This window comes from Marinobacterium nitratireducens, assembly GCF_014645375.1.
Taxonomy (GTDB): Bacteria; Pseudomonadota; Gammaproteobacteria; order Pseudomonadales; family Balneatricaceae; genus Marinobacterium_A; species Marinobacterium_A nitratireducens.
Window position 1 is genome coordinate 461,150 of sequence record NZ_BMLT01000003.1, and the last position, 107,555, is coordinate 568,704.

At 58.8% G+C, this 107,555-nt stretch carries 81 protein-coding genes, 3 tRNA genes, 1 CRISPR repeat array and 3 riboswitches (1 of these 88 cut by a window edge); of the genes, 34 read left to right on the forward strand and 50 right to left on the reverse strand.

The window, feature by feature from the left end:
• Positions 1–34 (reverse strand) — tRNA-Gly (locus tag IEX85_RS07790) (it extends 48 nt beyond the left edge of the window).
• A gap of 10 nt (positions 35–44) precedes the next feature.
• Positions 45–120: transfer RNA gene (locus tag IEX85_RS07795), tRNA-Glu, on the reverse strand.
• A 138-nt stretch (positions 121–258) separates the two neighbouring features.
• Here IEX85_RS07795 and IEX85_RS07800 point away from each other — a divergent pair.
• Positions 259–984: a hypothetical protein gene (locus IEX85_RS07800; protein WP_188860015.1), complete on the forward strand. Its 726-nt coding sequence runs from the start codon at positions 259–261 to the stop codon at positions 982–984.
• 1 nt (position 985) lies between these two features.
• Here IEX85_RS07800 and IEX85_RS07805 read toward each other — a convergent pair whose 3' ends face one another.
• From IEX85_RS07805 to IEX85_RS07830, 6 genes are all read right to left on the reverse strand, one after another.
• On the reverse strand, positions 986–1,543 hold the full coding sequence (locus IEX85_RS07805) for an acyl-CoA thioesterase (RefSeq protein WP_188860016.1): 558 nt from the start codon (positions 1,541–1,543) through the stop codon (positions 986–988).
• A gap of 104 nt (positions 1,544–1,647) precedes the next feature.
• Entirely contained in the window at positions 1,648–2,571 is a 924-nt protein-coding gene (locus IEX85_RS07810; protein ID WP_188860017.1) for a branched-chain amino acid ABC transporter permease, read from the reverse strand.
• 14 nt (positions 2,572–2,585) lie between these two features.
• Positions 2,586–3,473 (reverse strand): branched-chain amino acid ABC transporter permease, encoded by an 888-nt coding sequence (locus tag IEX85_RS07815; protein ID WP_188860018.1) that lies wholly within the window; start codon positions 3,471–3,473, stop codon positions 2,586–2,588.
• A 62-nt stretch (positions 3,474–3,535) separates the two neighbouring features.
• A complete protein-coding gene (locus IEX85_RS07820) occupies positions 3,536–4,750 on the reverse strand; it encodes an ABC transporter substrate-binding protein (RefSeq protein ID WP_188860019.1) in 1,215 nt (404 codons plus the stop codon).
• Positions 4,751–4,929: 179 nt separating this feature from the next.
• Positions 4,930–5,691 (reverse strand): ABC transporter ATP-binding protein, encoded by a 762-nt coding sequence (locus tag IEX85_RS07825; protein WP_229721831.1) that lies wholly within the window; start codon positions 5,689–5,691, stop codon positions 4,930–4,932.
• A complete protein-coding gene (locus tag IEX85_RS07830; protein WP_188860020.1) occupies positions 5,688–6,506 on the reverse strand; it encodes an ABC transporter ATP-binding protein in 819 nt (272 codons plus the stop codon). The genes IEX85_RS07825 and IEX85_RS07830 overlap by 4 nt, the downstream gene beginning before the upstream one ends.
• Positions 6,507–6,677: 171 nt before the next feature.
• Here IEX85_RS07830 and IEX85_RS07835 point away from each other — a divergent pair, with 171 nt between their 5' ends.
• The 3 genes from IEX85_RS07835 to IEX85_RS07845 all read left to right on the forward strand — a co-directional run bounded on the left by IEX85_RS07835 (position 6,678) and on the right by IEX85_RS07845 (position 10,957).
• Positions 6,678–9,503, forward strand: coding sequence for a cache domain-containing protein (locus IEX85_RS07835; protein WP_188860021.1), 2,826 nt, complete (start codon positions 6,678–6,680; stop codon positions 9,501–9,503).
• A gap of 120 nt (positions 9,504–9,623) precedes the next feature.
• A complete protein-coding gene (locus tag IEX85_RS07840) occupies positions 9,624–10,328 on the forward strand; it encodes a response regulator transcription factor (RefSeq protein WP_188860022.1) in 705 nt (234 codons plus the stop codon).
• A 299-nt stretch (positions 10,329–10,627) separates the two neighbouring features.
• Entirely contained in the window at positions 10,628–10,957 is a 330-nt protein-coding gene (locus tag IEX85_RS07845; protein WP_188860023.1) for a hypothetical protein, read from the forward strand.
• A gap of 11 nt (positions 10,958–10,968) precedes the next feature.
• Here IEX85_RS07845 and IEX85_RS07850 read toward each other — a convergent pair whose 3' ends face one another.
• From IEX85_RS07850 to IEX85_RS07860, 3 genes are all read right to left on the reverse strand, one after another.
• Positions 10,969–11,403: a DUF3775 domain-containing protein gene (locus IEX85_RS07850; RefSeq protein WP_188860024.1), complete on the reverse strand. Its 435-nt coding sequence runs from the start codon at positions 11,401–11,403 to the stop codon at positions 10,969–10,971.
• A gap of 469 nt (positions 11,404–11,872) precedes the next feature.
• Positions 11,873–12,529 (reverse strand): CoA transferase subunit B, encoded by a 657-nt coding sequence (locus IEX85_RS07855; RefSeq protein WP_188860025.1) that lies wholly within the window; start codon positions 12,527–12,529, stop codon positions 11,873–11,875.
• A gap of 65 nt (positions 12,530–12,594) precedes the next feature.
• Positions 12,595–13,296: a CoA transferase subunit A gene (locus IEX85_RS07860; protein WP_188860026.1), complete on the reverse strand. Its 702-nt coding sequence runs from the start codon at positions 13,294–13,296 to the stop codon at positions 12,595–12,597.
• A gap of 107 nt (positions 13,297–13,403) precedes the next feature.
• Between IEX85_RS07860 and IEX85_RS07865 the strand changes: the two genes are divergently transcribed.
• Positions 13,404–14,288, forward strand: a complete 885-nt coding sequence (locus IEX85_RS07865) for a LysR family transcriptional regulator (RefSeq protein ID WP_188860027.1) — start codon at positions 13,404–13,406, stop codon at positions 14,286–14,288.
• 227 nt (positions 14,289–14,515) lie between these two features.
• On the opposite strand, the gene IEX85_RS07870 is transcribed toward IEX85_RS07865, so the two are convergent.
• Positions 14,516–15,244, reverse strand: a complete 729-nt coding sequence (locus tag IEX85_RS07870) for an endonuclease (RefSeq protein ID WP_188860028.1) — start codon at positions 15,242–15,244, stop codon at positions 14,516–14,518.
• 533 nt (positions 15,245–15,777) lie between these two features.
• On the opposite strand from IEX85_RS07870, the gene IEX85_RS07875 reads away from it, so the two are divergent.
• Together IEX85_RS07875 and IEX85_RS07880 are read left to right on the forward strand one after the other, a co-directional pair.
• The gene (locus IEX85_RS07875; RefSeq protein ID WP_188860029.1) at positions 15,778–16,482 is read left to right on the forward strand and encodes a hypothetical protein; all 705 of its coding nucleotides are present in this window, start codon (positions 15,778–15,780) and stop codon (positions 16,480–16,482) included.
• Positions 16,479–17,303: a hypothetical protein gene (locus IEX85_RS07880; protein WP_188860030.1), complete on the forward strand. Its 825-nt coding sequence runs from the start codon at positions 16,479–16,481 to the stop codon at positions 17,301–17,303. Before IEX85_RS07875 ends, IEX85_RS07880 begins: the two co-directional genes overlap by 4 nt.
• A 205-nt stretch (positions 17,304–17,508) precedes the next feature.
• Here the strand turns inward: IEX85_RS07880 and IEX85_RS07885 are convergent, their stop codons facing one another.
• The 5 genes from IEX85_RS07885 to IEX85_RS07905 all read right to left on the reverse strand — a co-directional run bounded on the left by IEX85_RS07885 (position 17,509) and on the right by IEX85_RS07905 (position 27,278).
• Positions 17,509–19,095: a hypothetical protein gene (locus IEX85_RS07885; RefSeq protein ID WP_188860031.1), complete on the reverse strand. Its 1,587-nt coding sequence runs from the start codon at positions 19,093–19,095 to the stop codon at positions 17,509–17,511.
• 752 nt (positions 19,096–19,847) lie between these two features.
• Entirely contained in the window at positions 19,848–22,826 is a 2,979-nt protein-coding gene (locus IEX85_RS07890; RefSeq protein ID WP_188860032.1) for a hypothetical protein, read from the reverse strand.
• Between the two features lie 2,538 nt (positions 22,827–25,364).
• Entirely contained in the window at positions 25,365–26,102 is a 738-nt protein-coding gene (locus tag IEX85_RS07895; RefSeq protein ID WP_188860033.1) for a DNA/RNA non-specific endonuclease, read from the reverse strand.
• 514 nt (positions 26,103–26,616) lie between these two features.
• The gene (locus tag IEX85_RS07900) at positions 26,617–26,859 is read right to left on the reverse strand and encodes a hypothetical protein (protein WP_188860034.1); all 243 of its coding nucleotides are present in this window, start codon (positions 26,857–26,859) and stop codon (positions 26,617–26,619) included.
• A 5-nt stretch (positions 26,860–26,864) separates the two neighbouring features.
• Positions 26,865–27,278, reverse strand: a complete 414-nt coding sequence (locus tag IEX85_RS07905) for a hypothetical protein (protein ID WP_188860035.1) — start codon at positions 27,276–27,278, stop codon at positions 26,865–26,867.
• A gap of 459 nt (positions 27,279–27,737) precedes the next feature.
• On the opposite strand from IEX85_RS07905, the gene IEX85_RS07910 reads away from it, so the two are divergent.
• Positions 27,738–28,250, forward strand: a complete 513-nt coding sequence (locus IEX85_RS07910) for a peptidase associated/transthyretin-like domain-containing protein (RefSeq protein WP_229721832.1) — start codon at positions 27,738–27,740, stop codon at positions 28,248–28,250.
• Positions 28,251–28,424: 174 nt separating this feature from the next.
• Here IEX85_RS07910 and IEX85_RS07915 read toward each other — a convergent pair whose 3' ends face one another.
• From IEX85_RS07915 to IEX85_RS24220, 4 genes are all read right to left on the reverse strand, one after another.
• Complete coding sequence (locus IEX85_RS07915) at positions 28,425–28,964, reverse strand: DUF8453 domain-containing protein (protein WP_505717852.1); 540 nt, start codon at positions 28,962–28,964, stop codon at positions 28,425–28,427.
• Positions 28,965–29,109: 145 nt separating this feature from the next.
• Positions 29,110–29,616, reverse strand: a complete 507-nt coding sequence (locus IEX85_RS07920) for a hypothetical protein (RefSeq protein WP_188860037.1) — start codon at positions 29,614–29,616, stop codon at positions 29,110–29,112.
• Positions 29,617–29,730: 114 nt separating this feature from the next.
• Positions 29,731–30,138, reverse strand: coding sequence for a lysozyme inhibitor LprI family protein (locus tag IEX85_RS07925; RefSeq protein WP_188860038.1), 408 nt, complete (start codon positions 30,136–30,138; stop codon positions 29,731–29,733).
• A gap of 114 nt (positions 30,139–30,252) precedes the next feature.
• Complete coding sequence (locus IEX85_RS24220) at positions 30,253–30,435, reverse strand: hypothetical protein (RefSeq protein ID WP_373290899.1); 183 nt, start codon at positions 30,433–30,435, stop codon at positions 30,253–30,255.
• On the opposite strand from IEX85_RS24220, the gene IEX85_RS23995 reads away from it, so the two are divergent.
• Entirely contained in the window at positions 30,355–30,516 is a 162-nt protein-coding gene (locus IEX85_RS23995; protein WP_229721833.1) for a hypothetical protein, read from the forward strand. The genes IEX85_RS24220 and IEX85_RS23995 overlap by 81 nt on opposite strands.
• Before the next feature lie 343 nt (positions 30,517–30,859).
• Positions 30,860–31,548: direct repeats of the CRISPR family, unit length 28 nt; unit sequence TTTCTAAGCTGCCTGTGCGGCAGTGAAC.
• A gap of 129 nt (positions 31,549–31,677) precedes the next feature.
• Here the strand turns inward: IEX85_RS23995 and cas6f are convergent.
• From cas6f to IEX85_RS07970, 8 genes are all read right to left on the reverse strand, one after another.
• Complete coding sequence (cas6f, locus tag IEX85_RS07935; protein WP_188860040.1) at positions 31,678–32,229, reverse strand: type I-F CRISPR-associated endoribonuclease Cas6/Csy4; 552 nt, start codon at positions 32,227–32,229, stop codon at positions 31,678–31,680.
• Between the two features lie 8 nt (positions 32,230–32,237).
• On the reverse strand, positions 32,238–33,266 hold the full coding sequence (gene csy3 / locus IEX85_RS07940) for a type I-F CRISPR-associated protein Csy3 (protein ID WP_188860041.1): 1,029 nt from the start codon (positions 33,264–33,266) through the stop codon (positions 32,238–32,240).
• Between the two features lie 14 nt (positions 33,267–33,280).
• A complete protein-coding gene (gene csy2, locus IEX85_RS07945) occupies positions 33,281–34,255 on the reverse strand; it encodes a type I-F CRISPR-associated protein Csy2 (RefSeq protein ID WP_188860042.1) in 975 nt (324 codons plus the stop codon).
• Entirely contained in the window at positions 34,252–35,571 is a 1,320-nt protein-coding gene (gene csy1, locus IEX85_RS07950; RefSeq protein WP_188860043.1) for a type I-F CRISPR-associated protein Csy1, read from the reverse strand. Before csy1 ends, csy2 begins: the two co-directional genes overlap by 4 nt.
• 208 nt (positions 35,572–35,779) lie before the next feature.
• On the reverse strand, positions 35,780–39,130 hold the full coding sequence (gene cas3f / locus IEX85_RS07955; protein WP_188860044.1) for a type I-F CRISPR-associated helicase Cas3f: 3,351 nt from the start codon (positions 39,128–39,130) through the stop codon (positions 35,780–35,782).
• On the reverse strand, positions 39,127–40,104 hold the full coding sequence (gene cas1f / locus IEX85_RS07960) for a type I-F CRISPR-associated endonuclease Cas1f (RefSeq protein WP_188860045.1): 978 nt from the start codon (positions 40,102–40,104) through the stop codon (positions 39,127–39,129). The genes cas3f and cas1f overlap by 4 nt, the downstream gene beginning before the upstream one ends.
• A gap of 61 nt (positions 40,105–40,165) precedes the next feature.
• Positions 40,166–40,810 (reverse strand): hypothetical protein, encoded by a 645-nt coding sequence (locus IEX85_RS07965; protein ID WP_188860046.1) that lies wholly within the window; start codon positions 40,808–40,810, stop codon positions 40,166–40,168.
• 1,071 nt (positions 40,811–41,881) lie between these two features.
• Positions 41,882–42,085, reverse strand: coding sequence for a hypothetical protein (locus IEX85_RS07970; protein WP_188860047.1), 204 nt, complete (start codon positions 42,083–42,085; stop codon positions 41,882–41,884).
• An 821-nt stretch (positions 42,086–42,906) separates the two neighbouring features.
• Between IEX85_RS07970 and IEX85_RS07975 the strand changes: the two genes are divergently transcribed.
• The 6 genes from IEX85_RS07975 to IEX85_RS08000 all read left to right on the forward strand — a co-directional run bounded on the left by IEX85_RS07975 (position 42,907) and on the right by IEX85_RS08000 (position 46,936).
• Positions 42,907–43,419 (forward strand): hypothetical protein, encoded by a 513-nt coding sequence (locus IEX85_RS07975; protein ID WP_188860048.1) that lies wholly within the window; start codon positions 42,907–42,909, stop codon positions 43,417–43,419.
• A gap of 194 nt (positions 43,420–43,613) precedes the next feature.
• Entirely contained in the window at positions 43,614–43,814 is a 201-nt protein-coding gene (locus IEX85_RS07980) for a hypothetical protein (protein WP_188860049.1), read from the forward strand.
• Positions 43,815–44,777: 963 nt separating this feature from the next.
• Complete coding sequence (locus IEX85_RS07985; RefSeq protein ID WP_188860050.1) at positions 44,778–44,969, forward strand: hypothetical protein; 192 nt, start codon at positions 44,778–44,780, stop codon at positions 44,967–44,969.
• A gap of 46 nt (positions 44,970–45,015) precedes the next feature.
• On the forward strand, positions 45,016–45,267 hold the full coding sequence (locus IEX85_RS24225; protein WP_188860051.1) for a helix-turn-helix transcriptional regulator: 252 nt from the start codon (positions 45,016–45,018) through the stop codon (positions 45,265–45,267).
• Between the two features lie 146 nt (positions 45,268–45,413).
• The gene (gene xisR, locus IEX85_RS07995) at positions 45,414–45,623 is read left to right on the forward strand and encodes an excisionase family protein (RefSeq protein WP_229721834.1); all 210 of its coding nucleotides are present in this window, start codon (positions 45,414–45,416) and stop codon (positions 45,621–45,623) included.
• A complete protein-coding gene (locus IEX85_RS08000) occupies positions 45,620–46,936 on the forward strand; it encodes an Arm DNA-binding domain-containing protein (protein ID WP_188860052.1) in 1,317 nt (438 codons plus the stop codon). The genes xisR and IEX85_RS08000 overlap by 4 nt, the downstream gene beginning before the upstream one ends.
• A 35-nt stretch (positions 46,937–46,971) precedes the next feature.
• Here IEX85_RS08000 and IEX85_RS08005 read toward each other — a convergent pair.
• The 3 genes from IEX85_RS08005 to IEX85_RS08015 all read right to left on the reverse strand — a co-directional run bounded on the left by IEX85_RS08005 (position 46,972) and on the right by IEX85_RS08015 (position 49,690).
• Positions 46,972–47,047: transfer RNA gene (locus IEX85_RS08005), tRNA-Thr, on the reverse strand.
• Between the two features lie 90 nt (positions 47,048–47,137).
• The gene (locus IEX85_RS08010; RefSeq protein WP_188860053.1) at positions 47,138–47,875 is read right to left on the reverse strand and encodes a general secretion pathway protein GspB; all 738 of its coding nucleotides are present in this window, start codon (positions 47,873–47,875) and stop codon (positions 47,138–47,140) included.
• A 3-nt stretch (positions 47,876–47,878) separates the two neighbouring features.
• On the reverse strand, positions 47,879–49,690 hold the full coding sequence (locus IEX85_RS08015) for an ExeA family protein (RefSeq protein ID WP_188860054.1): 1,812 nt from the start codon (positions 49,688–49,690) through the stop codon (positions 47,879–47,881).
• Positions 49,691–50,129: 439 nt separating this feature from the next.
• Between IEX85_RS08015 and IEX85_RS08020 the strand changes: the two genes are divergently transcribed.
• From IEX85_RS08020 to IEX85_RS08030, 3 genes are all read left to right on the forward strand, one after another.
• Entirely contained in the window at positions 50,130–51,518 is a 1,389-nt protein-coding gene (locus IEX85_RS08020) for a sigma-54 dependent transcriptional regulator (RefSeq protein WP_229721835.1), read from the forward strand.
• 603 nt (positions 51,519–52,121) lie between these two features.
• Positions 52,122–52,358: a hypothetical protein gene (locus tag IEX85_RS08025; RefSeq protein WP_188860055.1), complete on the forward strand. Its 237-nt coding sequence runs from the start codon at positions 52,122–52,124 to the stop codon at positions 52,356–52,358.
• Between the two features lie 261 nt (positions 52,359–52,619).
• Positions 52,620–52,712: riboswitch (cyclic di-GMP riboswitch) on the forward strand.
• A gap of 65 nt (positions 52,713–52,777) precedes the next feature.
• The gene (locus IEX85_RS08030) at positions 52,778–54,109 is read left to right on the forward strand and encodes an Ig-like domain-containing protein (RefSeq protein ID WP_188860056.1); all 1,332 of its coding nucleotides are present in this window, start codon (positions 52,778–52,780) and stop codon (positions 54,107–54,109) included.
• Between the two features lie 84 nt (positions 54,110–54,193).
• Here the strand turns inward: IEX85_RS08030 and IEX85_RS08035 are convergent, their stop codons facing one another.
• Positions 54,194–57,178, reverse strand: a complete 2,985-nt coding sequence (locus IEX85_RS08035; RefSeq protein ID WP_188860057.1) for an MSCRAMM family protein — start codon at positions 57,176–57,178, stop codon at positions 54,194–54,196.
• A gap of 87 nt (positions 57,179–57,265) precedes the next feature.
• Entirely contained in the window at positions 57,266–58,363 is a 1,098-nt protein-coding gene (locus IEX85_RS08040) for a hypothetical protein (RefSeq protein WP_188860058.1), read from the reverse strand.
• Between the two features lie 977 nt (positions 58,364–59,340).
• Positions 59,341–59,439, forward strand: a riboswitch (cyclic di-GMP riboswitch).
• A 65-nt stretch (positions 59,440–59,504) separates the two neighbouring features.
• Between IEX85_RS08040 and IEX85_RS08045 the strand changes: the two genes are divergently transcribed.
• Positions 59,505–62,120, forward strand: a complete 2,616-nt coding sequence (locus tag IEX85_RS08045; RefSeq protein WP_188860059.1) for an Ig-like domain-containing protein — start codon at positions 59,505–59,507, stop codon at positions 62,118–62,120.
• A gap of 40 nt (positions 62,121–62,160) precedes the next feature.
• Here IEX85_RS08045 and IEX85_RS08050 read toward each other — a convergent pair whose 3' ends face one another.
• Positions 62,161–63,021 carry a DsbA family protein gene (locus IEX85_RS08050; protein ID WP_188860060.1) on the reverse strand — a complete coding sequence of 287 codons (861 nt, stop codon included), beginning with the start codon at positions 63,019–63,021 and terminating at the stop codon, positions 62,161–62,163.
• A gap of 151 nt (positions 63,022–63,172) precedes the next feature.
• Complete coding sequence (locus tag IEX85_RS08055) at positions 63,173–65,236, reverse strand: prealbumin-like fold domain-containing protein (RefSeq protein WP_188860061.1); 2,064 nt, start codon at positions 65,234–65,236, stop codon at positions 63,173–63,175.
• Between the two features lie 963 nt (positions 65,237–66,199).
• Positions 66,200–66,297: riboswitch (cyclic di-GMP riboswitch) on the forward strand.
• Between the two features lie 100 nt (positions 66,298–66,397).
• Between IEX85_RS08055 and IEX85_RS08060 the strand changes: the two genes are divergently transcribed.
• Entirely contained in the window at positions 66,398–69,052 is a 2,655-nt protein-coding gene (locus IEX85_RS08060; RefSeq protein WP_188860062.1) for an Ig-like domain-containing protein, read from the forward strand.
• 200 nt (positions 69,053–69,252) lie between these two features.
• Here the strand turns inward: IEX85_RS08060 and IEX85_RS08065 are convergent, their stop codons facing one another.
• The 13 genes from IEX85_RS08065 to gspE all read right to left on the reverse strand — a co-directional run bounded on the left by IEX85_RS08065 (position 69,253) and on the right by gspE (position 86,079).
• Positions 69,253–72,909 carry a hypothetical protein gene (locus IEX85_RS08065; protein ID WP_188860063.1) on the reverse strand — a complete coding sequence of 1,219 codons (3,657 nt, stop codon included), beginning with the start codon at positions 72,907–72,909 and terminating at the stop codon, positions 69,253–69,255.
• A gap of 780 nt (positions 72,910–73,689) precedes the next feature.
• The gene (gene gspD, locus IEX85_RS08070) at positions 73,690–75,888 is read right to left on the reverse strand and encodes a type II secretion system secretin GspD (RefSeq protein WP_188860064.1); all 2,199 of its coding nucleotides are present in this window, start codon (positions 75,886–75,888) and stop codon (positions 73,690–73,692) included.
• A complete protein-coding gene (locus IEX85_RS08075; protein WP_188860065.1) occupies positions 75,881–76,501 on the reverse strand; it encodes a hypothetical protein in 621 nt (206 codons plus the stop codon). Before IEX85_RS08075 ends, gspD begins: the two co-directional genes overlap by 8 nt.
• A complete protein-coding gene (gspM, locus tag IEX85_RS08080; RefSeq protein ID WP_188860066.1) occupies positions 76,498–77,106 on the reverse strand; it encodes a type II secretion system protein GspM in 609 nt (202 codons plus the stop codon). The genes IEX85_RS08075 and gspM overlap by 4 nt, the downstream gene beginning before the upstream one ends.
• Complete coding sequence (locus IEX85_RS08085; protein ID WP_188860067.1) at positions 77,103–78,227, reverse strand: PilN domain-containing protein; 1,125 nt, start codon at positions 78,225–78,227, stop codon at positions 77,103–77,105. The genes gspM and IEX85_RS08085 overlap by 4 nt, the downstream gene beginning before the upstream one ends.
• A gap of 1,015 nt (positions 78,228–79,242) precedes the next feature.
• A complete protein-coding gene (locus tag IEX85_RS08090; RefSeq protein ID WP_188860068.1) occupies positions 79,243–79,689 on the reverse strand; it encodes an REP-associated tyrosine transposase in 447 nt (148 codons plus the stop codon).
• A gap of 355 nt (positions 79,690–80,044) precedes the next feature.
• Positions 80,045–81,052 carry a type II secretion system minor pseudopilin gene (locus IEX85_RS08095; RefSeq protein ID WP_188860069.1) on the reverse strand — a complete coding sequence of 336 codons (1,008 nt, stop codon included), beginning with the start codon at positions 81,050–81,052 and terminating at the stop codon, positions 80,045–80,047.
• Entirely contained in the window at positions 81,030–81,752 is a 723-nt protein-coding gene (locus IEX85_RS08100) for a prepilin-type N-terminal cleavage/methylation domain-containing protein (RefSeq protein ID WP_188860070.1), read from the reverse strand. Before IEX85_RS08100 ends, IEX85_RS08095 begins: the two co-directional genes overlap by 23 nt.
• On the reverse strand, positions 81,749–82,138 hold the full coding sequence (locus IEX85_RS08105; protein ID WP_188860071.1) for a type IV pilus modification PilV family protein: 390 nt from the start codon (positions 82,136–82,138) through the stop codon (positions 81,749–81,751). Before IEX85_RS08105 ends, IEX85_RS08100 begins: the two co-directional genes overlap by 4 nt.
• The gene (locus IEX85_RS08110) at positions 82,131–82,646 is read right to left on the reverse strand and encodes a GspH/FimT family pseudopilin (protein WP_188860072.1); all 516 of its coding nucleotides are present in this window, start codon (positions 82,644–82,646) and stop codon (positions 82,131–82,133) included. Before IEX85_RS08110 ends, IEX85_RS08105 begins: the two co-directional genes overlap by 8 nt.
• Before the next feature lie 18 nt (positions 82,647–82,664).
• Positions 82,665–83,117, reverse strand: a complete 453-nt coding sequence (gene gspG, locus IEX85_RS08115; RefSeq protein ID WP_229721836.1) for a type II secretion system major pseudopilin GspG — start codon at positions 83,115–83,117, stop codon at positions 82,665–82,667.
• A 19-nt stretch (positions 83,118–83,136) separates the two neighbouring features.
• Positions 83,137–84,354: a type II secretion system F family protein gene (locus IEX85_RS08120; RefSeq protein WP_188860073.1), complete on the reverse strand. Its 1,218-nt coding sequence runs from the start codon at positions 84,352–84,354 to the stop codon at positions 83,137–83,139.
• Positions 84,355–84,357: 3 nt separating this feature from the next.
• Positions 84,358–86,079: a type II secretion system ATPase GspE gene (gspE, locus tag IEX85_RS08125; RefSeq protein ID WP_188860074.1), complete on the reverse strand. Its 1,722-nt coding sequence runs from the start codon at positions 86,077–86,079 to the stop codon at positions 84,358–84,360.
• Between the two features lie 206 nt (positions 86,080–86,285).
• On the opposite strand from gspE, the gene IEX85_RS08130 reads away from it, so the two are divergent.
• From IEX85_RS08130 to IEX85_RS08170, 9 genes are all read left to right on the forward strand, one after another.
• Positions 86,286–87,620 (forward strand): choice-of-anchor Q domain-containing protein, encoded by a 1,335-nt coding sequence (locus IEX85_RS08130; protein WP_188860075.1) that lies wholly within the window; start codon positions 86,286–86,288, stop codon positions 87,618–87,620.
• Positions 87,621–87,761: 141 nt separating this feature from the next.
• Positions 87,762–88,409 carry a TetR/AcrR family transcriptional regulator gene (locus tag IEX85_RS08135; protein WP_188860076.1) on the forward strand — a complete coding sequence of 216 codons (648 nt, stop codon included), beginning with the start codon at positions 87,762–87,764 and terminating at the stop codon, positions 88,407–88,409.
• Positions 88,410–88,539: 130 nt separating this feature from the next.
• Positions 88,540–89,037: a hypothetical protein gene (locus IEX85_RS08140; RefSeq protein ID WP_188860077.1), complete on the forward strand. Its 498-nt coding sequence runs from the start codon at positions 88,540–88,542 to the stop codon at positions 89,035–89,037.
• A gap of 111 nt (positions 89,038–89,148) precedes the next feature.
• Positions 89,149–90,570, forward strand: coding sequence for a wax ester/triacylglycerol synthase domain-containing protein (locus IEX85_RS08145; RefSeq protein WP_188860078.1), 1,422 nt, complete (start codon positions 89,149–89,151; stop codon positions 90,568–90,570).
• Positions 90,563–91,381 carry an alpha/beta fold hydrolase gene (locus IEX85_RS08150; protein WP_188860079.1) on the forward strand — a complete coding sequence of 273 codons (819 nt, stop codon included), beginning with the start codon at positions 90,563–90,565 and terminating at the stop codon, positions 91,379–91,381. Before IEX85_RS08145 ends, IEX85_RS08150 begins: the two co-directional genes overlap by 8 nt.
• A 6-nt stretch (positions 91,382–91,387) precedes the next feature.
• Positions 91,388–92,293, forward strand: coding sequence for an alpha/beta hydrolase (locus tag IEX85_RS08155; protein WP_188860080.1), 906 nt, complete (start codon positions 91,388–91,390; stop codon positions 92,291–92,293).
• Positions 92,294–92,360: 67 nt separating this feature from the next.
• Entirely contained in the window at positions 92,361–93,983 is a 1,623-nt protein-coding gene (locus IEX85_RS08160) for a wax ester/triacylglycerol synthase family O-acyltransferase (RefSeq protein ID WP_188860081.1), read from the forward strand.
• 89 nt (positions 93,984–94,072) lie between these two features.
• Positions 94,073–95,047 carry an alpha/beta hydrolase gene (locus IEX85_RS08165; protein WP_188860082.1) on the forward strand — a complete coding sequence of 325 codons (975 nt, stop codon included), beginning with the start codon at positions 94,073–94,075 and terminating at the stop codon, positions 95,045–95,047.
• Positions 95,048–95,456: 409 nt separating this feature from the next.
• Positions 95,457–96,890, forward strand: coding sequence for a wax ester/triacylglycerol synthase family O-acyltransferase (locus tag IEX85_RS08170; protein ID WP_188860083.1), 1,434 nt, complete (start codon positions 95,457–95,459; stop codon positions 96,888–96,890).
• A gap of 87 nt (positions 96,891–96,977) precedes the next feature.
• On the opposite strand, the gene IEX85_RS08175 is transcribed toward IEX85_RS08170, so the two are convergent.
• Positions 96,978–98,147 carry a GAK system CofD-like protein gene (locus IEX85_RS08175; protein WP_188860084.1) on the reverse strand — a complete coding sequence of 390 codons (1,170 nt, stop codon included), beginning with the start codon at positions 98,145–98,147 and terminating at the stop codon, positions 96,978–96,980.
• Between the two features lie 180 nt (positions 98,148–98,327).
• Between IEX85_RS08175 and IEX85_RS08180 the strand changes: the two genes are divergently transcribed.
• From IEX85_RS08180 to IEX85_RS08200, 5 genes are all read left to right on the forward strand, one after another.
• Positions 98,328–99,530 carry an EAL domain-containing protein gene (locus IEX85_RS08180; protein ID WP_188860085.1) on the forward strand — a complete coding sequence of 401 codons (1,203 nt, stop codon included), beginning with the start codon at positions 98,328–98,330 and terminating at the stop codon, positions 99,528–99,530.
• Positions 99,531–100,300: 770 nt separating this feature from the next.
• A complete protein-coding gene (locus IEX85_RS08185; RefSeq protein ID WP_188860086.1) occupies positions 100,301–102,175 on the forward strand; it encodes an efflux RND transporter periplasmic adaptor subunit in 1,875 nt (624 codons plus the stop codon).
• 9 nt (positions 102,176–102,184) lie between these two features.
• The gene (locus tag IEX85_RS08190) at positions 102,185–104,332 is read left to right on the forward strand and encodes a PqqD family peptide modification chaperone (RefSeq protein ID WP_188860087.1); all 2,148 of its coding nucleotides are present in this window, start codon (positions 102,185–102,187) and stop codon (positions 104,330–104,332) included.
• On the forward strand, positions 104,325–106,310 hold the full coding sequence (locus IEX85_RS08195) for a preprotein translocase subunit SecA (protein WP_229721837.1): 1,986 nt from the start codon (positions 104,325–104,327) through the stop codon (positions 106,308–106,310). The genes IEX85_RS08190 and IEX85_RS08195 overlap by 8 nt, the downstream gene beginning before the upstream one ends.
• A 13-nt stretch (positions 106,311–106,323) precedes the next feature.
• Positions 106,324–107,160, forward strand: coding sequence for an efflux RND transporter periplasmic adaptor subunit (locus IEX85_RS08200; RefSeq protein WP_188860089.1), 837 nt, complete (start codon positions 106,324–106,326; stop codon positions 107,158–107,160).
• Positions 107,161–107,555 lie beyond the last annotated feature (395 nt).

The following is a 107,555-nucleotide window of genomic DNA, read 5'->3' on the forward strand; positions in this document are numbered from 1 at the left end:
GACCTTGGCAAGGTCGTGCTCTACCAACTGAGCTATTCCCGCAATGGCATCCCGTAGGGGGTTCGAACCCCTGTTACCGCCGTGAAAGGGCGGTGTCCTAGACCACTAGACGAACGGGACACACTGTCCGCAATTGGCTCAGCGCCAAATGCGGGGCGTATATTAGGGCTGACCGCCCTTGTACGTCAAGGGTTTTTTTAGGTTTTTTTCCTATAAAATCAACAGCTTCATTTTTCACCAGCGGATTCAGGAGCAGCCGTGAGCCCCACTGAAACCGGATTGCTGATACTCGCCGGGGTGCTGGCGCTGGCCGTCGCGGCCTATGTCGCACAGCAGATCGAGAACCAGCGGCAGGCGCGTCGACTGCAGCTGATGGCACTCAGGGAGAATATCAGACGCGCCAGCTACCTGCTGGAGAGCCTGCCGCCGCAGTTCCAGACCAGTGAGATCCGCCAGGTCATCGGCGCCACCATCAACAGTTTCTGGGATCGCCTGCTGAAGCTGGAAAACAAGGCCGAGAACCGTGCTCAGCAGGAAGCGTTCAAGCAGCAACTGGCACAGCCTTTGCCGGCGACGCCCTTCCCCGCCGGTTCGCTGACCCTGATGCCGGACCGCGACAGCGCCCGACGCGCCCGCGCGCAACTACGCGAACTCGGTCAGTTCATCAAACAGCAGCATGACAGGGGGGAACTGTCCGCTCAGGCGGCAAGCCTGACAATACGACAGGTGAAGAGCGGCTATCACCGCGTGACGGTGGATCTGTCGATCCTGGATGCTATCGAGATCGAAACGGGGCGCGGCCCCCAGGTCGCGGTGCATCAGTACCGCAACTGCCTCGGCAAACTGCGCTCGATCAAGGGCGGGCATACCGAACAGCAGATCGCCAACCTGCAAGCCCGCCTGGCAACTGTCGAAGCCCAGATCGAGCGCGCCGAGCGCGACGATCCGGCAGCCGGCGATCAGGACGATTCACCGGCGCCTTGACTCAGCGCTGAAGCCGGCAGTTCTCGCCGTCGAGACGCCACAGCTCCTTGTCGATATCCAGTTCCCTGCGCGCCTGGCGCAACTCTTCCTTGTAATGCTGCTTGAATTTGCGCCGCATCTTGCCTTCGAGGAAGCGTTTGATTTCGGCGTCGTCTTCCAGGATCAGACCCGGTACCGGCGCCGGCTTGCGGGTCTTCTCGTCGACCGCCACCATGGTGAAGTAGGAGGTATTGGTTTCCTTGACGATACCCTGGTGGAAATCCTCGGACACCACCTTGATGCCGATTTCCATCGACGACTTGCCGACGTAATTCACGGACGCGTACAGCGTCAGCAGTTCCCCGACCTCCACCGGGTTGAGAAAATCCACCGAGTCGATCGACGCCGTGACGCAGTAGCAGCGGGCATGGGTCGCCGCGCAGGTGTAGGCGATCTTGTCCATCAGCGAAAGAATCTGCCCACCGTGCACCTTGCCGCCAAAGTTCGCGTATGACGGCACCATCAGCTCCTTGAGCACTTGCTGTGAGGCCTTGACCGTTCTGAATTCATGCTCCGACATCTGCTGATCCTTGAAAGCACTGTTTGGGAAGTGCTTTACGATAACACAGCGCACGCACGAAAAAAGACGGCCCCGATGCCGGAGCCGAAAGGGCCGAGGTCGACTCAGAAGTTCTGTTTCAGCATCTTCTGGAACTGCCCCACGATGCCGCTGCGAAACGCCAGTACGCAGACCACGAAGATGGCGCCGAGGATGATGTGAATGTAGTTGCCGAGCTCGCCGCCCGAAAGATAGTTCTGGATGGTCACGATGGCGCCAGCGCCAACCAGCGGCCCCAGCAGCGTGCCCATACCGCCGACCAGCGTCATCAGCACCACTTCGCCGGACAGGTGCCAGTGCACGTCGTTGAGCGACGCCAGCTGAAACACCAGCGTCTTGGTGGAACCGGCGAGCCCCGCCAGCGCCGACGAGATCACGAAGGCCAGCCACTTGTAGTCGTTGACGTTGTAGCCCAGCGAGATAGCGCGCGGCTCGTTCTCGCGAATGGCCTTGAGCACCTGGCCGAACGGCGAGTGCACCGTGCGCCGGATCAGCCAGAAGCCGAAAACGAAGATCGCCAGCACGAAGTAGTACATCGCCAGATTGTTCGACAGGTCGATAAAGCCGAACAGCTCGCCGCGCGGCACGCCCTGCAGGCCATCCTCGCCGCCGGTAAACGGCGCCTGCAGATAGAAGAAGAATGCCAGCTGAGCCAGCGCCAGTGTCACCATGGCGAAGTAGATACCCTCGCGACGCACCGCGAGCTTGCCGTAAACGGCGCCGAGCAACCCGGCGGCCAGGGTTCCGGCAAGAATACCGAGCTCCGGGGTAAGCCCCGCGTTGATCATCAGGTATCCGGTGACATAGCCGCCGGTCCCGAGGAAGGCGGCGTGCCCGAAGGACAGGAGGCCCGCGAACCCCAGCAGCAGGTTGAAAGCACAGGCAAAGAGCGCGAAGCACAGCACCTTCATCAGGAACACCGGGTACAGTACCGCCGGGGCGGCCAGCGCCAGGATAAAGAGTGCCAGGTAAAGTTTTTTGTCGTTCATGGTCCCGTCTCCCGTCAGGCTTCCTTGCCGAAAAGACCGGCCGGCTTTAGCAGCAGCACGATCACCATCACCAGGAAGATCACCGTGGTGGACGCTTCCGGATAGAAATATTTGGTCAGCCCCTCGACGATGCCCATACCGAGCCCGGTCAGGATGGCGCCGCCGATCGAGCCCATGCCGCCGATGACGACAATGGCGAACACGACGATCAGCAGATTGGAGCCCATTTCCGGCGACACCGAGTAGACCGGCGCGGCCATAACGCCGGCAAAGCCCGCCAGCGCGACGCCGAAGCCGAAGGTCAGGGTCACCATCAGGGGTACGTTGATGCCGAAGGCCTGCATCAGCTGCGGATTCTCGGTGCCGGCGCGCAGGTAGGCGCCGAGGCGCGTTTTCTCGATCATCCACCAGGTCCCCCCGCAGACCACAGCCGAAGCCACTATGATCCAGGCGCGGTAGTCCGGCAGGTACATGAAGGGCAACCGGGTGCCGCCCTTGAGCTCGTCCGGAATCGCGTAGGGCATACCCGAGGAGCCAAACAGGTGGGTAAAGAGCCCCTGCAGCATCAGCGCGATGCCGAATGTCAGCAGCAGACTGTAAAGGTGATCCTCATGAGCGATGGGCCGCACCAGCACCCGCTCGAGCAGAATCCCGATGGCCCCCACCGCCAGCGGCACCAGGACCAGCGCCGCCCAGTAGTTGATCCCCAGATGATTCAGCGCCAGCCAGGCGCCGAAGGCGCCGAGCATGTACATCGCGCCCTGGGCGAAGTTGATGATCTTCAGGAGGCCGAAGATGATCGCCAGCCCCAGGCTCAGCAGCGCGTAGAAAGAACCGTTGATCAGCCCGACCAGCAGCTGACCGAACAGGCCGAACAGATTGATACCGAGAAAAGTCGCCATAGCACTCCCCAACAGACAGACACGCCGTACCGGCCCCGGCACCCACCGGGGCCCGGCTCACTTCATGACTTGGCGAAATTGCATTCCGGCAGCATCGGCTCGTAAACCTGATCGCCGGCGAGGACGTCCACCACCTTGAAGATATCGTCGCCGTCGCGGCGCTCATCCGGATTCTTGATCTTGACGGTATACATGTCGTGCACCATACGACCGTCGGCGCGCAGCGTGGCGTTGCGGGCGAAGAAATCGTCCGGCTTCATTTCCTTCATCTTTGCCATCACGGCGTCGGAGTCGTCGGTCCCGGCCGCCTCGACCGCTTTGAGGTAGTGCATCGTCATCGAGTAGGCGCCGGCATGGCCCATCGCCGGAATGGCGCCGTGGCGTTCCTTGAAGCGTGCGCTCCAGGCCCGGGTGGCGTCATCGTAATCCCAGTAGAAGCCGGTGGTCAGGGTCATGCCGCCGGCGGTCGACGGATCCATCGCCTGGGCGTTGGGCGTGAACACCAGCAGGCCCGCCACATCGGCGGTCTGGGTCAGGCCGAACTCGGCCGCGGTCTTAAGCGAGTTCACGGTATCCGCACCGGCGTTGGCCAGCGCCACCACGTCGGCGCCGGAAGCCTGCGCCTGCAGTACGTAGGACGAAAAGTCAGTGGTGCCGAGCGGTGCCCGCACCGCGCCGACCACTTCACCCTGATTCTGCTCGACCACGTCGGTGGCGACCTTCTCAAGCGCGTGGCCGAAGGCATAGTCGGCGGTGATGAAGAACCACTTCTTCTTGCCCGCCTGCACCATCGGCTTGACGGTGCCGTTGGCGACGGCGGTCACGTTGTAGGTCCAGTGGACGTTGTACGGCGAGCAGGAGGAGGTGGTAAAGGCATTGGACGCGGCGGTGGAGATCAGCGCGATCTTCTTGTTGTCGGTCAGCACCTTGGTGGCGGCGCCAACCACGGCGGAGGAAACCAGCCCGGCCACGGTGTCGACCTGCTCGCTTTCGATCCACTGACGGACCTTGGCCGAGCCCACGTCGGGCTTGAGCTGGTCATCGGCGCTGATCACCTCGATCGGTTTGCCGAGCACGCTGCCGCCGAAATCCTCCACCGCCATCTCGACCGCGGTGACGCAGCCCGGGCCGCAGATATCCGCATAGACGCCGCCCATATCGGCGAGCACGCCGATCTTGACCTTGTCGTCGCTTATCCCTTCGGCCTGCGCCGCGCCGGACAGTGCGGTGGCGGCAACGACGGCGGCGGTCATCAGGGACTTTTGCATTGCTTTCATGGTGTAACTCCGATTTGTTTTTGTTGTGTTGTTGGAGCGGCGTACCCAAACTTACGGGCACTTCCTCGCCGCGAAGTCTTTTGTGTGGGGGAGCGGCGTACCCTAAGGGCACTTCCCTCGCCGCGAATTACCCCAGTACCGGATTTTTTCGCCGCGAGGCGCGGCTCCCACATGAGACGCTAAACCCCCAGGTAGGTATTGAGCAGCTCGGTCTTGGCCTCGAGCTCGTTGGCCGCGACCTCCTCGACGATATGGCCGTGCTCCATCACGTAATGGCGGTCGGCGATCGGCGCGGCGAAGCGGAAGTTCTGCTCCACCAGCAGGATGGTGAGCCCGCGCTGCTTGAGCCTGACCAACACCTCGCCGAGCTTCTGCACGATGACCGGCGCCAGCCCTTCGGTGATTTCGTCGAGCAGCAGGATATTGGCGCCGGTACGCAGGATCCTGGCCAGCGCCAGCATCTGCTGCTCGCCGCCCGACAGCCGCGTGCCCTGGCTGTAACGGCGCTCATGGAGGTTCGGGAACATCTCGTAGAGCTCCTCGACGCTCATGCCGTCGGAACGGACCTGCGGCGGCAGCAGCAGGTTTTCCTCGACGTTGAGACTCGAGAAAATGCCCCGCTCTTCCGGGCAGTAGCCCAGGCCAAGGTGGGCGATGCGATGCGGCGGCAGACCGATCGTCTCGGTGCCGTTGACGACGATGCTGCCGCTGCGCCGTCCGACCATGTTCATGATGGCGCGCAGGGTGGTGGAGCGTCCCGAGCCGTTGCGCCCGAGCAGCGTGACGAGTTCGCCCTGCTGCACCCTAAGATCGATGCCGTGGAGTATGTGGGACTCGCCGTAAAAGGCGTGCAGGTCGCTGATGCGTATCTTTTCGCGATGGGACTTCCGGCCACCGGTGGCCACGCCCTGCTGGTCAAAATGGGGTTTGAGACTGGTCATGCGCGGGCCTCCGGGGCAAGGGCTTCAACACTGGCGGGACGACTCTGTGGCGCGGCCGGCTCGTCAGCGGCGACACCGAGATAGGCTTCACGCACCCGTGGATCGGCGGACACCGTGGCGTAATCGCCCTCGGTCAGCACCGCGCCGCGCTGCAGCACGGTAATCCGGTCCGCCAGCCGGGACACGACCTGGAGATTGTGCTCGACCATCAGGATGGTGCGCCCGGCCGACACCCGCTTGATCAGATCGGCCACCACCTCGACATCCTCGTGCCCCATGCCCTGAGTCGGCTCGTCGAGCAGCATCAGTTCCGGTTCCAGTGCCAGAGTGGTGGCGATTTCCAGTGCCCGTTTGCGCCCGTAGGGCAGATCCAGGGTGCGGGCCGAGGCGAAATCGGCGAGCCCGACGTCCGCCAGCAATTCCATCGCCCGGTCGTTGAGCCGGTCGAGCACCTTCACCGGCTTCCAGAAGTGGAAACTGTTGCCCTCGCGGCTCTGCAACGCCACGCGCACGTTTTCCAGCACGCTCAGATGCGGAAATACGGCGGAGATCTGAAAGGAACGGACAATGCCGGCCCGGGCGATGGCGGCGGGCTTCATCGCGGTGATATCACGGCCGTTATATAGCAGCGAGCCGTCGGTTGGGGTGAGATACTTGGTCAGCAGGTTGAAGACCGTCGTCTTGCCGGCACCGTTGGGACCGATCAGCGCGTGGATGGCGCCGCGCTCGATCTTCAGGTTGACGTCGTCCACGGCGGTGAAGCCCTTGAACGCCTTGACGAGGTTTCTCGTCTCGAGAATGAAGTCCTGGCTCATGCTGGTTCCCGGTGGGTTTATTGTTGTTCTCGGAACCAAGGTAAGGGACGACTGTTGCCCGACTTTGTCGCAAATCTAACGAATTGTAACGGGGCGAGGTTTTTTTACGCCGGTTGCGGTATAAAGAGGGCTACGGGATATCCCCTATAACAACAAAATCCGCTGCCGACCATGCTACCCGCCTCGAAACTCACGCGCCGCTTCTTCGCCGTGATCGCCATGATCATCGCGGCGATTTTCGTCGCCTTCTACAGCTACTCGGTGCCGCTGATCCAGCAGAAAGTGTTCGAGATCGAACGCAACAACAGCCGCATCACGCTGAACAACGTTTTCGAGCTTGCCAACCAGATGCACTTCAATGTCGAGGACTCGCGGGCAAGGGCGCTGGAATCCCACCGCCAGCGGCTGCAGGCGGTGGTCGAACTCACGGCGATGCACGTCGCCGAAAAGTTCCGCGAGGTCGAACTGGGCCGAATCGACGAAGCGCAGGCCAGGGCCGAACTGTTCGAGCGCCTGCGCAACTTCACCTACGGCGCCGACGACTATGTCTGGATCGCCGACTACGATGCCGTGCTGCTGTCCCACCCGGATCCTGCACTGCACGGCAGCGATTCGTCCGGCGTACGGGATCGCGACGGCAACGCCATCATTCCGCCTATCCTGGAACTCGCCATCCGCGAAGGCGAGGGCTTTTACCGCTACAAGTGGCATCGCCTGGGCGGCGGCGAGGCGATCGACAAGTTTTCCTACGTGCGCAACTACCCCGAGTGGGGCTTCGTGATCGGCTCCGGCGTTTACCTCGACGACGTCGACGCCGAGGTCCGGGCGCAGACGCAGAAAGCGCTGCAGCAGCTGCGCGAAGGTCTTTTGGAGCTGCGCATCGCCGAGACCGGCTACCTCTACATCTTCGACGGCGACGGCAACATGCTGGTGCACCCGAACCCGAACCTCGACGGCAGCAACTTCCTCGAGCTGCGCAATCCGGTGACGCAAGGCTCGATCGCACGCGAACTGATGGCGGTTGCAGATACCGGCGAGGAGCTGTTCTACAAGTGGGACAAGCCCGCAGACCCCGGCAACTACAGCTACGACAAGCTGTCGCTGGTGCGCTACCTGCCCGGCTTCGACTGGTATATCGGCTCCTCGGTGTACGTCGACGAGCTCAAGAGCAGCTCCACCATGCTCACCGACCGTATCCTGACCATGGCCACCCTGGCGCTGCTGGCGGCGATCGTGCTGACCTTTATTTTCGTGCACTGGATCACGCGCCCGGTCCGGCGCCTGTCGGAAACCGCCGAGCGGGTCAGCCACGGTGAACTCGATGCCAAGAGCGGCATCCGCCGCGACGACGAGCTAGGTGTACTGGCGCGCGCCTTCGACCGCATGGTGGAGCAGCTGCGCGGCAACATCCACACCCTGGATGCCAAGGTCCAGGCCCGCACCCGCGCGCTTGAGACCTCCAATGCCCGGCTGCTCGAGGCGGTCGATTCACTGCAGCTGACACAGCAGGAACTGCGTCTGCACGAGGAACGTCAGCGGCTGATTCTCGACGCCCTGCCCGCTCAGGTCGCCTACCTCGACGGCAACCTGCGCTACCTCTTCGTCAACCAGGGCTACGCCGACGCCTTCGGGCGCAGCAAGGAGGCCATCGTAGGGCGCCACCCCTCCGAGATTCTGGGCGAGCGGATGTACGCCGATATCAGTGACCAGATCCGGCGCACCCTCGGCGGCGAAAAGACCGTTTACGAGTACCGTTTTCAGCGCGACGGCCGGGAGATCATCACCAAGCGCATCCTGATTCCCTTCCACTCCTGCGGCGAGGCGGTCAATGGTCTGCTGAACCTGTCGCTGGACATCACCGCCGAGAAGGAAGCCGAACGCCGTCTCAGCGAGGCGCAACGCATGGGCGCCGTCGGGCAGCTCGCCGGCGGCCTGGCTCACGATTTCAACAACCTGCTGTCGATACTGCTCGGCAATCTGGTGGCGCTGCGCGACAACCCGGCCCTCGACGAGGCGCTGCTGCGCTACCTCAACCCGGCGATACGCGCCACCCGGCGCGGCGCCGATATCACCAGCCGGCTGCTGGCCTTCTCCCGACGCCAGCCGCTCAAGCCCTCCAGCGTCGACCCGCAGCAGCTGCTGACCGAGGTCGTCGAGTTGCTGGCAGGCCCGATGCCCAATGGCATCGACATCGAGTACCGCTGCGAGGACGGCGCGCCCCGCCCCTTCGTCGACGCCGGGCAGCTCGAGGATGCGCTGGTCAACCTGGCGCTCAACGCCCGCGACGCCATGCCGGATGGCGGTACCCTGAGCCTTGAAGCGACGGGGCGCCGTGTCACGAAAGCGCTCGACTACGACGAGCCGGTAGCGCCCGGGGACTATGTCGAGATCCGGGTCACCGACAGCGGCTGCGGCTTTTCGCCGGAAGCGGCGCAGCAGGCGTTCGAGCCGTTCTTTACCACCAAGACCGGCGGCGCGGGCTCGGGCCTCGGCCTCAGCATGGTCTATGGCTTCGTCAAGCAGTCCTGCGGCTATATCCGCATCGACAGCACGCCGGGACAGGGCTCGTCGGTGTCGCTGCTGCTGCCTGCCTCGACCGCAACGCAACTGCCAGACCGGACGCCCTCTCCCGCCGAATCACAAAGCGGCGACAAAGAACTGATGCTGCTGGTCGACGACGACCCGGACGTACGTGCGGTGGTTCGCGAACAGCTGGTCGAGCTGGGTTACAGCGTGATCGAGGCCGCGAGTCCTGACGAGGCCCTGCAGCTGATCGATGGCCTCGACAGCCTGTATGGCATGGTGTCGGACATCGTCATGCCGGGCCGGTACAACGGCTTCGACCTGGCGCGCAGGCTGCGTGAACGCAGCCCCGCGGCGCGTATCGTGCTGATCAGCGGCTACAGCTATGAACAGGCTGCGAACGATGACGATACCAGCGACTTTACTCTGCTGCGCAAGCCGTTCGAAAAGGAGGCGTTGCGGGCGGTGCTCTAGGTATCATCGAACGGTTCGCTCGCGGAGCGAGCTCCTACGTGAGCCAAGCACCATCCGTAGGGGCCCACTCTGTGGGCGAACCCTGGGGCGCAGAAGAACAACAAGAGGACGCGGTACGAAGTGAAACACAACCGATTGATCTACGTGATCGACGACGAAGCCGATATCTGCACGCTGGTCTGCGACGAGCTGCGCCGTTTCGGTTTCGAGACCCGCTCGTTCACCAACGGCAACCAGGCGGCGCGCGCCATCCGGGAACGTCTGCCTGACCTGTGCATCGTCGATCTCGGCCTGCCCGACATGGACGGTATGGAACTGGTACGCCAGATCTGCGCCCATCAGGGTATCGGCATCATGATACTGTCCGGACGGGACAGCACGCCTGATCGCGTGCTCGGCCTGGAACTCGGCGCCGACGATTACATCACCAAGCCGTTCGAGCCGCGGGAACTCGTGGCCCGGGCCAACAGCCTGCTGCGCCGGCTGTCGCCGGGCGATACCAGTGCCCCGGACACCCCGCGCCAGGCCTCCTTCGCCGGCTGGACCTTCAACCCCGCCACCCTGACGCTGACCCGCCAGGACGGCGAGCCCGAAGTGCTCAGCACCTCCGAAGCCCGGCTGCTGTCGAGCCTGCTGCGGGCACCGAAGCAGATCCTCTCACGCGAACAACTGCTGGGCGACCACGTCGACCCGTTCGACCGCAGCATCGACGTACGCATGTCCCGCATCCGCAAGAAGATCGAACAGAACCCGAAGAACCCCTGCATCATCAAGACGATCTACGGCGCCGGGTACATGCTCGCCGCCGACGTAAGCTGGAGCTGATCAAGGGTGACGGGTGACACCCAAAGGCCCCGCCCCCCAACCCTCCCGAAACCACGAACCGGAGGGTGGGGAGAGCGATGCATCGCAACGGCTTTCACGCCGGCACCGGTTTCAGGGCATCGCGAAACCCGCGATATCGATCGCAGTACAGATCGATTGCTGTCGGCCGGCAGTGCGCTTGGCAAAACTCACGTGAAACGGTGCGCTTCGCTGCGCTCAACTGCAGCCTGCGTGACGTACCGATTACCACTTACCGATTACCGGTTACTTTTTGTCCAGGCTTTTGGCACAATGGCCCGATGATCAAGCGTCCAAGTAAAGCCGAACAGCATCGCGAGCTGGAACGTCTGACCGCCGAATACCTCAACAAGGGCGGCACCATCACCCGTGTCGAACAGGGCGAGACCGGTCTGGTCAACGGCGCTTTCGGCAAACAGGCGTTCACGCTGAGCGAACCGAAACAGACCCGTACCGCCGTGCCCGAGGTACTGGCCGCTATCGACGCGCGCCGCAAGGCGAAGACGTCGCGCGCGCAGGCTTCGGCACAGGGTCGCCGACGCAGGCCGAAGAAGCAGGTGATCTACGACGATTTCGGCGAGCCGCTGCGCGTCGTCTGGATCGACAAGTAACGCCCTTTCCTTCAGTCCGACCCGGAGTCGCGATTGATACCGTAGCCGCGCAGGTCTTCCGGCTCTTCGCAGCCGTAACCGTGCACGCGCAATCCTTCTTCCAGATAGTCCGCCACCAGCGGCGTCGACAGCAGATACTCGGCGGTATGCGGCGAGCGCTCATCCAGCGCCGTCATCAGCGCTTCTTTCCAGTCATCGTCGCCGAAATCCCCGCGCCCGAGCCACATCAGAGCCACCAGCGTCACCTGCTGATCCAGTTCGAGTTCCGCGATCAGGTCCCGGGTGAACTGGTAGCTCAAATCGCCGCTGTGATCGGCCAGTACCTGCAGGCCCCAGTCGTCGGCCGGGCTGTCCGGTGTCTCCGGGATCACAACCTCTTCCTTGGCGTGGAATTCTCGTGCCAGTTGTATGATCTGGCACACGGTTTCCGGGTTGATGTTCAGCATGACAGGCCACCTCCCAAGCGGATGTGCACTGCCCAAAGTATAGGCATTACCGGGTGACGGGTGACGGGTGACGGGTGACGGGTGACGGGTGACGGGTGACGGGATACTGGAAGCTTCTTCGGGAGGTTATCAATCGTAGGATGGGTGGAGCGACGCCTCGGTACGGCGTATAAGACTCTGATGCGGCAAGGGCGTCGTGCAACCCATCTTGGGCGTCGGTTCGGCACTATGCAGGTCGCCAACTCATTGATGGGTTGCGCCGCGTCAGCCTCGCTGAAAGCGCTAAAAAGTGTGCCAATGCGGCCCCACCCATACTACCTTTGGCCCCTGGATTCAGGCTAATCTGCGAAGAACAAAAAAAACCAGCCGGCGGAATCCGTCCGGCTGGTATCGACTAAGGACAAGGGTCGGAGTAATGTCTGTTGGCGGGTGTCCGGGCGAGACGCCGCTACCACAAAAAAAAATCGGTTTAAAACTGCATTTCCGGTACGTGATCGGGCACGATCAGCTTGCCGGCGGTCTTGGAGACGATTTCCTCGACCGAAACACCCGGCGCGCGCTCGCGCAGGATGAAAGCGCCATCTTCGATCTCAAGCCACGCCAGATCGGTCAGTACCTTCTTGATGCAGCCGGCACCGGTCAGCGGCAGCGAGCAGCGCTCGAGCAATTTGGATTCGCCGTGCTTGGAGGCATGGGTCATGGTGACGATGATATTGTCCGCACCGGCCACCAGGTCCATGGCACCGCCCATACCCTTGATCAGCTTGCCCGGAATCATCCAGGAAGCGATATTGCCCTGCACGTCCACCTCGAAGGCGCCAAGCACGGTCAGGTCGACGTGGCCGCCGCGGATCATCGCGAAGGATTCGGCGGACGAGAAGATCGAGGCCCCGGCAATGGTGGTCACGGTCTGCTTGCCGGCATTGATCAGGTCGGCATCGATTTCGTCTTCGGTCGGGAAGGCGCCCATGCCCAGCAGGCCGTTTTCGGACTGCAGCATGACCTCCATGCCTTCGGGTACGTAGTTGGCCACCAGCGTCGGGATGCCGATACCGAGGTTGACGTAGAAACCGTCCTTGAGTTCGCGCGCTACGCGCATTGCAATCTGTTCGCGGGAAAGTGCCATGATTCTGCCTCTGTTCCGGTGCGAAAGCCCTCGGGCGTTCGCTGAATAGTTTTCAACCTGTGCGCTTAGACCGTACGTACGGTGCGCTGCTCGATGCGCTTTTCGAAGCTGCCGAGGATAAGACGGTCGACGTAGATACCCGGGGTGTGAATCTGGGTCGGATCCAGTTCGCCGGGCTCGACGATTTCCTCGACTTCGACCACGGTGATCTTGCCGGCGGTCGCCGCCATCGGGTTGAAGTTCTGGGCAGTGTGACGATAGATGACATTGCCGTAACGGTCGGCTTTCCAGCCCTTGACGATGGCAAAGTCACCGGTGATGGATTCTTCCAGAATGTAGGAGCGGCCGTTGAACTCGCGAACGTCCTTGCCTTCGGCAATCGGCGTGCCGAAGCCGGTGGCCGTGAAGAAGGCCGGGATGCCGGCACCGCCAGCGCGCATTTTTTCGGCCAGGGTACCCTGTGGGGTCAGCTCGACTTCCAGCTCGCCATCGAGCAGTTGCTTTTCGAACAGGGCGTTTTCACCAACGTAGGACGAAACCATCTTGCGGATCTGCTTGTCCTCCAGCAGGATACCGAGACCGAAGCCATCGACGCCGCAGTTGTTCGACACCACGGTCAGGTCCTTGACGCCCATGCGCTTGATCTGCGCGATCAGGTTTTCCGGAATACCACAAAGGCCGAAGCCTCCGGCGATTACCGTCATACCGTCTTCGAGGCCTGCCATCGCCTCTTCGTAACTGCTCACGACTTTGTCGAAACCAGACATCTCGCCACTCCTCGTTATTATCTTGAAACCCGTGTTGGAAAGTATGCACCAGAGGGATATATTTATTAAGTTTGTTTAATTTATAGATTAATTACTTATTTAAAAATATGACCGTCAAGCAGCTGCGCGCCTTTCTTGCCGTCGCCCGGACCCTGAGCTTTGCCGAAGCCAGCAACCTGATTCACCTGTCGCAGCCCGCGCTGAGCCTGGCAATCAAGAAGCTGGAGGAGTCCCTGGGCGGACGCCTGTTCACCCGCACCACCCGCACCATCGCGCTAACGCCCGAAGGCGAGGCATTGCTGCCGATCGCGCAGCGGCTGCTGGCTGAGTGGGACAATGCCGAGGAGCAGTTGCAGCAGCGTTTCGCGCTGCAGCTGGGCAAGATCGCCGTGGCGGCGATGCCCTCCTTCGCCGCCTCGCTGCTGCCGCTGGGCCTGCTGCGCTACCGGGAGCGCTACCCGCGCATCAATATCGAGGTGCACGACGTCATCAACGAGGCGGTGGTCGAGATGGTGCGGCAGAACCGCGTAGAGGTCGGCATCAACTTCGACCCGGGGGTCAGCGACGATCTGCAGTTCCGGCCGCTGTTCGACGACGAGTTCGTCGCGGTGCTGCCGCCGGGTCACCCCCTGTGCAATGCCGACCAGATCGAGTGGCGCAGCCTGCTGGCCGAGGATTTCATTACTCTGCAACGCCCCTCGAGCCTGCGCCTGATGCTCGAAAAGCAGCTGAACGAAGCAGGCCTGACGCCACGCATCGCTTTCGATGCCCATCAGCTCGCCACCGTCGGAAGAATGGTCGCGACAGGCCTTGGCGTCAGCGCGGTACCGGGCCTGTGTCGCCAGCAGATGCAGGAATCCGGCGCCTGCTGCGTACCGCTCGCCGCGCCCATCATTTCACGCAGCGTCGGCATCCTTACGCGCAGACGCCACGAGCTGTCCGTCGCCGCCCAGGCGATGGTCGAGGTACTGACGGAAACCTTCAGCCAGTGAACGCAATCGCCCAGGGGACTGCGTCCCTACGACGAGATGAACCTCGCAGGTGCTAGAAACTGTAGGAGCTCACTCCGTGAGCGAACCCTGCGATCGGGAAAATCGAAAAGGAAATGGTGCCGACAAGAGGATTCGAACCCTGTTTCAAAACTTTGGAGTCCCCTCTAGTCCCCAGAATTCGTGGGCTTCCCAGATTGCTGGCCGGACTGGAAGGGACCTTTAAGTACTCAATTTGGTCCCAAAATGGTCCCAAGCTGCTGGTCAGCCACGAACCGATTTTTAGTTCCCTGGATCATTTCGATTCGACGCGCCCTCTCCTGCTCCCATTTATCAATTGGGTCCTGCCTTGCCCAAGCCTCGAACAGTTGCCGCTGCTTTCTACCGATCTTCAAACCGTACTGATCGGCCATGTAGAAATAGGTTCGGGCAATGTCACCACGGTCATGCTCAGCAGGCTCTGCCACCCGAGCTTTGAAATCCACCTCGAAGTCACACTGACCGTAAGCCCGCGGCTCCCCCGCGATCATCCCATAGCGGTAGTTGGTGCGATCCCCGTTAAGCTCCCCAACCGCCGGGACTAGGTTGTAGAGATCGGCCTCCATTGCTCGGAATGTAGGATCCTTCTTGCAGGCCTTACGCCCTCCATCCTGCCAGCACTGCATCTGATGACCGAACTCCCAAGCTGGTACAACGTGCTCCCACTCGATCCGACCGGACCGGTTCGGCTGCTTCCGTGGCGCCAAACCACAACTCGAAGCATCAGGCGTAAGACGCGTCCGATTCTTCTTGCAGGGAGTGGGCGCCTCACTGTAGCTGCAGCCGCAGTAGAAGGTCACAGGGTTGTCTGCGTATATCTCGTTCTCCAGAATGCGCTTGGCCTGTGAGAATGAGGTGAGTGGCTCAGCAGAAACAACAGCGGGGATAACAGCGAAGACGAGGCAGGCTAGTCTGTTCAAGGCTCAGATCCTTTGATAATGCGTCGAGGCCGGTACTCATTACCACAGCAGGCTTCATGCACGATATCAACCCTGATCCAGACTTAGTCAGAATATCGGCAGTTTGGCCTAGTACCTATCTTGATAACCACCCAAGCAAACGACCAAAACAAGAATCAACAACACGGACAAGTAAAATGGCTTCGAAACTATTCCTAAAAACGCTCCTTATCTTCACCGTCCTGGTCGCCGGCTGCGCCAGCGGCCCCTTGATAGCAGACATCGGACATAAGTCCTACTGGATATAGCCACTCGCAGCAGATGGAATAACAACACAAGCAGCCGGCGGCAAGCCTACTGAAATATTAAATTAGATCATACGCCCTTCCTACTTTAGAAAAGCCAATAATACTAAAGATTTTAGAACGTTAAGCACCATCATTAGCTGTTTCAGGCGGGCCGAGAGAGTGAAAACTAATCAAGATAATTTTCATTATATTACCTATAATTTTCTTAAGGATAACTATCGTCTCAGGCTGATACAAGGAAGGCGCATGGAATCAACGTCGGTATCTGGTGAGCACAGCCAACTCGATCAAGCAGCTAGCCCCTCAGCCACAGGAGATACTAGTAGATGGCAGCAAAGGCTTCTGCCATTGATGACGAGGATGATAGTCGCCCTTACACTGTTCTTTTTTCTCGTAACGCTAGCACAACTCAGTTATCTATATTACGAACTGCGTCAAGCTCCATCCAGCATAGTGCCGAGTTTGGTGACTGAGCTTCTTGCCAAGAATAGCACGATAGATCCAGAACGTGATCCCGCTCAAAACCAATTAGCTTTAGCCGCTGTGCTTGAGAGTGAAACTGCTATACGCCGGTACCACTTGGCAAGCACAACTCTAATGGCACATCTGTGGATTCGCTATCTTGGTTTCATCACAGGTATGATTATGGCTGTACTCGGATCAGTGTTTATTCTTGGTAAATTGCGTGATTCTGAAGCTTCTAAACTGGGTGCTGAAACTAGTGCCCTAAAGGTATCGCTCACGAGTGCCTCTCCTGGCGCTCTACTCGCTGTACTTGGATCAGCCATGATGGTAACAACCATTATCGCCCAGCAAGAAACGAATGTTCGTGACTTATCCCTTTATCGTCCATTCGCAGCTGAATACAAACTTGTTTCCGAAGATAATAAAAGCCTTCCGAAGGTATTCGAAGAGAATTATAAAACACCAGCCCCGGTTACTGAAAAATGAACGCGTTCTACTTAAAGTACATTTACACGTTTATCCTGCTACTCGCGTACTCCTTCGATACTTCTGCCCAGCAGGCTATGACCAATGACGAATTATTTTCGGCAGCACAGAAACGTGGTAGAGTTGGCGACTGGGTTCAAGCCCATGGCTACCTCATGGCTTACTTTTACCGCAATCCCCCGGAGCTAAGCGACGAAACATTTCGCCGGGATATTCTCCAGGCCATTGGTGTAATGGAACAAAATGCTCGCGCTGTCGTGGTCGTATCTACAGGCACAGCCGGCACTGACTCAAGAGGAGATGATCCTACAGAGACCGCCCGCAATCGCACTCAATATCAGCCAGTTTCTATACCTAACCCGCCGCAGCCACCTCGATCCTATAGACTAAACTGCAGAGGCGGAGGTAACATGTCTGCAAATTACTATCCATCAGGCAGTGATCATCGACTTCAAATTCACTTTAACAAATCGCCTTATGCTTCGCGAAACCGCCCCCCAAAAAAAGGTGAATGCGCCTGGACCGAAAGGCCGCTAAATGAAAAAGAACCGTTTTGGATTGAGTGGATATTCTCCGCCGAAGAGTCCCGCATCAAGCGTATAAATTTTCGCAGCAGAGATCAAACAAACAACGACAAAACCATTCAGGCAAAAATTTTTGAGATCAATGGCACTCACCTTCAAAACTTGATGAACGCGGTAGCATCAGGAAGAGATTTCTCTGTAGATTGCTACAACAATCAAAAAGGCCGCCTAATAATAACCCGAGTTGTCAATACAAATAAAACCATCTATAAACCAGATGCTCCTATTGTAAAATAGACATACAAATAAATCATGACCCAATAAAAATTTTGAATTTCGAGCAAGCCCTATCGTGATACTAAACTTCACGTCTAGCTTGTGCTGCCTTACGGGGAGCGACGCAAGCAGACGCACCGCTAAACCACGCTGATCTAGCCCTGTACTTTCTATGGGGTAGTGACTTTGCCCAGGGCAGAAGACAACCTTAATTTACTGTACGTTATTAGTTGACCAGCACCCCCATCTCCCTGGCGGCCCTTCGCAATACTTCAATCACGTTCTGGTTTTCCCGCGCAAATAGAAACTGAAGGTTGTCTGAGCTTACGGTAGACTCAAGCGACCTCGAATCTCCTGTCCTTAGAGCCTCCTCGACCGCATCCTCGTGACGCAGTACTGCATGGTCAATATCTAGCCCGACATCCACACCAATTCCGTTCAAGTCAATTCCGCGGATGCTAAAGGAGTTGCGGCCCCTTCCCGGCCGCCGCCTGAACGTGATACCGAAATGCGTCACAAGGTCATCAATCAGCGATTGATCTCGCGAAACCTTCGTAAGAAAACGCCTTCGCCACAGGCTGAACAGGGCCCTACGTCCCCACTGGTTTATAGTACCCTTGAAACTTCCAGGGACCAGACTCTGCATTCGCCTAAGAACCGACAGGGCTGCATCTGCGGATGATCCAACGCCGCGAGGCAGAGCTTCATCCCAGTGACGCTTCAACCGTTGAATGGTCGCGTTAGCGACCGTAGGTTCCGTCGCGTCGCCCCAAACCGTTGCCAAAAGATCCCCTAGTTTGCTCCGCTGGTCAGGAGTGATATCGATTCGGCTAAGCGGTGGGCTTACGGTTGGAACGAAGGGGCCATGACGCATCTCGTCAAACATCTGATCAAACCACTCCAGTTCATCGTCGTCAACGACCTCTTCTACCGATCTCTCTGTATGAGACGCACCACTATCGCTGTGCCGCTCGGCTCGCGGAGAGATGCCGCGTTCTTGGTCACTGGGTCTCCCAGTGGATCGGTCAGGGCGGGACAAACCTCTCGATTCTGCAAGACTTCCACGTTCGCTTCTTCCTATGGTGCTTGAAGTACCTGACCGTGGAGTCCGCACCATATGGCTTGAACTTTGAGTCGCGCCAGGGAGGTCTGGCAGGCCTGGAATATCTAGTCGACTAATCAAGCTGGAACGGTAGGATCTGATTCCCTCTGCGATCGCTGGAGGTATTAGTAGTAGGGACAGCAAACCGATGGCAACCAGCTCAGTTACATCCTCCTGTTTGGCCGCCACTTCGAGCGTATGGTCCAGTATGCTGTGCCTGTTGGCCAGAGCCCGTCTCTCGTTCTCAGCCACAAGCGAGGTTATCTCGACTACGGATGCCGCAACATCCAGCGCGACCGCCCCAGCTTCCAATGCGGCAACAACTACCGGGGTACTAATCCCCAGCGTTACCAGCTCAATAGCAAGCGACGCAAGAAACGCTGTGGCAACGATTTTATCAGACAAAGTCCAGCCAACAATTGGTCCAATCAACTCCTGACACAACTCGTGCAACTTAGCATCAGATCCAACTTTAGATCCGTCATCTCGGGTCTGGACGTCTGGAAATAACGTCTCTACAGCACTATCGAGCAACGGACGGAGGGTCCCCCAGTCTCTATCTGCAAAGCTCAGCTCAAACTGTCTCTCGCCGCGGAGAAGGAATTGCTCTATCTCTCTGATCAAGTCCCGGACTTGAGGATTTCTCTGGCTCTTGGGCTGGCGCAGCATCAAGTAGATGACAGCAGGTGATCGAAACTTTGGAATCAACATGATTATGTCGTGGCCGCCGACCTTCGGGTCTAGGACGCACTCTTTTATGTATTGATGGTCCTCACTACCGCCAAACATGTAGCTAGCAAACCGACGATCATTATTGCTTACGCTACCCCACTCTTGCCAAGCGTCAGGCAGGTCTAATCCGCCTTCGTGTCCTATAGAAGACGCCTCGCTAGTGCTGGGTGCTTGAGGCATTCCCGCGTCCAGAGAGTCGACAAATGGTACCCCTCCAGGTAACGTGTTTCGTCTCGGCTCACGAGGAACATCTAAGGGCAATTGCTGCCAAAAAGGTAGCTCGTCGGCCAGTGCAGGGAAGGGAGAGCGCGTTGTGTAAACCAACCAGACAGCTAGTTTGCGCGAGAAATCAGTGAGTATCGGCGCCTCGTCTGCGCGTTCGCCAGAGGCCGGATGCAGATACCTATTCCAGATGTTCCGTCTAATGCTGCGCATCCTCTGGAGTGCGCCATCACCAAGCTCTACCGCTGACTGCTCCAATACGTGCCGGAGCAGCAATCGGTCACTCTGATACTGATCAAATACAAGTTCTTGGGCACGGGCTTGGTCCGGTTCCTCAATCGCGTAAACCTCGCGGAGAGAGGCCAGTGCATCTTCGTGGCGCCGAGCGAAGTCCGGACGCCCCGAAACCCTTCTAGTTGGCGACAACGAGCCTACTGCGGGGTACGCCCTGCGAAGCCTATCAAACGCCTCTTCAACAGCGGCAACGTTTGCCATAATCGAGTAAGCAGTCAGGAGCCATCGCCAGGGACGTCGTCATGGCTTCCTGGATCATCCGTTAACCCGTCCAGCGCGGCTAAGCCTGCTGCGTTCGAAGCCGCCGCGACAACAGTAACCTTCTCCACATCAGGATCCCCTAATAGGTCAGAGTCCACTCTGGCCTGATACCGGCGGTTTTCAATCAGCTTCTTCTCCATGTCCGCAGCTGCGGACAGGACGTCCAAGTATCTATGGAGGGACTTGAATGGCTCAATTGAGGTAGCCGGATCAACCGCCCTAGAAAGCAGCACATTGTTCGTTTCCAATAGAAAGCGCCTTGTATGTGCCTTTCTTACCAGATAATCCGGCAACCGTTCTCTCACCAGGTTCCGAACACTCTCATCCAGTTCCTCCCAGCTGGAAGGAGGCATCTCGAGCCGCCCTATGGCTCGCCTTACGGCGGGAAAGTATTCGTCGAACTCCGACAGTACCTCAGGAGAATAGAACTCTGCCTCTTGGTCTGAAGACATCGAACTCTGTGAAAACCGAATCGAACGAACCTCAGGATCTTCGAGACGAGGGTGCACGAAAACCTCTACCCTGAACCGATCCCCTGCGCTCAACAGCGAGCCTTCCGCGACGCTCAAAACTACCCGAAGACCATGGAAGCGTACAGTCGCCCCAACGCCATCGATAGGAATCGAAGAAAGCGTGTCGTAGTAGACGTCAGTGGAAGCGACGCCCGATGAATCTACGTCCACCGATAGTGTGTCTAACATGCTGATATTGCAGACGAGACCGCCACTCCCATCAGAGGCCACCTCAAGAATATATTCGCCAGCCCCAAGACGGTTGGGCGAAACGGTGACCACGACTGACACCGTCGGATCCGCGGATGAGATAACCCTCCCCACCGCCGTGTGGTCCGTGTAGGGCAACCGAAGGTAGCCGACCGCATCGTCAATTTCCGGGTAGCGACCATTTTGTTTTAGGTAGTAAACAGCATAGTTCCCCGCAAAGCCGATAGGACCTGCAGGGTTGATCAGGTCGGAGAGCTTCGCTAAACCTCCGACGGAAGGCGCCCAAACGCCCACGTACACACCCTCAGCGCTAGGCCTGCCGATGAACGACCATTGACTTGCGACAGAGATTTTAGAGAAACGCAGAAGCCTCTGCTGAGGGTCCTCTGCCGACCATATTGCTCGACAGTAGTGGAGAATATTGTCAAAAATGTGCCGTCGAAGTCTCCTGCGACAACGAAGATATTGGTTACGAGCAGTTCGGCGAGCGCGAGCCCTTTCCACTTCGCGTTCATACGCGTTCTGAGGAGTCGCATATACGTCCGGCGGACTTCCAGGCACTGAAGCATGTGACGGGATACCGGTCGAAATTGTCTCCATCAAAGCGTTGATCTGTCCATCAACGCCATCCGTACCTTCATCCGAGTCAGAGTAGTATCCAATCAAGGTCTCCAGATCACCTCGGAATGACTCGTCAAGGAGTGACCGTGATAGAATCCAGTCATACGTACGTATCCACTGATCATCGATCTCCGCTGGGGTTGGCACCCGCTCTGCTACAAACACGCAAGCGTTAGCCTCTGCAAGCTCCGTCCAGATTTCGTACTGGCGCTGCAATCTGCTGAAGATATACGTAACCGCAATCTCGTCGTTTGGATTGCTGATCTCGGATTCACGACTAGACTCCCGTGTCTCCTCAACTTCGGTAGAGACGACAATCTTCGTGTCCTGGCGCATCTTCGAAGCAGTCTTCGACATGGCCTCATTTAAAGTTGACTTAGCTTCCTTGGATGACGACGCAGACTCTTCTCCGACTCCCGCCGAAAGGCTAGCAGACCCAAAGCCAAAGGACGCCGAGGCAGAAGCCTCGACGTTCCAGTTGAAGCTATTCGATGCCTCGCTTACTACCTCTGAGGAGTCTTTCGTAGCCGTTGACGACTCGGATAGTGTTTCGACGGAAGTGGCCAACTCGGTCTGATGTGAGACCTTACTCCGCCTCGTCGCTTTGACAGTTACCTTCTCGCTTTGCCTAGGTCCAAGAGGAACAGTTCTTAGTATCTCTCCCTCTTGGTAACCAAGTGGAGTCCAATGCTGTCGGTACACCAACTGAAGGCCTAGGTTCACGGTCCCAGGTGCGTAAGGAATGAAGGGATAAGAGGAAGGAATCTCAGGCTCCCGCATGCCATCGGTAGCGGTGACGGTAGGCTCACTTCGCCTTTCGCGCTCCGTTAATAACGTTTCCCGAAATATAGGTAACCGAGAACTCCAGAAAACAGGTCGACACATCTCATCGATCACGGACATGTGCATAACATCGCTTGACGACAGTCTGCCCACCCGAGTTAGAGCTATCTCATCGTCAATCTCACTGATCAGCTCTGGGTTCGAGGAGCGCCGACGATACTCAGCCACCAGGTAATCTGATATTAACTGATCGACCACCGGCCAGTACCATCTCGGACGCCGCAATTCGTTCCATAACGCGATCAACCCATCTGATGTGGCAATCAAACCGGGTGAGATTCCCAATCGAACGACCAAGCCTGCTAATTGTCTCTCACTGTAACCTTTGCTTAAGCGCAACGAGATACCGCTTGTAGACTCATATACGTAGTCTGGTAGAGGTATGCCAAGCAGGGCTAACTCAATAACATCCAAGAAACCCTCTACCGTATCGTCATCCTCAGGTGTTGAGCCCGCTAGTACCTCCCCTATCGCCCCCGTATGCTCAAAACCAAACTCAGTGCCACCGAACGAGACTTCGAACTCACTCGGAGAGGAGTCGATTCCTGTACGCTCGATTAGACCCGGCCCCAAATCGACATAATGTCCTGTGACGGGCGCCAGAAAACGGTATTGGGAAAAATCGTGAACCGCAGTCGCCGAAATTTTGGCCCTGTTAATGCCCAACGCATCGTCTTCTGGAGCAAACTCCTGAATAAGTCGGCGCAATTTATCTTGTAGCTCACGATCCTCAAGAATGCCGGCCATACTGAACTTCCTCCTGGCTCAAGAGCGAAGCGATGCGATCAAAGAGTTGACCACTGCCAACGCTGATTCTCGTTCCTCTATGCTCAACACGTCGCCTTGAACATAACGAGCTAGGTAAGGCTGGAGTGCGCGAGCATGCCTCGCTATCAGCGAAGCTTTGAATGACGGGACAGTCTCTTCCACGAGGTCATTCTGAGGTATATCCTCTGCGGACCTTCTCAGGAAGGTTGACTGGGGTGGAGTCGATGGAAGCGGGATCCCGGGAAAGCGCGCCGAAACTTCCGGTCGCCATGGTGCAGCCCTGTCAAGCAGCTCAGTGAGGTTAATTTGGGGGGGGAGGGATCTGAGGTCACCACGCGCCCATAGAATGCGCATCTTCCTTTTTCTCTTCAATAACAAAGCCCCCACGTGCTCCAAGTGGTCTGTTCCCCGCCGGTCAGGCAAAGGCCATAGAACCAGTGAGTTTGCTGAGCTAAGCCTATCGAGGGCTGCAGCTGAAGGTGGAAAGAATGGTCCAGTTATCGATCCAACGACGGGCAAGCCGCAAGATCGAAGTCGTTCCGTTGCCCAGACTCCCTCCGTGAGTACCACCGTAGAATCATTTGGTGTTAACTCCTCAGCTCCGAACAACGGCAATAGAGCCAACGGCAAGTCCCATCTCCTCCCGCCGTCGACTTCGAGATAAACCTCACGGAGACGTATTCCTTCGAGTTCGCGAATTACTCGCATAAGCCGGGCCCGCCTCCCATCCATAAGCGTCATCGGCACTGACATCTCTGATATATCTTGATTCGTTGCGCTAGCGCCAACTGAACGCCAAGGGTCCAACCGACCGACCATCCAGACTGGCAGCGCAGCAGAAGGAGGGGGAAGTCTGTTAACCAAGAATTGTATAGCAAAGGTCTTCATCAACGGATCGTTAGCGAGTATCTCTATAGCTCGTGCCTTACGGCCAAGCTGAGCCCGCCTTCGCAATTCATCTCGATTCGGTCCCTCAATACGAGCCGCGGTGTATTCAGAGCACTGCGAACAGTCTTCACTTAGCTGCTTGTCTGACATGCTTTTTTCTCCGATTAACGCGACGACCGCTCGGCACTATTTCGCCTGCGCTATCCGTAAAGCCCAGAGAATCCCCAATGAGACTTCGGCCACCTACGTACATTGCGGCGCAGGAGGTGGCATTTGTTTACTGTGAGGAGAGCCTACAACGAAGCTGCCGGTGACGTTGGGGTCACGCACCCCATGTCCAGCCTCGTCCTAGGAAATGAGGCTCTCCACCACCCGAGCAGGGTCAAAAAACCATTGCGCTCGGCACCGCAAAGGGCATCACAGCACGCAAGCCGACGGTCTAGGCTACACGGCTCCAGAACCCGAGGCTGAAGCGGTTGCGGGTTCAAATCTAGCTATTAACCTGGCGTACAAATAGGTTTCCCTACCAATTTGTACGTCGCGCCACGGAAACAGGCGCAGGTGCGCGGACATGCTGGTTTCTGTGTCGCTCGCGTTGGCCTGCGGCCAATGGTGAAACATCCCTGTTTCACCTATTAACCCGCCGGGTTGATAACGCGCCAGCCGTAAGACTCGCCTCCCAGATCGAGTTCGATGAGGCAGGCGGCGGCAATATCCTCCTCCGCAACCAGCGCCGTGCGCCCATGATCAGCTGGGGTCTAAACAAATCCTCGACATTTACAGTTACTTACACTGACCGTGAACGCTCCTGTACTTTTCCGGCCAGGCTCGTTAAGTTAAATAACCTCCTGACCTGATTTTCTATCAGTTAGAGGATTGAAAGAGACACCAATACCCTTCTCATCCATTAGCACATCGGCGACTTGTTTCTCTGCAAGTCCTTGACTGCAAGGTCGGTCTAATTCGCAGAGGTGCAAGCATCTACTACTGGTTCGATGCTCCAATGATGAACTCCCTCCTGTCCCATGCTAAAAATGGAATTTTTATGTCATTAAGACGCTACGGCCGCACGTCAAAGTTAAAAAAGTCCAGTCGATGAGCGCTGTATCACTATCCAATCAAATTAACTTATAGGCCCTTAATTGTGCAAAATCAAAATAAATACAGTGATGTTTATACCGAAATCACATAATAATATTAGAGATCAATCTGTATTTTCGTATTTATCATATTTTATGCCGATATTTCCGATTACCCTGTCACAACAAATTCACAATCCAAGTTATCTAGCCATGCAAAGAGTCAACATTTCGAATCCCTACCTGTAGCAAGCAAAAATAACGATCAAAGGAGCGATCATCCGTTTATCTAGTTTTTAAGGTAGCCTCAAGGTCTAACCGGACAATGACTTACCATCTCGGCTATTTGAGGTTTTTGGCGTGATCAATCAATAGGATATGCCATCCCTCCGATATCCGGTACACGAAAATCACCTTAGCTCTGCCGGGACTGGTGAAGGGAGATGCAGGGTTCTGGAAGTGGTGGTCGAGCCTACTCGGCAAGTAGACTAACCCTACTCTGCGTTCCTCTGCTGTGCGTGCCTCTTCCCGACACCAGTCTCCAACGAGACTAATCACAACCCAGTCTCGAGTATGCCGCCTGGCTATCGCTCAATACCGGTATGATAAAACTAACCTTCGACTGAATTGTGGCGAGCGTCGCTTTCTTGCTGCAGTGGTCGTCGTGTAGGCTCGAACTCTGATTCATAACAAAGCCAGCGGCATTACCTGACCTGTCGTAGATGATCTTAAAGTACCCACTGGGCACAACTGCGATTTCGTCTGCGCCAACCAGCCCAGGCATGGCACTTTCGTATAGAGTACCTGTGATGACGAAGAGCGACTGCCCGTAGCTCACCCCGGCGCGGACCGCATCTTCGAGATCAGCCCACGGGCCTTGGTTCAGATCCTTATCCTGCGGCGTGATGTTGCTGAGATAGTTCAGTTCAGGCCAGTATCGCGAGCCTGCAAACGATGCGAGCGGCGCTTGGTGCCCCCTATTAGCTTCGAGTGCGCTTGAGAAGGCGCCGCTGTAATCCCCCGTCTCCAAGGTTTCATTGTCATCAAGCAGTGGATCTGACTTCCATTCACGCCCCGGAGATATACCGAAATTGACCACGTCTACCTCGTAAGCAACCCAATCAGCAAACTTCGTCGTCGGGTTGTTGGACAGAGCGTAGACGTGTGCAAACACGAGATCGTTGCCGGCAGGGTTTGACGGGCAGCCAAGCGGACAATGGACAGATAGGATATCTGCCGATGCAACCGCAGGTATAAGCACAAGGAAAGCAGTTATTGTTCTATTCATAATCAGCTCCGTCGATAGAGAGCTCCCTAACAACAAACGCTAGCACAGTCCTGTAACGGACGACGAAACGCATCCGAGCCAGCCAGTATCAGCTATCCTTACCCTGTCACGGACTGACAACCACATCGCACAGGAGGTGCACTATGTCCCCCGAGAAGCTGCTCGAGATTGCTGAGCACGTGGAAGCGCGAATCTATCCTGAGTTCAACACAACGAAAGATCCAGCCAGGTGGGCCTACTGCAGTGATCAGATCGATCGCGCCTGCGTGCTACGGATCTGTAGCCATCTAAAGCGCCAAGGCCTACCACTACCTAGCATACGACGACGGACGGGGGTAGAACCCATTATAGAAAGCGGGGTCGAGACAGGATTAGTTAGTTAACTAACCTAATACACCTCGGCCCGGTTAGTTAACAACAGTTACGCTACGCGTCCATATCAGGACGTTCAAACATGTGTAGTGATGTCATCGACAATGACTGTGATCTGAGAATAGTTTGCCATCATCTAACATCAATACTTATCACTCCACCAAGTAAGCACAATTATCATAAACAAAAGAACAACTACCAACCGAAGAAAGCCGAAAAATCGATCCAGAAAGAAATTCCAACCACTGCTTTTATCTATCACTAGCTCAGCATCTGGATCACCGGAGCGCTTCAACCGCCATTTCGAAAGCAAGTCCTGAACTTTCTTAAGGACCAGCCATGCCAAGAACAGAATAATTAAGACTTTCAAAATCAGCCAATTCACGGAAGCTAGCCTCCATCATCAGGCTTCTCATCTCGACCTAAGCGTAAAATAACTTTCTCGATCATTTTCGCTTCATCTTCGGTAAATATTGCTTCCTCACCATCAGGAGTCGTAATTAACTTATGCCTAAGCTTATAGAGTTTGTACCCGATATACGTACAACCAAGGGCTGCAGTACCGCCGGCAATAGGTACCCACACAGGTGTTGATGAAAGGAGTCCGGCTGACATCAACGCCCCTGTAATACCCGTCGCACCTATCGTCGTCCCGAAAATACCAGCACTTCCTACTATTCCTGTTGTAGCGCCAGTGAGGTACAGCGCACCTGCGCCAAATGTTGCAGATGCCGTAGCCAGCAGTCCATTGACTGCAGCGGTACTTAGAAACGTCCCCGCGACATAACCACCGGAAGCTGTCACGATCAGTCCCCCTGCTGCGTGAGGTACCAGAGTACCTCCCGAGGCTAACGCCGAAATGATTGGAATTAGCGCTATAGGCATAAGAGTCGCTCCTCTAACGTGCAAACTTGCCTAAAGAACGCACAGGGCACGATACAACTAGATGCCTCTTTGTGGGCTCCCTAGTACGTCCGATCGACGCGAGCATCGGTACAGCTAGAAGCATAGTTGAGCTTTTCAGGTAGGTCAGCTAAACGATTACATGAAGTCACTCGATCCAGATACATCGTTGGCACTGTCCTGCCCCTCCACTTAAGTCATTGAAACCATTTTATTTCTGACTTTTCCGAGTTGTCGAACAACATTCAGCATTTGTTCACACAAAGCATGTGCAACAAAGCTAAAGCTGCATTAGAATCCCGCCTCCAGAGCCGGTTGGGAAGACGTAAGAAGCTCTGCAAACACCATGGAGAACGACTCTTGAAAGCAAAAGGTATTGCTACAGCCATTATGGCGGCCACTATTGTGATGACCACTGGATGTGCGTCTATCGTGGGTGAGCCGACACAAATGCTTAGTATCAATTCATCCCCCGACGGTGCGAAGATTGCGATCACTGATGAAAAAGGCATCAGTGTATTCAAAGGTACTACGCCCACGACCGTCACTCTTCAGAAGGCAGATGGCAGCTACTTCGGTGGTAAGACCTATGCGCTGACCATCTCCAAAGAAGGTTTTGAGAGCCAGGTCATCACGATAGATTCCAACCCGAACGGCTGGTTCATCGGTGGTAATCTGTTGTTTGGGGGCCTTATAGGCTGGCTGATCGTAGACCCGCTGACCGGATCTATGTACACACTGTCACCGGATGTGATCAACGGCAGCCTGTCCCCGCAGCAGGTGTCTACTAGTGATGATGGTAAATCGTTGAATGTGGTCCTGCTCGAAGACCTGCCCTCTGAAGCCTACGATCACCTCACACGTATTATTTAATACGAGTTGGGTAAGGCGGGCCTAAAAGCCCGCCTTTATGACCAATTTAGGGCAGCAGGATGTTGATAAACTGGCTCTGTCATACCTAATCGCATAGCTACCTCTTCTACGCAACAGCCCCGCCACAGCCTTTACCCTGTTGGCCGCAGTTCCTACACATATTACTGTTTGATATCAGCTAGATCTCATAGCCAGCTCTTCGTAACTACTATAGCGAAACATTTTACCGTATAAATTCTCATACTCTATTATCACATCAATTCTTTTTAGCTTTTCGCGCATGGCCTCTTCGTCTGGAGCATTACAATCGAGAAACCTTATATCAATCATTCGCCTTTTTTCACCAACACCTAAGGCATAGCCACTTCCGACATAGGAGAAATACTCTTTGCGGCGAAGTCCATGAAGTATAACCTCAATTACCTCTTCCAATGGATCGTAACCGTAGCCGGAAACAACAGCACCATCCAGCTTCACTGTAAAACTTTTAATAAATGCAGGTCCAACACCATTATTTTCCAGCACTACTCTCCATGTACTTTCATCCCAATCAACATCCTCCCAACACGTTAAGTGTGGTCGGCACGATAACTTATTGTGCTTACGTGTACTCCAGCCCTGCCATACCGATATCCACAATGCACATAAGGCTATGACAGAACTCGCTATCCCAGTGACCATCTGCCAGTCCCAAACACATTTCACCTCGTCCATGAACCGCCACCCTTTTCATCAGTAAGCTCATGAGCCGTTAAAAATTTCGGTTACGCATAATTCTCATAGCATCAAAAATCACCTACTCACCTAGTCCAACGAGCAACAGTGATTACTACGAGTGATGTTACATCGCTCACCGGCCTCACTCGCTACGGAGACTGCTACCATGCATGTAACTCGCCCGGTGACGCTTGGAAAGCACCCCGGCAGCCCATGCACATGTCGCCGAACCAGCAAGCCCCGTTCCGAACGTCGACGCGATGTTTATCAAGTTATCGCGATCAGGGCCATCAATGAGCCATAAAACTGAGAAGGTCAGTAACAGCCCCGATGCTGTTCTCAGAACACCCAGCGCCGCCCCTGGTAACTCCGACAGTACCCCACCCCACCGTTTTCTCCGGTCACGGTCACTATCACGAGCCAGAAAGGTATGTGCATGATACTGGATTACGCCCCATGCGATCAGACCTGCAACGAACTGGTATGCCAATAACGGCCGCGCTGGTGATAACCCTCTCATTATTTCGAGCAATAACTCCTGATCACCAAAGAGATGAACCAGAAGAATGGGTAAGCCTCCAAGGAGGAAGCCTAGTATCAGCTCATAGAGGAAGTCATTGTACAGCCAGGCAAGGGATTTCTGGATCATAATCAGCAATCACCGGAGACATCGCTCCCACAGGGAAGCGAAAATAGAGGCTAATCCCAGAGCTGTAGACAGAAACTACTTCAGTTACAGAGCCAACCTCCCGCCCAGGCAACACTAACGAAGATCAGCGAGATACCCATTAAGCTGCATAGCACGCGCCTTGGTGATGTCCATGACATTGCCAGCATAGACCACTATATACATAGACCCTTGAGTGTGGGAATAGATGTTGTCCATGTTGGTGATCTCCGAGTCCCTGAACTTGATCCATGCGCGCTGTGCGTCTCTAAGCTTCTGCTGACCGTCTTCATCGAGCACAGTCATAAGCTCCCGATACGCCTGGTTCAGAAGGTTATCCCAACGCTGGTGAAACTCATTCGCACACCGCTCCATACCATACGTGGTCGAGTCTTGGGACAGACAGGCATCAAACTCACGCTCGACCTCGTTAGCATCGAAGGCACTGACACCTCCAGAAACCGACAAGATCGATGCGAATACATAAGTAGAAAGGCTCTTCATGTATTACTCCATCAACACACTGAATGAGAGGTGGCAGATCCCGAACACCATCCTTGTTAGCCACCCAATATAGAAGTGATGAATGGAGCTCGCAAGACCCGCTGCCCGTAAGCTTCAGATCAGCCGATGTAGATCACTCGGATGCCATTTCCCCTGCCTGAGCCGGTTCGACACGAGCGCACGATAAGCACCTGGCTCTGGCGCCGAACGTCGGGCATGGCGCTGGCCATTACAGAACCTGCAGGCAGCAACGATATTCGTGCCCGCGTTGCTGCCACCATCCTGGCGAGCAACCAGGTGCTCAGCCGTACACTGAAACCGCAGCGCCTGCCTTTGGGTGATGCCGTGACGTTTGCCGAATTGCTCAGGATTAGATAACCACATTAACGCCCTGCAGTAGTAGCAGCGACCGTTCTGTCGACGGAAAGCAGATAGTCTTTTGGAAGCGATAGAACTCGGCATGCGAGCCTCCTTTCATTGATAAAGGGAGACCCCGCTTGCCTAGCGCAGCGATAACGGGGAGCCAGCCGAAGACTTCGGATCTGGCACAAGAACTGCCCACGTGCGGGTCAGAACCACGATCAACACTAGTTCAAAATATCGCTGTAAGCCACCCTGACTCGATCTTGATTCGGCCCGGAACAAGGTAGGATTCAGCCGCAAAGATTCTAACCAGACCCACGAGAACGCAAAGAACCAGCACGGTTGCACACGCGAGAACCTTCTGAGCTGCCTGTGCGGCAGTAAACGCGGAGAAGCGAGGCTGTGATGCTTGCCGGCATTTCTAAGCTGCCTGTGCGGCAGTGAACTTCGCCACCCCGGAGCCGGTCGCGCTGAAAATTTTCTCAGCTGCCTGTGCGGCAGTGAACGTCTACGAGGGCGACATTCTCGAAACGCACATTTTCTCAGCTGCCTGTGCGGCAGTGAACGCGGTGGAGACACCGCCGTTGCTGTTGACCCATTTCTAAGCTGCCTGTGCGGCAGTGAACATCCAAAAACGCCATTTGGGCGCCGTCCGAGATTTCTAAGCTGCCTGTGCGGCAGTGAACCACTTCGACAAAGCGGCGGCCGGTCTTCTGATTTTCTAAGCTGCCTGTGCGGCAGTGAACAACTTGAGCCGCTCGTTCTCGGATTGGTACCATTTCTAAGCTGCCTGTGCGGCAGTGAACCAGACGGCAACCCCTACAGCATCGGCCTGTAATTTCTAAGCTGCCTGTGCGGCAGTGAACGACGGGTCCGCCAGTTCCTCACAAATGATGTATTTCTAAGCTGCCTGTGCGGCAGTGAACTTCGACTAGCTGAGATAGATGCGCCTGAATCTGTTTCTAAGCTGCCTGTGCGGCAGTGAACGCCTGCTGGTGCAGTCAGAGTTCTTTCTAGTTTTTCTAAGCTGCCTGTGCGGCAGTGAACTGTTACACATTACGACCAACCTACTGATTGTTAAAGAGCACTCTGCTATTCGGTTAAAAAAGCTTATTTTCCGGAAAAAGCAGAAAGCCCTTGCAAAGCAAGGGCTTGTATAGGCCTTCCCTAAAAGGGTTAGAACCAGGGGATAGTTGCCGTTGCGCTCAATCCATAGGTACTCATACATCCCGACTGGGGCGCATCTTGTAACGGCCCGTGCTCTATATAAATCCGCATTGGGTTTCCGTTTGAGAGGCTCCGAAGTTGGATATAGGGTAGCGTCAACTTCTTTTGCTGAGTATCAGGGATACGTTTCAGCGCCTCCGCTTCACTCAGCCACCCCTTCGTGATCGAGCGCTTGCGCTTGTTATAAGCACTTTTCGCCTGCACCCGCCGCACCGCTCGGTACTGCACCTGCGCAGGTATTGGTAGCAATTCGCCGATCGCACAATAGTCTCGCATCCCCTGGATCCAGTTGAGTGCCATAAACTGATCCAGTCGCTGTGCTGTTCCGTGCAACCTCAGTCGGCTGCCCAGACGAGCTCCGTGGTCCGGGAAGCTAACACCAACTTCGCCATCACCATGTTGACCCAACGCTCGGTGCAACTTGGCAAACAGAGCATTCAGCAGTTGTTGCTCAGCAAATTCCGGATCAGGCAGAACTTTAAGATCAAGGTAGTGATCCATAACCTCTCCTAGTCTGCCTTTTCGCCGAAGACTCCGCCCCTAATCAGAGTCGCGATCACGAAGTGTTGATCACCCAACTCTGGCACCTGATTCTTGAGCACCCAGTTATCAAGCAAACTATAGAAATCAACCTTCTGCTTGGGCTGACGGTACGCGGTACCCCGGCTCGTCACTGAACCATAGGGCTCCACCGAAATCGGCCCCAACTCCTCTGCCCCGGGGTACCATGTATCGACGGTACGGATGGCGTTACCGATCTTCTGGGAGTGCATCGCGGCAACGCCATCTACTTGATAGAGATACTTGCTCTTGCTGCCATCACGGCCACCATCAAGCACGAGTTCCTGAGACGGAAAAACTTCCTGTCCCTCACCAAGGCGGACGAAGGCGTCTACCTGGAGCAGAGCGAATGACTCTCCCAGAAGACCCAGGCGGATCACTTCAGCTAATGAGGCAATCGCTTCCGGTTGCTTACCAAAGCGACGCAGATCGAACGAGTGCGCATCGAACACCCAACTCTGCTGAACAGCACCATCAATCAGCTGACTGACTCGCACCTCGATCGCCTCAGCACCGACTCGGTTGCGCCACAGGAACCGTCCGTTAGCCAGATTTTCCGCATACCGCAACGACAGTTCCCTAAACTCTTCGCGCTGCGCGTATTCTTTGATGACAGAGCCCAAAGCGGCCTGATACGCCGGATCGTTACAAGCGGACGGCGTGGACAGATTACCCAGTACCCTCAAAGTGAAGCTGAGCTTCAGCGTATTGGCCGTAAAGGGCAGCGCGGCTGTATCAACCCTCTGCAGATTCGGCTTTTGGATTTCGGCATCCAGCTTCAGAGGGTCGTTAGCGATCGTCCCCTTCAGCCTATTGGAGATGGTACCGCGTACATCCTTACTTTGGATGATCACCGGTTGCCAGGCCTCCAGCTGGTCCCGCGCATCCCAGTTACCGGAATACAGCAGTGCACCGGAGTTAGCATGTTTACGTTCAAAAGCCAGTACAGAAGCGGTTTTCAGTTGATCCTTAGCCATAGTGTCGGCCCTTCTTAAAAGTTGAATTCGAAAACTTCGGTTTCGGTCGGTGCACTGCCATTACGGCAAAGGTAGAGATCGTCAACGTGGTCATACCGCCATAACATCTCGTCAAGCCGACGGATCCGGTGAGGACTTCGCCATTCGCCCAGGGTGTAGATACTCTCCACGAATCGGAACGGAGTATCTGGATCGCGACTTCTCGCAACCTCTCCCCGATCATAGATTGAAGAGATACCCTGGTAACCGACGGAAATAGGAACCAGATAGCCGGACGCAGGCTTTGGTAAAATCGACCACGTCACCGCTTCGTTGTCACTCCCCTCTGCGGGCTCCACAGCTTGGTACTGCAGGGCGACGAAATCCAGCAGACTGTCGAGCAACTCAGCGGACGCATTCTGGCTTTGTCTATGTTGATGGTGGCTGACCAATACATCATGACGACAAATCAGAGCATACCCGGGCAGCAGGCTAAGCATCAGGTGCCGAGTTCGCTTTTCGCCAGCTTCACTATCAGGGTTTAATTCGAGCCACTCCACCCCCTCGATCTCTAAAACCGTGCCTCCCGCCAACCGCTGCCGCATGGCCTGTTCCATGACCATACGCTTGAACTGCACTATGGCACTCTCTGGAGTACTACCCTCGCTCAGCAGTTCATCGGCGGTAAAATCACACTCAATCAACAAGCTGGCGCGGAAGTTCATCCTCCCTTCCTCGTTAAAGGGGGCTGTTTTCCCCTCCCGAGTCAAAGGATTACGCGTCAGAGAAAATTTCCACTCCCAGCCACCAGGCTGATGAGCATGAACCTGGTGCCGATGGCAAATCAGGCCGCAACCACCTAACTTCAGCCCACGTTGAGTATCAAGGTAACGTGAGAGCGCATGGACATAACCGAGGAAGTTGGAGATACCCGGGAACCCCCAAGTAATCCCAGATATGGCATTGGCGTTCTCTACGGTGATATTGCGCAGCAACAAAAGAGATTTCATGACAGCGCCTCCAGATCCGCTTGCAGCCGTGTGAGTTCTGGAGTCATCAGGTCAACCCAATAGCTGTGCTCGGTATCCGACATCAGCCACTGCTTCGACCGGAGTGATCGGTTGAGTTCGTCCGCACATCGCTGCGCTACAGAACGCTGCCAGGAGTTATCTGCGCGGTAGCTCAGCAAGACTTCATCAGCACGCTTAGGATCCAGCAGGCAGGCCTCCACCTGATCCAGTTCGGTTGCCCGACTCCAGCCTGCGGGGAGTGAATGGAACCGCAGGGCGTACTGCAGAAATTCGTCTACGATTCCCGCAGCCAATGCGCGACGACGGTTGCGGATACGTACATTGGAATCCTGATCATGAACCGCAACCAGAAAACGCTGAAGCTCCCTGACCTGCGTCGCGACCTCTCGACGGAACCCCCGCCAGAACGATGCTGAGTCCTTGGGGGCTGCCAATCGATCACGCCACGATGGTGGCTGGCAATTTATCAGAAACGCCTTACCTCCTCGCTGGCTATTTTTTAGGGAAATATTCTGAGGTTTCGTCCCCCCAAAAGCCTGGACAGCCAGATCCAGAAACATGATGTCTTTACGAGAGTGGTACTCTTTCTTCTTGCGAGCCTCTCGTGCGGCTTTCGCTTCCACACCGAAACGAGCATCCATAACTTTCTGGTGTATTGCCTGCGTGAGTGCTGAGGATGCGAGAGGGGCCAACAAGTGGTACTCACCATCGGTAACCGGAAAGTAGACCTGCTTAGCTAGGGTATGACTACTAGGAGAACCAGAGGACAAGGCCATCGCAAACCCTTCCAGCCAAGTCGATACTTGGTCACCATCCCCGCTGAAGGGGTTCAAAGGGGCGGTATCACGCGCAACGATATAATCCAGCAGGCGGACCGAATCATGTTCCAGTAATAACAGGTTGGCTACGTCCAGCGCGGCAGCATTACCCACCACATCAGCTGTCAAATCGGCCAGCTGGGAGGAACTGAGATAGCCTTTGCTATTGGGATCCGCATTCGCCAGCAGCACACCACTGCCTTTAGCGTCACTATGGGTAAACTTGAGCGCATGGGTGACCAGGTTGATCTGTTTTGCCCGATTGGCCGCGTCGCTCAACCAGCTGACCGGATTGTACCTCTCTACCTCCTCCTGCCGCTTTACGGCGTAGTCACGATCAAACGCGGCCAGTGCTTCCTGATCTTCAACGAACTGCTTGCGAGCCTTATCAGCCTCCTTATCCAGTTTTTCAAGCCGGTCGGTCTGACGCTTACTGATGTACTCTCGAATTTTCTCAGCCAGTACGGCGCTACTCATCACGCCCCCCTCTTTTGATACAAGGATGCTTAGCAGAATACGTTCATTAACCTAGTTTTTGGTTTTTAAAACTGAAAACTAACTGCTAGTCTAGGCCACGTTTGTGATGTCTGCACAAAATTTGTACACTTAATTCACTGTCGAGCAGACAGCTCAGGAATAGTTCTTGGTTTTTAAAACCTTAATCTGCCGTACAGGCAGCACACGCTCACCCTTTGGGTAGCTCGAACACCCCAAACCAAGGGTGGTAGCACCACCGCTCTTCTTTCTTTCTCAGTCGCAGCTCACCGTGTCTTTGGCTCACTTGGTCGACTGTTAGATCAAGAGCGTCCGCATAGAGAGCAAACAGCGATCCAGGTTCCTGTTCGATCCAAGTACTCACCTGACTATTCGCTTCGATTTCCACCCGTTGAAAGCGACGTTCGGCTTTGCCTAATAACCCCTTGTCGTTCACTTCAAAAAAGACAGGGGGTTCGACCTCGTCTTCCTGATGAAGCAGAAACCGCTCCTCCTGTACCGACGCTCTGAAAGGCGTCCTGCGCTGCATTTCACCGTTCCAACTGAGGGGGAAACGTGGGTCATGACACCACCAAAGTCCCGCAGGCACACCCACTTTTAACTTGAAGACGGGGTGCCCCTCCAGGGCAAAGCGAAGATGCACATGCTCAAGATCGACCAGGCTCGTTGTGGGTCGCAGATTCTTGCTTTCCTGGATCCGTGGGGCGGCACTAATCCGGGCGAACTGCTCCAGCTTCAACACGTCATTCAGGTCTTTCGATTCAAGCTTCAGAGGCTGCTTACTGCCTTGGATCTCGACTTCAAAGCCAGGCCGGCAGTAAGCGTACTCATGCCCGTGAAGTGCCCGGTAATTGCGAGACATAATCAACAGATTGGGTTGTTCCGGTTGCTGTTTTCGATGACGCTGGAGACGCCCAGCCAACTGGATCAAAGACCGTATGGAGCTAGGCTCGGCAATAGCCCAGTCGTAATCGTGATCCCTTCCCACTTCGCATACGGGCGAACCCAAAACCACAAAGACATGATCTTGTTCAGGATGCTGATCCAGAGCCTGGCGAATCTCCGCTACCTGCCAGAGTGCTTCTACATTATGGCGGTCTAACGCGGTATCTAGACGTGCTTCAATGTGAGAGCGAACCAACATGGGGTACTGGCTATGATAGACACACAGATGGAGTCGACTGTCTTCTGGTAACGGACTCGTCGCCAACGCACGAGCCACCGCCACTAAGGGATTGATGTTGGCCATGCGCACAAGGCCAAGCGAGACCCGTTTGCCCGTGACCGGATCAGTTTGATGATGCAACTGGTGAAGACGAATCACACCCGTCGCAACTGCTTCGACTATGCCCCTAACAACACCTTCGTGACTTTTGTCGTATGGCTCGACAGTGATCAACTCCGCCAACTGTATCGGCAACTGCTGATTGAGCTTGGTAATTCGACGACCGACAAACTCCTGATGGAGGTTCGCGAAGCCTTTGAGATCACCTATATCGCTGAAGTAGGACTCAAACTCATCGAACCAGGCACAGCAGATCGACTGCTCTCGACTACCCGCCCGACAGACCCGGTTGTACTGGGTTCGACCTACCCTATATGCGTCGAACAACGCACTCACCAGTGCCGGAGGTAAAGTCGCGGACGACAGTAATACCCGACTACCTAACAGACCGGCCCAATTCACCAACCGACACAAAGCCGGTAGGTCTGCCACATCGAAATCGTCCGGTTCGTCCAGAACCAGATCAGACGTCAGCAACCGCAGCATAGGGGCTATTTGGCGGCCACCTCTTACACCCTCCGTAGCGGGGATCAAATGGTCAATCGTGCTTACCAGCACCGGCGCACTGACTAGCTGGTTAACCTTGTGATCCTTGCCCAGCCAACGGCTTAGCGGACCATCTGACAAGCTACCTTCAAAGGTAATGTGCAGGCTCTCATCAACCAATGCTTCAGCTGACTCACTACCAGAGCCGCCGGTCTTATCATGAGTTTGTCTCTCACCATTACGTAGCTCGTGCAACTCTTTAACGGCTTGCGAACCGATCAATACTGCCAACTCGTCGTTGTCTAACCGAAGCCGAGCCCGTAGGGCGTCTCCTGTCTGAAGCGTTAAGGTGCGCAGCCCAAGAGCAACACTGAATCGACACCCTCGTCGCTCATCTGAGAGGCCGTACATAATGCGAGCATTCGCAAAGGTCTTGCCCTTACCGGTCGATGCAAGGTTGATACCAAAGAAACCGCACTGCTGAGATCGCTCAGCCAACCCCTGCGCCATCTCAAACGCTTTGTTCTGCCAGCGAAAATCCGCGACCTGCGTACGCTGACGCAATGCCCGATGGCGACTGATCGCAGGAAGCGTTTGACTTAATTGGGGCAAACGTCGAGCCAACAACAACGCACTCTGACCAACGCCGACATTATGTTCATCCAAGCGCTGCTTCAGTACACGTTCCCTGCGATCGTCAAATCCGGTATTGGCGTAAACCCGATACCCGTCGTCCCACCAGTGAGTTCGAGCCGAACCAGCTGAATAACTGTGATCCGCGAGCATCAAACTCAGCCGTGCCAAGTGGCTGGTGAAGTCATCCTCCAGTAACCAGTCCCGATCTAGCAGCGCCCTGTGCTGAAGCGCTCTGCGGGCAATTTCCCGAGCCTTCCTGCACCAACTGGTACTCGCAATAGGCGACCCATCTTTCAAAGTAAATAGGTCTTGCCAGTCCTGAGTGGTCCAGTCCCGATTGATTATCTGAGGCGAGTTCCAGGAAGGGGTAAGAAGCCGATAACTCGGTTCTAGCGCTTCGAGCCGTGGTTCTTCTACACCAATTTGACTACCGTATCGCGAGTCGAAACGGGGCAATCGATGATGGCTGAGGACCAACCATCCCACGGTACGAGCCAGTGGAGGTAATCCAACAAGCGGATTGCTTTTGGCTCGATTCAAGTCCTGCTGACAGGCGCTCATCTCCTCCATCAGCAACGTATCCATTTCTGGCAGAATCTCAGCCAAACGCTGAAGCCAGTCAGCATCACTGACCGCTGTGGATGCACCGCCCATGACAAAGGCCCGAAACAGCAGCAGTGACACCCATTCGTGGCGCAGCGGTTCAGTCCGCAGAGCCCCCTCGCTTAGCTTCTTCTGGAACAGCTGGTTAGCCTTGCCGAAATCGTGGAAGAGCCCCGCAATCCCCGCCAGCACCGCTATTGATTCAGCGGTACTCCACTGGCTTTCCGACTGTTCGCGTAACACATTGCGACCGGTACGGTTTGTAGGGGTTTTACCGTTGAAATCGAAGCGACGAGGATTACCTACAACCCATTCAAGCTCGACTCGACTAGTTCCCCTTACACGATGGCAAGCAACCGCAGTGTTTCGCCGGGCACTTTTACGTAGCAGCTTACGCAGGGTATTCAACCCCTCCAGAGTCACGGAGCAGATCCAGGTACGGTCACCACTGCGTTCGGCAAACTGATCCAGTATTCGGCGAGTTTCCGGCAGGGCACGCTTGCTGCACTGTGAGATCAAGACCACGATCATGCAGAAGTACCGGCCTGCTCTAATGTAGTGGCTTTCAAACCATCGATCATCAAGTCGAGGGCCTCATATTTCTGGAACTGGTTAATCAGCCTTTGTCTGAATGCCTGTTCGTCGTCCCCTTCTACAGCAGCAACAAAGGCCAGCGGAAGCACCAAGGCATCCTTCACCAAATCGGCAACGTCGAATACCAGTCCTCCTCTTCGGGTCTTACCATGGAGAACTGCTAGGCCGTGAGGCAGCCCCAGTACCCAGCATGCAGTAGCCGCCAGGCCATACGCGAGGTAGTTACCATGATCGAGGAAGCGGTTAGCTGGATCATTGCCACGCCCCTGCTTCACCCGGACAAACTCTTCGTATCCGGTCGCCCGAGCAACCAGCCTATAAAGGCGCTTGGTCATTGCTGCCTCCTTCGCCAAGATGTCAGCGGTCGAATTACAGCTCCCAAGTTCGCTCTCAAATCGCTCCAGCACCTCGTCGAGCGATTCTGCTACAACGGGCAGTACAGCATCGCGACTGGAGGCCAACGCCTTCCATATACGGCGGACATTATCGATTCGAAGTTGTTGAAACCGCACCGCTGCGACCATCCGCCGATTGTCATCGAACCAGAAACTGCACCAGGCTTGAAGGTACTCAGTTGGACGGTACTCACTCTGGGAGCAGAGCCACTCAACATCCGCCGCCACTTCACTAGCAGCAAACAGCGGTGTACCACCACCGCCACAGAAGCCAACCAACACGCCCGCTTTCGCAAACTCTCGAACTGCGGCCTGCGTGATGGAAGTGCCAGTACCCAACAAGATAACGGTGGTGTTGGCGATCGGGATGTTCCAGTAGAGAGACTCTTTGCCCTCGTCGGTTACGTACTCGACCCGACCACCATTGACCAGCACACGACAATGCTGAAGGTAGTACATGTTCGCACGCTTGGAGTGCAGGATCGCTTTCAAATCGGAAGGGGCTAAAACATCCATATAAGCCTCTGACTCTCATCCATGAGTTGTGACAATAGCACTCAGGTGCCTAATGTTTACATCACTGCTGGGTCTGTTTTTTATCAATCCAGTTTTGAACTGCTCGTAAGTCGATCAGACCTGTACGCAACATTTCGTTCAATGAGTCGCAAGTGGCATCCATTTCCCAATGCTCACCGTTCCAATGAGCCAGACACTCCTCCCCCTGGATCTTGACGATCTGGTAGAACTGCAAGAGCTGAAGTGGGTCTACTGCTGTTTCTACTTCAGCTTCTGCTTCTGGCTCGGCTTCTTCTGAATTGGTCGATAAGCTCAGGGAGTCTCTAGCTAGCTCATTATTAATATTTTCTACTGACACTCCTGCGCGTTCCAGCACGTTTTGCACAGAAGCATTTCCGCGTAAGTATTGGTCACAGTCGTGACGGTACCCTCCGTAAATAGCCCAAGCCAGCGCGTTCGGCCAGTCTAAGGATGAATAATCACCGCCCGAGCTTTGAAGGTACTCGGCTGCTTTTTTAACCTCATCCATATAGTTTAAGACGGAGTGCCTATAGTATGCAGGCGGTACGCCTAAGGTGTTGACTGCGATATCTCGAACCTGCTTGCCAGTCTCCCGGTTACGCTTGAGCTTGACACCTCTGAAAACACCCGTAGCAATAGCAAAAACAACCCAGGCGACAACAGCCATTCCAATGATTTCGAGCATTGATACATCGTCCTTGAAATTTCAATTACTAAGCATATCAATCACTACCTACAACACGCATATAGCCCTTCGTCGTAGTAGTAATAAAGCCGGATCGAGAATTGAGCCACAGCCCAGCTACGAGCTTGCCAAAACTCATGAATGCTCGCCATCGCAGTACCCTAACGTACTGCAGCCCTAATGCCGGAGTATCCATCAATTAGAACCTAAAGTGAAATCGCCCTAAAAATCAGAAAATTACGCAATTTCGGTCGCCGACATGGAACCCACCTAGTCGTCATTCATCGGTCCGCTATCCACTCCTGCACTCTCAACGTTGCCCAATTGTGCACTTCACAATTTACACAACCATTTTCGGTGTCCCACGTTGGCTTTGTCGTTCAGGGAAACGCACTCGACCCAGATGCTCTGCGGAGGTAGCTGAAGATAAATCCGACGTGCCAGCACGCATGTCAAAAAGCGATCGTGCGTATTCCGGTGAAGGTGAACACCGATTCCGGACGAACGTGAACACCTGATTCCGGGAAGATGAACACCTGATTCCGGGAAGATGAACAGTGATTCCGGCGTCGTGAACGGCGATTCCGGAAATCCAGCGAAAGTGTTCATCTTGGGCCGGAATGGGTGTTCACGTTGAATCAGAATAGGTGTTCACGTTCCGGCGGAATGACTGTTCACGATGGGCCGGAATATGCAGATCGGTGAACAGAGGTGGATACGGTGAAAGCGGGTTGAAGGATGCCGAAGTGTCAGAAATGCTAGCAGTTAGCCTCGGTGTACGCTCAGGCGAGAATATCGCCCCTACCTACTTGTCTTCATAGATCGCCCCCTAATTATGCCTGGCTCGCTCTATGAGAGACTTTCCACGTTGGTGCGACCCTCTCGGTACCTTTACCGAATCAAACGTTCTCAGAGGCTCCCAGGCGGACTGAGCAATATGAGCCAGTAAGCAAAGCAATAGCACCGCTGAGCCAGGAAGATCGATCAGGATCTGTACAAAGGAAGCGGCTCTGTTGAGCCAGGAACAGAAAGAGAGGGCTCCCGATCGAGCCCTTTCTTACCATCTCCAAATCAGTAGCCGCTGCGTCGCTGATCAATCCAGCCCTGAATTGCATAAACATCCAGCATACCGATGCAGAGCATCTCATTCACCGCATCACAAGTCGCATCCATCTCCCAATGCTCCCCATTCCAGTGAGACAGGCATTGTTCTCCCTGGATCGTGACTACCTGATAGAACGCGGGCTTTGCTGCTTCGAGTAAAGCGAGATCCATTAGTCGATATCCTCACCATCAACCTTTGAGTCATCTCTTTCTAGTCCAGGTACCTGCCAAGCTCAAAAATGCTGAGGCAGTAGTTCTGTTACTGCTTTTAACAGTTCCAACCCGCTCAAACCTTTATTCTTCAGGGACGCTCGTTCCGCCATCGCCTCTGTGCCCTCTGCGCCGTCAGGACCATCTACGCGCCACTGCTGCGCTTTGCGCGCAGCGTCGCGGATCTGGCCTGACTTGCTCGGGGCACACGGCTCAGCGTTCACTCCCTGAAGGGTCCTTTAAAAGACAAACGCAGGAATACCTCCAGCTGCGTGAATACGTCTTCCTATTCACTACTTGTACAAAATACACAAAGGGCTTTTGGAGGGATCAGGACCTCCGCCCGCAGGCGACGGGCTTAGCCCGCCAGTCGGACGAACGGAGCGGAGTGAGTCACACGATAGCGAGGCGGTGGCCCAGGCGCCAAGGCCGGAGGAGGACCCTGTATAAAATCTATAGGGAGAGACGGTATCCGTCCGCTCATGTGAAGAAGGTGACAGAGCTATAGAGCTATAGAGCTATAGAGCTATAGAGCTATAGGACTATAGAGCTATAGGGCTATAGGGCTAGAAGCAACAGGCGGGCATCCGCCCGCTGGCTTGGATATATACTTTTAAGATGGAAAAAGTTCTTTATAAACAATGACTTACATGATTTTTAGTAACTAATCCAGTTACTTTTTTAATAAATAGTAACTGAATCCGTTTCTTTTTAAGGGGTCTGAGGGTAGGATAGCGAACGGTATTGCCGTACCCGTCCACATTACCGAGCAAGAACAAACAATGAGCGATCAACCTACCTCAACTGGCTCAGCGGAGCAAGCGCTTCAAGAGGTCTGCGCAACACTCAGGCACGTAAACGATACGATGGATACTCGGGCGTATATTCATGTGCCTGCAGGCCACCGAGCCAGTGTTGTTCAAACACCTAAATCAGACTGGAAAGGCTTCCAAGCCATAGGTCTTATGAGAGATAACGCTATGAGAGCTGAAATGGATATCTTTGATAGGCTGGAGCAGGTATCCAATAAAGCGATCCATTACTTCAATCAGATCAAGGTTCACTACGACCGCGAGACTGGGTTGGCCCGTCTCCCGAAGCCTTACGAGAATAAGAACCAGCAGGTGGTGTTCAGCCGCCACCTCAAAGAACTAATCGAACAACAGATCCTCAAGAAAGTCCCCAGTCACCTAGTTCACAGGAAGCGCGGAGAACTGGTCTTTATCATCAATCCTGAGTTCATCAAGTGCTTCCAGTATGCTCAGGCCAAGATGCTTTGGAAGACCCTTCCTTGAGTGCCCCTAACAAAGACCATTACGCCAAATTCTTCGCTCGAGCCAGGGAACTGAGACCTTACTCCTTCTGGCTCACCGTCAGGAACGAAGGGTGACCCATCCGCCAAGTGGAATATTCTTCTACTCCGCTAACAAGTAGCCACTCTAGATCAAACCGTAGGTAAGATAAGTACCACTTGAGCAAGGAGAGACTAATGGACTTCAAGGATACCCGAATCGGGATCAATGACGCTGCCCGACTGCTGAACGTCCGGGCTTCAGAACTCAAGGCTGCGATCCAGAAAGGTGAGCCGCTCCGAGGCATCGAGCCGCCGAAGCCTCTACGCAAGCAAGGTGACCATGGCTGGGTATTTATAGCCGGTGATGTCATGAATGCTGCGGCCCTGATGAAGTAACCCTCTCCAATCATAAGGGGCGCATCCGCGCCCTGTACGCGGGTTGGTATCATTAAGACTCATGCAGTGACTTCAGGCCGTAGTTGATTCCACCTGGCTCAGCATCCGCAGGGTTGGGCGAAATATCATAACTGGGTACGACCGCATTACTGCAGGTTTTAAAGACTGCTGGAGACCTCCCCCCCCCCGGGGTCTTCAGTCTATTTTACCTGTAGCGGCTCAATAATCCTCAACACCATCTCACTAAGAATCATTAGCCGATTCAACGACCCTATCTAGCATCACTGGCTCGGCACCTACAGGCTATAAAGCCAGAACCCACTCCAGCATAGGCTCAAGTAACATGAGTGAATTCGGTGTAATAACCGAACCCGATACACACCCGATATATCAACCTAATCTGTTACCAGCACCTGGGCAGAACCAAACTGAACACCACACAGACAAGATAGACATAGCAGACTGAATGGCTTGACCACAAACCATCTACTAAGACCTTGGCGAACCTAAATTAAATCCTGAATAAACTGAACACATCACTAAGGAATAGCGCGGCATCCGCCGCGTGGCATGGTTATAAAAAAGACCGTGCCTAAATAGTTAACTAGACGCTTCCATACCATACCCAACCGATATTCTATCGATCATTATTCCTAACATTTAAACTATATAGAGCCGATAGACTAAATCACTTCTGCGGACCAATAGAACCAACCGAAAAAGGAGATAGACCATGAGCGAATAGAGATAGACTGGCAACCCGCACAGCCTGGTAGATCAATGAACCAGGAGTATTACTTACTGGCTCAGGGCTCCAGCTTCTCAGGCCCGAGCAGCCGCCTCACACACCCCTAATCCATACACGCCCTCATCCATCGCACATACCGACAGGACTGCTATCTCGCAGGCCCTGCACCGGTAGGCAGCAAGCGACGAAGCACCTTTAATCCCCAGGAGTTATCTATGACCCCTACCGCCTACGAACAGCTCGAACGTAAGAAGGTATTGATATATCCGACCTACGACAGCCTTCCGGAAGCAATCATGGCAGCACAGATCCACTTGCAGATACATCGCAACGAACTGCTGCCTGTGCTCTATGGCTATCACAACACCTTGATCCAGGATCTCCAGAAGATCATTGGTCGCAGATAGCCTCAGCCCCTAATTTCAACTAACCAGTTAAGGAGGTAACAATTTTATGGCCGACAAGCTTCTGAATCTCAAGCAAGTTGAGGATCTGATCGGTTTTAAACGAACCTGGATCTACGAGCAGGTAAGAAGTGGAACCTTCCCCTCGCCCATTCGGATCAACTCTAGGTCTCGTTGGTCTCATAGGGATGTCCAGAAATGGATTACTAAACAGAAGCAGCGGAATCACCGTACCAGCTTCTGGAGTAGGAACTTCCTTCGCCCGTTTAATCAGTCGCGGCAGGTAAAGCCCCTCTTCTAATCCATAACCCGAGTCCACTTTGCACCGGACTCGAGACTCCATCCAACTAACCTCTGCCGAGTTGACCACCAGAAACCAACTCTCATCGTCCACTGTTGGTTACTCGGCCTATCTCTTATTTCATTGATCCAGGAGGATTAATTTCAATGACTCAAAAAATCGTAACACTGCCTGGCCGCTGGATTCGCAGCAACCTGACGACTGCCACTTGGGGTATCAGTGCTGACTGTGCTCGGAAATACCGTGAACGGGGTATCTGGCTCGAAGGCAAGCACTGGAAGTACGACCCCATCGGCAAGGTTGTCTACAATCGGGAAGAAGTCGATAACTGGTTTGAGGAGCCGAGGGTCGCATGAGCAATCTACCGAAAGGTGTGGATCAGCTCCCGAAAGGGATCCAGATACACGGTAATCAGATCCGAATAGACTTCCGCTATCGAGGTGAACGCTGTCGAGAAGCACTGGAGCAAGTGGCCAGGATCACTAAGTCCTCCATCAGCTATGCGCAGAACAAACGCAACGTGATCCTTACCGAGATCAAAGAGGGTCGGTTCGACTACGCAGCCCACTTCCCCAACTCACCGAAAGCGCATCTCTACTCAGGCTATGGTGGGGATGTTACCCGTCGTACCGTGGAGGAAGGCACAACGAAGTGGCTTGAGGTGCAGAAAGCCAAGCGAGCCCACAGCACCTACAAGAACTACAAACACAAAGCCGATTACGTCAGTAAGAAGTGGGGATCTCGGCGCATTGCTGAGATACCCAAGTCCGACATTGAGCTGTTTCAGTCGGAACTACTGGCCCAAGGGCTTAAGCCCAAGACGGTCAACGATATCTTCACTGCAGTACGGGGCATCTGGAGCGATGCCTTCCAGGACGGTGTGATCAAACACAATCCCCTGGATCGTATCCAGAACCTCGAACGAGATGATGACGATGAGGGTTCGGCAGACCCGTTCTCCCGAGAAGAACTGGACCGGCTCGCGAACATCCTGACCAATCGGCCGATGGACATCAACATGTTCATGTTCACGGCCTGGTCTGGCCTATCACTTTCAGAGGTCATGGCACTGGCCTGGGAAGATATCGATACCGAAACATGGACGTTGAAGGTTCAGCGTGCTCGAGTGTACACCCAGTACAAGGTACCGAAGGAACGTAGCAGGGTTCGTGTTGTTGAACTCATCGATCCGGCTATCGACTGGCTCAAACGCCAGGAGCCTTTTACCAAGATGCTACCTCCCCAGGAGGTCGAGGTAATACAGCGGAACAACGTCACCACTCGTAAGGATGAGGTACGCTTTGTTTTCCTCAACGCACCGGATCGGGCACCTGAGAAGATTTCAGACAGCACCCCATGGTATGTGTCTTCCCTGGTTCGTCGTCATCGAAGTGCACTGCAGAAAGCCAAGCTAAGGGCTCGAGGCGCGAACCAGTACAGACACACTTTCGCCAGTCAGCTTCTGTCGAACTACATCCCGCTCGAATGGGTGGCACGTCAGTTGGGGCATGCCGATACGACTATGGTGAAACGCCATTATGGGTGTTGGATTCCGAACGACACTCGCTCGATGGCCGGGATGATTTCGCAGATGATGGGGTTCCGCAAGGACTCAGGCGGACAGGAAACCGGCGATTTGGTCCCAAAATGGTCCCAAGGAGGTAATTAAAAGAGAGAATAGCTTTAAAAATCAGACGCTTAAAATGGTGCCGACAAGAGGATTCGAACCTCCGACCTGTCCATTACGAGTGGACTGCTCTACCAGCTGAGCTATGTCGGCACAGGAAGGGCCTGACGACGCCAAGCCCTTGAACGATAACGGATATTAAATCTTCTATGCCGGCACGGCAAGTGCCGTCCCGCGATCGAATCAGAGCGCGTTCATCCTGAAGCGGTACTCCTGCTTGGACAGGATCACCCCCCTCGGAATGATGGCCACCAGCCGCACGTCTTGGGTGATTATCTGACCTTCTCTCAGCATACGCTCCCCGACCTTGACCCGCCGCGACGCCGGATCGTCGGAATAGATATGCACGCTGAACTTGAGCTCCGGCAGGCTGCGCTGAACCTCGACCGGCAGCTGACGCCAGTAAGGCACATCGTCGTAAGGACTAGCCGGGGCGGCCGGCGTCTCGGCCACTGCGGTATCCGTTTCCGCTGCCGCCGGCTGTTGCTGTGCCGGCGCAGGCCTCTCGCTCGGCCGCGACGGCGGGGTTCTCACCACCGCGGTCGTGGCAGGCGCCGGCACCGGCTCTTGCACCTGAATCCGCACGCCGCGCAAATCATCGGCACTGGCGGCATCCGGGGCGATCGCGGCAACATCGCGCGGCGTCGGTGCGGCCGCAGACGGCTGTGATTCGGCCGGCGCGACCGTTGCCGCTTTTTCAACAGGCACGACCACTCCGGTTTCCGGACCCGGCTGCATGGTGCGCTGCCACCAGACCAGCACGGCCATGATGGCCAGCAACGGTAACAGCCATTTCATGCGCCCACCCGGGCGGGTTTGCCGGCGTGGCCTGGCGATGACCGCCGCGCCCTCCGGGTTCGGTGGTGGCTCTGCTTTCCTTTTGGATTCCGACTGCTTCAGTGCATCAAGAATATAGGACATCGCTTACAACTCTTCCGACGACAGCAGCGGCAGGTCCTGACGGGTCCGGGTGTTGAGATGGATGGCCGTTTTCGGACCTACCACCCCATCGACCGTCAGTCCCTGACGCATCTGAAAGTACCTTACCTGCTGGACCATGCGGGTATCGTAGGTGTTATGGGCCATGAGCTGCACGCCACCCTCGAGCTGCGCCATGGTCTGGCTGAGCCACTCCACCGCAGCGCCGGACGAACCCGGCCAGATCGGCGCCTGGTACCCCGGCGGCAGACGCCAGAACAGGGTGTAAGAGCCCGGCCAGGCCTGTTCCAGCTCCCGATACGGGACCGCCACGCTCTTGCCGTCGATCATCAGCAGCGCCTGCTCATCGTTGACCGACATCACCGCCGCCTGAACGGTCTCTCCGGCGCCGGTTCTGAGACTGACAACCGCCGGTCGGTTAAGTGCCTGCAGCGATACCAGGTCTCCGGTGGAGAACAGACAACCCAGCCCATGGCTCTCGGCGAAGCGGCAGACGACCGGATTCTGGCGCGGATCGTACTCGACGTGCCAGGCCGCAAACATCGACCGGTACGCATAAACCATACCCAGGTCACTGTCCGACTGTTGCGGCCAGCTGAACGGACCGGGGATGTCGTTTGCGGCTGCCGGCGCCATCTCTGAGCCGGTCGTCAGCAGCGCCAGCTCCAGGGCACCGGCGCTGGCGGGCTCCTCGACCGGCAAACTGTCCGTGACATTGGCCGGCTCGGAGCGCTCGGGCATGGCTGCAGCGCTTGCCAGCGCAGACTGTTCCGGCACAGCAGGCTCGACTTCCGGCATCGCGGTCTGATCTGGCGGAGCCTCATCCGTACTCAGCAGGCTGAATTCCTTCAGCGCATCGAAGCGCGATTCGTCGGAAACCCAGGCCGCCACACCAAAGCCGATCACCCAGGCCAGCAGACCGGCAGCAACCGACAACCCCAGAATCCAGCGCCGGTTGTCGCCACCGGACAGCCGCACCGCGGCCTCGTCGCCGAACACCTCCCGCGCGGCCTTGATCAGCGTCGCCACTTCGACGCGGTTATCCCGCTGCACGAAGGTACCGAGCAGCGCGCGATCGCAAAGAATATTCACCACCCGGGGAATACCGCCTGACAGCTTGTACAGGCGCTTGAGCGTTCTGGCCGGGAAAATGGGCCTGTCCAGGCCCGCCACCGACAGCCGGTGCACGATATAGGCCTCGAGGTCCTTCTTCGGCAGCGCACCAAGATGGTAGCGGGCCGTAATGCGCTGGGACAGCTGGCGCAGCTCCGGACGCGCCAGCAGCTCCAGCAGCTCCGGCTGCCCCACCAACACCATCTGCAGCAGCTTGCACTCGTTGGTCTCGAGGTTGGTCAGCAGACGAATCTGCTCGAGCAGTGTGGCGCCAAGGTTCTGCGCCTCATCGATGATCAGGACGGTATTGCGGCCGCGGGCATGGGTTTCCAGCAGGTGGCGGTTGATCAGATCGATGTAGGTTTTGCTGCGAACCTGTTCACCCTGCGGGTACTCGATACCCAGTTCGTCGCACAGGGCGGCAAGCAGCTCTTCGACGGTCGCTTTCGGATTCAGAATAACGGCGACATCGGTGTTGTCGGGCAACTGCTCGAGCAGGCACCGGCAAACCGTGGTCTTGCCGGTACCGACTTCCCCGGTCAGCAGAACGAAGCCGCCATTGCTGCTGATCCCGTACATCAGGTGCGCCAGAGCCTCCTGATGCTGTTCGCTCTGATAGAGATAGCGGGGATTCGGTGCTATCGAAAACGGGGACTCGGTCAACCCGAAGTAACTGTTATACATCTCGGATACCACTCGAGGGTTCAGTATGGAGTAACTATAGATGTTGCCATGCGCTTTTACTCCTCGCGGCAGGAAGCGTTCAACGGACCTCAATGTACCGCCGAAACCTGCTGGCCTGCACCCGATAATGCCCGTCAACTGTATCAATATGAATACAAAGCAAGATGCGACAACCACCATTGCATCATTATCCGGTTGTATTCCGGGCACACAACTATACTTGTTACACAAACAGAACAAAAAAGTGTCGCTCTCCAGCAACCCATCCCCCGGATGCCATCGAGGAGCCATGATCATTCGAAGTCAGGTGCCAGCGACCCGCCACTTCGGAAGAACGAAAAAGCCAAAAACACAGCCGCTTCTCGAAGTGCCTCAGGCCAGGGGTTTCTGAACTCTGGGAACCTTCCGGCCATCCGGGCCCAAACAGTCCGTAAACACCATGCAAATAGCCAACAAGGAGCAGGGACGGGATACAGACAGTTCGGGCATGGCCGCCCGCAAGGCGCTCTTTCTCGATGTATCGGACCGAAAGCGTCCTTCGAACTTCGAGCTCAACCTACAGGGCTGGCAACTGGACCGGGTGACCGATCTCGACAGCGCTCGCGAACTCCTGCGCGATCAGGATTACTACGTCGGCCTGGTCAAACTCGACTGGCCGTCGATCAACGACCGCGATGAAATCGAAGACTTCTTCCATCAGGACCAGTTTACCGCCTGGATTGCTCTGACGACCCCGGAGGTCATGCGCGACCACGCCTTCAGGCGCATGCTGTATGAAAATTTCTACGACTACTTCACCCTGCCGTTGGAGAACAACGAGAGTTACCTGCGTGCGACCCTCGGTCACGCCTACGGTATCAGTCGTCTGCGCAAGCTCGAGGACAAGCAGCTGTCCCATCTCGACGAGTTCCACATGGTCGGGGCAAGCCCGAGCATCATGGAAATCTTCAAGCAGATTCGCAAGGTCTCCACAGCCGAAGCGCCGGTGCTGATTACCGGCGAAAGCGGTACCGGCAAGGAGCTGATAGCGCGCGCCATCCACCAGCGATCGTCGCGCCACAAAGGGCCTTTCATTGCGGTCAACTGCGGCTCACTGCCGGATACGCTGGTCGCCTCGGAGCTGTTCGGCTACGAAAAGGGCGCCTTTACCGGTGCCTACAAGCGCAAGATCGGCCGTCTGGAAGCGGCCAATGAAGGCACCATCTTTCTCGACGAGATCGGCGATCTGCCGCTGGACATGCAGGTGCACCTGCTGCGCTTTCTGCAGGAGCAGACGCTGGAGCGGCTCGGCAGCAACTCCAGCATTCGCGTCAACTCCCGTGTCATCGCCGCCACCAATATCGATCTGGAGCAGGCGGTAGAAAATGGCGATTTTCGCGAGGATCTATACTACCGCCTCAACGTGCTGACCATAAGAGTGCCTGCACTGCGCGAGCGTGACGGCGATATCGAACTGCTGGCACGCTTCTTCTTCCAGAAATTCCGCAGCGAACAGGGCTGCCATGTACGCGGCTTCACCCAGCAGGCGTTGGCCGCCATGGCCATCTACGACTGGCCCGGCAATGTGCGGGAACTGATCAACCGCGTACGTCGCGCCATGGTCATGAGCGACAACCGCCTGATCACCCCGGCCGACCTCGGGCTGGACGACAACCTGTACAGCAGCGGTCAGCAGATCACCCTGGAAGATGCCCGCAACAGCGCCGAGAAGCAGGCCATCCGACAGGGCCTTGAACTCAGTCACGACAACGTCTCCAAGGCAGCCCGCATGCTCGGTGTATCCCGGGTAACGCTCTACCGCCTGATGGACAAATACCATATCCGCTGAAAGATATTCGCCGCGGGGCAGTGCCCGTAAGTTTGGGTACGCGGCCCCCGTAGGAGCTCACTCCGTGAGTGATCTTGTTTCCCCTCTCAAAGCGGCCCTGCGCCGCGGAAACCGGCCCCGCAGCTGCCCACTCCGTCCTGATTCCACCGCCCCCGAACGCTTCGCTCGCGGAGCGAGCTCCTACCTGGCACCACACCCGCCGTAGGAGCTCACTCCGTGAGCGATTTTTTTTTAATTTTCCCAAACCGCAAGGCCCCCAAGCCCCCCTCGATGCCGCGCAAAACTACCCACCCTGCAACTTAAACGAAACAGCGAAAACCCGGTTTTGTTAAGAAAAGGAAACAAATCGACCCACCGAACGGTCACCAAAAGTTAAAAAGCCCATAAAATCAGCTACTTAATTAAGTGGCTTGATACTTGCGTAATATTATTCAAAGAGTAAAAAAGCTGGCACCCGTCACGCCAAGAGCCAGCCCGGGAAAAGGGACCTTTTTGCCAGCAGGAGGACTCCAACAGCAGGTAGACCATAATCCAGATCGCCGCCCAGTACGTACAAACTGTCGGTTACAGCGCAGATTACCGGCAAGCGAGAGGTGCGGTCTGATGAAATCGGGCAACAAGATGACCATCTCCAAGAGTCACTACCATCGCAACCGACTGCTGCGTGACAGAATCCGCAGGGGTGACTCTCAGACCAAAAGCAACGCCTCTGCCACCTCACAACGATCCGACACCCCACCCGACGATCTCGATCTGCCCGACTACTTCCGCGACGCCGCGAACCCCTCGTACGAAGACGCCCCCGCTCCCATCGTTATCCTCTGGGACGAAGTTGCCTGAAGCTGTTCCAGCTATGAAACAGGTTTGGCGCTCTACTCAAAAACCTGCGACCAAACTTGGCTGCCACCAGGCGGCTATTGTTAACAAACCAATACATATCGCGGCCCGCCGAAACCCCACTGTATCCATATAGCAACACTTCTAGCGAAACTCTAGTTATTACTGTTGCACCTGTCTCAGCCTTATTACACAACCGTATAAATTTCGATCAGCCTGGCATGTTAAGGTACGGCTCAGATTCAAACAGACGTAAAGATCCTCTCCCGACAAAGGCAAAGCCCGGGTAACCGGGCGGCGCAAAGTTACGGGTCCTTGTTGAGCCTGGTTTACAACAAGGATCGCCGGACCGCCGAAGGAGAGTTACCTCATCACGGACAGGCCGCCAGAGGATCTTTTGATGCCATATCAGGAGAACCCTCATGCAGCGCTTCCGCTATTTTCGTGCGCATCATTCCGCACGGACCCTTTCACTTATTGCCCCGCTCGGCCTCGCACTCTGCCTGAGCGGCACCGCGCTCGCCGGGAAACCGACATCGGCGAAAGGTAACAGACAGGGCGCGGATAACGGCGTCTCGACGCCCCTGGCACTGTCCCGGGAAACCTACCAGTTTCGAAATCTCTCCGGCGACAACAGCTGTCTGGGTGAAGACGATCATCTGATCTGGGAAGCCATCGGCGATCTCGCACCCGGCGAGAGTTTCACCTTCACGCCTAAATACCCCGCCTGCAACTACCACCCGGCAGCCATCTCGGTACAGCTTTCCTGGGCAGGGTCTGAACTGGAACTGTCGAGCACCGTTCCCTACGACGACTTTTCCAGCTCAAACTCCGACCAGACCGGCATGGACATCGTTGCGACCCGTGTCGGCAACAGCGCCCAGCTGTGCATGTTCCCGAATTACAAGGAAGCAGGTATTTACTATTCGGTAACCCTGACCAATACCGGTGACACCCTGGCCGAAAACATCGTGGTCGACGGGCGCAGCGAAAACGACTGGGCGGTGTTCTATTACAACCGCTGCATGAACGCAGACGGCGATGCTGACGGCTGGAACGACAGCCTGGAGCACACCATGGCAAACCTGGTGCGTTACGTGACCTCCAGTGGCGGCGAATCGGCGATGAATACGGTTTGGGGGCCTAATTACCTGAAATCGCAGCCCTCTACCATGAGCGCAAACGACGAAATCGACAGCTATCCGGCGGATGTCAACGACGATGGCCAGGTGGATCAGCTCGATATCGACAGAATCAGCCAGTATCTCGGTCAGGGCAACGGCATTCCGCTCGCCGCCATCAGCGCAAACCCCGGCGATCCCGGGTACCTTTACCTGAATACCCACAAGTGGCGGCGCTTCGACCTCGATGCTGACGGCTATGTATCTCAGACAGATGTCGATATCGTCGCCAGTCTCATGGGCTACCCGATGCCGATGACAGAAGACATCATCGCTCCCACCGCCCGGATACTGTCACCGGCAAATGGATCGATCATCGCGCGTGGCGGTCTGATTCAGATCGAAGGCCATGCCTGGGACAATGCCGCCATTGCGCGCGTTGACTATATCGCTGACGGGCAGGTCATTTGCTCTGCAACCGAGCCATCGCCAGTATGGGGCGCGACGTCGCCGTTCCACAATTGCTGGTGGGACGTGCCCAAGAAGCAGGGCGATCACATAATCGAGATTCAGGTATTCGACGCTGCGGGCAATATGAGCACAAGCGAAAGCGTTCAGGTGCTGGCGCAGTAAGCCCTTCAGCTACACCAACGCCAAAAGGCGGTATTCCCGAGGGAATACCGCCTTTTTCAATGACGGGACTATGGGTCCTACCCTTTACGGATCGACAACCACCGTACAGGTATAGGTTCCCGGAAGCAGATCGACCGACGTCTCGGACGTATCGTCAAAGGCTGCCGGAGTATTGTCGACCGGGTTATCGGCCAGTCCGCAACTAATCGTTGCAGCAGTACCGCCCGGCACCTGTGAGTTGAAGGACACCGTAATGTCGGACAGCGGCGTGTTGCTGAACGACACTTGCTCGCCCACATAGGGATCGTCGCTGCACGTGGCCACCGTATCGACGGTAACGGTCTTGGTCAGGTCCCCGTCGGCTGCGTAGCCTGTCGGCAGCGTTTCCGTTACGCTGTAATCACCGCCGAAGAACTCGCTGAACAGCAAACCGTCGACACAGATCTCGCCGTCCGAATCGGTGCTCCGGACAACCGGCGCATCCAGCCCTCCTCCCGATATCGTGAACTCGACACCGACATGCGGATGGTCTCCCGGGCCATCGGCGGCATGCTTGCGGGTCTTGGTGATCAGGATGGCGCCACGTTTGCGCGGGTCTACGAAATCGAGATTGACGGTTTCGTTCAGACTCAGATTTTCGCATTGCGGCGGAGCGGTTTCATAGCCGTCCGGGGTCACCGTTTCAACCAGGCAGTAATCTCCTGGCGGTAGGATATTATCGATAGTACAGGTACCGTCAGCCCCGGTGGTACAGGTCTTGCCGGTACTGGTATCGACACCATCATCATAAGTTCCGACTGTACCGATATCGCTATACAGGGTGAATTCGGCCCCCTCCAGCAGATTATCGGCATCGTCCTTCTTCAAAATGTTGACGGTCGCCGGTTGCCGAGGATCGATGAACTCGAGGTTCAGCGTCTCGTTCAGACTCAGATTCTCGCACTGCGGAGCCGCCGTGTCATAGCCGGTCGGCGTAATGGTCTCGACAAGACAGTAGTCACCCGGCGGCAAAATGTCGGTAATCGAGCAGGTACCGGATACATCGGTTGTGCAGCTCTTGCCGGTATTCACGTCGCCCGGGTCATAAGAATCGATGGCACCGGATGCGCCGGAGGCAATATCGGTGAACAGTGTAAACTCGGCGCCCGAGAGCAGATTCGCCGGTTCGGCATCGTCTTTCTTGAGGATATTGACGGTCGCCGGCTGCCGCGGGTCGATAAACTCGAGGTTCACCGTCTCGTTCAGGCTCAGATCCTCGCACTGGGGATCCGCCGTGTCGTAACCCGTCGGTGTAATGGTCTCAACGATGCAGTATTTGCCTGGCGGCAGAATATCCGTGATCGAACAGGTACCGGTCGCATCGGTGGTACAGGTCTTGCCCGTATCCAGATCGCCCGGATCGTAAGAGCCGATCGCACCGGAGGCGCCGGAGGCAATGTCGGTGAACAGTGTAAACTCGGCGCCCGATAGCAGATTCGCCGGATCATCATCGTCCTTCTTGAGAATATTGACGGTCGCCGGCTGTCTCGGGTCCACAAAGGTCATTTCGAAGGTTTCGTCGAGGCTCAGATTTGTACACTGCGGATCCGCGGTATCGTGACCGACTGGCGTAACCGTTTCGACAACGCAGTAATCGCCCGGTGGAAGGATATTCGAGATCGAACAGAGACCCGAGGAGTTTGTGGTGCAACCAAGCCCGGTATCCAGATCGCCCGGGTCATAGGAGCCGATGGCGCCGGATGCGCCGGAGGCGATATCGGTGAACAGCGTGAACTCGGCACCGGCAAGCGGATTGGGCGGGGTCGCATCGTCGGTCTTGATGATATCGATACGCGCAGGGAGCCGCGGGTTGGTAAACATCACATCGAAATCGCTGTCGGCTGACACGGTGCCGCAATCAAAGTAATCCGGATAGGGCGGCAGCGAGTGTCCGGCAGGCGGTGTGATCTCGACGACACAGTAGTTACCGGCAAAGACGTTTAACCAGGTGCACTTTCCGGTTGCATCCGTTTCGCAATCGGCGAAAAAGACCGGCGGATCCGATTCCGGAACCGTTGTCCGGGTATCCGGATCGGCTGACGAAGCAGCGGAGTCGAAGATACCCAGGTTTTCACCATCGTCGTTGTAGAGTCGGAAGATGGCGCCGGAAACTACATTAGCCGGATTATCGTCGTCGGTTTTCAGGATATTGATATTGGCGCAGTTACTGATATTCACCGGCGCCGGCGCGATCAGGTCCTTCATCTGAGCGGTAAACGAATCCGACGAGCGGCTCTTCAGTGATGCGTACCCGAATGAAACACACTCGCCTTCCGGAAACAGTGCGCCGATATCGATGCTTGCCTCGCCGAAGGTATAGGGGTCGAACATTCCAAGACCCAGGGCACTCCCGTCCGCGACCGACGTATTGATCGAGCCAACGGCAATACCAGCCTCGGTGAGGTCCTGACGATTACCCCAGCAGGGATAGCTGTTGCTGGCTTCACAGGTGCCTGGCTGGTCCGCCGACTCGAGCCAGAAATAGAGGAACAGCTGTGGTGTCGTGCCCCCCTGCGCCAGCTTGTATTCGACCAGCACATCGCCCGCTTCACGCACCGGAAACTGAATACCCTCGTCAGTTGCCGGATACAGACTGTTACCGGCATTGAACTCGAAGTCCATCAGGGTGGTACCGGACGGATCCTGTACCCGAGTCCAGAGCAGATGCAGGTAGTCGCTCGAGTCGGTGGTCTCCTGATAAACACCGAAGTTCAGCAGGTCGCTCTTGTTATTCGGAATGCTACCGGTCGTGGTATCGGGATTGAGCGTATCCTCCTTGGTGCCGCCCTTGAAAGAATCATCGTCATTGCCCGTCGGTTCATCATCCACGACCATCGCCGCGGATGCCACCGATGCCGTGGCCCAGTCGATATGCGCCACGTCGTCTACGACAAAGTTGGCGTCGAGGTCGATCTCGAATTCGCTGTCCCCCACCGCCAGATGGACTGCGGCGGCGGTTATCGGCACCGCCCCCAGGACGGCGCCGAGAATACAGGCACCTATCCTTCTTCCCCAAGTCTTGCATTTCATCTTCAGCCCCTCCCATTTCAAGGCTGCTTGTTCGAAATCCGGTCAGGTCCAGTGTCCCGAACCGGATGCGCAGGCCGCTTTCATACTTCAATATTGCTTCCCCTCCTGTTCCCTGTAGAAAGACCAGAGTGTGTTGACTGCCCGTTCCAGCTCGCGGCGAGCCGCCGGACTATCGGTTTCATCGATCAAGGTTTCGATCAGGTCCAGTCGCGCATCCGCACTATCCGGCGAAAGCACCGGTGATGCCGACTCGAGGCCGTAGAGTGTCTGTCCGCCGCCGGGCGTGCGGGCCGAGTAGGTCCGGGTTCTCAGAACCCGTCCCCGTGCGGCATCCGGCGCCAGGCCCGTAAAGCCATGGGCCGGAGGCTCCAGCTGAATACGATAAGTGCCCGCCAGCAGGCGGGCGAGTTCCGGCCAGCGCGAGTCCGGAATCAATCCGACCCGGGAGCTTTCGAGCAGCGCCTTGCGGGCATCGGGATACTGCGCGGACTGCGCCAGAATATTCAGCGCGAAGGCGGCGCTGACATTCCCTGGCGAAGCCCCCTCGACCCAGCGGGCAAGATTCGGGATCCCGACGCCATCGGGCAGGCTGGCGAGGGCTACCGCGGCATACTGTCCCCAATGCAGCTGAGAGACCTGACCCAGATCGTTGGCAAGCTCCGCGCCGCCGAAGTCTTTCAATACCCGAAACAACGGGCCGGTATCCTGCCCGTTTATTCCGTCGTCGCTGGCCAGTGCCAGGGTGTCCCGGGCTACCGTTACGATATTGCGCTGGTAAAGACCAGGAGAGCTCGCATCCAGATAACGGGCCAGGGTCTCGATTTCACGCGGGGATTCCGACACCTCGAGCTCGTCGTACAAAACGGCTTCGGCCCGGGCACCACCAATTTTCTGCAGTACATCGAATAGCGCCAGCCTGAGACTGCCATAACCGGCTTTCGCTATTGCATCGTCTGCCAAGGTGCTCCCGCGAGCATTCCTGAGAAAATCGCGGATTGCCGAAACCGCCGGATCCCCCTGCGAAACCAGCGTATCGATATCGTCCCGCACAGACGCAATGTCCTCGGGCAGAATCGCCCATCCGGGCTTCTGTGCGAACTGCTGCAGGCGTAACAGCAGGTCGCTGGGGCCGTGACCATCCCGGACGTAACTATCGGCAACCTGCGGCTCCGGCCAATACTTCAACCGCTCGTCAACAGCAAAGCGCTCGGACTTCGCGACTCCCTCAGCTACAGGGTTCTCAGAGATTATCGCGCTGGAGGGCTCGCTCCGTGCCGCAGGTGTCTCGGCTTCCGGCCACAGCTGCATTACGAGGAGGCCAATCACCAGCAATCCCCCGAGCAGATCCCAGAGATCGACCCGGTACCCGGCTCGGCCCGAATGGTTCAAGCCACCCGTCGAATGACTGTTTGCCTGCATACCCCTTATCCTCAGGCCTTGCGGCCATCCACAACCGTCGCCGAACAAGCTCTATCCAGTGCTCATGGCACCATGCCCGGTATCCGAGCATCATCGCGCTATCGCCAACAAAGAAAGCAAGCAACGGGCCATCAATGTAATTCATTGAAATATAAGAATATTTTATAAGAACCTGGATATCGGGGCTGCCATGACTGTTAATCAGCTGGAACAGCCCTGGCACCGAGAACCGTTAATTTCTTGATTTTCCGAATTTTTTTGGCCGAGGAACTGTTACTTTGAAGAGACAGTTATGCCGACAGCGCTTCTCTACAGACGCACAGCCCTTCGAGCTGTATACCTGCACCCGCACTCCGCATCGCCCGCCCTTTCCTTGTATCGATCAGAACGCGTCTGTACCGGATTCTTTACGATTATTTTTTAACCACCCAACCAGCGTCTCTTTTTAGAAACACTTTTCCAAGCTCCTACACCTCGCCGATACAGGTAGTAAACGGTATATTCCACATCTGTATAAAACCTGTACATTTCAAGATGTTATAGTTTCATCAACTGGCGCGCCGGAAGCGCTGAATCCGCAAAACTGAGTCGAAATTGATACAGGGGCCGACCCGCTCGGGCCAAACAGGGACGCTCGCAATGAAAAATGGAACTGGCTGGATCACCCCTACGGATGTTGCACCGGCAAGCCAAACCCGCAGAACAACAACACTGCGGCAACAGTTTGATACACAAAGATCCTCTCCCGACAAAGGCAAAGCCCGGGTAACCGGGCGGCGCAAAGTTACGGGTCCTTGATGGGCATTAAGCTCAGTTGACACAAGGATCGCCGGACCGCCGAAGGAGAGTTACCTCATTACGGACAGGCCGCCAGAGGATCTTTTGAAACCTTTTCAGGAGAGCCTTGATGCGCAGTTCCGTGCCATTTTGCGGCCGACTGATGGCCACGATTGGTCTAGCCACCACCGTTGCCCTTGTCAGCCTGCCCGCCACCGCCTCGCCGGCGAGCGCCACCCAGCCTACACAGGTAAGCGCCGCTGCCGATGTTGCCCAGGCTCGCCTGCAGGCGACCCAGCAGACACAGGCACTGATGGCGTTGCAGAAGCAGTGGCTAAACGCCAAGGGCTCCGAAAAATCGCGTGCACTGGATATGCTGGTAACCAAGGCTCAGGAACGCCGGGCGCTGCTGCTTGATCTGGCCGCCCGGGATCCCGCCACGGTGCTGAAAGTCGCGATCCCCGACCAGCAGCAGCTGGGAATGCCCGCCGAGGTCATCGCGTTGCTGGAGCAGAAGGTCGAGTTGTCCGGGAAGTCCGAGGTGTTCTACGAGGACTATGAAGACGGTTCGCACAAGCTGCGTCGTTTCCTCAAAACCCCATTCGGGGAGCGCTTCGAGTTGCAGATAGCAGAACCTGTTCTCGAGCTGCACTACGGTGACGAGGTGACCGTGGAAGGCGTACTGCTGGCGCAGGCCGACAACGACGGCGACGGCTCCCTGGTTGCAGCCGAGGAAGGCATCGTCACCGCACAATGCTGCACCGCAGAAGGTACCTCAAGCGCCATCCCGCCGGCCGGCGCCTATACCTTCGGAGAGCAGAAGACGCTGGTGATGCTTGTGAACTTCGAAGACAAGCAGGAACAGCCCTGGACCCTGGATCAGGTACGGGATGTGATCTTCGGCACCGTTAACGACTTTTATCTTGAAAACTCAGGTGGACGGACCTGGTTCAATGGTGATGTCAAAGGCTGGTTTACGTTGCCCATGAGTAGTACGGTTTGCGACTATTATGGTTTGGATACACTCGCAACTGAAGCCGCCAGCGCCGCCGGAATAGATACTTCTGCCTATCAGCGGATCGTCTATGCCTTTCCGAAAAATGCCTGTGGCTGGAGCGGTCTTGGTAGGGTTGGCGGCTATAATACTCGTGCATGGCTAAACGGTTATGTTACTCCCTATGTAGCCGGCCATGAGCTGGGCCATAATTTCGGTCTGGGCCACTCGGCAGGCCTGGAATGCGGAAGCGAAATTATTGAAGGTGCCGGGTCTTGCTATAGCAACAACTACGGTAACAGGCTCGATATCATGGGCGCTCCCTATACCGGCCATTTCAACGCTTTCCAAAAAGAACGGCTGGGATGGCTGGACCAAGGGCTGATTACAGCCACAGGCAGCGGTTCTTATACACTTGAACCCTATAGCAGTGCCACAAGCACAACCAGGGCAATCAAAGTGCCCCAAGGTACGGACGGTACTTCAGCGTATTATATCGAGTTCCGCCAACCGCTTGGGTTCGATAGTTTTATCACCAATTCGACCAGTAAGAACCCCATCGATGCCAGCAATGTCATGAATGGGGTTGTTATCAATCGCGGCAACTCTTCAGACTATAACAGTAGCCGGCTCTTGGATATGACTCCCGGCTCTTCGGCGAACATTGACTACGACTTCAATGATCCTGCGCTGGTAGTGGGACAGACCTTTTACGACGCCAACTCAGGTATCGAAATCACAACGAACTGGGTGAGCGGAGATCAGATCAATGTTTCCATCACCACAGCTTCGGCGGACTGCACCCCGGCAGCCCCGGCACTGATGCTAACGCCCCAAACCGGCGACTGGGTAACGGCCGGCACCACCGTCGAGTATGTCGTCAGTGTTGTCAATAACGATAGTCAGGCCTGCGCTCCCGCTGTCTATGAGTTAAGCAGCACCGTACCTGGCGGATGGGATTTCAGCTACACCAGTCCGTCCGTTTCCCTGGCTCCCGGCGAATCAGCCAGCAGCAGCCTTTTTGTGACCTCGTCCGCGACCACAGCCGATGGGTTTTACGATATTCCAATCACCCTGTCCGGTGTTACCGCTCAGGTATCGGATCATGTGACCTATGTCGTAGACAGCCCCGCAGTCAACAACGCGCCTGTCGCTCAAAACGATAACGCCAGTACCGATCATGATAAGGCTGTCACCATTGCTGTATTGAGTAACGATTCCGACCCTGATGGCGACGCCCTGTCGGTAACGCTTGTAAGCAACGTCAACGGTAGTATTTTAATGAACGCTGACGACACCATTACCTTTACCCCGGTAAAGGGGTTTAGCGGAACCGCAACCTTCGATTACTCGATTTCCGACGGCCATGGCGGCAGTGCCAGCGCTACGGTCAGCGTACAGGTATCGGCTGCACCCGAAATCATAAATAATGCTCCCGTAGCCCGGCCCGACAATGCCGCAACTGACAAGCGTACGCCGATAACGATTGCGGTACTCACAAACGACTCCGATGTGGATGGCGATACCTTGCAGCTGGTCTCGGTTACACAGGGAACCCTGGGTGATATCTCGATAAACGACGACGGGACGCTAACCTATTTCCCGGCCAAGAACTTCAGGGATGGCGACAGCTTTACCTATACGATCAGCGATGGTGCTCTTTTCGCCAGCGCGACCGTCACCATCTCTGATAGCAGCAGCACTACGGACGCAACCGGAGGCGGCGGTAAAGGCAAGGGGCCCAACAAGTAACCCGAGGTTGTGAAAGGGGCGCGCTGTGCCCCTTTCACTTTCAGTTAGCCGCCTGGCTGTTATCAGTATCCAGATAGGAATCAATCGATCGCTTGAACGCGTCAAACGAATGGGCTCCATACAGATACTTTTCTACGGTTACTTGTCCGGGCTCCTCTTGATTAAACGGGCCGATGAAAAAGAAAGGTGTTCCTCGGACCTCGGCCGATACCCCCAGATCGAAATCCGCCCGTATCTGATGCGCATACTCCCCCTGCTCCAAGCACTGGCGAAAACGAACCGTGTCGATGCTCAGTGACCGCGCAAGGCCTTCCAGGTCTTCAATACTGGTCCGTCGCTGGTTCTGGAACAGTAAGTCATGCATCGCCCAGTACTGCCCCTGGCCACCCGCACACTGCGCTGCCATCGCTACCCGGGGTGCAACAGGATGCAGTTTTTGAATGGGAAACTCCTTTAAAACAATTTTCAGCTTTCCTGTCTCGACAAACTCCTTCACCAGACGAGGATAGGTTTGCTCGAAATGTCGTCGACAGAAGGGGCATTGATAATCGGTAAACTCTATCAGGACGACCGGGGCATCTTCCTTCCCAAGAAAAGGAGAACTTGATATATCCATGGTTATAGGTAGCAGTGGCTTATCAGGTAATTTCTTTGCAGTTTCCACCTTGATACTATCGTTTTCTTCGGCACTAATTTCATCTAACAACCGTTTAATTTCCAAGAGATCCTGCTTGATAGCCGACTGCTCTTTTCGCAACTCTTGTACATCAGCCATTAGTGTTTGTAATTCTCCCTCCTCATCTGCAGAAATAAAATCAGGAGACGCAAGAAAAAGCCCAACCAAAACTACCGCTACGCACCCTTTCTTTACAAACCTGTTCACCCTTCTACTGCTGTCCATTTTAATTCTCTCTAAGCCTTTAAATGAAAAGCCCTTTCAAACTTGCTAAGTTTAGCTCAATTTCCACAAGAGTGAATTATTCACACATGCAAAAAGCGGCGACCGATTTCGGTCGCCGCTCATCGATACTCAGAATGTCACTATTCCTGTATCAGTTTGATCCAGGTGAACATGCCCCAGCGACTGGTGCCGCATTGGTTACTGTACACTGAACCTCTTCACCGGGTCTCAACTGGTCTATCGTGAAGCTTTCACCAGTTCCTCTTACAGGACCAAGACTATTGTTGCAGTCCCATGTGGGTGCATAGCCATTGACCCCATCCAGTGTTGTATTAGCGTCAGAGTTAGCAGCCTCTTCACCCAAAACAACCGGACCGTACAGCGTATTTTCACCAACGCCAGAGTCGATGGTCATGATTACGACTTCACCTGTCGACTCACCATTGCCTTTATCCGTGGCCTCATAATCAAAGCCATCACCACCATCGTCGACCAACAAGTCCCATTTAGACGAGTCAAACACCAACTTGGTTACTTGAATAGTAGGCCGTCGGATGTTTGTGATCGTGCAGTCCTTATCATCGCCAGCCGCCAAGGAAACAGACGCCGACGCGGCATTCGTTGTTGTACCATTGCAGGTGATATAGGTATCGTAGCTTGTGAGGGCTGTCGATGCACCCGCCTGCTCACTGACTTCATAGGTTCCGGGCGAGAGGCTGTCCTCAGCAAAGGAAGCACCATCGCCGCCGGTAGCTTTGAGATCGGTGTCCAAATACAGCTTGAACTCCCCATCATCGTCCTCACAGGCGTTGACCACATCTTTGACAACCGCGATCGCTGATCGCGCTGTATTGGTGTAGGTACAGTCAAGTATATCGGAGGATCCAATATCGAAGGTCACCGTTCCTGTCGCCAGGCTGGCAGCTGTCGGAACGACATTACCGGCAGTGCAATCAATGCCTGTAAGGTCATAGCCGGCGCTCGGAGTCTCGGTTACAGTCAGGCCCGAGTCGGGAAGGACATCAAAGATGGTTTTAACCCCATCATCCTTGAGCGTGAAGTTGGGTACCGCACCGCTATTGGTCATCACACTCGTCGAGAATGTGAAATCGGTACTATTGGGGTCTTCGTCCGGCACCGTTTGCTTGCGCACAATCACCGTACCGCAATTTGCGAGCGTAAAGTTGCCCGGTCCCACCAGGTCCTTCATCTGCGCCTGACCGGAGTTACCGGAGCTGCGACTAACAGCAAACGCCCTACCAAAGCTCTGGCAGGTGTTTTGCGGGAATACGCCAGCAGCGGTCAGGTCAATACCCGCCTCACCGAACTGTACGCTACCGAGATCTTCCGGGCCGTTTGGCGCAAGCTCATCGAAGACCGTAGAGCCCACGTCGTTAACATCGGCCTCTGCAAATCCCAGCGCAGTCAGGTCCACCGCATCACCCCAGCATGGCGGGGAATTGGAATCGATATCACACGGGCTTGCCATATCTGTCCAGAATGCTACTGGATTGTCGCCAAGTCCGTTCTGTTTTTCATCTGTCAGATAGTTTTCGTCTATCCAGCGACGCAGGGTCAGGACGACAGGTTCATTACCACCTTCGAAGTCGTATACGAACAGTACGTCACCGACTTCACGCTTGGTGAGGGTAGGGTCGTCGTCGCACGGCATCGAGCCTTTTTTAAACTCGAACCCCACATGTGCCGACGCGGTGTCGGAGTTCTGCGGGATTCGGGCCCAGGCAAGGTTCAGGAGGGTGTGACCATCAACGGTTTTACTGGAAAGATAGACGCGAGACAAATCATCCTTGTTCGGCGCCTTGCCGTTCTTCAGCTTCGGACAGTTATCGTCCTGCTTGACGCCGCCGGCAAAGGCGGTATCCGAGTTCGATACTTCATCGTCTTCTTTACCGGCAAAGAACCAGCCCTTGGCCGATGAAGTCGTCGTTCGATAAGGCGCAGGAAAATCTTCGGTACTCCAGGTCACGGGAGCAAACTCATTCCAGTCCATATCGGCATCACCTTCCCCGACACAGGTTCCCTGGAGATCGAGATCACCGTCGTCGTCCTCGAACATCGATGCGACAGTGCCTGAAGCGGTAGCGTTACAAATAGCCTGTGCTTGACCGGAATAAAACCCCATAACAAGCATCAGTGGTAAACATAACGTTAAAAATGACATCACCCGCCTGAGTGGCGTCTTTTGAAGTTTCATGTCCCACCTCCATGGGCACGGCGGTTTTCAACTCCGAACCGCAGGCCCAGAAACGGGGCCGCGCCACTTGCCAAAGGCCTGGCGAAGGCACCCTGTGGTTTTCCAGCTATCCCTGTATCCGGTGACTTCGACAGGTCCCCTTACCCTCGTACGCTGCCCGTCGCATGACACTCCCTCGACCATGCAGTGACCAGAGCAGAAGCCACCTCAAGCGGGAACACGCAAACTGCTGACTGCTTCGACGGCACTTAGGAGCTCCCCTCCAGCCTCGAGCACGGACCAAGCCGCACCTGAACCGGTTGCCAGTATTCGAAGCAAAGGCTGCGCCAAACAAGTAAGTCTTTGAAAACAATAGAATTAGGAACGACTGATCAAGAATTGACGGTTCGGTTTCGTTAACGAGGTCTTACACTAACGAGCCAATTTACCCCAAGCTATTGAAAAAACTGATTTTTTTTATAGACAATAGCTGTCAGTAATCTGAAACAGCCTGCGAACACCGCCGGCTACAGGCCGGAATAGCGTGGCTGACATCACAAAAGAAAGTCCGGGCTGGAGCTACTTCTAACAGCCGTTAACAGCTTCCCAGACCATGCTAAACACCTCGCTGTTTCCTTTGGTTTACAACCAACAGATACTGATTGCATCACTGTCGCCCAATGCATACAGTCTTCCCTGGCAGCTGTCGTCGTCGGTACAGCTCCCTGCCCCGATATTCCACATCTGTATAAATCCCGAACAATTCAGCATGTTATAGTGGTTTCACCAACTACAGCCACGGCGTATAGCCCTGTGGCTGTACAGAATTGAAACAGATCTCAGCCACCCAGGCAGTGAGTCGACAGGGACAGATCAGGATGATGCGGGCGACAGCAAACGGACGCGACCGACAGGGGGCTGGGATCTTTGTTTTACCCGCGGATGGACACCTCCGCGGCAACAACTTGACGCTACAAGATCCTCTCCCGATAAAGGCAAAGTCCGGGCAACCGGGCGGCGCAAAGTTACGGGTCCTTCAGCTGCAGTATCAATAGCCGCTGGGGGATCGCCGGACCGCCGAAGGAGAGAAGTTCTACGGATTGGTCGCTAGAGGATCTTTGCTGAATTTTATTTTCAGGAGAGACCTCTATGCGCCTGTCCCGGCCTCCGTTTGCCCGTTCTTTGGCTAAGACTGCCTTTGCAGCCATCCTCGGCTCCGCTACCCTGCCCGCGTTTGCGGTCGGTGCCCATGATCACGACCACGCTACCACACCCGTTGCAGCCGTGCAGGCCCGCCAGCAGGCTGCCGAACACACCCAGGCCTTGATGGCGCTGCAGAAGCGCTGGGAAAAAGCCCAGGGCGCCGAGAAATCCCGAGTTCGGGAGCAGATGGTCGCCAAGGCCGAGGAACGCCGTGCCTTCCTGCTGGAACTGATGAAATCCAACCCGGCAGAAGTGCTGAACGTCATCATTCCGGAAGAGAAGCAGCTTGGCATGCCGGCCGAGGTGGTCGAGAAACTGGAGCAGAGGCTGGAACTCGAGGGCGAGCTGGAATCCACCTACCTGGACAACTTCGAAAACCCCGCACTGTCACGCCAACGACACGAACTTAAAACGCCGTTCGGTGAACGATTTGAACTTCACTTCGCCGACAAGGCCCCCGACCTGCCATTCGGCGCACCTGTCAGGGCCTATGGTGTGCTGATTGGCGGTGATGGAGAGACCACTGGCGACGGGGCCGTCGTTGTTGGCGGCGAAGACAACGAAGAATATCCGATCGCCTATGCAGGTGCCGACGGCAGCAGTAATACCAGCCTGGAAACCATCGCCAACGACACCTTCGGCGCGGTCAGGACTCTGGTACTGCTGGTCAACTTCAAGGACAAGCAGGAACAACCCTATACCCAGGCGTTCGCGAAGGACATGGTGTTCAACCAGGTCAGCGACTATTTTCGCGAAAACTCATACGGTCAGAGCTGGCTCACCGGAGATGTGACGCCCTGGATGACGCTGCCGATCAACTCGACCGACAGCATGACCTGCTACGGCACCTATCTCTGGGACAATGCCGATGTCGTTGCTCAGAACGCCGGCTACGACCTGAGTCAGTACGACCGCCTGCTGTACGTGACCCCCAATGCCGGCTGCAGCTGGGGCGGTGCCGGCCAGATCGGCGGTAGCCGTACCACCATCGACGGATCCCTGACTTTCCAGGTCACGGCGCACGAACTCGGTCACAACTACGGTCTGCAGCACTCACATTCACTGGCGTGCACCGATGGCAGCAGCATCGGCACTGGTACCCCGGCGCTGGGGACTACCGTGCCCTGGTCCAACTGCAGGGAACGTGAATATGGCGACCTGGTCGACGTGATGGGCGACAGCCGTTCCGCACATTTTCACGCCAACCAGAAAGAATTGCTGGGCTGGCTCGAGTACGGCAACTCGCCCGATATTACCGAGATAACCCAGAGCGGTCGCTACGAAATCGACGTCATGGCGTCGCAGACCACCAGCAGCCGTCCCAAAGCTCTCAAGGTACTCAAAGCGATCAACCCGGATACCGGTTACAAGTCCTGGTACTACCTCGAACTGCGACAGCCCGTTGGCTACGACAGCATCGTCGGCGCCAGCATGTTTACCAGCGGCCTGGATCCAAGCAACGTCACCAACGGCGTTCTGTTGCACGCCACCTACGGCTCCGGCAGAAACTACCAGTGGCTGCTGGACATGACCCCCGGCTCCGCCAGTGACATGCGCGACCCGGCGCTGGAAGTTGGCGAAACCTTCTTCAGCCCCGATGGAGACCTGAGCATTACCACCGAGTCGGTCGACGGCACCAGGGCCGTAGTCAATATCAGCTACGACGGCGCGCCGGTACCGGTCTGCAGCCGCGCCAATCCCAGCCTGTCGTTCACGCCGAGCCAGGGTCCCTGGGTCGCGGCCGGCACCGCCGTCAGCTATACGGTGACGCTCAAGAACAACGACAGCAGCGACTGCAGCAACAGCAGTTTCAGCCTCGGTGCCAGCAAGCCCAGCGGCTGGTCGGCAGTATTCGGTACCAGCACTTTGAGCCTGGCGCCAGGGGCCAGCAAGTCGACGACGCTGACGGTAACCTCTGCGGGTAGCGCGACCGACGGTTTCTACAACATCGGCCTGTCGGCAGCAGGCGGCGGCTACGGTACGACCGGCAATGTAACCTACGTCGTCGACAACCCCGTCAGCAGCAATACAGCGCCGGTGGCGAAAAACGACAGCGCGTCCACCACGGCAGGCACCGCGGTGACCATCAACGTGTTGGCGAACGACTCCGACCCGGACGGCGATACGCTGACCGTAAGCTCGACCAGCGGGGTCAATGGCACGGCGAAGATCAACGCCAACGGCAGCATCACCTTCACCCCGGCCAGCGGCTTCAGCGGTACCGAAACCTTCAACTACTCCATCAGCGATGGCAGAGGCGGCAACGCCAGCGCGAGCGTCAGTGTCAGCGTCGCACCGGCCAGCCCCAACAAGGCGCCGGTTGCGGTCGACGACCATGCCTCGACGACCCAGGGCAGCGCCGTGACCATCGCAGTGCTTGGCAACGACTACGATCCGGACGGTGACAAGCTGACCGTTACCGGCGTGACCCAGGGTTCGAAAGGATCGGTCCGTATCAATGCCGACGGCAGCCTGACCTTCAGCCCGGCCAAGAACTTCAAGAATGGCGACAGCTTCGGCTATACCATCAGCGACGGAAAAAGCAGCGCGTCGGCGACCGTAAGCGTCTCCGTCACGGCGAGCAGCGGCGGTGGTACCGGTGGCCCCGGAAACGGCAAGGGCCCTAACAAGTAACGCAAACGCAGGGGTTTCAGGAATACAGGGACATCAGGATACAGCCAGGCATGGCCTCGGAGTGATAACGGAACTTAAGGGAGCGCAGAGGACGGCGCAGAAAAAGGCGATGGGCCAGACCCATCGCCTTTTTTCATTCCCTGATATAGCTGTGACGTTTCAGTGACGCTGCCGCATCCCTTCAGCAGCCGACAGACCGCTTAGTTCAGCGGGCAGTCGTGGGTGCCCTCGTTGTTGATGATGCCATTGTTGGCGTCATCCAGGACAGTCGCCAGCGCCAGCATGGTGGCACGATCGCCACTTAGCAGCGCAGCGTTGACATCGCTGATGATATCACCCAGATCCAGCGGGAAGCTGACATCCGGATGAGCCGCATTCAGCACCGAGGCAACAGCGGCACGCAGCAGTATCTGCGCGGCACCGCCGGCACCCGTGCCGCCCATGTAGTTCAGGGCCTGCAGCATGGTGTCGTTGGCTAGCGAGGCTACCGGTCCGCCGCCAGCCGGGAAGGTGAAGACGCTATTCAGCTTCTGATCCGTGGTGTAACCCACCCAGGAATCATGATGCTGCGGTACCTTCCAGTACCCCGGTGTGCAACCCTGCTGTTCGGCGATTTCGGCCTTGACCGGTTCGCAACGGCTGTCACCAGCCGCGGCGTAGGTACCATCCAGACCCAGATAGCGGGCCTTGAACGAGTACTCGTCACCGGACTGCAGCTCGATGCTGTAGCCGACATCCGTGGTCTCGGCGTAGGCAACACCGTCATCGGTGACGTCATCCGCCAGGGCTACGTTGAAGATCGCCATGGCTTCGCCTTCGCAGACAAGGCCGGTCCAGACGCTGAACTCGACATCGCCGGTCGGGTCGATACCCAGGCCGCCGGCAGTACCGCCACCGGTCACCTCGGCCCAGTCATGAATGACGGTGCCGATCGGCACTTCCGTGCTGGTAACGTCGTAGCTGACCACCGTATGAGAGGCGTCGTGGACTTGCGTGACGACACTCGACGGGTTCAGCTCGATATACAGCGGTTCGCAGGTACCGGTGGACGAGAGGTAGATATCCGGGTCGTCATCACCCAGATAGCTCGCCAGGTAGGCCAGGTTGCCGCCGGTATCGCCTGCCGGCAGAGGTTCTACCTGATAGGCCAGCGGCGTTTCGGCCAGGCCACCGCTCAGACTTGCCTGCTGGGTATTGACAGGTCCCGGTCCCACCGGAGTCTCTGCCAGGGCGCCCTCGCAATCCGCGATGGACGCGAAGCGACCGAACAGCACCGTACCTTCAGGTACCGGCCCGGTATCCTGCGGGCTGACCTTGGCCATGTCGTGAATGGTGGTACCGACCTGAACCGTATTGCCCTGGATATCGGGCGTCCCTTCGGTGTGGGTCGGATCCGGATCGCCGGCATGGATGAAGGTCACGGTGGTCGACGGAATCGCCTGACCGGTGAGTGCTTCGCAGACAGGCTCGGCCACGTCATCACCGTAGAAGTTGCCGTCGCCGAGATAGGTAGCCTTCCAGGCCCTCGTGGCCGACGGGATCTTGAACGGCGTGGTTTCGACTTCGCCCTGGGCATCGAGATCCAGCTCAAGCGGGTAGGATTCGATCAGAACGTTGTCCACATCCCTCAGTTCCGTCAGTTCCGAAATATCCGCGCAATCGGTCGACGAGTACAGCTGGAAGCGGACCTTGCCGCTCGGGATCATGGTGTTACCCAGTCCGCTGTCGTCCGTTACCTTGGCGAAATCGTGGACGAAGGTCATGACATCGACCTGACCGCCGGTGACATCCGTATGCGGTGAATCTGCCGCGCCGATATCCGCATGCACCTCCGTTACCAGCCTGGAGTCGCGCTTGATAACCGGACAGCTCACATCGGAGGTTTTCTCCACGGTATTTTCAAAGCTGGCTTCGCCCACGCTGGCAATGCCATAGACCGCAGTGATGGAGTTATCAATGGCTCCGGCCGCGGCATCGTCGGCATCCGGCGTGTAAGCCACCGTGAAGTCCACGCTTTCGTCGGCAATGAGCACATCGGCACCCTGGGCTTCGGCAGCGGCCTTGACCACCGCATCGCCTAGCACAGCATCGGTAAGCGATGACAGCATCAGGTCCGGACTGTTGGCGTCGCTGGTGTTGGTGATATTGAAACGGAAGCTCCGCTCTTCACCGACGATCCAGGGATTCTGCTCATCCACGCCTTCCGGGCACAGTTTGGTCAGGGTGAAGTCCGGTTCGAACAGCGGCAGACTGTGGTCGTCCGAATCGCTTACCGCCTGGCCCAAGAAGGCAGTGCCGCCAAGGAACACAGGCCGATATACAGCCGTCACTTCGTTTTCCAGCGGGTTCGGATCTCCCTCCTGAACCATGTAGCTGGCCGTAATGGTGCAGCTGTCCGTTGCCGCCAGCGGAGCGCCCGGTGCGTTGCCGCAATCGGAGGTATCGTAGTTGGCGCTGTTCAACAGATCGCCAAGCCCCGACCAGCCATCGCCGACATCGGTGATGCTCTGTGCGAACAGGCCCAGCACGCCATCGTTTTCAATGGTGATGGTGTACTTGGCTTCATCGCCGACCTTGGCAAGTTCGTCACCGTCTTTGGTTACCTTGATGCTGCAGAAGTCGAGTTCACCCATCATCAGGTCTTCGAAAATGGAGCGAACCGAGGAGCCCGACGAGCGGGTATTGAAGACGACGGTGGAATAGCAGCCTTCCAGGCCCACCGCGCTGAAGTTGATACCACCCTCGAAGACGGTCGTCGGTACATGGTCATTGAACTGGATACCGTCGGTGCCCGGAGGTCTCGGTGTCGGATCAGGATCCGGCTGGGCATTGCTCTTGCCGGTATAGCCCCATGAATCGATCGATTCGGTAGCGCTGACGTTGGTGGTGGCACAGGCGAACGGCGAGAATACCTCGGAACCCGTACTGTTACAGCGCGCTTCCGCTTTCGCCACGAAGGCTACGGTGCCGTTACCCGGCGAGGTGACCGGCTTACAGTAATCCGGCTCTGACCCACCGGAAATATCGTTGCTGTTGGCGAGACAGTAGACCGACTTGCCTCCTACCAGAGGCGGATTTTCGCCAACCCACATGTAAATACTGACAATCGGGATGCCGCCGCCGCCGACGAACTCCATATTGGCGGTGATATCGCCGAGTTCGTGGGTTGCTGGCCCCAGTACCGTACCGTCCTCGTCAACCTCATTGAAGATGCCGGAACCGTCGGTGGATTTGGCCAGTCGCTGCTTGACGAACCAGATACCGATCTTGGCAACACCGTTGTCGGCAAAGAGGTTCGCGGTGAAATAGGTCAGCAGATCGTCCTTTTTGATCCAATCGTACTCATCACCATCGTAGAGATACACCGCGACGGCGCCCTGCCCCATATCGGTCTTGTCCGAAGACGGAGTCGCGAGCTTGAAGCGCCAGCTGGAAATGTCCTCGTCGTCCTTGGAACCGCCCTTGTCGAAGATATCGTCGGGGTTGTTGAAGTCCGAAAGCCATACGTGGCGCACGGAATTCCCGCCAGTGTGACCATCGACACCCGGGTGCGGGTGGTCGGAGCTATCGGCCGGGGGGCCTGCTACATACCCGCAGGTGTTATCCAGCGGATCTATGCAGTTGTTCCCGGTACCGTCAATGGCATCGCCGTCAGTGATACCCCAGTCGTCACCCGGCAGGTTTTGCGCCTGCGTGGTGATCATATCGGCGTTCTGTTCGAGTTCGAACACGCCGATATTGTCCACGGCCCGAACCGCGAACGTCGTCAGCAGGCCCGCAGCGAGCACGCAGCCTGCCAGCAATGACGTCACTCGAAAGAATGGCGTTTTTAAGCGTGATAAGAAGGACCTGTTCATGTCCAACCTCCCAAGGTCTTGGCCCCGACATCGTTAGGGGCGCCGACCAAAACAAGTTTCGCCTCCGGTCACGGCTCGCTGCAGGCGGAGCGGCTTTGGCTCAGTCGAAGATCTCCTGTCGTTTTACCTGCTACGGGCGGGGGACAACTGCATGACGATTGCTGGACGGGCAGAATCCATTGCCGGACCACGTCTGTCCCGCAACGCGAACGGTCGACGTAAAGCGCATGCTCAGACCGAATACCGTGGTCCTTAGGTGCCCGGCTCGCCGGCAGATATGCTTCGCCGGCCCACCGGGCACTGCATGCGTTCGCCAAAGCCGTTGGGTAACTCACTTAATACAAGTTACGTGCCGAGTCGCTAGTTGCTTGTAATGAAAGGATTAATTCAGATGGCAAAAAATAAGCGGGCGAAAACTGTAAGGCGGGAATAACAAAAAAACAGAATGATTTTCTAACTATTTGATTTTAAATAAGTAATTATCGATTATCGTTGTAAACCCCGTTTAACGGTCGTCAACCCTGTTGGCTTTTCAGCATATTCGGTGCTTTTTTTAGGCGCGCAAGCGATTCACCTGGGGTGCAGCGATAACACCGAAAGAATTCGCCCACGGAGTGGGCTCCTACGGATGGTACCAGTGCTTCTTGGTAGGCGCTCGCTCCACGAGCGAGCTGGCCGGGTTGCAGCGGTAACACCAAAGTGATTCGCCCACGGAGTGGGCTCCTACAGGGGGACTGGAAAGTACGTAGGAGCCCGGTCTCCGGGCGAATCGTTCATGCATCAATAGCTGCGGCCGGCCGAGCTCCTCCGGATGGACGGCAGATCCAGGCCACGCAGCTTGTTCTGGTACTCGCGGGTCACTTCGCGGGCGTCGGCGGTGTCGGTCACCGCGGTCGGCGTGATCATGACCACGAGCTCGGTGCGCTGCACGCTCTTGCCGCGGCTGCCGAAGGCCCAGCCCAGCACCGGGACGTGTCTCAGGTACGGAACACCCTCGTTGTCCTTGGTGTTGTTTTCCTTGATCAGACCGCCCAGCACCAGGGTCTCGCCGCTCTGCACCGCCACGCTGGTGTTTACGCGGCGCTGGATGATGGTCGGCGAGTCGATACCGGAACTGGTGGTCTGGTCGACGTCGTTGACCTCCTGGGTGATATCCAGCACCACCATGCCGCCGGCATTGACCCGCGGCGTGACCTCGAGCAGCACGCCGGTGTCGCGGTACTGGATGGTACTGGTGACGTTGCCGGTATCGCTGCTGGTGTTGGTGGTGGTGGAGGTCTGAATCGGGACCTGATCACCGACCCGGATTTCGGCGGTGTGGTTGTCCAGCACCATCAGCGTCGGCGACGACACCACGTTCAGCCGCGAGTCCCGCGCCAGCAGATTGAGCAGCCCGCGCGTCTCGCCGCCGCTGAGCACCTCGTAGCTCGAGGAGCCGAACAGGTCGGACGCCGACGGAATCGGGCTGTTGCCGATGGTGCCGATACCGGTCTTGCTGCCGCCGTCCAGGCTGTTCTTGAAGAACCACTGCAGGCCGTACTGCAGCTCGTCTTCGAGCGACACCTCGACGATGGTCGCCTCGACCAGTACCTGCAACGGCAGGACATCGAGCTTCTGGATCGCCTTGTAGACCTTGTCGTAGTCGCTCGGCGAGGCCATGATCAGCAGCGCGTTGTTTTCCTCGTCGGCGATGATGCTGACCTCGCCGACCTCGACACTGGTGCCGCCCACGCTGGCCTCGGCCCGGGTAAGCGTCCTTTCCTCGCCCCCGACCGGCTCATCCCCGCCCTCGGTGGTGGCGCTGCGCGGCCGGCGGGCATTCTCGGACTGCCTGGCCTGGCGCTCGCGGCGCTGCCCCTCGAACAACTGTCCCAGCATATCGGCCATGTTCTCGGCGCGACCGTTCTGCACGTAGTAGACATACATGCCCAGGCCCTGAGCGCCTTCGCTGCGATCCAGGCGCATGATCCAGGCCCGGGCGTCGGTGAGGTACTTGCGCTGCGGCGTGATGACCAGAATGCCGTTCAGCCGCTCGATGGGCATGAAACGAACCATGCCGGCCAGCGGACCCTCGGCCGAATCGCCGAAGATGGTCTCGAGCTCCGAGACCAGGGTTTCGGGGTCGACCGAGTTGAGCCGGAACAGGCCCACCGACATGCCCTGCAGCTGATCGACGTCGAAGGTCTTGATGGTCTCGCGCAGGTTGACCAGCTCCGCCTGGGTGCCGGCCAGCATCAGCAGGTTGCGCCGTTCGTCCGCCTCCATCATGCCCTGACGGGGCTTGAGCGGCTCCAGAATCTTGAGCATTTCCTGGGCGCCGATGTAGCGCAGCGGCACCACCAGCATCTGGTAGCCGCGGTCGGCGCCGAGGTTGCCGAGCACGCTGATGGCCCCACCGTCGACACTGTCGAGCGGGACCACTTCGTAGAAGTCGTAATGATCGATCAGTGCCGCGCCGTTGACCTGCAGCAGTTTTTCCAGCGTCGGCACCAGTGCCTCACGGCTGATCGGCCGGCTGGTCTGCATGTTGACGGCGCCGCGAACCCTGTCGTCGAGGATGTAGTTCGCCCCCAGAATGTCGCCAAGAATGGTTTTCACCACCTCGCTGATCTCGGCTCCCTGGAAGTTGAAGGTGATATCGCCTTCGGCCGCAGTCTTGGCCGGTTCCCGCCGGGCATCGAAAAAGACGCCGTTGCCGCCATAGAACTCGGCCCGTGGCGTCTGCGGTGCCTGTGCCAGGCCGGCTTCGGAGGCGAAGCGGGGCTCTTCCGCCATCTGCTTCGCTGCACGGGCGTCGGTACTCAGCCCGCGGCTGGCGACGCCCGCGGCGATCACGCCCTGTTCATCCGGCTCCAGCCGGGGCTGCTCCTGCCGCCAGGGGCTGTCCATGGCGTTGCGACTCTGCATGTCGTGCGACATGCAGGCGCTCAGCAGCACGCTGGAGACGAACAACATTGATAGTTTCCAGGCCTTACTCATCGGGTATCTCCTTGGCGGCATCGGCATCCTCTTCCAGCTGACGGGAAGCTTCGCGTGTTCGTTCGTCCACCGAACCGGGCTCATCGTCCGGCGCATCCTCGCCGTTCTCTTTTGCAGTTTCAACAGGCGCCGTATCACGGGGCTCCAGTAATTCCAGCGTGACCTGCTCCTCGCCGGAGCCAAGGATCACGGTTTCCATGTTGATTTCGTCCAGCACCCAGTTCGCATCCAGCGGCATACCGGCACCGAGTGTCAGGCGTCGTTCACCGTTGCGTTCCTGAAACATCGCCTTGATTTCATCGCCGACCACGATCACGCCGGTCAGCTTCCAGGTCTCGCGCAGCTCCTGCGCCGAACCGCCATCACCCGAGTCCTCGACCTGGGGGCGCCTGCTGGAGTGAAAAAGCGGCCGCTGCAGCATCTCGTCGAAGTCGCTGCGCGGCGGGAAGTCGGACAGTGAACGCGGCTGTGCCGGTGCCGGCGCGACGGCCTCATCGTCAGCCGCTTCCAGCGGTGGCGGGGTATCCTCGACGAGCGCTTCGTCCTGCGCCAGCCCCGGTTGCGTCCAGATCAGCAGTGAGCACAGCGCCCAGCGGTTCCACAACGGCTTCATGGCGTCTTCTCCTTGCCCGCGTAGCCGGTCAGGTCGAAGCGGATATCGAGCGCGGGAACGGAGCGGCCGATCTCGACCCGACGGCCGGCCCGACGCACCACCCGGGTCTGCCGGCGCGGGTTGGCGAGCACCGTGACATTGTCGGTAAACAGGGCAGGTTTGCCGGATTCGAGACTGTAGAACAGATCGACCAGATCCTCGATCTCGCCACGCATGTGGACCTGTATACTGATCGGTTGCAGCGGTCCGTCCTCGTCGCTGCTGATGATCTGGGTGCTGATTACCTGTCCGCCCTGCCGGCCGATCTGCCGATGCAGGAACTGTTGCAGCTGTGCCGCGGCAAGCGCCGGCTTGTTCTCGGGCAGGTACTGATCCGTTACGGGCTCTGCAGCCTTGAGCTCGCTCAGCCGGGCCTCGTCCTGTTCCAGCCCCTGCGCCAGCCGCTGGTAGATCTGCAGCTGGTTCTCGAGCGTCTCGATACGCTCGCCATAGGCCAGGAAGTTGGAAACCAGCGGCCGAATCACAAACGAGATCAACAGCAGCAGCACTATGATCAGCAAACCCAGGGCGAGAAACCGGCTTCGGGCCGGTGTCATCGGCTTCATGGCGCTCCCTCCCCGGAGGCTTGCGGCAACGGCTCCAGACGCGCCTCGATACTGAAACGCTCACGCCGGCTGCGCGGATTGATGGTCACCGGCGAGGTGAAGTCGACCGACATGAACATGGGGGAATCTTCCAGCAGCGCAATCAGCGACGAGGCGCTGCCGGACTCACCCTGTACGCGCAGGTTCTGGCCATCGAGCTCGAAGCGATTGAGCCAGGTGTTGTCGGGCAGCAGCCGGGTCAGCTCGTCGAGCACGAAGATTACCGGCAGCTGCTCGGCCTTGAGCCGGCTAAGGTACTGACGACCATCCACCAAGGCCTCGATTTCCGCCCGCACCCGCTGGGCCTGTTCCGCCGCGGCACGCGGCTCGGCCAGCGCGGCTTCCAGCGCCTCGACCCGCTCTGCCCTTTTGTAGAGCGGAAAGGCCACCAGCATCGCCAGCAGCAGGCCGCCGACAATCACCTTGTTGCGCATCGACCGCTGCCGTTCCCGCCCCTGTCCCTGGCGCATCGCGCGGGGCAGCAGATTCAGGGTCTTTTGTTCGGCGGAGGTTCTGGCCTCGGCCGGCAGCACCGCTGTCGGCACCAGGCCAAAGGCCCGCACCTGCTTCAGCAAATCGTCGAGTCGCTTGCGCGGCATCAGGTAAAGATCGACCAGAATGCGCTGCCCGGGCACGTCCCGGCGGTCGACGCGGTAGCCGAAATAGACATCCTCGGCCTTGAACGGCGTATGTCGGTCCATCTCGAAGCCCAGCACCGACTCCAGTCGCGACTCGGTCACCGCCGGCAATGGAAGGCGCTTGTGCAGCAGTTTTCGGGGATCGACCTGCAGCACCGTGCGTCCGGCCTGGGCCGACAGCTGCTGCAGTTGCTGCACGAGCTGCGGCGGCGGCGCAACCGACAGCGGCATCCGGTAAAGCTCCTCGCTGCCGTCGGTCACCACCAGCAGGCTTTCCTGCCCCGGCTCCACCCTGGCGACGAGCGCCTGCCCCCGCAGGCGGCGACGCCATTCGGCCGGTAACAGACCAACGAGCTCACCGCTCCACCACTGCCAGAAACCGGACAGCGGCTGCGACACTTCCCGTCGCCAGCGGCTGAATCTGCTCTCGGTAGCCTCGATCAACCCCTTCCCCTTTTCATGACAATTCCATTAGTTGAGACTAGTTCATATTACTGCAGGGGCCCACTGCACGGGCGCTTTCGCTGCAATCCGCCGCTTCGCTCGCGGAGCGAGCTCCTACAGACGTAACCCTCCGGCGGTTCCGCCAAGCACCCGAGCCATTCGCTCGCGGCGCGAGCTCCTACAAAAGCGCATCGGTGCCACCCGTAGGAGCCCACTCCGTGGGCGAACCCCGGCGGTTGTGCCAAGCTCCCGAGCCGGTTCGCTCGCAGAGCGAGCTCCTACAGACGAAACCCTCCGGCGGTTCCGCCAAACGCCCGAGCCATTCGCTCGCGGCGCGAGCTCCTACAAAAAGCGCATCGGTACCAACTGTAGGAGCCCACTCCGTGGGCGAACCCCGGCGGTTTTGCCAAGCTCCCGAGCCGCTTCGCTCGCAGAGCGAGCTCCTACAGAAGAAACCCTCCGGCGGTTCCGCCAAGCACCCGAGCCATTCGCTCGCGGAGCGAGCTCCTACAAAAAGCGCATCGGTACCAACTGTAGGAGCCCACTCCGTGGGCGAACCCCGGCGGTTTTGCCAAGCTCCCGAGCCGGTTCGCTCGCAGAGCGAGCTCCTACAGACGAAACCCTCCGGCGGTTCCGCCAAACGCCCGAGCCACTTCGCTCGCGGAGCGAGCTCCTACAAAAAGCGCATCGGTGCCACGCGTAGGAGCCCACTCCGTGGGCAAACCCCGGCGGTTTTGCCAAGCTCCCGCGCCGGTTCGCTCGCAGAGCGAGCTCCTACGGACGAAACCCTCCGGCGGTTCCGCCAAACGCCCGAGCCATTCGCTCGCGGAGCGAGCTCCTACAAAAAGCGCATCGGTGCCACCCGTAGGAGCCCACTCCGTGGGCGAACCCCGGCGGATTCGCCAAGCACCCGAGCCTGTTCGCTCGCAGAGCGAGCTCCTACAGACGAAACCCTTCGGCGGTTCCGCCAAACGCCCGAGCCATTCGCTCGCGGAGCGAACGCCCGGGACGCGTCTTAGAGCCAAATCGCGTCCCACAAACCGTAATTCCGTACCGAGCGAACCAGCCCGGCACGCAGCGGATTCGCGACCACATAACGCGCCATCGCGACCAGGTCGTCCTCCTGACGCAATTGACGATCGTAAAAACCTCGCTGCCAGACCGGCATCGCTCCGGGATTCTCCGACCGGATGCGTCGGGTCGCGATGACCTTCATCAGGCGTACCGTAGCGGATAGCTCCGCCCCCTGTTTCAGCTGCAGCAACCAGTGCAGATGATCCGGCATTACCACAAAGCAAAGCGTTGCCGCCGATGGCTCGACATCGCGCATCGCCCTTACGACCGCGCGTGCGTGCGCAAAATCGGTAAACAGCCTCCGGCGTTGCCAGCAAACGGCTGTTACCAGATAAACCTGCCCTTCGGTAGAATATCGGCCTGTTCTCAGCCGATGCCCTTTTGCCATGGCGTTCCCTGCCCTGGTCTTAGGTTAATTGTTCGCTCGCGGAGCGAGCTCCTACAGACGAAACGCTCCGGCGGTTCCCCCGAACATCCGAGCCATTCGCTCGCAGAGCGAGCTCCTACAGACGAAACCGCTCCGGCGGTTCCCCCGAGCATCCGAGCCATTCGCTCGCGGAGCGAGCTCCTACAAAAAGCGCATCGGTGCCACGCGTAGGAGCCCACTCTGTGGGCGAACCCCGGCGGTTGTACCAAGCTCCCGAGCCGGTTCGCTCGCGGAGCGAGTTCCTACAGACGAAACCCTCCGGCCGTTCCGACAAGCTCCCGCGGAACTCCTACGAAGACACCCTATCCAGCGGTGCCTAGCGCTCCTCGATTTCGAACAGAGGCTGCATTTCGCGTCTGATTTCCGTCAGCGTCAGGCCGCCGCGCTGACCGCCGCCGCGGCGCCCCATGCGGGCGCTGTAGCGCGTGCGAACCACCTTGCCGACCCGGGACTCGGCAAGCACCGTGTAATTGATGCCGGAACGGCCCTGGGACACATACTGGGAATCCGGCAGCGGCAGTTCGGGCGGCGGCAGGCCGTCGAGACGGTTGCGCCGCCGCTGCTCGATGTACTGATCCACCGTGCCTTCGTCCGCGCCCGGCAGCGACAGCAGCGCAAGCCGCGGCGCGTACAGCGGGTTGATGCCCGCCTGGCCGTTCAATACCGTAACGCTGCTGCGGACCTGCCGGTACAGCGCCGGGGTCACGCCCAGCACCAGCTGCAGCTCCTCGACCTTGTCGAAACGCGCATCCTTGGCCCCGTCCTCGCGACCCACGGCAAGGTAGTCGTCATCTTCGGCGCCGTTGAGTCGCCTCAGGTCGTCCTCGTCGCGATAGTCGAGGATGGCATCGGCCAGCGCCTCAGCCTGGGGACCCGCGGCGCCGGCGGCCAGAAACAGACCGGTCAACAGCTCGACCGGCGCCGCGTTGAGGTCGATCTTGCCGCTTTCGTCCTGCAGCGCCACCCAGACATCGATATCGTCGAACTCCAGCAACTGCGGGCCGCCGTCGGCAAGCCACTGGTTCTCCTCCGGCTGCTGCAGGTTCCACAGCGCCCACTGCATACCCGCCTCGCTGGCGTACTTGCCGCGGGTGGCATCGACCAGGTTGAGCGTCAGCTGGCCGTTGCTGCGACTGCCCTGGGACAGGTTCGCCGCCAGCAGCGACAGCAGTATCAGTACCCAGAGAACGGCAACCAGTGCCAGCCCCCGTTGCCGATGCGATCGGTTCTGTGATGGGTTGGCGGCGCATCCGCACCCGTCTCGACCTGTGCACAGTTGTTTGCGCGTCGCGTAACCCATCTTATAAGAGCGTTTTGCCGGCATAGCGATAATCCGTCGGTGACACCAGCATCTCGGGCCAGAAGGCGGTATCTTCCTCCCCCGCAAAGCCGTCCTCGTCGACCGGCAGCGCCTTGAAGCGGATCAGGTACGGCAGGACCGTTTCTTCCGTCCACTCCCGGCGCCAGTCCGGCTGATCGTATTCGTCGTAGTAGAGGTACTCCAGCTCCAGTTCCGCGACGCCCTCGAGCAGCACCCGCTCCTCCGGCTCGATGTATACCGTCTCCTCGGCATTTGCGCCCTCGCCGGTCGGCTCGAACGGTGCCCGCCAGTCGATGATCTCACCCTCCGTGTAAGGCCGGGTGATCATAATCATTTGTTTTTGTTGCGTTTCTGTTTCCCTTACCTTCAACTGACACCAGAACAGCTTGGCCACCCCGTCGCGGGTCGGCAGTTCCGTGACGAAAGTCAGTTGACGCTCGTCGCCCTGCATCGCGACCGACAGTCGCGCATCGATGTCCCTCAACCGGATGGACTGGGCATTCTCGAGCAGCCGCCGCACGAATGTCTGCACGATATAGCGTTCATGCACCCGCTCCTGCTGGCCGATCACCCGCTCCCAGCTGGCGGTGGCGATGCGAAAGGCACCGAATACCAGCATGGCCACCATGCCGGTGAGCAGTAACGCGATCATCAGCTCCACCAGCGTGAAGCCCGCGCAGCGCCTGGCGGCTGCGCGACTCATCGCTCGTTCACCAGCCGCAGGGTGCTGAGTGTCAGCTCCTGGTTGCGGTCCCACTCCACGGTGACGTCGATCCTGTAAGGCACCAGAAAGGTCTCGAAGTCCACCTGCTGGTCCGGAAACTCGTAGCGTTCGATATGGGAAACCCAGCTGAAGCGATCGTCGAAGCGGCCCTCGTCACGCCCGGATCCGATTTCCTGCATCGACGTCAGCTCCGCCATCCGCGACTCCGCCAGCAGCAGCGCCTGCTGCTTCGCCGTCGCGCTGCCGGTGGTGCGCATCGCCAGCGAAAAGATCTGCAGAATCACCCCCAGCGCCAGCGACAGGATCAGAAAGGCCACCAGCACTTCCAGCAGCGTGAAGCCCTCCTGCCTCTCTCGCCTACTCATCGACCGCCGCCTCGTCCGCGTTGTCGCCGTCGTCGATGCTGACCTGCCCGGTCAGCCAGTCGACCCGGATCGCGTATCCGCCACCAGCGGAGGTCAGCGTCAGATCGCCGCCACTGGAGCTGCCATCCGGGTAGAAGCGGATACTCGGCAGGGCTTCCGAAACGCCGAAAGACTCGGGCAGCACGATCTCGTTGCCAAGCGCCAGGCTGCCATCGTCATTCAGCGTCAGACTGATGTCCTCAGGAACCGCTATCGGCGCATCGAGTCCGCTTACGCGTATCTGATGCGCCTCGGAGTCCAGGCTCAGCGCCACCAGGCGACTTTCCGCCATCGCCTGCGATCTGAGCTTACGCAGCAGGGCGGCGGTTTTCTGGGTATAGCTCTTGAGCTCGACCCCGGGCAGCACAGCGGCGAAACGCGGCACCACCAGGCTCAGCATCAGCGACGCCATGACCAGCACCACCATCAGTTCCAGCAGGGTAAAACCGGCCTGGCGCGGCGATTTCATGCCCGCGACTCCTGCCGGTTACTCCCAGCTGCGGACATCCTGGTTCTCGCCGTCACCGCCGTCCTTGTTATCCGCACCCAGCGAGTAGAGATCGAAATCTCCGTGCTGGCCCGGATAGTTGTAGACGTAGTCAAAGCCCCAGGGGTCCTTGCGCACCACCTTCTTCTTCAGGTAGGGGCCGTTCCAGTTCGGCGCATTGGACGGCTTTTCGATCAGCGCATCCAGGCCCTCATTGGTGCTGGGGTAGCGGCCGACCTCGAGCCGGTACAGATCCAGCGCCGCGCTGAGTTCCTCGATCTGCAGCGCAGCGGTCTTGGTTTTGGATGTGCCCAGGTGACGGAGCACCTGGGGGCCGACCAGGCTTGCGAGCAGCCCCAGAATGACCAGCACCACCAGCAGTTCCAGCAGGGTAAAGCCGCGTTGCCCGCGGCGGGCGAAGACGGAATTTCGTTTGGTGGAATGCAGACTCACGATAAAAATTCCTCAGTAGTCAGATTGGCAATTCGTTGATGGACATGATCGCGACCAGGATCGACAGTATGATGCCCGCGATCATCAGTCCGAGTCCGACGATCAGCACAGGTTCCAGGATCGTCAGCATCCGTTGCACCGCGTTGGCCACCTCGCGGTCGTAGACATCGGCGACCTTGAGCAGCATCTCGTCGAGCTGCCCGGTCTCCTCGCCGACCTGGATCATCTGCAGCGCCAGTGTCGGGAAGACCCCGGTCGCCTGCAACGGCTCGGCCAGCCGACGCCCCTCCTTGAGGCTCGCGGCGGCGGTGTCGGCACCCTCGGCCATGGTCTGGTTGACCAGGGTCTCACGGGCGATCTGCAGCGCGGTCAGCAACGGCACGCCACCGCGCACCAGGGTACCCAGACTGCGGCTGAAACGGGCGGTATCGAGACGTTGCAGCAAACCGCCCGCCAGCGGCAGGCGCAACAGCCAGGCGTCCCAGCGCAGGCGTACCTCCGGATCCTGCAGCCGGCGCCGGAACCAGAGCGCCGCCACGATCACCGCCAGCAGCAGCCAGGGGCCGACGTCGCGGATAAATTCGGCGATACCGATGACGATGCTGGTCGACAACGGCAGCGCCCGGCCCATGTCGTCGAACAGCTGCTGGAACTGCGGCACCACATAGGTGAGGATGATCAGCAGCGACAGACCTGCCACGACCAGCAGGATCAGCGGGTACAGCAGGGCCGACAGCGTCTTCTCCCGCAACTCCCGGCTGCGTTCCATATAGTGGGCCAGGTCGGTCAGACCATCGCCCAGACTGCCGGACATCTCGGCGGCGTGAACCATGCTGATGTAGAAGCGGGAGAAGTCGCCCCCCTGCTCCTTCAGCACCGCCGACAGCGCCTGACCCTTGCGCACGCCTTCCTGGATGTGCGCCAGCATCGACTGCGAACCCTCATCTCCGGCCACCCGGCGCATGATCTCCAGCGCCCGATCCAGCGAGACGCCGGCGCGCATCAGCGTCGCCAGATCCAGGGTAAACTGCAGCACCCGCCGCTGCGAGGCGCCGCCAAGCTGCAGTTTGAGCTGCAGCAGGTTCGGCAGGCCGGCCGCACCGCCCTCTTCGACCGAAATCGGAATCAGGCCCGAACGCTGCAGCTGCAACACCGCGGCGCCCTGATCACCGGCTTCCAGGGCCCCGCTGCGTTCTTCGCCCTCCGGCGTCACGGCCCGGTACTGAAACTGCGGCATAGATCAGGTCTCCTGGGTGACGCGTATGACTTCTTCAAGATTGGTGACACCCGCCAGCGCCTTCATACAGCCGTCCTCGTACATGGTGCGCATACCGGCGGCCCTGGCGGCTTTCTGAATCTGCCCCGCGTCCGCATGCTGCAAAGCCAGACGGCGAATTTCATCGTTCATCTGCAGCAGCTCGTGTATCACCACCCGGCCCAGGAATCCGGTTCCGCCGCACGCGCTGCAGCCGACAGCCCGATACAGCTGCACCGGTTTGCCGCCGCTGTACTTTTCAAGGCCGAGTTCCGCCACCACCTCCGGTAGCGGCGTATAGGCTTCCTTGCAGTGCCTGCAGAGTACCCGCACCAGGCGCTGCCCGATGACCGCGTTCAGCGTCGAGGTCAGCAGATAGTCTTCGACCCCCATCTCCAGCAGCCGGGTCACGCTGCTGGCCGCATCGTTGGTGTGCAGGGTCGAGAGCACCAGGTGACCGGTCAATGCCGACTGGATGCAGATACGCGCGGTTTCCAGGTCGCGCATCTCGCCCACCATGATGACGTCCGGGTCCTGCCGCACGATCGAGCGCAGGGCGTTGGCAAAGTTGAGGCCGATGGCTGACTTGGTCTGGATCTGGTTGATGCCCTCGAGCTGGTACTCCACCGGGTCTTCGACGGTAATCAGCTTGCGTTCGGGGGTATTGAGGCGATGCAGCGCCGTATAGAGCGTCGTGGTCTTGCCGCTACCGGTCGGTCCCGTGCAGAGAATCATGCCGTTGGGAATATTGAGCAATTCCTCCAGCGCTTCGCGGGTATCGTCCGCGAACCCCAGCGAGGTGAAGTCCAGAGACACGTTTTCCCTGTTCAGCAGGCGCATCACCACGCTTTCGCCGTACATCGTCGGCACCGTCGAGACACGCACGTCGAGGTCCTGACCCTGCACCCGCAGCTCGATACGCCCGTCCTGCGGCAGGCGACGTTCGGCGATGTTGAGGCGTGCCATGATCTTGATACGGGAAATCACCGCCGGCGCCATCTTCACCGGCGGCGCCTCGCCTTCCTTGAGCACGCCGTCGATGCGATAGCGCACCTTGAGGCTGTTCTCGAACGGCTCGATGTGAATATCGGAGGCGCGGGCATCGACCGCCCGCTGAATGATGAGGTTGACCAGACGGATGACCGGCGCACCGCTGGCCATGTCCATCAGCAGCTCGACGCTCTCCTCGCTGTCCTCGCCCGGCGCCACCTCGGAGAGGATATCGCCCATCTGGCTCTGGCCTTCGCCGAACATCCGCTCCAGCGCGGAGTCTATCTCGGACCCCACGCCCACCACCGGTTCGACCTCGCAGTCGGTGGCCAGCGCCACGGCCTCGGCGGCAAAACTGTCCTGGGGGTTGGCCATGGCCAGCAGCAGTCGCTCGCCGTCGCGGCGCAGCGGTACCAGTTGCGCTTCCTTGAGGAACCGGTACGAAAGTTCCCCCTCCAGCACCGGGGCCTCCGGGTAGTCGGCGGCCGCCACCAGCGGCAGCTTCAGCAGTTCGGCGAGGCTCGCGGCCATGTTGCGCTCCGACACCAGGCCAAGTTTCACCAGCAGCAGCGACAGCGGCGCTTCGTCCGCCTGACTGCTGCGCATGCGCTCGACCCGTGCCAGGTCGGTCTCGGTCAACCGGCCGGACTGCACCAGCGCCTGCCCCAGCGCCCGGTCATCCAGTGCCGCACCCCGGGTATCTTCAGCCACGTCCATCAGGTACTCCTCTTAACCGCACTCCCTCCGTGGAATCCCCCAGCATACACCAGCCATTGTGACAAAATGACGGTTTTGTAACGGAATCTGCCCTGCACCACCTTCTGCTCAACTATAGTCGATGATCTACCCGGCCAATGCCGCGAGATTTTGTCTAATCTACATGCAGCCCTTGCTCTGTCTTCGTTCTCGAGGTAGCTGCAACCATGCACCCAGGGCCCGCTCTCAGTTCCCTGTTCTGGCTCCTGCCGGCCGTGGCGACCTCGGCAGGCTCTGTGCCGCAAACCTTTCCATGGCACAGCGATGCCGTGATCCGCACTCAGGTGGTCAATTCGCTCGCAGACACCGGTCCCGGCAGCCTGCGCGAAGCGATCCTTCAGGCCAATGCCCTGCCGGGACCGGACCTCATACGGTTTGCCAGCGATGGCGACCTGTTTCGACAGCCCCAGACCATTGTGCTCAACTCGCCTCTGCCCGAAATTCGCGACGCTCTTGTAATCGATGGCTATATCGACGACATGCTTTGGCAGGCAAGTGGCGTTACATTGGACGGGCAGACGCGTTACCGCATTCTCAGCGTCGCGCCCGGCATCCACGCCCGAATCAGCTATCTGACGCTGACCCGTGGCAGCGCCGATAAGGGGGGGGCACTTTTTAACGCCGGGATCTCGGTTCTCTCAGGCGTATTGCTCGACAACAACCGGGCCTCGGACAACGGCGGCGCACTATACAACGCAGGCAGCCTCTTCCTGATAAATTCCACTCTGCATGGCAACAGCGCGCATCGCGCCGGTGGCGCCCTGTACCACGCGGGCACAGCGCTGACCGTGACCCACTCCACCTTCGACGACAACGCCGCGCCCCAGGGTGGAGCTATCTACAGCACGGGCCCGGCACTGATGAATAACAGCATCGTCGCCAACAGCCGTTCCCCGCTCGACTGCCTCGCCGAAGTGGATTTCGCGGCCCAAAGCCGCGCCAACATCATCGAGAAATCCAGTGGCTGTACCGGCATTTTTTCCCGGGAAGACCCGGGGCTGGGAAAGCTGGGACGCTACAACGGCCCTACCCGGACTATTCCAATAAACTCGCGCAGTCCCGCATTCAACAGGGCCGACAACGCAGCCTCCCTGGACGAGGCAGGACAACCGTTGACCTGGGATCAGCGCGGCAACGGCGATCCACGTTTTGCCGTTGGAATTGCCGATATCGGGGCCTTTGAAGTACAGCCGCAGGTGCTGTTCGAGGTCGACACCAGGAGTGACGAAGATATTCGTGGCTGCACGCGGAGCAAGAACGACTGCTCGCTCAGGGGCGCGCTGACGTTACTGAATCAGAGCAGGCGCCATCAGGTTCTGAAGTTCGACCAGGAAGTGTTCCGGCAAGGTGTCGATATACACTTTCGCGCGCCGCTACCGCCAGTCACCCGGGATCTGACGATCGACGCCTCTGAGGTCGGGACGGTCAGACTTGGCGGTAACCACGCCCTGCGCGCTAACCCCGGTATCGTGCTGGAGACGATCAATGTCCGGCTGCAGTGAGGCGCAGGCTCGCCCGGAGTCACTGTATCCGATGACAAAAACTTGACCCCACAGCCTTCGACGTATGCAATACAGTGACAAGAGCAACAGCGACGCAGCCCCCTGGCGCCGCCGCAGAAAAAACACAACAAGGACTCAACCTTGAAAACAAGGGACAAAATACTGTTCTGTGGCCTGGAGCAGTTCGCCGAGCATGGCATCGCCAAGGTCTCGACCAACCATATCGCCGACTGTCTCGATATCAGCCCGGGCAACCTCTATCACCACTTTCGCAACAAGCAGGCGATTCTGCGCGAACTCTACCAGTGGTTCGTCGCCGACTTCATGCGCTTCCTGCGCGCCGATGAGCAGCAATCGGTCGCTTCGCGGGAGTTCTGGACTTCCCTGGAACTCTGCTTTCAGCTGGTGCACCGTTACTGCTTTATCTTTCGCGACGCGGCTTTCGTCATCCAGAAATACCCCGAGCTCGAGCCGGACTTTCGCGAAGTGGTGCGCCAGACCGACAAGGCTGGGCGCAATTTCTGCCATCTGGCGGTCAGCAACGGTGTACTTGTGGTCGAAGAGGAAGACATGCACAGACTTGCGACCAACGTTCACTTCATCTTCACCCAGTGGGGCGGCTACGGCACGATGCGCGCGGCCAGCCTGCCCAACAACCGGGAAAGACCTCAGGAAAGCGATCCCTACAATCTGAAAATGGGCTTCGTTCAGATCCTGAGCATGTTCAAGCCCTACATCAGCGAGCGCGACCGGGACGAGTTCATCGAGATCATGCACAGCCACCGCTGAAACGGCGGGAGGCGACCTAGTTTTTTTACTCTAATTCTTTTCTCTACGATAACCCTCAATAACACGAACAATCAGGCCCGCAACCGACATCATCGCTTGTGGGCAGACGCCATTAGAGGGGATCAGAGACATGCAACTCGACTTTATCGGAAGCGGGAATCTCACGCACCTTGGCCAGCAGCTGCTGGAATCCAACCTGGAGCTCGCGGGCTCCGCGCTCAACAGCACCCGGGACATCCTGGACCGCAGCCTGGAGCTCAACCGCGACTTGATGCTCGCCGGCCTCGGTCTGGCCGCCAAGGCCCGACAGCAGGCCGAGCAGCTGCAGGGCACCGTTTCGGAGCAGGGCGCCGGGGCCGAACAGGGTCTGCAGCAACTGGTCGAGAACGGAACCCAGCTGGTCAAAGCCCAGCTGCAGGACGTCAGCAACGGACTTCACGCCCAGCGCGTCAAGCTCGGCACCCACGACATTCAGTCCCTGGACGAGCCGATTCGCGCCACCCAGGAGCTGGGTTTCAAGCTGCTCTCCATCCACGGCAGGCTGATCAACCAGGCGCGCAGCGAACTCAACGCCGTCAGCCGCCCGCAGGCAGATGAATCGCCGGCAGCGGAAGCCGACGCCAGCTAAACTGTTTGCGTGACTCAGCACTCCTGATCGAAGGCTTCGGGTCGAAACCACCGCGCCACCGACACCCAAGCCTTCGCCGAAGTTCCCATGTTCCGAGAAAAGGAATTTAGGATGACCAACTCTCTGATGCCTAGTGCACTGAGTGCCCTGACCGACCCTCTCGCGCCGTCGGACTCCCAGTCGGCAGCGACCTTTGTGCTGATCTATGACCAGCGCCCGCTACCCGAGGGACACCTGCGTTTCAAGCAGGTCCTTGGCCGCGTGCGTACCCGGCTGCAACACTTTCCGCAGTTCCAGCGTCTGCTGCGCTCCCCCAGTCTTCTGGGCAAGCCGCAATGGGCCCTGGACAACCGTTTCGATGTTGAATTCCACGTGCGTCACCTGGCGCTGCCCAAGCCCGGTGACTGGCGCCAGTTCTGCATTCAGGTGGCCCGTATTCACTCCCGCCCCCTGGACATGAGTCGTCCGCCCTGGGAAATCAACGTGGTCGAAGGCCTGGACAACATCCCCTGGCTCGGCGAAGGTCACTTCGCCATGATCTGCAAGGTGCACCAAGGTCTGATGGACCCGCAGCAGGCGATGGACCTGATCTGGTCTTTGCACGATGAAATCAGCCCGGCACCCAGTAACAGCACCCGCCGGCCGGTCGCCATGCTACCGGTCACCGCGATGCTCGGCAGCGGTCTAAACTTTGCGCTTCGCCCGGTCGAAGAGGCCGCGGCGCAGACCCGCAACGCCCTGCGCCGAACCAGCGAGAGCCTAAGCCCGATCATGCGCTTCTACCACGGTGTCCTGACCGGCGGCGTGCGGGTTCCCTATACCCGTTTCAATACCGACGTTTCGAACTACCGCGTCTGGCAGAGTTACTCGATGGCGCTGGACAAGCTTGGTCGTCTGAGGAAGGCCGTTGCCGACGCCGAAGAGAGCGACATCCTGCTGGCTGTCATTTCCGGCGCCCTGAGACTCTATTTCGAGGACAAAACCGAGATGGCGCCCCGGGAGCTGCGGGCGCTGATGCCGAGCTTCACTGCTACGGGCGAGCCTGCACCGCTGCAGGCATCTCGGGACATCGTAGACCTGGCACTGCATACCGACGACCCCGTCGAACGTCTGCAGCAACTGATTCGCAACCGCGCACAGGCTCGTACCGGGTCGCCGGTCACGCCGCCGGATACGCGCTCGCCAACCCGCAGCATGACCGATGCCATCCGTCTGACCCTGGAGGCGCAGCGCGCCAAGGCTGGCATGCCACTGGCCAATACCGCGCTGATCGACCTCGGCGGCGACGCGCAGGACCTCCACCTGATGGACGCTCCGCTGGTGTACTTCTCGGGCGTATCGGAGATCACCAACGGCCTGGGGCTGGTCCATGTTGCCAGCCGGCACAACCGTTACCTCAACCTGTCGGTCACATCCTGCCGCGAGATGCTGCCGGATCCGGACTTCTATTACGAATGTCTCGAGCGCAGCTTCGAGGAGTTGCTGAGTGCCGTAGCCAAACCACAGAATCGAAAAAAGAAAGACAATGTCTAACCCGATACCGCACGTTGCCGAAAAAGACCGCAAGCGACCGGCGCTGATTCACTCCCTGCTCGAGGCGCGGGTTCCGCTGGAAATCGCCGGCCTGCTGCTGTCGCTGCCTCTGCTGCCGAACACGCCCCGCGGCGATGGTCATCCGGTGCTCGTTCTGCCGGGTCTGACCGCCGGTGACGAGGGCACCTTCCTGCTGCGCCAGTATCTCGCCAGCCTCGGCTATTCCTGTCATGCCTGGCATATGGGCCGGAATATAGGCCCGCTGGCGGGCAACCAGGACCGCCTCACCAGCCGGGTTCGCCTGCTGGCCGAGCAGTACCAGCAGCCCGTATCGTTGATCGGCTGGAGTATGGGCGGGCTGTTCGCGCGCTATGTTGCCCACGAAGTTCCGGAACTGGTGCGCTCCGTTACGTCCCTCGGCTCGCCCATCAACCTGCACGAGGAAGCCGACAACATCGCCACCCTCGTCGCGCGTATGGGATCGAACATCGCGCTGGAAGACTACACCAGTCTGGTCAACGAAAAGAGCTGGCATCACTGGCGCACGACACCACCGGTGCCGACCACCGCCATCTACTCCCGCAGCGACGGCGCCTGCTACTGGTCCACCACCCGGGACCCGCTGCAGCACGATCGCGCCGAGAACGTTCGCGTGCCCGGCAGCCACTCGGGCATGACCCACAACGCTTTCGTGTTCGCGGTGCTGGCCGACCGGCTGGCGCAACGGCCGGAGTCCTGGAAGCCGTACCGGCGTCAGGGCTTTGCCGGTCTGCTGCTGTCGATGAGCAAGCCGCTGGAACGGGTCTGGTAGCGTCCGATGAGTGTTCAGAACTTCCTGCTCAAACAGTACCTGCGCCGGCACTACAAGCCGCGGCTAAACGCGCACCTGACGCTCGAGGAGGCCCGGCACGAGCTGGACAGCGTGGTCGAGCGCTTTCTGCCGCTGGCGTCGATCGGTGTCAACATCGAGCACAGCAATGTCGCCGGCGTCGAGTGCGAGTTCCTGACCGCGCCGCACAGAACGCCCAAGGGCGTGCTGCTCTATCTGCACGGCGGCATGTTCTCGATGGCCTCGCCGCAGAGCCATCGCGGCGCGACCCAGGTACTGGCGAAGCGACTCAAGCTGCAGGTGGTGACACCGCGCTACCGACTGGCGCCGGAACATGCCTTCCCCGCCGCCCTCGACGACGTGATTGCGGTGTACGAGGCGCTGCAGCACGACATCGAACCCGGCACCCCATTTTACGTTGCCGGCGACCAGGCCGGCGCCTGCCTGGGCTTTCAGCTGGTGCAGCGCCAGCTGGCGGACGGCGGACTCGGACCCGACGCCCTGATCGGCATCTCCGGTCTCTACGACCTGACGCTGTCGGGGCCGTCGATGGAATCGAATGCCGAAGCCGACTGCTTTGCCACCCGCTTGGCATTCGAACGGGCCATGGACTTCTACCTGGGCCCGGAGGACGAACGCGACCGCCGCGCGGTTTCGCCGCTGTTCGGCGAACTGCATGGCCTGCCCCCGGTACTGCTGCAGGTCTCGGACAGCGAAATGCTGCTCGACGACAGCCGCCGCATGGCTGCAGCGCTGGAAGATGCGGGCGTCGAGGTGGAGCTCGACATCTGGAAGGACATGCCGTCCTGCTGGCACCTCGGCGCCGTGGCGCTGCCGGAAGGGCGCGAAGCCATCGACCGCATGGCCCGGTTCCTGAAACGAATCAAAAGTTAAGCGTTAACCGATTTTTTGTAATGAAACGGGGCAACGACCCCGAAAGAGAGCTAGGAGTTACACTGAAATGAAACGTCAATTGCACAGCATGGACAGTCTATATCTGTACCTGGATGCGGAAAATGCACAGATCTGCATCACGCCGGTCTTTTTCTACGACCCGTCCACCGCCAAGGGCGGCGAGCTGACCCACGCACAGCTGCTCGATCAACTGCGCAGGAGCATCAAGGTGCTGCCGGTGATGCGTTCGCGTCTGGAACGTCTGCCACTTGATGTTGACAACCCCTACCTGGCCGAAGACCCGAACTTTCGCCTGGAAAACCATGTCCGCGAAGTGACGCTGCCGGCACCCGGCAACTGGCAAGCACTGCGCCAGGCACTGGGGGACTTTCAGGCCAGCAAGCTCGACACCAGCGTTCCGCTGTGGGAGATGGTCGTATTCCGCGGTCTGTCCGGTATCGACTGGCTGCCAAAAGGCGCTTTTGCAATAGCGATGAAATTCCACCACGTGGTCGTTGACGGCCACAGCCTGATCGAGATCGTCGGCCACATGCACGACGAAGGTCAGACCATCGCCGCCAAGAATCCGGAACTGGCGCAGCGACGCTACGAAGCGCCGCCGCTGCTCGACCGCATGACCCAGGCCGTCTCCAACAACCTGCTCGGCGCCATTAACATGGTGTCGCCGCTGCTGAGCGCCGCCCCCGGCATCACCAAAACCCTGGTGGGCGAGATCAGCCGTAACGCCACCAGCATGCCGCAGTTGCCGGTGAAGACGCGCTTCAATGCGCCTGTGAGCGCCAAGCGCGTCTGGGACCTGGCCAGCTTCGACCTGCCGACCATCAAGCAGATCGCCAAGCAGCAGCCCGGCGCCACCATCAACGACGTGGTACTGACCATCGTCGGTGGCGGACTGCGCACTTACCTGCAGAGCAAGGGCGACTCGGTCAACCAGGTGCTGCGCGCGGTGGCGCCGATGAACGTGCGCCACGAGTCGGAATACAACCAGGGCGGCACCGAAATCTCGTACTTCTTCCCGGACCTCCCGGTGCACCTGGAAGACCCCAGGGCACAGCTGCAACATGCCGCCACCTCTGCCCGCAAGGCCAAGGAAGTCGCCAACGGCCTCGGCGGCCGGCAGATGAACGACTTCTCCAAGAACATCCCGGCGGCATACTTCTCGTCGCTGAACTTGACCGGCATGCTCGGCAAGGCGGCCAGTACGCTGCTGAACATGAACGGCAACACCGTGGTCACGAACGTTCCGGGACCTGCGACCCAGCTGCATCTGGGCGGCGCGACCCTGGTCAACCTGAGCGGCATCATGCTGATCGGCGACGGCATGGGCATGAACCACTGCGTCAACAGTTACGATGGAAAGCTCAACATTTCCGTTGTCTCCTGCCCTGAGCTGATGCCGGATCCCGAGTTCTACGTCGAGTGCCTGCTCGGCACCTACGAAGCGCTGAAGCAAGCCTTCGGTATCGAAACCCCAAATCCGGACGCCGGCAGCAAGCAGACCACGGCAAAGGCCGCGACCGCCCAACCGGAAGCTGCCGAAACCGCTGCCAAAGCAGCCAAGCCGGCGACGCGTACGCGCAAGGCCAGCAGCGCCCGCAAGCCGTCTACCCGCAGCAAGACCGGCACCGCCAAGGCACCGGCTGCGGCATCGGGCAAGTCCGCGGACTGAGGCCCGGGCTCGCGCAGGGGCCGCATCGATGATCGCGGCCCCTTAGTTCCTGCGCGCAGCGGATATTCGTCACCCAAGGAGTACAGCGGATGAATGATCAGGAAAGCCCGGCGTCCATGCTGGGATCGCGTGACTACACCACCGGCCCCTTCGTCAACCACCGTGTCAGCTGGCGCGCCCGCCTGTTGAACCGGGCGCTGCGTACGTTCGTCAAGAGCCGGATGAGCGGACCGCCGGAAATTCCGGCACTGCGCCGTTTTATGCTCAAGACGGACGGAAGGCTGGCATTATCTGTCGGTCAGAACATTGAAGTTCAGTCGCTGAAGGTCAGCGGCGTCCCCTGTCACAGCCTGACCCGCCAGCAGCCGAGCAGCCGGACCCTGCTCTATCTGCACGGCGGCGGTTTCTGTGCCCATACGCCCAAGACCTACGACGGCTTTGCCGCGCGGCTGTGCGAGGCCTTCGACGCCAACGCGCTGCTGCCTGATTACCGCCTCGCGCCGGAGCACCCCTTCCCGGCTGCCATCGACGACTCGCTCGCCGCCTACCGCTACCTGCTCGACCAGGATATCGATCCCGGCCGCATCGTCGTTGCCGGCGATTCCGCCGGTGGCTGCCTGGCGCTGGCGCTGATGATGAGGCTGCGCAGAGAGGGGCTGCCGATGCCCGGTTGCGTGGTGACGATGTCGCCCGCGACCGATCACCCGGACAACGAGCCCGATCTCGAAGCAGCCACGCAGCATGATCCGATGTTCAGTCCCGAAGTCCTGAGGCTGTTCGCCTCGAGCTATGTGCCGCGCGCGGAAGACCGGAGCAACCCCGAGGCGCTGCCCCTGCACGGCAGTTACGAGGGATTGCCGCCACTACAGATTCACGTCGGCAGTACCGAAGCCCTGTTGAGCCACTCGACCCGGGCGGCCGCCAAGGCGAAAGCGGCAGGCGTGGAGGTCTCCCTCAACGTATGGGACAGCATGCCCCACGTGCATCCGATCTTCCACCTGATTCCCGAAAGCCGTCAGGCAATCGACATGATGGCCGCGTTCGTGCGCCGCCACCTGCCCTGACCTCCGGCCCCGACCGCGCACTGTCCCGGCCAGACTCTGCCGGGGCGGTGCCGCTTCCGTTTCTCACCGCTCGCCCACCAGCGGTGATGTTCCTTTCCTTAGCATCACCCCCTGAACTTCCATCGGCTGGCTGACTGCCGTTCACCTTCTGCCCGCCACAAAGCGTTCCAGTCTGTGCCCGGTTGCGCACCGAAGTGTCGCACCCAGTAGTTTTTTTACTCTAATTTTTTCCACTAGCATCCCCCTCAACGTCACCTCGCCGACCCCAGCGGACAATATCCGGACCTGGTCGGAATCAACGGGCCCCCACTCCCACCAGAGGTGCCACAATTAGAAGCCGAAGGGTTACGGCCCCAGGCAAAACGCTTTGTAAGAACGATTCTATTTGGGCCAAGCGCCGGGAGAGCTAATGCTTAGGCAACTTCACACGATGGACAGCCTGTTTCTGTACGTTGAAAAGGCTGGATATCAGATCGACATCACCCCCGTATTCTTTTACGACCCTGCCGGGAGCAAAGACGGCGAGCTGACCCACGAGCAGCTGCTCGAACGGTTCCACGACACCGTCGAAGCGGTACCAGCGCTGCGCTCCCGCCTGGAGCGCGTGCCGTTCGACCTCGACAACCCCTATCTCGCGGAAGACCGGAATTTCAGGATCGAAAATCACTTCAGCGAAGTGAATCTGCCGGCGCCCGGCGATGCCGAGACCCTGCGTGCGGTACTGGCCGACTTCCAGACTCGCCCACTGGATATGGATCGTCCGCTCTGGGAGGTACTGATCGTACGCGGTCTGGACAACGTCGAGGGCATGCCGGCCGGAGCAATCGCTGTGGCACTTAAGGTCCATCACGTCATCGCCGATGGCCATACCGTGGTCGAAATCATTTCCAGGCTGCATGACGAGGGCCAGAGCCAGGCCGATGACAAGGCGCAGAAACCTCGCGTGGAATTCAGGGCGCCGAACTACTACGATCGCCTCGGCCAGGTGCTTTCCAACAACCTGATCGGCGCGCTGGGCATGATGAATCCGCTGCTCAACTCACTGCCGCGCATTGGCAAGACGCTGCTCGAAACCGTCAGCAAGGACAGCGACAAGCTGACGCGACCACCGGTTTCGACACGCTTCAATCGCAAGCCCGAAAGCAAGGAATTTGTCTGGAATTTCGCCTCGCTGGACCTCGCCACGGCCAAGCGCATCAGCAAACAGGAAACCGGCGCCACCATCAACGACGTGGTGCTGACGGTCATCGCCGGCGCCATGCGCGACTACATGCAGGCCAAGGGCGACCGCACCGATGACTGCCTGCGCGCCATGGCACCGGTCAATATCCGCCAGGAGTCGCAGCGCAACGCCGGGGGCAACGAAGTTTCCTTCATTCTGCCCGATCTGCCGGTACAGCTTGCCGACCCCAGGGAGCGTCTGCAGGCCGTGATGCGCTCGACCGGCCATAACAAGAAGGTTGCCAAGGACATCGACAGCCGCGAAGTCAGCAACCTGATGAAGAGCGTTCCGCCGGCCTGGATGGCCTCGATGCGTCTGATGGGCATTATCGAAAGCACCTCGCACCCGCTAATGCAGCTGGTCGGCAACGCACTCGCCACCAACGTGCCCGGCCCCGCGGTACCGCTGCACCTGAAGGGCGCGCGGTTGCTCAACCTCGCCGGCATGATCGTACCGACAGCGGGCCTGGGACTGCACCACGTGATCGTCAGTTACGCCGGCAAGCTCAACATCTCGATGACGGCACACCGCGACATTCTTCCGGATCCGGACTTCTACCGCGAGTGCCTGGAGCGCAGCTTCGAGCAACTGCTGGAAGCCTATCCCGACGCGGCTGCCTGAGCCGGACGGCCCGCCCCGCCTTCACAACGGTGAACGCGGGGCGCCGGCCGCCTCTGCGCACACCATATCGCGCCGCCCCGACGCCAATCAGCGCTGCAATGGCACCGACAGCAGTGCCTCCACCAGCAACTGGGCGTCGGCCAGCGGCGCGCTGCCAGCCGATACCAGCGGCCGCTCCAGCACCTCGACGCCGAGCGCTTTCAGCGCCGATGCATCGATACCGCCGTTGTAACGACCGCGCCGGCTGTCCAGCACGACGTGGCTCAACAGCCGGCTATTCGGCGTTCCGCTCCCGCAATCCTCACGCAGCACACCCAGCAGACGCTCGACCGATTCGGTCAGAGTCAGCCCCGCCTGTTCCGGGTCGCCGCCCAGGCTCGGTACGAACACCTTGGGTACCTGCGTCGCTGCAATGGCGCGCCCTGCGCCCCGCGGCAACAGATTCGCCAGCACGCTGGTATAGAAGCTGCCCGGCGGAAAGCAGATCATCTGCGCCGCCGCAATCATTTGGCGCCGCGATTCCGGCAGCAGCGACGTCACCGGATGATAATCCTCCTGCGACTGGCTGAGCCCGAACCGCTCGATACGCAGCCCCCGCCGCGCCAGATCCAGGCCGGTTATCCGGTGCTCGCCGAGTACCCGGCTGCCGTCGCTCAGCTGTGCCATCAGATGGTAATTGTCGTTGGTGACCGTATGCACCTCCCCCAGCACCGCCGCGTACTGAGCGAATTCGGCGATCGCCGAATCGAGGTCGCGCGCGTTACGCAGCCAGGTACCGGTCAGCACCAGGTTGCCGATACTGGCCCCGCGCAGATCGAAGTCCTCCGGCATGGCTTCGCGAAAGGCAGCCAGCTGCACGCAGATAAGGTTGCGATTGTGCAGATCGACCGCCTTCACCAGTGCATGCTCGCCGCGGACAATGCTGTCGAGTTCAACTCTGAGCGCCGAACTCGCGGCGTCTGTCGGCAGCCGGTGGGCAAACAGCTTTACCCCCTCCGGATGACCGGTCGCCCGGTCGTCCGCCAGCGACATCAGGCGGCTGCGCAGATCGCCGATGGCCGGCATGCCGAAGGCCTGACGCAGGATCGCCGAGCTGCCGCCGGAATCGTAGGGGGTCACCAGATGCACCGAGTTGTGCGTGTAGTGCTTGAGCGCCCGGCTGGCGCTGTCCAGCGCCGAACCGCCGGTGAAGAACAGCATCCGGCGCCCGAGCCCGGCGGCGTCCTGCGCCGGCCGCTCGGACAGCCGCCGAAGCACCGGCGACTCGGAATCGGGGAGAGGATTAAGGGGTGCGGGATCCTTTGGCACGGAGCTTACCTGATACTAAACAGCCGCCATTATCCCCCATTGCACTGCTGCGAAAAAGCCACCGGTGCACCGGACGCACCACTGGCACAGGGATTGCTGTGATCAGGCATCCTGTCGTGAGAAAGTATAATGAAAGAGACACTGTTTCCCTGGTTCCAGCCGGTTATCGAAATTGCCAGCGGCCGTATCGCCGGCTACGAAGCCCTGGCTCGCCGCCGCACGACCGACGGCAAGGTCGAATCGGCCGCCAATGTCTTCACCAATCCCGACTACAGCGCCGCGCAACGCCTCGAAGCCGACCGCAGCCTGCGCTACCAGGCGCTGGAGCGCTTTGCCGCCGAAGCCGCCTCGGGCGGCCTCTGCCTGAATCTCTCGCCCGAGTGGATCGACCAGCTGGAAAACCTCGATACGCTGCCCACCCTCGAGATGATTCACAAGGTCGGGCTGGACCCGTCACGGGTGGTGCTGGAAATCACCGAGCGGGCCGGCGATCTGGAGTCGATCCGCGAACTGGCCGAAGCCTACCGTGCCGCCGGGGTACGGATCGCCTACGACGACTTCGGCAGCGGCTTTCAGCAACTCGACCGACTCATCGCCTTTACCCCCGACCTGCTCAAGCTGGATCTGCGAATGTTCCACAATGGTGCACACCATGCACAGAAGCGGGCCATTCTGCAGATGATCGGACAAATGGGCGCTCAGCTTGGCAGCAAGATCGTGTGCGAGGGGGTGGAAACCCCCGAGGACTTCTTCCTTGCCCTGCACTGCAACGCCAGCTACGTACAGGGGTTCCTGTTCCAGGGGGCCCAGGCCGATTTTGCCGCGCCCGATTCGATGCGAGAACGGGTGCAGTCGCTGCTCGAACAGCACCTGGATATCAGCGTGGAAGCGACCGCCCGCCGCCAGTGGCAGACCGAGGGTCTGCACAGCAATCTGATGGCCCTGCGTGACCTGCTGCGGGTGGAACAGGGCCTCGAGGCGCTGGCGAACTACCATCCGGCACGGGGCATGCTGCGCTTTTTCATCTGCAACCGCCAGGGCGAGCAAATCTCGCCCAACTACCGCTTCGAAGACGGTCACTGGCGGGGCGACGAAAGCGTCACGGGCAACAACTGGAGCTGGCGCCCCTACTTCTACCAACTGCTGGGCGCGGCCGACTACGACCGTCGCATCCTGCGCTCGACACCCTACCTCGACATCGTGACCGGCCAGCCCTGCGAGACCCTGAGTCTGGCGCTGGATGATCACCGTGTGATGCTGGTCGACGTCGAGGCGCCGGAGCAGTCCGGCATCGGCACCAGTTACAGCGACCTGATGCCGGCGTTGCGCTAGGGACCGCCTTTCGATCGCCCGGGGGACCGGGCTCCTACAGCTGTTTCGTGGGCGCGGCGCACCCGAACGTACGGGCACTTCCCCCGCCGCGAACGGGTTGGGCACGGTGCCCAATTCGATTCGCCGCGAGGCGCGGCTCCCACGGTTCGGCAGGGCTTGCGGGTCTGGTGTAGGAGCCCGCTCCGCGGGCGATCTTTTTGGGGGCGCGGCAGCCCCCGAGCGTCGAAGCCCGGCCCGGGTTCGCCCGGGGACCGGGCTCCTACAGGGGTTTTTCCCGGGAGCGGCTTACCCGAAGGGCACTTCCCCCGCCGCGAACGGGTTGGGCACGGTGCCCAATTCGATTCGCCGCGAGGCGCGGCTCCCACGGTTCGGCAGGGCCTGCGAATCGGGTGTAGGAGCCCGCTCCGCGGGCGATCTTTTCGGGGGCGAGGCACATCCGGGTCGTCGAAGCCTGGCCCGGGTTCGCCCGGGGACCGGGCTCCTACAGCTGTTTCGTGGGAGCGGCGCACCCAAACGTACGGGCACTTCCCCCGCCGCGAACGGGTTGGGCACGGTGCCCGATTCGATTCGCCGCGAGGCGCGGCTCCCACGGTTCGGCAGGGCCTGCGAACCGGATGTAGGAGCCCGCTCCGCGGGCGATCTTTTCGGGGGCGCGGCAGATCCCAGGCGTCGAAGCCTGGCCCGGGTTCGCCCGCGGAGCGGGCTCCTACAATTGAATTCCCCCCATCCGGCGACTAGCTTTCTATAGCGAAACGGACTTTGGGCGGAACATGACAGAAATCGAACAGGCATCCTCGGCTGCCGACAGGGAAGCAGAAAACGACGCTGCGGCCTCTGCATCCGCCCCGTCCCTATGGCGGCAGCTGGACCAAGCCGACAGCCTGGAATCGCTGCTGCCTGTCTGGCTGTCGCTGCAGAGCGAGCTGATCGGCGAGGTGCAGTACGCCCTCGCCGCATTCGACCCTGACGTCAGCGGCGATTTCGCTGTCCAGGCCACCTGGCCGCCGGCCTCCCGGTTACCTCCACGGCTGTTGCAGAGTGCCCGGCGCGCGCTTTCCGAACAAAAGGGCATCGTACAGCAATGGTCCGATGACGCCGACTCCCGCACTGCGCTGGCCTATCCGGTGCGGCTGCAGGGTGCTCGCGAAGGCGTCGTCGCAGTGCTGTTGCAACAGCCAGAACCGCGCCTCAACCGTGCGATGCGGGAACTGCAGTGGGGCGTCGCGCGGCTGCGGGAGCAATGCCTGCGGGACGGCGTGGAGCACAGCGACCGCCAGGCCGAACGCAGCCGCCAAGCTCTCGACCTGCTGGCAGCGGCACTGCAGCACGAGCGCTTCGACGCCATGTGCCACGCCTGTGCCACGGAGCTTGCGCTGCTTGCCGACTGCGAGCGGGTGTCCCTCGGCTTCCTCAGGGGCGATCACGCCCGGCTGCAATGCGTTTCCCACAGCGCCCAGTTCGGCCAGCGCATGAACCTGAACCGGCTGCTGGAACACGCAATCGACGAAGCGATCGGCCAGCACAGTCTCCTGATCTACCCAGCGCCGGCTTCCGGACCGCCACTGACGCTGCAGGCCCAGGCCGAGCTGTCTGCCGCCTCGGGCAACGTCCGCCTGCTGACCGTACCCCTGCTGGCCCGCGAGCAGCCGGTCGGCGCACTGGTGTTCGAGCGTCCGGCCAACCGCCCGTTCGATCAGGACAGCATCGACATCCTTGCCGCCTGCGCCGCGTTGCTGGGCCCGGTGCTAGAGGAAAAGCGCCAGAACGACCGCTGGCTGGCGGTCAAGGCGGTCGAGGCTCTGCGACGCCAACTCCAGCATCTGTTCGGCCCCCGGCACACGCTCAAGAAACTGCTGGTCGGCGGCAGTCTCGCGTTTCTGGCGCTTTCGCTGCTGCTGACCGGTCCCTACCGGGTGACGGCTGAGTCGACCACCGAGGGCTCGCAGCAGCGCGCCGTGATCGCCGCCTTCGATGGCTATATCCGCGAGGCGCCGGTACGGGCCGGTGACCGGGTCGAGGCCGGCCAGCTGATGGCGGCCATCGACGATCGCGAGATCGCCCTCGACCGCTTGCGCCTGCTGGCCGAGAAGCAGGAAAAGCAGTTTGCCCGTGAACGCGCGCTGAGCGAGCGCAAGCTCGCCGAAGTCAACATCGTCAGCGCACAGATCGAAAAGGTCGACGCCCAGCTCAGGCAGACCGACGAACTGCTCGCCCGGGCCCGCATCATCGCCCCCTTCGACGGTCTGGTCGTGTCCGGCGATCTGCAGCAGTCGATCGGCGCGGCGGTAAGACGGGGCGATGTCCTGTTCGAAGTTACGCCGCAGGACGAGTTTCGCGTGGTGCTGCAGGTACCGGACAGCCAGATCGCCGATATCGAGGTCGGCCAGACAGGTCAGTTGCTCAACAGCGCCCTGCCGGAACGCCCCTTCGATATCGAGATCCGCCGGATTACTCCGGTTGCGGAGGCGCGCAACGGCCGCAACACCTTCCGCGTCGAAGCCGGTCTGATCTCGCCGGAAACCGGCCTGCGCCCGGGCATGGAGGGCGTGGCCAAGGTCGAGGCCGGCGAGCGACGCCTGCTGTGGATCTGGACCCGGCCGCTGCTCGAGAGCGCCCGTATCGCCATCTGGCGCTGGCTGAGGTAATCCGCAGGCATGAGCGACAATTACTTCGACAGCGCCTGGTACCGCGTCCGCCACCTGCGGCTGCAGCTGCGCAGCCACGCCCGCACGCACCGCCAGGTTTACCGCGGCCAGACCTGGTTCGTGGTCCAGGATCCGCAGTCCGGCCAGTTTCACCGTCTCTCCCCCAGCGCCAACCTTTTCGTATCACTGCTCGACGGCGAACGCAGCGTTGACGACGCCTGGCAGGAGCTGGGCAAAAGGCTGGGCAACGAGCAGCCCGGCCAGGCCGAGGTGATTCGCCTGCTGTCGCAGCTGCATCGCGCCGACCTGCTGATCGGCGACCGGCTGCCGGACCTCGACGAAACCGGCCGGCGTGCGCGCCGGTTGCGCCGCAGCCGCCTCGGGCAACGCCTGCGAAATCCGCTGGCGGTACGTCTGCCACTGCTCGACCCGGACGCCTTTCTGCGCCGCACCGCGCCACTGGTGCGCTGGATCTTCGGCCCGCCGGGCATTGTGCTCTGGTGTCTGCTGGTGCCGGGAGCGGCGCTGCTGGCACTGCTCAACTGGAGCGAACTGACGCACAACGTCGTCGATCGAGTGCTATCCGCCGGCAACATTCTGCTGATGATCGCCGCCTATCTGGTGGTGAAAACACTGCATGAACTCGGGCATGGCTATGCGGTGCGGCGCTGGGGCGGCGAAGTGCACGAAATCGGCCTGATGTTCCTGGTGTTCATGCCGGTGCCCTACGTCGACGCCTCGGCGTCGTCCGCGTTTCGCTCCAAATGGCAGCGCGCGGCGGTCGCCAGTGCCGGCATCATCGTCGAGCTGTTCCTGGCTGCACTGGCGACCCTGGCCTGGGTCCTGATGGAACCGGGGCTGGCCCGCGCCTTCGCCTTCAACGTTATGGCCATCGCCGGCGTTTCCACCTTCCTGTTCAACGGCAATCCGCTGCTGCGTTTCGACGGCTATTATGTGCTCAGCGACCTGATCGAGATACCGAATCTCGGCAAACGTGCCAACGAGTACTTCTTCTACCTGCTCAAAACCCGACTGCTCGGCCTGAACGGCCAGCGCTCGCCGGTGCAGGCCCCGGGCGAAGCCCGCTGGCTGCTTGGCTACAGCATCTCGTCCTTCTGCTACCGGCTCATGCTGATGGCCTGGATCGCCTGGTTCCTGCTCACCAAGGTGCCGGTGGCGGGGGTTCTGCTTGCCGCCTACATGCTGTTCAACAGTCTGCTGCTGCCACTGGCGCGGGGCCTGAAGTTTCTGCTGATGAGCCCTTCGCTGCAGGGCCGACGGCGCTACAGCCTGCTGCTGAGCGGATCGCTGGCCGCCGCACTTGCCCTGCTGCTCGGCGTCGTGCCGCTGCCTTATTCAACGCTGGTGGTGGGCGTGGTCTGGGTGCCCGAGGAAGCCTCGCTGCGCACCGAAACCGACGGCACCGTGGCCGAGGTATTGGCCGCGCCTAACAGCTTCGTGCGCAGCGGCACACCGCTGATCCGGCTTGAGGATCCGCTGTTGCACACCGATATCCGCATTCTCGAGGCTGAGCGGCGTGAACTCGAGGCTCGCCTGCAGGCGGCGCGCCAGAACGACCAGGTACAGGTGCGGATGATTCAGGAGCAGCTGCGCCGCACCGCCGCCGCGCTCGAGCTGTTGCAGGAACGCGCGGCGCGACTTGTACTTGTCGCGCGCAACGACGGTATCTTCACGGTACAGGCCCCGGAAGATCTGCCGGGACGGTACTTCCCCCGAGGTACCCCGCTGGCTCACGTCATCGGCGAGCGCCAGACGCTGATTCAGACCCTCATCGATCAGAGCGCCATCGAGCTGGTCCGCGACCACACCCGGCAGGTCGACGTGCGCTTCGTCCAGCACATCGAAACCGCACTGCCGGCGCAGGTCACCCGGGACACCCCGGCGGCCGTCGACAATGTGCCGCCCCAGGCGCTGGCACTGGTCGACGGCGGCCGTATCGCACTGGATCCGGAGGATCCGCAGCGCAAGCGTCTGCTTGAGCGTATGTTCAGGCTCGAGCTGAAGCTGCAGCAGTCACCGCCGGACGGCGTCATCGGCGAACGTGTGCATATCCGTTTCGACCATGGCGCCCAACCATTGCTGCCGCGGCTGGTACGCAGCCTGCGTCAGCTGTTCCTGGCCCGTATCAATGCCTGAGCTGGCCGCCCCGTCCATCCGCATCCCGGCCATCGACGCCTATCGCGACGTGCGGGCCGAGCGCGAAAGCACCGCGGACCGGCTCGGCCGTGCCGCCGGCGCCTGGTGGGTTCGAGGCGGCAACCGGCGACGCTTGCGCAGGCTCAGGTCTCTGGTGCGCCAGGCGGCCCTGCACGAGGAACGCCTCGGCGCGGCCACCCATGCGGAACTGACCGCGGAGTTCGCTTCGCTGGCGCCGCGTCTGCGCCGCACCGGGGGCTTTCCGCTGGCGGAGACGGGGCTGGCCTTCGCCATCCTGCGCGAGGCCGCGGACCGGGTGCTTCAGCAGCGTCCCTACGAGGTCCAGCTGGCCGGGGCCTTCAGCCTGCTCAGTGGTAACATCGCCGAAATGCAGACCGGCGAGGGCAAGACCCTGACCGCCGCGCTGGCCGCGGCCACCGCGGCGCTGGCCGGCCAGCCGGTGCACCTGGTGACGGTCAACGACTACCTGGCGCAGCGGGATGCGCAGACGCTCGGCCCGCTGTACCGTTTCCTGGGACTCTCGGTGGGCCTGGCGCTGGCCAGTCAGACACCGGACGAGCGCCGCCAGGCTTACCGCGCCGACATCGCCTACTGCACCAACAAGACCCTGACCTTCGACTACCTGCGCGACCAGATCAGGCTCAAGTTTCAGGCCAACCCGCTCAAACAGCGTCTCGACGGTCTCTACGGCGAACAGGGCATCAGTTCGCAGCTGCTGCTGCGCGGCCTGCACTTCGCCATCATCGACGAAGCCGACAGCATTCTGGTCGACGAAGCCCGCACACCGCTGCTGATTTCGGAACCCGTGGCGCGCGCCTTCGACCCCGACAGCCTCGAAGCGGCGCTGCATATCGCCCGGCTGCTGCAACCGAGGCGGGATTATCGGCTGATGCCGGAGCTGCGCCGGCTCGAGCTGACGCCCGACGGCGAACTGCAGCTCGAGCGTCTGGCGACGGGGCGGGACGGTAACTGGGCCATCGCGGCCTGGCGCCGGGAACTGGTGCTGACCGCCCTTTCGGCGCTCAAGCTGTTCCATCGCGACGAGCATTACCTGGTCGACGACGACAGTGTGCATATCGTCGACGAGTCCACCGGGCGCGTCATGGCTGACCGCTTCTGGCACGAGCCGCTGCATCAGCTGATCGAGCTCAAGGAGGGCTGCCCGCCGTCCGACGGGCGCGTCACCGTCGCACGCATGAGTTACCAGAAGTTCTTTCGCCGCTACGCCCGCCTGGCCGGAATGACCGGTACCGCGCGCGATGTCGAGCTGGAGTTATGGCGCGTCTACGGTCTGGCGGTGACGCGGCTGCCGACCCACCGCCCGTGCCAGCGCCGAGACCTTGGCGAACGCCTGTACCCTGGCGAAGACGAAAAATGGTCGGCAATCGCCGAGCGCGCGGCGCAACTGCAGCGCCAGGGCCGTGCCATACTGATTGGCACCCGCACCGTCAGCGCCTCGCGGCGAGCCGCCGACCACCTGGACCGGCTGGGCCTCGACTATCGGCTGCTGAACGCCTCCCAGGACCGCGAGGAAGCCATGATTATCGCCCAAGCGGGACAACCCGGACGCATTACGCTGGCCACCAACATGGCCGGACGCGGCACCGATATCGTGCCGGACGCTTCGGTGCTGGCGCAGGGCGGACTGCATATCATCCTCTCGGAGCGGCATGAATCCGCGCGCATCGACAAGCAGCTGCAGGGGCGCAGTGCCCGTCAGGGGCAACCCGGCAGTTTCGAGGCCATGCTGTCACTGGACGACGCCCTGCTCGGCCAGGGTGCCGCTGCCGGCTGGCTGCGACGCGGTCCGCCCTGGATTCGCGACTGCCTTGGCGGCCGGCTGATGAAAATGGCGCAACGGCAGACGGAACGGCGCCACAGCCGCATGCGCTGGCAGGTACTGCGTGCCGACGATGAACTCGATGACCTGCTGGCCTTCGCCGGCCGGCCCGAATGACGGAGCCCCCAAAATGTACTTACGCTGTCTCGCGCTATCCTTTGCCAGCCTGATGCTTCAGGTCACCGAGGCCTCGGCCGCGGCCTACGACTGCGTCATCGATCCGTCGAAGGAAATCCGCATCGCAAGTCCCGTAAGAGGCATTCTCGACGAGGTGCTGGTCGACCGGGGCGAAAAGGTAGAGAAAGGCCAGGTAATTGCCCGGCTGAAATCCTCGGTGGAGTCGACCACCGTGGACCTGCTCAAGCTGCGCGCCGAGAACTCGGCACTGATCGACGTCGAGCGCGAACAGGTGGCGCTCAGCGGCAAGAGCCTCCAGCGCGCCCAGCGGCTGCGGCAGACCAACGCCATCTCCCAGCAGCAGCTCGACGAACTGGACGCCGATCACCGTATCCAGCAGCGGGAACTGGCCCAGGTCAGACAGAACCAGCGCGTGACCGAAATGGAGCTGGCACGGGCAAAGGCCGAACTGGACCTGCGCACCATTCGCAGCCCCAACGACGGTATCATCGTCGAACGCGCGCTCTCCGGCGGCGAGTTCGTCAACGAGGACGCCCACATAGTGGTATTGGTGACGCTGGATCCGCTCTACGTCGAAACCTTCGTGCCGGTCGGCATGTACCGCAGCCTGCACACAGGCCAGTCCGCGACGGTCGAACCGGTTGCACCGTTCGAAGGCCGGTATCCGGCGCAGGTCAAGGTGGTCGACTCGGTATTCGACGCGGCCAGCGGCACCGTCGGCGTGCGCCTTGAAATGCCCAACCAGGACCACAAGCTGCCGGGCGGCCTGCGCTGCAAGGTCACCTTCGAGGAAAGCCTCGCCGCGGGCAGCGAAACAGCCGGTAAATAACGGCTCGTAGGAGCCCGGTCCCCGGGCGAACCGGGGCCGGGCTTCGACGCTCGGGGTCTGCCCCGCCCCCAAAAAGATCGCCCGCGGAGCGGGCTCCTACACCCGATTCGCAGGTCCTGCCGAACCGTGGGAGCCGCGCCCCGCGGCGAATCGAATCGGGCATCGTGCCAAAGCGTTCGCGGCGGGGAAGTGCCCGTACGTTTGGGTGCGCCGCTCCCACGAAACAGCTGTAGGAGCCCGGTCCCCGGGCGAACCGATACCGGGCTTCGACGACCTGGATGTGCCCCGCTCGCGAAAAGATCGCCTGCGGAGCGGGCTCCTACACCCGATTCGCAGGTCCTGCCGAACCGTGGGAGCCGCGTCCCGCGGCGAATCGAATCGGGCACCGAGCCCAA

Bases quoted from the DNA above. Each gene is read 5' to 3' on its own strand.
- IEX85_RS07810 (WP_188860017.1), bottom strand. From the start codon at position 2,571: ATGAACGACAAAAAACTTTACCTGGCACTCTTTATCCTGGCGCTGGCC.
- IEX85_RS08100 (WP_188860070.1), bottom strand. From the start codon at position 81,752: ATGAGTCGCGCAGCCGCCAGGCGCTGCGCGGGCTTCACGCTGGTGGAG.
- IEX85_RS08200 (WP_188860089.1), top strand. From the start codon at position 106,324: ATGTACTTACGCTGTCTCGCGCTATCCTTTGCCAGCCTGATGCTTCAG.
- IEX85_RS07835 (WP_188860021.1), top strand. From the start codon at position 6,678: ATGCTACCCGCCTCGAAACTCACGCGCCGCTTCTTCGCCGTGATCGCC.
- IEX85_RS08035 (WP_188860057.1), bottom strand. From the start codon at position 57,178: ATGAAATGCAAGACTTGGGGAAGAAGGATAGGTGCCTGTATTCTCGGC.
- IEX85_RS08045 (WP_188860059.1), top strand. From the start codon at position 59,505: ATGCGCAGTTCCGTGCCATTTTGCGGCCGACTGATGGCCACGATTGGT.
- IEX85_RS08155 (WP_188860080.1), top strand. From the start codon at position 91,388: ATGAGTGTTCAGAACTTCCTGCTCAAACAGTACCTGCGCCGGCACTAC.
- IEX85_RS07965 (WP_188860046.1), bottom strand. From the start codon at position 40,810: ATGCTCGAAATCATTGGAATGGCTGTTGTCGCCTGGGTTGTTTTTGCT.
- IEX85_RS08150 (WP_188860079.1), top strand. From the start codon at position 90,563: ATGTCTAACCCGATACCGCACGTTGCCGAAAAAGACCGCAAGCGACCG.
- IEX85_RS08165 (WP_188860082.1), top strand. From the start codon at position 94,073: ATGAATGATCAGGAAAGCCCGGCGTCCATGCTGGGATCGCGTGACTAC.
- IEX85_RS08010 (WP_188860053.1), bottom strand. From the start codon at position 47,875: ATGTCCTATATTCTTGATGCACTGAAGCAGTCGGAATCCAAAAGGAAA.
- IEX85_RS08105 (WP_188860071.1), bottom strand. From the start codon at position 82,138: ATGAGTAGGCGAGAGAGGCAGGAGGGCTTCACGCTGCTGGAAGTGCTG.
- IEX85_RS07895 (WP_188860033.1), bottom strand. From the start codon at position 26,102: ATGAATAGAACAATAACTGCTTTCCTTGTGCTTATACCTGCGGTTGCA.
- IEX85_RS08110 (WP_188860072.1), bottom strand. From the start codon at position 82,646: ATGAAATCGCCGCGCCAGGCCGGTTTTACCCTGCTGGAACTGATGGTG.
- IEX85_RS07875 (WP_188860029.1), top strand. From the start codon at position 15,778: ATGGAATCAACGTCGGTATCTGGTGAGCACAGCCAACTCGATCAAGCA.
- IEX85_RS07975 (WP_188860048.1), top strand. From the start codon at position 42,907: ATGAGCGATCAACCTACCTCAACTGGCTCAGCGGAGCAAGCGCTTCAA.
- cas1f (WP_188860045.1), bottom strand. From the start codon at position 40,104: ATGGATGTTTTAGCCCCTTCCGATTTGAAAGCGATCCTGCACTCCAAG.
- IEX85_RS07820 (WP_188860019.1), bottom strand. From the start codon at position 4,750: ATGAAAGCAATGCAAAAGTCCCTGATGACCGCCGCCGTCGTTGCCGCC.
- csy2 (WP_188860042.1), bottom strand. From the start codon at position 34,255: ATGAAATCTCTTTTGTTGCTGCGCAATATCACCGTAGAGAACGCCAAT.
- IEX85_RS07890 (WP_188860032.1), bottom strand. From the start codon at position 22,826: ATGGCCGGCATTCTTGAGGATCGTGAGCTACAAGATAAATTGCGCCGA.
- IEX85_RS07850 (WP_188860024.1), bottom strand. From the start codon at position 11,403: ATGCTGAACATCAACCCGGAAACCGTGTGCCAGATCATACAACTGGCA.
- csy1 (WP_188860043.1), bottom strand. From the start codon at position 35,571: ATGAGTAGCGCCGTACTGGCTGAGAAAATTCGAGAGTACATCAGTAAG.
- IEX85_RS07865 (WP_188860027.1), top strand. From the start codon at position 13,404: ATGACCGTCAAGCAGCTGCGCGCCTTTCTTGCCGTCGCCCGGACCCTG.
- IEX85_RS24225 (WP_188860051.1), top strand. From the start codon at position 45,016: ATGGCCGACAAGCTTCTGAATCTCAAGCAAGTTGAGGATCTGATCGGT.
- IEX85_RS08195 (WP_229721837.1), top strand. From the start codon at position 104,325: ATGCCTGAGCTGGCCGCCCCGTCCATCCGCATCCCGGCCATCGACGCC.
- IEX85_RS08065 (WP_188860063.1), bottom strand. From the start codon at position 72,909: ATGAACAGGTCCTTCTTATCACGCTTAAAAACGCCATTCTTTCGAGTG.
- IEX85_RS08160 (WP_188860081.1), top strand. From the start codon at position 92,361: ATGAAACGTCAATTGCACAGCATGGACAGTCTATATCTGTACCTGGAT.
- IEX85_RS08095 (WP_188860069.1), bottom strand. From the start codon at position 81,052: ATGCCGGCAAAACGCTCTTATAAGATGGGTTACGCGACGCGCAAACAA.
- IEX85_RS08015 (WP_188860054.1), bottom strand. From the start codon at position 49,690: ATGTATAACAGTTACTTCGGGTTGACCGAGTCCCCGTTTTCGATAGCA.
- IEX85_RS07885 (WP_188860031.1), bottom strand. From the start codon at position 19,095: ATGTTGATTCCAAAGTTTCGATCACCTGCTGTCATCTACTTGATGCTG.
- IEX85_RS07985 (WP_188860050.1), top strand. From the start codon at position 44,778: ATGACCCCTACCGCCTACGAACAGCTCGAACGTAAGAAGGTATTGATA.
- IEX85_RS07860 (WP_188860026.1), bottom strand. From the start codon at position 13,296: ATGTCTGGTTTCGACAAAGTCGTGAGCAGTTACGAAGAGGCGATGGCA.
- IEX85_RS08170 (WP_188860083.1), top strand. From the start codon at position 95,457: ATGCTTAGGCAACTTCACACGATGGACAGCCTGTTTCTGTACGTTGAA.
- IEX85_RS08185 (WP_188860086.1), top strand. From the start codon at position 100,301: ATGACAGAAATCGAACAGGCATCCTCGGCTGCCGACAGGGAAGCAGAA.
- IEX85_RS08130 (WP_188860075.1), top strand. From the start codon at position 86,286: ATGCACCCAGGGCCCGCTCTCAGTTCCCTGTTCTGGCTCCTGCCGGCC.
- gspM (WP_188860066.1), bottom strand. From the start codon at position 77,106: ATGAAGCCGATGACACCGGCCCGAAGCCGGTTTCTCGCCCTGGGTTTG.
- IEX85_RS07855 (WP_188860025.1), bottom strand. From the start codon at position 12,529: ATGGCACTTTCCCGCGAACAGATTGCAATGCGCGTAGCGCGCGAACTC.
- IEX85_RS07915 (WP_505717852.1), bottom strand. From the start codon at position 28,964: ATGGACGAGGTGAAATGTGTTTGGGACTGGCAGATGGTCACTGGGATA.
- IEX85_RS07825 (WP_229721831.1), bottom strand. From the start codon at position 5,691: ATGACCAGTCTCAAACCCCATTTTGACCAGCAGGGCGTGGCCACCGGT.
- IEX85_RS08090 (WP_188860068.1), bottom strand. From the start codon at position 79,689: ATGGCAAAAGGGCATCGGCTGAGAACAGGCCGATATTCTACCGAAGGG.
- IEX85_RS07880 (WP_188860030.1), top strand. From the start codon at position 16,479: ATGAACGCGTTCTACTTAAAGTACATTTACACGTTTATCCTGCTACTC.
- IEX85_RS07805 (WP_188860016.1), bottom strand. From the start codon at position 1,543: ATGTCGGAGCATGAATTCAGAACGGTCAAGGCCTCACAGCAAGTGCTC.
- IEX85_RS08055 (WP_188860061.1), bottom strand. From the start codon at position 65,236: ATGAAACTTCAAAAGACGCCACTCAGGCGGGTGATGTCATTTTTAACG.
- IEX85_RS07830 (WP_188860020.1), bottom strand. From the start codon at position 6,506: ATGAGCCAGGACTTCATTCTCGAGACGAGAAACCTCGTCAAGGCGTTC.
- IEX85_RS08145 (WP_188860078.1), top strand. From the start codon at position 89,149: ATGACCAACTCTCTGATGCCTAGTGCACTGAGTGCCCTGACCGACCCT.
- IEX85_RS08190 (WP_188860087.1), top strand. From the start codon at position 102,185: ATGAGCGACAATTACTTCGACAGCGCCTGGTACCGCGTCCGCCACCTG.
- IEX85_RS07815 (WP_188860018.1), bottom strand. From the start codon at position 3,473: ATGGCGACTTTTCTCGGTATCAATCTGTTCGGCCTGTTCGGTCAGCTG.
- IEX85_RS07925 (WP_188860038.1), bottom strand. From the start codon at position 30,138: ATGAAGAGCCTTTCTACTTATGTATTCGCATCGATCTTGTCGGTTTCT.
- IEX85_RS08180 (WP_188860085.1), top strand. From the start codon at position 98,328: ATGAAAGAGACACTGTTTCCCTGGTTCCAGCCGGTTATCGAAATTGCC.
- cas6f (WP_188860040.1), bottom strand. From the start codon at position 32,229: ATGGATCACTACCTTGATCTTAAAGTTCTGCCTGATCCGGAATTTGCT.
- IEX85_RS07980 (WP_188860049.1), top strand. From the start codon at position 43,614: ATGGACTTCAAGGATACCCGAATCGGGATCAATGACGCTGCCCGACTG.
- gspE (WP_188860074.1), bottom strand. From the start codon at position 86,079: ATGGACGTGGCTGAAGATACCCGGGGTGCGGCACTGGATGACCGGGCG.
- gspD (WP_188860064.1), bottom strand. From the start codon at position 75,888: ATGAGTAAGGCCTGGAAACTATCAATGTTGTTCGTCTCCAGCGTGCTG.
- IEX85_RS08030 (WP_188860056.1), top strand. From the start codon at position 52,778: ATGCAGCGCTTCCGCTATTTTCGTGCGCATCATTCCGCACGGACCCTT.
- cas3f (WP_188860044.1), bottom strand. From the start codon at position 39,130: ATGATCGTGGTCTTGATCTCACAGTGCAGCAAGCGTGCCCTGCCGGAA.
- csy3 (WP_188860041.1), bottom strand. From the start codon at position 33,266: ATGGCTAAGGATCAACTGAAAACCGCTTCTGTACTGGCTTTTGAACGT.
- IEX85_RS08050 (WP_188860060.1), bottom strand. From the start codon at position 63,021: ATGGACAGCAGTAGAAGGGTGAACAGGTTTGTAAAGAAAGGGTGCGTA.
- IEX85_RS08025 (WP_188860055.1), top strand. From the start codon at position 52,122: ATGAAATCGGGCAACAAGATGACCATCTCCAAGAGTCACTACCATCGC.
- IEX85_RS08140 (WP_188860077.1), top strand. From the start codon at position 88,540: ATGCAACTCGACTTTATCGGAAGCGGGAATCTCACGCACCTTGGCCAG.
- IEX85_RS07845 (WP_188860023.1), top strand. From the start codon at position 10,628: ATGATCAAGCGTCCAAGTAAAGCCGAACAGCATCGCGAGCTGGAACGT.
- IEX85_RS07920 (WP_188860037.1), bottom strand. From the start codon at position 29,616: ATGATCCAGAAATCCCTTGCCTGGCTGTACAATGACTTCCTCTATGAG.
- IEX85_RS08075 (WP_188860065.1), bottom strand. From the start codon at position 76,501: ATGAAGCCGTTGTGGAACCGCTGGGCGCTGTGCTCACTGCTGATCTGG.
- IEX85_RS08020 (WP_229721835.1), top strand. From the start codon at position 50,130: ATGCAAATAGCCAACAAGGAGCAGGGACGGGATACAGACAGTTCGGGC.
- xisR (WP_229721834.1), top strand. From the start codon at position 45,414: ATGACTCAAAAAATCGTAACACTGCCTGGCCGCTGGATTCGCAGCAAC.
- IEX85_RS07970 (WP_188860047.1), bottom strand. From the start codon at position 42,085: ATGGATCTCGCTTTACTCGAAGCAGCAAAGCCCGCGTTCTATCAGGTA.
- IEX85_RS08000 (WP_188860052.1), top strand. From the start codon at position 45,620: ATGAGCAATCTACCGAAAGGTGTGGATCAGCTCCCGAAAGGGATCCAG.
- IEX85_RS23995 (WP_229721833.1), top strand. From the start codon at position 30,355: ATGGCGCTGGCCATTACAGAACCTGCAGGCAGCAACGATATTCGTGCC.
- IEX85_RS08120 (WP_188860073.1), bottom strand. From the start codon at position 84,354: ATGCCGCAGTTTCAGTACCGGGCCGTGACGCCGGAGGGCGAAGAACGC.